The organism is Ruegeria sp. CDSB117 (assembly GCF_059611005.1).
Map to the genome: position 1 here is coordinate 1 of NZ_JBXWOS010000015.1, position 109,268 is coordinate 109,268.

The 109,268-nt window shown below is 57.6% G+C and carries 128 protein-coding genes and 1 tRNA gene (1 of these 129 running past the window's edge); 69 read left to right on the top strand and 60 right to left on the bottom strand.

Annotated features, from left to right (window positions below; translation table 11 throughout):
- The 5 genes from AC2FJC_RS15755 to AC2FJC_RS15775 all read left to right on the top strand — a co-directional run.
- Positions 1-272: GFA family protein (locus tag AC2FJC_RS15755; RefSeq protein ID WP_496740216.1), on the top strand; the 272-nt coding region annotated here is incomplete at its 5' end.
- A gap of 31 nt (positions 273-303) precedes the next feature.
- Entirely contained in the window at positions 304-498 is a 195-nt protein-coding gene (locus AC2FJC_RS15760; RefSeq protein WP_282170805.1) for a DUF1059 domain-containing protein, read from the top strand.
- A 246-nt stretch (positions 499-744) separates the two neighbouring features.
- A complete protein-coding gene (locus tag AC2FJC_RS15765) occupies positions 745-1,365 on the top strand; it encodes a DUF1326 domain-containing protein (protein ID WP_496740217.1) in 621 nt (206 codons plus the stop codon).
- A gap of 28 nt (positions 1,366-1,393) precedes the next feature.
- Positions 1,394-2,164 (top strand): DUF2182 domain-containing protein, encoded by a 771-nt coding sequence (locus AC2FJC_RS15770; RefSeq protein WP_496740218.1) that lies wholly within the window; start codon positions 1,394-1,396, stop codon positions 2,162-2,164.
- 174 nt (positions 2,165-2,338) lie between these two features.
- Complete coding sequence (locus AC2FJC_RS15775) at positions 2,339-3,013, top strand: class I SAM-dependent methyltransferase (protein WP_496740219.1); 675 nt, start codon at positions 2,339-2,341, stop codon at positions 3,011-3,013.
- 247 nt (positions 3,014-3,260) lie between these two features.
- Here the strand turns inward: AC2FJC_RS15775 and AC2FJC_RS15780 are convergent, their stop codons facing one another.
- From AC2FJC_RS15780 to AC2FJC_RS15800, 5 genes are all read right to left on the bottom strand, one after another.
- Positions 3,261-4,058 carry a GNAT family N-acetyltransferase gene (locus tag AC2FJC_RS15780; protein ID WP_170745579.1) on the bottom strand — a complete coding sequence of 266 codons (798 nt, stop codon included), beginning with the start codon at positions 4,056-4,058 and terminating at the stop codon, positions 3,261-3,263.
- Between the two features lie 429 nt (positions 4,059-4,487).
- Positions 4,488-5,090 (bottom strand): amino acid synthesis family protein, encoded by a 603-nt coding sequence (locus AC2FJC_RS15785; protein ID WP_058272677.1) that lies wholly within the window; start codon positions 5,088-5,090, stop codon positions 4,488-4,490.
- 13 nt (positions 5,091-5,103) lie between these two features.
- A complete protein-coding gene (locus AC2FJC_RS15790; RefSeq protein WP_496740220.1) occupies positions 5,104-7,203 on the bottom strand; it encodes a CoA transferase in 2,100 nt (699 codons plus the stop codon).
- Positions 7,200-8,000 (bottom strand): alpha/beta fold hydrolase, encoded by an 801-nt coding sequence (locus AC2FJC_RS15795; RefSeq protein WP_496707697.1) that lies wholly within the window; start codon positions 7,998-8,000, stop codon positions 7,200-7,202. Before AC2FJC_RS15795 ends, AC2FJC_RS15790 begins: the two co-directional genes overlap by 4 nt.
- Positions 7,993-8,391: a RidA family protein gene (locus AC2FJC_RS15800; protein ID WP_496740221.1), complete on the bottom strand. Its 399-nt coding sequence runs from the start codon at positions 8,389-8,391 to the stop codon at positions 7,993-7,995. Before AC2FJC_RS15800 ends, AC2FJC_RS15795 begins: the two co-directional genes overlap by 8 nt.
- Positions 8,392-8,533: 142 nt before the next feature.
- Between AC2FJC_RS15800 and AC2FJC_RS15805 the strand changes: the two genes are divergently transcribed.
- Genes AC2FJC_RS15805 through AC2FJC_RS15820 form a run of 4 tightly spaced genes read left to right on the top strand, consistent with a single transcriptional unit; the run spans position 8,534 to position 12,822 of the window.
- Positions 8,534-10,015 (top strand): aldehyde dehydrogenase, encoded by a 1,482-nt coding sequence (locus AC2FJC_RS15805; RefSeq protein ID WP_282119697.1) that lies wholly within the window; start codon positions 8,534-8,536, stop codon positions 10,013-10,015.
- Positions 10,016-10,026: 11 nt separating this feature from the next.
- Positions 10,027-11,067, top strand: a complete 1,041-nt coding sequence (locus tag AC2FJC_RS15810) for an LLM class flavin-dependent oxidoreductase (protein WP_282119698.1) — start codon at positions 10,027-10,029, stop codon at positions 11,065-11,067.
- 4 nt (positions 11,068-11,071) lie between these two features.
- Entirely contained in the window at positions 11,072-11,875 is an 804-nt protein-coding gene (locus tag AC2FJC_RS15815) for a carnitinyl-CoA dehydratase (RefSeq protein ID WP_108862257.1), read from the top strand.
- A complete protein-coding gene (locus tag AC2FJC_RS15820; protein WP_282169974.1) occupies positions 11,875-12,822 on the top strand; it encodes a 3-hydroxyacyl-CoA dehydrogenase NAD-binding domain-containing protein in 948 nt (315 codons plus the stop codon). Before AC2FJC_RS15815 ends, AC2FJC_RS15820 begins: the two co-directional genes overlap by 1 nt.
- Here AC2FJC_RS15820 and AC2FJC_RS15825 read toward each other — a convergent pair.
- Positions 12,819-13,862, bottom strand: coding sequence for a GlxA family transcriptional regulator (locus AC2FJC_RS15825; RefSeq protein WP_496733610.1), 1,044 nt, complete (start codon positions 13,860-13,862; stop codon positions 12,819-12,821). The two genes, AC2FJC_RS15820 and AC2FJC_RS15825, sit on opposite strands and share 4 nt — an antisense overlap.
- Positions 13,863-13,994: 132 nt before the next feature.
- Between AC2FJC_RS15825 and AC2FJC_RS15830 the strand changes: the two genes are divergently transcribed.
- The 8 genes from AC2FJC_RS15830 to AC2FJC_RS15865 all read left to right on the top strand — a co-directional run bounded on the left by AC2FJC_RS15830 (position 13,995) and on the right by AC2FJC_RS15865 (position 23,171).
- Positions 13,995-14,885 carry a beta-keto acid cleavage family enzyme gene (locus AC2FJC_RS15830; protein ID WP_496733612.1) on the top strand — a complete coding sequence of 297 codons (891 nt, stop codon included), beginning with the start codon at positions 13,995-13,997 and terminating at the stop codon, positions 14,883-14,885.
- Complete coding sequence (locus AC2FJC_RS15835; RefSeq protein WP_282119701.1) at positions 14,878-15,879, top strand: ABC transporter ATP-binding protein; 1,002 nt, start codon at positions 14,878-14,880, stop codon at positions 15,877-15,879. The genes AC2FJC_RS15830 and AC2FJC_RS15835 overlap by 8 nt, the downstream gene beginning before the upstream one ends.
- Positions 15,880-15,957: 78 nt before the next feature.
- Positions 15,958-17,064 (top strand): extracellular solute-binding protein, encoded by a 1,107-nt coding sequence (locus AC2FJC_RS15840; RefSeq protein WP_058272769.1) that lies wholly within the window; start codon positions 15,958-15,960, stop codon positions 17,062-17,064.
- 62 nt (positions 17,065-17,126) lie between these two features.
- Positions 17,127-17,975 carry an ABC transporter permease gene (locus AC2FJC_RS15845; RefSeq protein WP_496740222.1) on the top strand — a complete coding sequence of 283 codons (849 nt, stop codon included), beginning with the start codon at positions 17,127-17,129 and terminating at the stop codon, positions 17,973-17,975.
- On the top strand, positions 17,972-18,769 hold the full coding sequence (locus AC2FJC_RS15850; protein WP_108862254.1) for an ABC transporter permease: 798 nt from the start codon (positions 17,972-17,974) through the stop codon (positions 18,767-18,769). Before AC2FJC_RS15845 ends, AC2FJC_RS15850 begins: the two co-directional genes overlap by 4 nt.
- 12 nt (positions 18,770-18,781) lie before the next feature.
- A complete protein-coding gene (locus AC2FJC_RS15855; protein ID WP_199913573.1) occupies positions 18,782-19,942 on the top strand; it encodes an acyl-CoA dehydrogenase family protein in 1,161 nt (386 codons plus the stop codon).
- Positions 19,939-22,029 (top strand): acetate--CoA ligase family protein, encoded by a 2,091-nt coding sequence (locus AC2FJC_RS15860; RefSeq protein ID WP_496740223.1) that lies wholly within the window; start codon positions 19,939-19,941, stop codon positions 22,027-22,029. Before AC2FJC_RS15855 ends, AC2FJC_RS15860 begins: the two co-directional genes overlap by 4 nt.
- Complete coding sequence (locus tag AC2FJC_RS15865; RefSeq protein ID WP_496740224.1) at positions 22,026-23,171, top strand: serine hydrolase domain-containing protein; 1,146 nt, start codon at positions 22,026-22,028, stop codon at positions 23,169-23,171. The genes AC2FJC_RS15860 and AC2FJC_RS15865 overlap by 4 nt, the downstream gene beginning before the upstream one ends.
- Positions 23,172-23,738: 567 nt before the next feature.
- Here the strand turns inward: AC2FJC_RS15865 and AC2FJC_RS15870 are convergent.
- A complete protein-coding gene (locus AC2FJC_RS15870; protein ID WP_496740225.1) occupies positions 23,739-24,110 on the bottom strand; it encodes a hypothetical protein in 372 nt (123 codons plus the stop codon).
- A 2-nt stretch (positions 24,111-24,112) separates the two neighbouring features.
- Positions 24,113-24,628, bottom strand: coding sequence for a hypothetical protein (locus AC2FJC_RS15875; protein ID WP_496740226.1), 516 nt, complete (start codon positions 24,626-24,628; stop codon positions 24,113-24,115).
- 339 nt (positions 24,629-24,967) lie between these two features.
- Between AC2FJC_RS15875 and AC2FJC_RS15880 the strand changes: the two genes are divergently transcribed.
- Entirely contained in the window at positions 24,968-26,701 is a 1,734-nt protein-coding gene (locus tag AC2FJC_RS15880) for an amidohydrolase (protein ID WP_496740227.1), read from the top strand.
- Between the two features lie 580 nt (positions 26,702-27,281).
- On the opposite strand, the gene AC2FJC_RS15885 is transcribed toward AC2FJC_RS15880, so the two are convergent.
- Together AC2FJC_RS15885 and AC2FJC_RS15890 are read right to left on the bottom strand one after the other, a co-directional pair.
- Positions 27,282-27,357 (bottom strand) — tRNA-Ala (locus AC2FJC_RS15885).
- A 142-nt stretch (positions 27,358-27,499) separates the two neighbouring features.
- Positions 27,500-27,826: a TIGR02300 family protein gene (locus AC2FJC_RS15890; RefSeq protein ID WP_496740228.1), complete on the bottom strand. Its 327-nt coding sequence runs from the start codon at positions 27,824-27,826 to the stop codon at positions 27,500-27,502.
- Between the two features lie 100 nt (positions 27,827-27,926).
- On the opposite strand from AC2FJC_RS15890, the gene AC2FJC_RS15895 reads away from it, so the two are divergent.
- From AC2FJC_RS15895 to AC2FJC_RS15905, 3 genes are all read left to right on the top strand, one after another.
- Positions 27,927-28,622 carry a M48 family metallopeptidase gene (locus AC2FJC_RS15895; protein WP_496740229.1) on the top strand — a complete coding sequence of 232 codons (696 nt, stop codon included), beginning with the start codon at positions 27,927-27,929 and terminating at the stop codon, positions 28,620-28,622.
- A 30-nt stretch (positions 28,623-28,652) separates the two neighbouring features.
- Positions 28,653-29,300, top strand: coding sequence for a GntR family transcriptional regulator (locus AC2FJC_RS15900; protein WP_496740230.1), 648 nt, complete (start codon positions 28,653-28,655; stop codon positions 29,298-29,300).
- A gap of 111 nt (positions 29,301-29,411) precedes the next feature.
- Complete coding sequence (locus tag AC2FJC_RS15905; RefSeq protein ID WP_496740231.1) at positions 29,412-30,539, top strand: lytic murein transglycosylase; 1,128 nt, start codon at positions 29,412-29,414, stop codon at positions 30,537-30,539.
- 4 nt (positions 30,540-30,543) lie between these two features.
- On the opposite strand, the gene AC2FJC_RS15910 is transcribed toward AC2FJC_RS15905, so the two are convergent.
- The 3 genes from AC2FJC_RS15910 to AC2FJC_RS15920 all read right to left on the bottom strand — a co-directional run bounded on the left by AC2FJC_RS15910 (position 30,544) and on the right by AC2FJC_RS15920 (position 33,124).
- Positions 30,544-31,506: an acetyl-CoA carboxylase carboxyltransferase subunit alpha gene (locus AC2FJC_RS15910; protein ID WP_108861352.1), complete on the bottom strand. Its 963-nt coding sequence runs from the start codon at positions 31,504-31,506 to the stop codon at positions 30,544-30,546.
- Positions 31,507-31,607: 101 nt separating this feature from the next.
- A complete protein-coding gene (locus AC2FJC_RS15915; protein ID WP_496740232.1) occupies positions 31,608-32,291 on the bottom strand; it encodes a hypothetical protein in 684 nt (227 codons plus the stop codon).
- A gap of 236 nt (positions 32,292-32,527) precedes the next feature.
- A complete protein-coding gene (locus AC2FJC_RS15920) occupies positions 32,528-33,124 on the bottom strand; it encodes a LysE family translocator (RefSeq protein ID WP_496740233.1) in 597 nt (198 codons plus the stop codon).
- A gap of 73 nt (positions 33,125-33,197) precedes the next feature.
- Between AC2FJC_RS15920 and AC2FJC_RS15925 the strand changes: the two genes are divergently transcribed.
- Both AC2FJC_RS15925 and AC2FJC_RS15930 read left to right on the top strand, forming a co-directional pair.
- A complete protein-coding gene (locus AC2FJC_RS15925) occupies positions 33,198-33,650 on the top strand; it encodes an Lrp/AsnC family transcriptional regulator (RefSeq protein ID WP_058273360.1) in 453 nt (150 codons plus the stop codon).
- Between the two features lie 115 nt (positions 33,651-33,765).
- A complete protein-coding gene (locus AC2FJC_RS15930) occupies positions 33,766-34,341 on the top strand; it encodes a PA14 domain-containing protein (protein ID WP_496740234.1) in 576 nt (191 codons plus the stop codon).
- 41 nt (positions 34,342-34,382) lie between these two features.
- Here the strand turns inward: AC2FJC_RS15930 and AC2FJC_RS15935 are convergent, their stop codons facing one another.
- Positions 34,383-35,342, bottom strand: coding sequence for an L-malyl-CoA/beta-methylmalyl-CoA lyase (locus AC2FJC_RS15935; protein WP_496740235.1), 960 nt, complete (start codon positions 35,340-35,342; stop codon positions 34,383-34,385).
- Between the two features lie 295 nt (positions 35,343-35,637).
- Here AC2FJC_RS15935 and dgcN point away from each other — a divergent pair, with 295 nt between their 5' ends.
- The 3 genes from dgcN to AC2FJC_RS15950 all read left to right on the top strand — a co-directional run bounded on the left by dgcN (position 35,638) and on the right by AC2FJC_RS15950 (position 38,551).
- Positions 35,638-36,639 (top strand): N-acetyltransferase DgcN, encoded by a 1,002-nt coding sequence (dgcN, locus tag AC2FJC_RS15940; RefSeq protein WP_058279014.1) that lies wholly within the window; start codon positions 35,638-35,640, stop codon positions 36,637-36,639.
- 74 nt (positions 36,640-36,713) lie between these two features.
- On the top strand, positions 36,714-37,679 hold the full coding sequence (gene dgcA, locus AC2FJC_RS15945; protein WP_496740236.1) for an N-acetyl-D-Glu racemase DgcA: 966 nt from the start codon (positions 36,714-36,716) through the stop codon (positions 37,677-37,679).
- Between the two features lie 11 nt (positions 37,680-37,690).
- Positions 37,691-38,551 (top strand): D-amino-acid transaminase, encoded by an 861-nt coding sequence (locus AC2FJC_RS15950; protein ID WP_496740237.1) that lies wholly within the window; start codon positions 37,691-37,693, stop codon positions 38,549-38,551.
- Positions 38,552-38,594: 43 nt separating this feature from the next.
- Here AC2FJC_RS15950 and AC2FJC_RS15955 read toward each other — a convergent pair whose 3' ends face one another.
- The 3 genes from AC2FJC_RS15955 to AC2FJC_RS15965 form a co-directional block, all read right to left on the bottom strand.
- The gene (locus AC2FJC_RS15955) at positions 38,595-38,909 is read right to left on the bottom strand and encodes a DUF1244 domain-containing protein (RefSeq protein WP_496726997.1); all 315 of its coding nucleotides are present in this window, start codon (positions 38,907-38,909) and stop codon (positions 38,595-38,597) included.
- A 77-nt stretch (positions 38,910-38,986) separates the two neighbouring features.
- Positions 38,987-39,226 (bottom strand): DUF6868 family protein, encoded by a 240-nt coding sequence (locus AC2FJC_RS15960; protein WP_108861343.1) that lies wholly within the window; start codon positions 39,224-39,226, stop codon positions 38,987-38,989.
- A gap of 67 nt (positions 39,227-39,293) precedes the next feature.
- Positions 39,294-40,031, bottom strand: coding sequence for an N-formylglutamate amidohydrolase (locus tag AC2FJC_RS15965; RefSeq protein ID WP_496740238.1), 738 nt, complete (start codon positions 40,029-40,031; stop codon positions 39,294-39,296).
- Between the two features lie 132 nt (positions 40,032-40,163).
- Here AC2FJC_RS15965 and pyk point away from each other — a divergent pair, with 132 nt between their 5' ends.
- From pyk to rplT, 5 genes are all read left to right on the top strand, one after another.
- The gene (pyk, locus tag AC2FJC_RS15970; protein WP_496740239.1) at positions 40,164-41,609 is read left to right on the top strand and encodes a pyruvate kinase; all 1,446 of its coding nucleotides are present in this window, start codon (positions 40,164-40,166) and stop codon (positions 41,607-41,609) included.
- A gap of 245 nt (positions 41,610-41,854) precedes the next feature.
- Positions 41,855-42,292: a universal stress protein gene (locus AC2FJC_RS15975; RefSeq protein ID WP_058273350.1), complete on the top strand. Its 438-nt coding sequence runs from the start codon at positions 41,855-41,857 to the stop codon at positions 42,290-42,292.
- A gap of 14 nt (positions 42,293-42,306) precedes the next feature.
- Positions 42,307-43,857 carry an alanine/glycine:cation symporter family protein gene (locus AC2FJC_RS15980; RefSeq protein ID WP_496727001.1) on the top strand — a complete coding sequence of 517 codons (1,551 nt, stop codon included), beginning with the start codon at positions 42,307-42,309 and terminating at the stop codon, positions 43,855-43,857.
- Positions 43,858-44,039: 182 nt separating this feature from the next.
- On the top strand, positions 44,040-44,240 hold the full coding sequence (rpmI, locus tag AC2FJC_RS15985) for a 50S ribosomal protein L35 (RefSeq protein WP_010443552.1): 201 nt from the start codon (positions 44,040-44,042) through the stop codon (positions 44,238-44,240).
- Between the two features lie 14 nt (positions 44,241-44,254).
- Positions 44,255-44,620, top strand: a complete 366-nt coding sequence (gene rplT, locus AC2FJC_RS15990; protein WP_058273348.1) for a 50S ribosomal protein L20 — start codon at positions 44,255-44,257, stop codon at positions 44,618-44,620.
- A 131-nt stretch (positions 44,621-44,751) separates the two neighbouring features.
- Here rplT and AC2FJC_RS15995 read toward each other — a convergent pair whose 3' ends face one another.
- From AC2FJC_RS15995 to AC2FJC_RS16005, 3 genes are all read right to left on the bottom strand, one after another.
- Entirely contained in the window at positions 44,752-45,570 is an 819-nt protein-coding gene (locus AC2FJC_RS15995) for a DUF2189 domain-containing protein (protein ID WP_496740240.1), read from the bottom strand.
- A gap of 174 nt (positions 45,571-45,744) precedes the next feature.
- Complete coding sequence (locus tag AC2FJC_RS16000; protein WP_496740241.1) at positions 45,745-46,206, bottom strand: hypothetical protein; 462 nt, start codon at positions 46,204-46,206, stop codon at positions 45,745-45,747.
- Positions 46,207-46,368: 162 nt separating this feature from the next.
- Positions 46,369-47,766 carry an aminotransferase family protein gene (locus tag AC2FJC_RS16005; protein WP_496740312.1) on the bottom strand — a complete coding sequence of 466 codons (1,398 nt, stop codon included), beginning with the start codon at positions 47,764-47,766 and terminating at the stop codon, positions 46,369-46,371.
- Positions 47,767-47,985: 219 nt separating this feature from the next.
- Between AC2FJC_RS16005 and AC2FJC_RS16010 the strand changes: the two genes are divergently transcribed.
- Positions 47,986-49,614, top strand: a complete 1,629-nt coding sequence (locus tag AC2FJC_RS16010; RefSeq protein WP_496740242.1) for an acyl-CoA synthetase — start codon at positions 47,986-47,988, stop codon at positions 49,612-49,614.
- Here the strand turns inward: AC2FJC_RS16010 and AC2FJC_RS16015 are convergent.
- From AC2FJC_RS16015 to hmgA, 7 genes are all read right to left on the bottom strand, one after another.
- Entirely contained in the window at positions 49,611-49,952 is a 342-nt protein-coding gene (locus AC2FJC_RS16015; protein ID WP_496740243.1) for a DOPA 4,5-dioxygenase family protein, read from the bottom strand. The genes AC2FJC_RS16010 and AC2FJC_RS16015 overlap by 4 nt on opposite strands.
- Positions 49,953-50,039: 87 nt before the next feature.
- Positions 50,040-50,678, bottom strand: coding sequence for a maleylacetoacetate isomerase (gene maiA, locus AC2FJC_RS16020; protein ID WP_496740244.1), 639 nt, complete (start codon positions 50,676-50,678; stop codon positions 50,040-50,042).
- Positions 50,679-50,697: 19 nt separating this feature from the next.
- On the bottom strand, positions 50,698-50,895 hold the full coding sequence (locus tag AC2FJC_RS16025; RefSeq protein ID WP_200833234.1) for a DUF2783 domain-containing protein: 198 nt from the start codon (positions 50,893-50,895) through the stop codon (positions 50,698-50,700).
- Between the two features lie 5 nt (positions 50,896-50,900).
- The gene (locus AC2FJC_RS16030; protein WP_496740245.1) at positions 50,901-52,511 is read right to left on the bottom strand and encodes an FAD-dependent oxidoreductase; all 1,611 of its coding nucleotides are present in this window, start codon (positions 52,509-52,511) and stop codon (positions 50,901-50,903) included.
- A gap of 137 nt (positions 52,512-52,648) precedes the next feature.
- A complete protein-coding gene (locus tag AC2FJC_RS16035) occupies positions 52,649-53,599 on the bottom strand; it encodes an MBL fold metallo-hydrolase (RefSeq protein ID WP_496740246.1) in 951 nt (316 codons plus the stop codon).
- A gap of 10 nt (positions 53,600-53,609) precedes the next feature.
- The gene (gene fahA / locus AC2FJC_RS16040) at positions 53,610-54,866 is read right to left on the bottom strand and encodes a fumarylacetoacetase (RefSeq protein ID WP_496740247.1); all 1,257 of its coding nucleotides are present in this window, start codon (positions 54,864-54,866) and stop codon (positions 53,610-53,612) included.
- A 22-nt stretch (positions 54,867-54,888) separates the two neighbouring features.
- The gene (gene hmgA / locus AC2FJC_RS16045) at positions 54,889-56,244 is read right to left on the bottom strand and encodes a homogentisate 1,2-dioxygenase (protein ID WP_496740248.1); all 1,356 of its coding nucleotides are present in this window, start codon (positions 56,242-56,244) and stop codon (positions 54,889-54,891) included.
- 57 nt (positions 56,245-56,301) lie between these two features.
- Here hmgA and AC2FJC_RS16050 point away from each other — a divergent pair, with 57 nt between their 5' ends.
- A complete protein-coding gene (locus tag AC2FJC_RS16050; RefSeq protein WP_058273337.1) occupies positions 56,302-56,754 on the top strand; it encodes a MarR family winged helix-turn-helix transcriptional regulator in 453 nt (150 codons plus the stop codon).
- A gap of 60 nt (positions 56,755-56,814) precedes the next feature.
- Positions 56,815-58,059, top strand: a complete 1,245-nt coding sequence (locus tag AC2FJC_RS16055) for an adenylate/guanylate cyclase domain-containing protein (RefSeq protein ID WP_496740249.1) — start codon at positions 56,815-56,817, stop codon at positions 58,057-58,059.
- 77 nt (positions 58,060-58,136) lie between these two features.
- On the opposite strand, the gene AC2FJC_RS16060 is transcribed toward AC2FJC_RS16055, so the two are convergent.
- Positions 58,137-59,603 (bottom strand): uracil-xanthine permease family protein, encoded by a 1,467-nt coding sequence (locus AC2FJC_RS16060; protein ID WP_108861328.1) that lies wholly within the window; start codon positions 59,601-59,603, stop codon positions 58,137-58,139.
- A 323-nt stretch (positions 59,604-59,926) separates the two neighbouring features.
- Positions 59,927-60,736, bottom strand: coding sequence for a division plane positioning ATPase MipZ (locus AC2FJC_RS16065; protein WP_496727013.1), 810 nt, complete (start codon positions 60,734-60,736; stop codon positions 59,927-59,929).
- A 217-nt stretch (positions 60,737-60,953) separates the two neighbouring features.
- Between AC2FJC_RS16065 and AC2FJC_RS16070 the strand changes: the two genes are divergently transcribed.
- The 3 genes from AC2FJC_RS16070 to AC2FJC_RS16080 all read left to right on the top strand — a co-directional run bounded on the left by AC2FJC_RS16070 (position 60,954) and on the right by AC2FJC_RS16080 (position 64,042).
- The gene (locus tag AC2FJC_RS16070) at positions 60,954-61,841 is read left to right on the top strand and encodes an AEC family transporter (RefSeq protein ID WP_496740250.1); all 888 of its coding nucleotides are present in this window, start codon (positions 60,954-60,956) and stop codon (positions 61,839-61,841) included.
- An 81-nt stretch (positions 61,842-61,922) separates the two neighbouring features.
- Entirely contained in the window at positions 61,923-63,518 is a 1,596-nt protein-coding gene (locus AC2FJC_RS16075) for an MFS transporter (RefSeq protein ID WP_496740251.1), read from the top strand.
- A gap of 59 nt (positions 63,519-63,577) precedes the next feature.
- Positions 63,578-64,042, top strand: a complete 465-nt coding sequence (locus AC2FJC_RS16080) for a GNAT family N-acetyltransferase (protein ID WP_496740252.1) — start codon at positions 63,578-63,580, stop codon at positions 64,040-64,042.
- Between the two features lie 79 nt (positions 64,043-64,121).
- Here AC2FJC_RS16080 and rpmE read toward each other — a convergent pair whose 3' ends face one another.
- Together rpmE and rplS are read right to left on the bottom strand one after the other, a co-directional pair.
- Positions 64,122-64,343, bottom strand: a complete 222-nt coding sequence (gene rpmE / locus AC2FJC_RS16085; RefSeq protein ID WP_010437577.1) for a 50S ribosomal protein L31 — start codon at positions 64,341-64,343, stop codon at positions 64,122-64,124.
- Between the two features lie 11 nt (positions 64,344-64,354).
- On the bottom strand, positions 64,355-64,738 hold the full coding sequence (gene rplS, locus AC2FJC_RS16090; RefSeq protein ID WP_058273331.1) for a 50S ribosomal protein L19: 384 nt from the start codon (positions 64,736-64,738) through the stop codon (positions 64,355-64,357).
- Between the two features lie 378 nt (positions 64,739-65,116).
- Here rplS and AC2FJC_RS16095 point away from each other — a divergent pair, with 378 nt between their 5' ends.
- Complete coding sequence (locus tag AC2FJC_RS16095) at positions 65,117-65,920, top strand: glycoside hydrolase family 25 protein (RefSeq protein ID WP_496740253.1); 804 nt, start codon at positions 65,117-65,119, stop codon at positions 65,918-65,920.
- Here AC2FJC_RS16095 and AC2FJC_RS16100 read toward each other — a convergent pair.
- The 13 genes from AC2FJC_RS16100 to AC2FJC_RS16160 form a co-directional block, all read right to left on the bottom strand.
- A complete protein-coding gene (locus tag AC2FJC_RS16100) occupies positions 65,917-66,330 on the bottom strand; it encodes a hypothetical protein (RefSeq protein WP_496740254.1) in 414 nt (137 codons plus the stop codon). The two genes, AC2FJC_RS16095 and AC2FJC_RS16100, sit on opposite strands and share 4 nt — an antisense overlap.
- Before the next feature lie 146 nt (positions 66,331-66,476).
- Positions 66,477-67,286, bottom strand: a complete 810-nt coding sequence (gene trmD, locus AC2FJC_RS16105; RefSeq protein ID WP_496740255.1) for a tRNA (guanosine(37)-N1)-methyltransferase TrmD — start codon at positions 67,284-67,286, stop codon at positions 66,477-66,479.
- Complete coding sequence (locus tag AC2FJC_RS16110) at positions 67,283-68,098, bottom strand: hypothetical protein (protein WP_496740256.1); 816 nt, start codon at positions 68,096-68,098, stop codon at positions 67,283-67,285. Before AC2FJC_RS16110 ends, trmD begins: the two co-directional genes overlap by 4 nt.
- On the bottom strand, positions 68,098-68,601 hold the full coding sequence (rimM, locus tag AC2FJC_RS16115) for a ribosome maturation factor RimM (RefSeq protein ID WP_058278985.1): 504 nt from the start codon (positions 68,599-68,601) through the stop codon (positions 68,098-68,100). Before rimM ends, AC2FJC_RS16110 begins: the two co-directional genes overlap by 1 nt.
- Positions 68,594-68,743 carry a hypothetical protein gene (locus AC2FJC_RS16120; protein ID WP_199520026.1) on the bottom strand — a complete coding sequence of 50 codons (150 nt, stop codon included), beginning with the start codon at positions 68,741-68,743 and terminating at the stop codon, positions 68,594-68,596. Before AC2FJC_RS16120 ends, rimM begins: the two co-directional genes overlap by 8 nt.
- A 6-nt stretch (positions 68,744-68,749) precedes the next feature.
- Complete coding sequence (gene bluB, locus AC2FJC_RS16125; protein ID WP_496727023.1) at positions 68,750-69,385, bottom strand: 5,6-dimethylbenzimidazole synthase; 636 nt, start codon at positions 69,383-69,385, stop codon at positions 68,750-68,752.
- A gap of 12 nt (positions 69,386-69,397) precedes the next feature.
- Positions 69,398-69,787, bottom strand: coding sequence for a 30S ribosomal protein S16 (gene rpsP, locus AC2FJC_RS16130; RefSeq protein WP_170561254.1), 390 nt, complete (start codon positions 69,785-69,787; stop codon positions 69,398-69,400).
- Between the two features lie 42 nt (positions 69,788-69,829).
- Positions 69,830-70,126, bottom strand: a complete 297-nt coding sequence (locus AC2FJC_RS16135) for a chorismate mutase (RefSeq protein ID WP_170561253.1) — start codon at positions 70,124-70,126, stop codon at positions 69,830-69,832.
- Positions 70,123-70,674: a GNAT family N-acetyltransferase gene (locus tag AC2FJC_RS16140; protein WP_496740257.1), complete on the bottom strand. Its 552-nt coding sequence runs from the start codon at positions 70,672-70,674 to the stop codon at positions 70,123-70,125. The genes AC2FJC_RS16135 and AC2FJC_RS16140 overlap by 4 nt, the downstream gene beginning before the upstream one ends.
- Complete coding sequence (locus AC2FJC_RS16145) at positions 70,671-71,222, bottom strand: GNAT family N-acetyltransferase (RefSeq protein WP_496740258.1); 552 nt, start codon at positions 71,220-71,222, stop codon at positions 70,671-70,673. The genes AC2FJC_RS16140 and AC2FJC_RS16145 overlap by 4 nt, the downstream gene beginning before the upstream one ends.
- Positions 71,219-71,731: a GNAT family N-acetyltransferase gene (locus AC2FJC_RS16150; protein WP_496740259.1), complete on the bottom strand. Its 513-nt coding sequence runs from the start codon at positions 71,729-71,731 to the stop codon at positions 71,219-71,221. The genes AC2FJC_RS16145 and AC2FJC_RS16150 overlap by 4 nt, the downstream gene beginning before the upstream one ends.
- 41 nt (positions 71,732-71,772) lie before the next feature.
- Positions 71,773-73,278: a signal recognition particle protein gene (ffh, locus tag AC2FJC_RS16155; protein WP_496740260.1), complete on the bottom strand. Its 1,506-nt coding sequence runs from the start codon at positions 73,276-73,278 to the stop codon at positions 71,773-71,775.
- Positions 73,279-73,439: 161 nt separating this feature from the next.
- The gene (locus AC2FJC_RS16160) at positions 73,440-73,958 is read right to left on the bottom strand and encodes a hypothetical protein (RefSeq protein ID WP_496740261.1); all 519 of its coding nucleotides are present in this window, start codon (positions 73,956-73,958) and stop codon (positions 73,440-73,442) included.
- Positions 73,959-74,047: 89 nt separating this feature from the next.
- Between AC2FJC_RS16160 and AC2FJC_RS16165 the strand changes: the two genes are divergently transcribed.
- Positions 74,048-74,578 (top strand): prolyl-tRNA synthetase associated domain-containing protein, encoded by a 531-nt coding sequence (locus tag AC2FJC_RS16165; protein WP_496740262.1) that lies wholly within the window; start codon positions 74,048-74,050, stop codon positions 74,576-74,578.
- Here AC2FJC_RS16165 and AC2FJC_RS16170 read toward each other — a convergent pair whose 3' ends face one another.
- The gene (locus AC2FJC_RS16170) at positions 74,579-75,319 is read right to left on the bottom strand and encodes an aspartate/glutamate racemase family protein (protein ID WP_496740263.1); all 741 of its coding nucleotides are present in this window, start codon (positions 75,317-75,319) and stop codon (positions 74,579-74,581) included.
- Between the two features lie 71 nt (positions 75,320-75,390).
- Positions 75,391-75,972, bottom strand: coding sequence for an FMN-dependent NADH-azoreductase (locus tag AC2FJC_RS16175; RefSeq protein WP_496733690.1), 582 nt, complete (start codon positions 75,970-75,972; stop codon positions 75,391-75,393).
- 118 nt (positions 75,973-76,090) lie between these two features.
- On the opposite strand from AC2FJC_RS16175, the gene AC2FJC_RS16180 reads away from it, so the two are divergent.
- From AC2FJC_RS16180 to AC2FJC_RS16195, 4 genes are all read left to right on the top strand, one after another.
- A complete protein-coding gene (locus tag AC2FJC_RS16180) occupies positions 76,091-76,969 on the top strand; it encodes a LysR family transcriptional regulator (protein WP_109312250.1) in 879 nt (292 codons plus the stop codon).
- A complete protein-coding gene (locus AC2FJC_RS16185; protein WP_496740313.1) occupies positions 76,966-77,880 on the top strand; it encodes a DMT family transporter in 915 nt (304 codons plus the stop codon). The genes AC2FJC_RS16180 and AC2FJC_RS16185 overlap by 4 nt, the downstream gene beginning before the upstream one ends.
- Positions 77,881-77,942: 62 nt before the next feature.
- A complete protein-coding gene (locus AC2FJC_RS16190; protein ID WP_496740264.1) occupies positions 77,943-78,221 on the top strand; it encodes a hypothetical protein in 279 nt (92 codons plus the stop codon).
- Between the two features lie 106 nt (positions 78,222-78,327).
- On the top strand, positions 78,328-78,741 hold the full coding sequence (locus tag AC2FJC_RS16195) for a universal stress protein (RefSeq protein WP_496740265.1): 414 nt from the start codon (positions 78,328-78,330) through the stop codon (positions 78,739-78,741).
- A gap of 2 nt (positions 78,742-78,743) precedes the next feature.
- Here the strand turns inward: AC2FJC_RS16195 and AC2FJC_RS16200 are convergent, their stop codons facing one another.
- Complete coding sequence (locus tag AC2FJC_RS16200; protein ID WP_058273314.1) at positions 78,744-79,079, bottom strand: ArsR/SmtB family transcription factor; 336 nt, start codon at positions 79,077-79,079, stop codon at positions 78,744-78,746.
- A 231-nt stretch (positions 79,080-79,310) separates the two neighbouring features.
- Here AC2FJC_RS16200 and AC2FJC_RS16205 point away from each other — a divergent pair, with 231 nt between their 5' ends.
- The 7 genes from AC2FJC_RS16205 to AC2FJC_RS16235 all read left to right on the top strand — a co-directional run bounded on the left by AC2FJC_RS16205 (position 79,311) and on the right by AC2FJC_RS16235 (position 83,078).
- Entirely contained in the window at positions 79,311-79,643 is a 333-nt protein-coding gene (locus tag AC2FJC_RS16205; protein ID WP_058273313.1) for an AtpZ/AtpI family protein, read from the top strand.
- Positions 79,644-79,645: 2 nt separating this feature from the next.
- On the top strand, positions 79,646-80,404 hold the full coding sequence (locus AC2FJC_RS16210) for a F0F1 ATP synthase subunit A (protein WP_058278975.1): 759 nt from the start codon (positions 79,646-79,648) through the stop codon (positions 80,402-80,404).
- Positions 80,405-80,452: 48 nt separating this feature from the next.
- On the top strand, positions 80,453-80,677 hold the full coding sequence (locus AC2FJC_RS16215; RefSeq protein ID WP_005981269.1) for a F0F1 ATP synthase subunit C: 225 nt from the start codon (positions 80,453-80,455) through the stop codon (positions 80,675-80,677).
- Positions 80,678-80,763: 86 nt separating this feature from the next.
- Entirely contained in the window at positions 80,764-81,315 is a 552-nt protein-coding gene (locus AC2FJC_RS16220) for a F0F1 ATP synthase subunit B' (protein ID WP_496727037.1), read from the top strand.
- 5 nt (positions 81,316-81,320) lie between these two features.
- Positions 81,321-81,881, top strand: a complete 561-nt coding sequence (locus tag AC2FJC_RS16225) for a F0F1 ATP synthase subunit B (protein ID WP_496727038.1) — start codon at positions 81,321-81,323, stop codon at positions 81,879-81,881.
- A gap of 91 nt (positions 81,882-81,972) precedes the next feature.
- Positions 81,973-82,191, top strand: coding sequence for a hypothetical protein (locus tag AC2FJC_RS16230; protein ID WP_496740266.1), 219 nt, complete (start codon positions 81,973-81,975; stop codon positions 82,189-82,191).
- A 29-nt stretch (positions 82,192-82,220) separates the two neighbouring features.
- Positions 82,221-83,078: a glycosyltransferase family 2 protein gene (locus tag AC2FJC_RS16235; RefSeq protein WP_496740267.1), complete on the top strand. Its 858-nt coding sequence runs from the start codon at positions 82,221-82,223 to the stop codon at positions 83,076-83,078.
- A 199-nt stretch (positions 83,079-83,277) separates the two neighbouring features.
- Here the strand turns inward: AC2FJC_RS16235 and AC2FJC_RS16240 are convergent, their stop codons facing one another.
- Positions 83,278-84,048 (bottom strand): FCD domain-containing protein, encoded by a 771-nt coding sequence (locus AC2FJC_RS16240; RefSeq protein ID WP_496740268.1) that lies wholly within the window; start codon positions 84,046-84,048, stop codon positions 83,278-83,280.
- Positions 84,049-84,204: 156 nt separating this feature from the next.
- On the opposite strand from AC2FJC_RS16240, the gene AC2FJC_RS16245 reads away from it, so the two are divergent.
- From AC2FJC_RS16245 to AC2FJC_RS16265, 5 genes are all read left to right on the top strand, one after another.
- Complete coding sequence (locus tag AC2FJC_RS16245; protein WP_496740269.1) at positions 84,205-85,404, top strand: aminotransferase-like domain-containing protein; 1,200 nt, start codon at positions 84,205-84,207, stop codon at positions 85,402-85,404.
- A 45-nt stretch (positions 85,405-85,449) separates the two neighbouring features.
- Positions 85,450-85,845, top strand: coding sequence for a hypothetical protein (locus AC2FJC_RS16250; RefSeq protein WP_496740270.1), 396 nt, complete (start codon positions 85,450-85,452; stop codon positions 85,843-85,845).
- A 139-nt stretch (positions 85,846-85,984) separates the two neighbouring features.
- Positions 85,985-89,440 (top strand): chromosome segregation SMC family protein, encoded by a 3,456-nt coding sequence (locus AC2FJC_RS16255; RefSeq protein ID WP_496740271.1) that lies wholly within the window; start codon positions 85,985-85,987, stop codon positions 89,438-89,440.
- Positions 89,441-89,494: 54 nt separating this feature from the next.
- On the top strand, positions 89,495-89,845 hold the full coding sequence (locus AC2FJC_RS16260) for a hypothetical protein (protein ID WP_496740272.1): 351 nt from the start codon (positions 89,495-89,497) through the stop codon (positions 89,843-89,845).
- A gap of 224 nt (positions 89,846-90,069) precedes the next feature.
- Positions 90,070-90,408 (top strand): acyl-CoA thioesterase, encoded by a 339-nt coding sequence (locus tag AC2FJC_RS16265; RefSeq protein WP_113791500.1) that lies wholly within the window; start codon positions 90,070-90,072, stop codon positions 90,406-90,408.
- 45 nt (positions 90,409-90,453) lie between these two features.
- Here AC2FJC_RS16265 and AC2FJC_RS16270 read toward each other — a convergent pair whose 3' ends face one another.
- The 3 genes from AC2FJC_RS16270 to AC2FJC_RS16280 are packed head-to-tail and all read right to left on the bottom strand — an operon-like array spanning position 90,454 to position 93,499.
- Complete coding sequence (locus tag AC2FJC_RS16270) at positions 90,454-91,617, bottom strand: lytic murein transglycosylase (RefSeq protein WP_496740273.1); 1,164 nt, start codon at positions 91,615-91,617, stop codon at positions 90,454-90,456.
- Positions 91,618-91,628: 11 nt separating this feature from the next.
- Complete coding sequence (gene cbiB / locus AC2FJC_RS16275; RefSeq protein ID WP_496740274.1) at positions 91,629-92,549, bottom strand: adenosylcobinamide-phosphate synthase CbiB; 921 nt, start codon at positions 92,547-92,549, stop codon at positions 91,629-91,631.
- Positions 92,546-93,499, bottom strand: a complete 954-nt coding sequence (locus AC2FJC_RS16280) for a threonine-phosphate decarboxylase (protein ID WP_496740275.1) — start codon at positions 93,497-93,499, stop codon at positions 92,546-92,548. The genes cbiB and AC2FJC_RS16280 overlap by 4 nt, the downstream gene beginning before the upstream one ends.
- A 194-nt stretch (positions 93,500-93,693) precedes the next feature.
- Here AC2FJC_RS16280 and AC2FJC_RS16285 point away from each other — a divergent pair, with 194 nt between their 5' ends.
- The gene (locus AC2FJC_RS16285) at positions 93,694-94,056 is read left to right on the top strand and encodes a response regulator transcription factor (protein ID WP_108861296.1); all 363 of its coding nucleotides are present in this window, start codon (positions 93,694-93,696) and stop codon (positions 94,054-94,056) included.
- Here AC2FJC_RS16285 and AC2FJC_RS16290 read toward each other — a convergent pair.
- Positions 94,038-95,027 carry a glutathione S-transferase family protein gene (locus tag AC2FJC_RS16290; protein WP_496740276.1) on the bottom strand — a complete coding sequence of 330 codons (990 nt, stop codon included), beginning with the start codon at positions 95,025-95,027 and terminating at the stop codon, positions 94,038-94,040. The genes AC2FJC_RS16285 and AC2FJC_RS16290 overlap by 19 nt on opposite strands.
- A 211-nt stretch (positions 95,028-95,238) precedes the next feature.
- Here AC2FJC_RS16290 and AC2FJC_RS16295 point away from each other — a divergent pair, with 211 nt between their 5' ends.
- Positions 95,239-95,592 carry a hypothetical protein gene (locus tag AC2FJC_RS16295; RefSeq protein WP_496740277.1) on the top strand — a complete coding sequence of 118 codons (354 nt, stop codon included), beginning with the start codon at positions 95,239-95,241 and terminating at the stop codon, positions 95,590-95,592.
- Between the two features lie 36 nt (positions 95,593-95,628).
- On the opposite strand, the gene AC2FJC_RS16300 is transcribed toward AC2FJC_RS16295, so the two are convergent.
- Positions 95,629-96,801, bottom strand: coding sequence for a MalY/PatB family protein (locus AC2FJC_RS16300; protein WP_496740278.1), 1,173 nt, complete (start codon positions 96,799-96,801; stop codon positions 95,629-95,631).
- 94 nt (positions 96,802-96,895) lie between these two features.
- On the opposite strand from AC2FJC_RS16300, the gene def (AC2FJC_RS16305) reads away from it, so the two are divergent.
- The 5 genes from def (AC2FJC_RS16305) to AC2FJC_RS16325 are packed head-to-tail and all read left to right on the top strand — an operon-like array spanning position 96,896 to position 99,320.
- Complete coding sequence (gene def / locus AC2FJC_RS16305; protein WP_058278958.1) at positions 96,896-97,414, top strand: peptide deformylase; 519 nt, start codon at positions 96,896-96,898, stop codon at positions 97,412-97,414.
- On the top strand, positions 97,411-97,905 hold the full coding sequence (def, locus tag AC2FJC_RS16310) for a peptide deformylase (protein ID WP_109312268.1): 495 nt from the start codon (positions 97,411-97,413) through the stop codon (positions 97,903-97,905). The genes def (AC2FJC_RS16305) and def (AC2FJC_RS16310) overlap by 4 nt, the downstream gene beginning before the upstream one ends.
- Positions 97,906-97,907: 2 nt before the next feature.
- Positions 97,908-98,813 (top strand): methionyl-tRNA formyltransferase, encoded by a 906-nt coding sequence (gene fmt, locus AC2FJC_RS16315; protein WP_496740279.1) that lies wholly within the window; start codon positions 97,908-97,910, stop codon positions 98,811-98,813.
- Positions 98,814-98,827: 14 nt separating this feature from the next.
- Positions 98,828-99,082 (top strand): hypothetical protein, encoded by a 255-nt coding sequence (locus AC2FJC_RS16320; RefSeq protein WP_058278955.1) that lies wholly within the window; start codon positions 98,828-98,830, stop codon positions 99,080-99,082.
- Between the two features lies 1 nt (position 99,083).
- On the top strand, positions 99,084-99,320 hold the full coding sequence (locus tag AC2FJC_RS16325; protein WP_058273291.1) for a GlsB/YeaQ/YmgE family stress response membrane protein: 237 nt from the start codon (positions 99,084-99,086) through the stop codon (positions 99,318-99,320).
- Positions 99,321-99,326: 6 nt separating this feature from the next.
- Here AC2FJC_RS16325 and AC2FJC_RS16330 read toward each other — a convergent pair whose 3' ends face one another.
- The 7 genes from AC2FJC_RS16330 to AC2FJC_RS16360 all read right to left on the bottom strand — a co-directional run bounded on the left by AC2FJC_RS16330 (position 99,327) and on the right by AC2FJC_RS16360 (position 103,813).
- Positions 99,327-99,929, bottom strand: coding sequence for a COG3904 family protein (locus AC2FJC_RS16330; RefSeq protein WP_496740280.1), 603 nt, complete (start codon positions 99,927-99,929; stop codon positions 99,327-99,329).
- Between the two features lie 54 nt (positions 99,930-99,983).
- Complete coding sequence (locus AC2FJC_RS16335) at positions 99,984-100,607, bottom strand: trimeric intracellular cation channel family protein (RefSeq protein WP_108861287.1); 624 nt, start codon at positions 100,605-100,607, stop codon at positions 99,984-99,986.
- On the bottom strand, positions 100,604-101,071 hold the full coding sequence (rnhA, locus tag AC2FJC_RS16340; protein WP_496740281.1) for a ribonuclease HI: 468 nt from the start codon (positions 101,069-101,071) through the stop codon (positions 100,604-100,606). Before rnhA ends, AC2FJC_RS16335 begins: the two co-directional genes overlap by 4 nt.
- The gene (locus tag AC2FJC_RS16345) at positions 101,064-101,651 is read right to left on the bottom strand and encodes a class I SAM-dependent methyltransferase (RefSeq protein WP_496740282.1); all 588 of its coding nucleotides are present in this window, start codon (positions 101,649-101,651) and stop codon (positions 101,064-101,066) included. Before AC2FJC_RS16345 ends, rnhA begins: the two co-directional genes overlap by 8 nt.
- Positions 101,648-102,100, bottom strand: coding sequence for a DUF3429 domain-containing protein (locus AC2FJC_RS16350; RefSeq protein ID WP_496740283.1), 453 nt, complete (start codon positions 102,098-102,100; stop codon positions 101,648-101,650). The genes AC2FJC_RS16345 and AC2FJC_RS16350 overlap by 4 nt, the downstream gene beginning before the upstream one ends.
- Positions 102,097-103,047, bottom strand: coding sequence for a 4-hydroxy-3-methylbut-2-enyl diphosphate reductase (gene ispH / locus AC2FJC_RS16355; RefSeq protein WP_496723282.1), 951 nt, complete (start codon positions 103,045-103,047; stop codon positions 102,097-102,099). Before ispH ends, AC2FJC_RS16350 begins: the two co-directional genes overlap by 4 nt.
- A gap of 193 nt (positions 103,048-103,240) precedes the next feature.
- Positions 103,241-103,813: a LabA-like NYN domain-containing protein gene (locus tag AC2FJC_RS16360; RefSeq protein WP_058278950.1), complete on the bottom strand. Its 573-nt coding sequence runs from the start codon at positions 103,811-103,813 to the stop codon at positions 103,241-103,243.
- 154 nt (positions 103,814-103,967) lie between these two features.
- Between AC2FJC_RS16360 and folK the strand changes: the two genes are divergently transcribed.
- From folK to acpS, 7 genes are all read left to right on the top strand, one after another.
- Positions 103,968-104,525, top strand: a complete 558-nt coding sequence (gene folK, locus AC2FJC_RS16365; protein WP_496740284.1) for a 2-amino-4-hydroxy-6-hydroxymethyldihydropteridine diphosphokinase — start codon at positions 103,968-103,970, stop codon at positions 104,523-104,525.
- Between the two features lie 94 nt (positions 104,526-104,619).
- Positions 104,620-104,973: a DNA-directed RNA polymerase subunit omega gene (gene rpoZ / locus AC2FJC_RS16370; protein WP_010437681.1), complete on the top strand. Its 354-nt coding sequence runs from the start codon at positions 104,620-104,622 to the stop codon at positions 104,971-104,973.
- 26 nt (positions 104,974-104,999) lie between these two features.
- The gene (locus AC2FJC_RS16375) at positions 105,000-107,132 is read left to right on the top strand and encodes a RelA/SpoT family protein (protein WP_496740285.1); all 2,133 of its coding nucleotides are present in this window, start codon (positions 105,000-105,002) and stop codon (positions 107,130-107,132) included.
- Positions 107,133-107,148: 16 nt separating this feature from the next.
- On the top strand, positions 107,149-107,847 hold the full coding sequence (locus tag AC2FJC_RS16380) for a DUF2062 domain-containing protein (RefSeq protein ID WP_496740286.1): 699 nt from the start codon (positions 107,149-107,151) through the stop codon (positions 107,845-107,847).
- Entirely contained in the window at positions 107,840-108,586 is a 747-nt protein-coding gene (locus AC2FJC_RS16385; RefSeq protein WP_496740287.1) for a pyridoxine 5'-phosphate synthase, read from the top strand. Before AC2FJC_RS16380 ends, AC2FJC_RS16385 begins: the two co-directional genes overlap by 8 nt.
- Positions 108,583-109,206, top strand: a complete 624-nt coding sequence (locus tag AC2FJC_RS16390) for a LysE family translocator (RefSeq protein WP_496740288.1) — start codon at positions 108,583-108,585, stop codon at positions 109,204-109,206. Before AC2FJC_RS16385 ends, AC2FJC_RS16390 begins: the two co-directional genes overlap by 4 nt.
- Positions 109,203-109,268, top strand: the 5' portion of a protein-coding gene (gene acpS / locus AC2FJC_RS16395; RefSeq protein WP_496740289.1) for a holo-ACP synthase. Its footprint extends 354 nt past the window's final position; only the first 66 of its 420 coding nucleotides appear in the window; it begins with the start codon at positions 109,203-109,205; the stop codon falls past the right edge of the window. Before AC2FJC_RS16390 ends, acpS begins: the two co-directional genes overlap by 4 nt.

The window sequence follows — 109,268 nt, forward strand, 5'->3', positions numbered from 1 at the left end:
CCGCCGAAGACTTCGCCGTTATCAAAGGCGAAATCCAACACATTGAGAAAACTCCGGGTATTCGCCGCGGATTTTGTCGGGACTGTGGAACGACGTTGACCTATGCCGCCCTAAATGAAGTTGAGGGCCAAGACTGGAGCGCTGACGCGTGGTTTTCTGCTGTGACGTTGGACGACCCATCGATTACTCAGCCAAAAGCCCATGTCTTCGTTTCGCATCAGCAGCCATGGATAAAACTCGACGACGGGCTGCCGACGTTTCTTGAGTTCTAACCAACTTTCCGAGCGCACGGAGGTGAAAGCGATGAACACTGCATACTCATATGCCTGCAAGGATTGCGAAGGCATGGAGGCCTGCCCAGGTAAAGTAGTTGCTGCGACCAAGGACGAAGTCTGGAAGCTCATGGAACTCCACGCGGTGGTCGCTCATGGAGAGGACCCCAGCTCGTGGGACGCCGACACTCGAGAATATCTGGAAACACTGATAAAGCCGGCTTGATAAGATCAGTGGGGCTTCGACGCCCAACGAGATATCGGCCTTGAACTTCGATTTGGATCGCTTGGCGACGAATGGCGACTTTGTTAAGAAGGACCGACATGGGCTGCCAACCAGCTAATCATGCAAGCTGTAGGGATAGGCAGCTCTGAGCCCTGAGGAGACATGGTTAACCTTCTGGTTGATTGGTGAAAAGCAGCCTTTCTGCTAAAATGCAGCCGTGGAAAATGTGGGTTGGGAGGAGAAATCATGTCTTGGAATGTTTCAGGGGAACTCGTCGAAACCTGCAGTTGCAACATGCTTTGCCCATGCTGGTTTGGACAGGCCGACCTTATGCTCATGGACCAGGGGTATTGCGCAACATCCCTGTTGATACGCGTTCGCGAGGGCTCTCATGAAGGCGTGGAGCTTTCCGGTCAGAACGCGATTGTCTCGTTTCATTTCCCCGGGCCGACTCTATTCGACGCGAACGGCACCGGACGAGTTTATATTGACGAAAACGCCAGCGATGCACAGGCAGCGGCATTGGAGACCATCTTGCAGGGTGCGTCCGGCGGCGGCATGGAAGTACCAGCAAGCCTGTTGTCGACCTGGCTTCCGACCAAACGCGCCGGGATCAGCGTGACAGAGGCTGAAAGCGAACTAACGGCAAGCGTGGCCGGTGTGGGCGAGATGAAATCCCGCCGTCTGGTCAATGACCTCGGCAACAAGATGAAACTGCAGAACGCCGCGTTCAGCCTCGCCTTCGGTCATGAGGGGCATGAAGGTGATCTGGCTCCTAGTGACGGCACCACCTGGAACGACGCGGATATGCCCGTGACCTGGACAGGCCGGTCGGGTGTGGTCGGACAAGTCGTCTGGGCCGGCTGAGGCCGGGCTGGACCGTCAGGCCATCATAATGAATGCTGTAGGAGTCGCACGACGGGATCGGGTGCTGGTGTTGGCAGCCTTAGTAGCGCTCTCTGCGCTGGCGTGGGCCTATACAATCTACCTCGGGCGAGGTTCGACCTCGATGACGTTGGTCGGTGACGTGGCCATGCCGATGATGATGCAGTGGTCAGCCGCGGACTTTGTCTTCATGCTTATGATGTGGGCGGTGATGATGTTTGCGATGATGCTGCCTTCAGTCACACCCGCCGTAATGATCTACAAACGGGTGCGCGCGAAGCGGGAAGACGCAGGGCGCCCCTTCGTGCCAACGGGCAGCTTTGTGGCAGGGTATCTGTTGGTTTGGCTGGGGTTCTCGCTGGCGGCCACTGTATTGAATTGGTGGCTGCACGCGGGCGACGCGCTTTCCTCCATGATGGGGAGGGTTGCCCCGACCGTGGGCGGCGTGATGCTTATATTCGCCGGGTTGTTCCAATGGACGCCACTCAAGAACGCTTGCCTGGAGCATTGCCGCTCGCCCATGAGTTTTCTGACGGCTCATTGGCAAGAGGGAACCCTGGGTGCCGCGAAGATGGGGCTTCACCACGGGGTCTACTGTCTTGGCTGCTGCTGGATGCTGATGGTGCTGTTGTTTGTGTTGGGCGTCATGAACCTGCCGTGGGTTGCCGTTCTTACAATCGTAGTGGTGGCGGAAAAGACGTTGCCATTCGGGCGGATTCTGAGTCGAGGATTGGGCGTGGTTTTGATTGTCTGGGGCGGGTGGCTCGTCACGCTCGCCTGAGTAAACGTTGGTGCATTCACAGGCTGGATAAATGCCACCGTAGAGCGATCTTCAACACGTCACCGGACAAACAATTTCTGCGTGAGTTTAAGGTTCGGCCCGAACTCAAAACGGAAATAGGGGAACGGGTGTGCTAAACTGTTGCAAGACCATTCAGATTTTCTGGAGTTGGCAATGACTCACATCGATCACCTAAAATCGATATGCGAACTTGAAGGGATTCAAGTCGTCGATGTTGGTGCGGGTGACGGCGTCTATTCGCGAGACTTGTACGCTGCAGGGGCCAAAGTCACCGCAATAGAAATAGATCCGGACAAAGTTGCGAAGGCCAAAGAAGATCTTCCAAAAAACATCGACGTTAGGCTTGGGGTTGCCGAAGACCTACCTCTAGACTCCAGCTCGCAGGACCTAGCGTGTTTGTTCTTCTCACTTCATCACGTTCCAGTGGAGGCTCAGAACACTGCGTTCACTGAAATTCGCCGCGTTCTTGGAAGCAGTGGGCGGTTGCACATAGTGGAGCCCTATCCTTATGGGACAATGTTTGACGTCGTACGATTGGTGGAAGACGAAACCCTCGTTCGAACGCACTCTCACGAAACACTTAACCACTTGGACGGAGTAGACGGATTTCGGTTGGAAAACAAAAAAGAGTACGTCCTTACTCGTGAATATCCGACTTTCGACGCGTTCCTGAAAAAGATTGTTTGGCCGGATCCAGATCGTTCTAGAACTTTTGAAAAGGTTTCTTCCGACATGGAAGATACATTCAATCGGTCAGTCGAGATCCTTGATGGGAAGATCGTTTTACACCAGCCGTGCGCGGCATACCACTTTATCGCTTCAAATTAGCGGCTGTCGTACCGTGAGATCCAGCTCCGTATAGCAATTTCGCCCACATAGCGATCCTTGGAGATTTTTCGATGAAATCATGGACGCGGCTTTGGATTCGGCAAAGCAATTGGCCAGTAACCTCCAGCAAGCGGCTACAACTAGCCCAATGCAGACTAGAACTCGTCCTATCTTAGTTTTTTAAGAAGTTTCAGTCAGGTTCGCGCGAGTGTCGTTGATATACCGCGACAACAAACTTCCGAATGGCTCACTTGGTCAACCGATCTTCCGAGTATACATTCGGGTCGATGATCGCGACTATGTCGCTGCCGCTATCCTCCAAGCCAAGTCTTTCGCACAACCGTGCTGATGCAACGTTGCCCGGAGCAATGCCTGTCTTGAACCCAGTTGCTCCAAGCTTTTCATGAGAGTGTATCATAGCTTTGGCCCCCAAGACTTTTGCTACACCTTCACCCATGCGTTCAGGTTTGGTCGATAGTTGCCCCCATTGAGCGCGACGATGCAGCCTACTGCTGGGCGGATGGCACAGAACTGAGCCCGCGGTTGCAACGGGAGCACCTGAGCTGTCAAAGACGACCATCGCAAATCCGGGGCGAGACAATCCGCGCATAACCGGCCCTATTGGCGGCAGAACACCGTGGCTCATCGCGACTTCTGCGAAAGCTTCGAGCCATTCTGGCGGAGAGTCTCGATCAATCACACGTACGGTCAAATCCTCGGGCAACGCTCGTGTGGCAATTATCTTCCGAGCAATGTCAACACAGTTCAGCCCGCCAAGATAACAAGCTATTGTGTCAGTTTTTAATCCCTGACTTTCAATGACTTCTCGCGCCTTTGCCACCTCTTGACGCGGTATGCTTTCTATCGCCGTGATGCCAAGTATTCGGGCCATTGCAACGGCATCATCCAAAGCCCCGCTGTACTCGTTGGCAATTTGAATACCGCGCCCATGGCTACAAAATCGAGGGTCATCACCCAATAGCTGGATAAGATGCTCACCCATGGTCGACATACGTCGCTGTGCATCACTTCCAAATACTTCCATGGGTTATCCTTTGGGCCGCCGCAAAATGGTTCGCCGATGATCGTTTGATATGAGTTGCGTCGTCAAGCGCACGTCAGACGCGAGACCGCGACGAAAAGAGAGCTATTGGTCGAGGGTGAATGGCAACTATGTCCGCACAGTGGACATTCAAGCAAGTTGCAGCAAACGACCGGTATGCGGACAGACCTGCCGTTAAGTTTTTCGCTCTCAATGACCGCTTCATGTGCTTTGCACCCGCAGCGAAAAGCACGTCGGGCTAAAGTGGCCTTTCGCTGCGAGGGCGATGGGCAACTATCGAGCCACCGAAGCCGACGTTCGCCTTTTTATTCATAGCTTGGGAAATTCCCACTAGGGTAGTCCAAACCCACCTCTATAGTTTGGGCGAGGTCATTGCACGCCTTAGTTTGATCGCGTGCAGATCGCGTCTGCTCAAACACCGGCAGGGTTCTCTACGTCGCGCCCCAAGGCTGCAAGATCAGAATATCGATCTCCGATACGATGATGTGGACGTCCTCGGGTCGCGGCCCCCAATGCGACGACAAGTTCATTCACATCAGGTGCGTCATAGATGGAAAACTGAACGGTCAGATAATGCGAGCGCCGACCCGTATCATGTTTGTCCATCAACGGGATCTGGATCTGGGTGTTTGCCGGTCCGCGCGTGTTAGTGAAACCAAGATAGCTTTTGGCATCAACGGCCTCGCGGTAGAAATTGCCAAACTGCAAAGTGTGGATCAGCGCCGAAGCGTGCTCCACTTCGCAGCTGGTTCCGGCGATGCAGGCTTTTCCGTAGGCCTCTATTGCGTCGCCCGAACCTGCCAATGTAATCAGGCGATCGGTCAGCATTTTGCCCAGAACGGGAGCCATGCGCTGGATCTCTGGCTGCAGGTCTTCGACGAACCCACGCCCCGCCCAGGGGTTTTCCACTACGGCTGCCACTCCGATCATGCGCAAGACAGGGTCAGAGGCACGTCCGCCTTCGGTATGGATGTCTTCGTCAAATGTAATGACTTTGCGCAGTTCGGGTATCATGGGAGTTCTCCTGTCAGATGTGATATTTGTGATTTCCGGACAGTCTGTGCACAACGCCTTCGACTTCGGTTCCCTGATATATGCCGAAGGTGCCATGCCGGTGCTCTTGCGCGTATCTGCGCAAGAGAGAACGCTCGGCATCGTCGGACACCCGCGACAGTGGCAAGATATCAAGGGAGAAAAACGTCAACCCGGTATCGGCATCGCCCTGCACGCGCGCGTGATAGACTATGCGTTGCGCACCCGTTTCCGTGACCTGATAGACAGCATAAAGTTGCGTCAATTCTGCCTTCATCAATTCATCGCCCAGAGCCTTGAGTAAGGCCTGTGTCGAGGACGCGGATGGCAGCGTCACACTTCCGTCAGCCTCTTCTTTCAGCAGCAACCCGCCTTCGTGTGCCAAAACAGCCGCGATTGTCACATCACCTTTGGTTGCTGCTTCGGTCACCGCACGGTCCAACCCAAGATCAAAGTATGCGCCCTTGTAGTACCCCAGAGGATCCCCATCGGATGTCTCGAAGTCGAGCACACGACCAATAAGGATCAGATGATCCCCTGCATCCACCAGCCTATGTTGCGCGCAGCCAAAGCTGGCAAGGGCACCATCGATAACGGGCATGTCTTGCGCATTGGGATGCCATTTGACGCTGTTGAACTTCTCTGGCGACTGCGAGGCAAAGAGGCCCGAAACCTCCTTTTGATCATCTGCCAGAATGTTGACCGTGAAATGATCACAGGTTGCGAATGTGTCGCAGGAAAGTGCAGCCTTGCCGATGCAGACCAGCAAGAGTGGTGGGTCGAGCGAGACAGAAGAGAAGGAATTTGCCGTAAAGCCACGCGGCGTGCCGTCAGACTGGCGGGTCGTGACAACCGTGACCCCCGTGGCGAAACGCCCAAAGGCGTCGCGCAGGGTGCGCTTGGTTTCCGGTGCCATGGGTGATGAGGTTGGCGTCAGGGTCTCAAGCACGTCATTGTCCGCCCCCAGAGCGGGTGGCGGGTTCAATGTCCCATGCCCGTGCGCGCCAAAGCGCAGCGGGTTGGCGGCAACCGTCCAGGGCCTCGTTTCAGCATCCGGGCCGTGCACCTGTGTGAGCATTTTACGAGCCTCGATATGGGGGTCGCGGGCAATGTCCTGAATGGTGTTTAATGGGCCAAAGGGAACCTCACCGCCCAGTGTTTTGGTCAGCTCAGCTTTGCTCAGCTTTGAGAACCAGCCTGAGACCAGGCGGTCAACCTCACCCGCGTGGGCAGCCCGTGCGCTGCGCGAGGCAAACCGGGGATCAGTACCAAGGGCAGGCTTCCCCATCAGCTCAGTCAAACGGCGCCAAAACGCATCGTCGACGATGCCAAGCGCCACGTGCCCGTCCGCTGCCGGGTACAATCCGAACGGGCTGAGAAAAGGGTGCCCGTTGCCTTCGGGCCCCGGCACCTTGTCGGTGTAATCATGAAGGTAGACCATGCGCTCGCACAAAGAGATCATGGCGTCGTACATGGCCACGTCGACGAACTGTCCTTTGCCGGTTGCTTCCGCCTCGCGCAAGGCGGCCATGATGCCAAAAGCCATCATCATGCCGGTGAAGATGTCGCCAACGCCGGGGCCGGTCTTGGTGGGGCTGTCGGCGTTCGGCCCGGTGATGGACATCAATCCGCCCATAGCTTGCGCTACCACGTCATAGGACGGCCAGTGCGCATATGGGCTTTTCCCTGTGCGCGGATCGCCAAATCCTCTGATTGCCGCATAGACGATTCTGGGGTTCAGCTCGGCGAGTGTTTCATAAGAAAGGCCCAGGCGATCCATCACGCCGGGCCGAAAGTTTTCGACAATGACATCCGCAGTGGCGGCAAGCGCGCGAAACTGGTTCTTTCCCCCATCTGATTTCAGGTCCAGTTGGATGCTCTTCTTGCCGCGGTTCAAACTGACGAAGTAACCGGCCCAGTTGTGATCGGGATCATCGTCGCGGAATGGGCCATTGCCACGGCTCGTATCGCCCGTACCCGCTTCGATCTTGATCACCTCTGCACCGTGATCCGCAAGGTGCATGGTGCAGTAAGGGCCGGATAACATGCGGCTCAGATCCAGCACGCGCAGACCTTTCAGGATTTGTGTGCTCATATGGCCATTTCCAGACCATCAAGAAAGCCGCGCAGGGGCGCGTTCACGGCGTCGGGGTTTTCGGCCAGCGCCATGTGACGGAGACCCGAAAGGATAACAGCCTTTGATTGCTCAATCTCTGCGGCTATGGCGCGGGTCATTTCGGGGCCGTTGCCATAGTCTTCGTCGCCGGTGATCACCAGTACAGGACAGCTGATGGGCGGCGTTGGGGCCACGATTTCGTCGATGCCATCCGCCAATACACGATAGATCGTGTGATAAATGCTAATGTCGTTTGCCTTTACCCAGCCGCGCACGGTGTCCATCATTGCCGGGTTGGCCTGTCGGAAATTTGCCGTAAACCAGCGTTCCAACGCGGCCTCCACAGTGGCTTGTGGTCCGTCTCGGCGGGCTTGATCGACACGTTTTAGAATAGCAGCCTGAGCCGCATCGGTGCGTTTGTGGGGTGAGTGCAGGATTGCCAGTGCGTCCGCCCTGGCCGGACGGTCCTGCGCAAACCGACGCGCGATCATGCCGCCAAGGGAAAACCCCACCAAGGTCGCTGAGCGGACATCACAGTGATCCAGTAGGGCCGCCAGTTGATCCGAAAACAGCGATAGACTCGGCCTCGCGGGCGGCGGTGTACTTTGTCCATGTCCGAAAAGGTCATAGTGCAGCACGCGGTATTGATCACTCAGCGCGGGGGTCGTCCACTGCCAACAGTCATGGTTCAGACCCAGGCCGTGGATCATCACCACGACCGGCCCAACCCCAGGCCCAGCCCAGCTGTAGGCAGTACCATCAGGCGCCTTAAGCATCGTCTAACGGGCGGTAGGCGACCACCTCGACCTCTACCCGGACATCGACCAGCAGATCGCTGACCACCGCCGACCGAGTGGGCGGTTCTATTGGAAAGTACTCCCCGTGGACCGCATTGAAACCGGGAAAGTCGCTGCGATCCCGCAACCAAACCATCGCTTTGATCACATCATCGCGGGTGCAGTCCGCCAGCGCCAGCGTGGCGGTGATGTCATCCAGCACGGCGCGGGTTTGCTCCTCTACCGTGCCGGTGGTCATAGGCGCGCCATCTTTCATGGGGATTTGCCCGGTCAGATACACAAAATCACCCGCCCGTATGGCACGCGACAGGGACAAGACCCGCCCGCCAATTTCAAGCGGGCCGCCAATCACTTGCTTTTTCTTCGCCATAAATACGGCCTCCCTTGCGGCAAGCCTGCCTTGATCCATCAAAAGCGCTTTCAGATTTTTCGACAACCTTTGTCGTAATTTCGTGCACATGTGACGCAAAAGCGGAGATGAATGAGAGGGTAACAGAGGGGGGATGCAGGCCATGGGTGAAATCACCAACTACCAAATGCTGATCGACGGACAGTGGTGTGATGCAGAGGACGGCGGCACCTTTGACAGCGTGAACCCCGCTGATGGCAACGTCTGGAGCCGTGTGCCCGAAGCGACCGAGGCTGACGTGAACCGTGCGGTTGAGGCCGCACATGCCGCATTCACAACCGGACCCTGGGCAGGCATGACGCCGACGCAACGGGGCAAGTGCCTGCGCAAGCTGGGCGATCTGCTGGCGGAACATTCAGAAGCATTGGGGCGCACGGAATCCATTGATACCGGCAAGATGCTAAAGGAGACCCGCTGGCAGGCGACGTATATCGCCGAGTTCTTTCACTTCTTTGCAGGCTGTGCCGACAAGGTCAGCGGCGAAACACTGCCCATCGACAAACCCGACATGTTCGTCTTCACGAGGCGTGAACCCCTTGGGGTGGTGGCTGCCGTGGTGCCGTGGAATTCGCAACTGTTTCTGGTGGCCGTCAAGATTGGCCCGGCGCTTGCGGCTGGCAATACCGTCGTGCTGAAAGCCTCTGAACATGCCAGTGCGGCGATGCTGGAGTTTGGTAAGCTGATTGAAGAGGCGGGCATTCCCCCCGGCGTCGTCAACATCATCACCGGCCATGGGGAGCCCTGCGGCCGTGCGCTCACAGGTCATCCGCTCGTGGCCCGTGTGTCCTTTACCGGAGGGCCAAATGCCGCGCGGCATGTGCTGGAGAACGTCAAACGAAATTTTGCCGAAGTGTCGTTGGAATTGGGGGGCAAATCCCCGTTCATCGTCTTTGACGATGCCAATATCGAAAGCGCTGTAAACGCCTCTATCGCGGGCATCTTTGGCGCCACGGGGCAAAGCTGTGTGGCTGGGTCACGGCTTTACCTGCACGAAGACATTGCCGATCAATTCCTTGAGCAGATGACCGCGCTGGCCCGCCAGATCGTGATTGGGGACCCGCTGGCGGATGAGACCCAGATGGGGCCATTGTGCACCACCGGACAGTTAGAGCATATCCAACGAGAAGTGGCGCATGCCCAAACAGAAGGCGGCAAAGTGCTGGTCGGCGGCAAGCAGCCAAAGGGGATGTCTGGCCTGTTCTATGAACCCACGATCATCGAAGTCCCTCGTCAGGATCTGCGCATTGTCGACACTGAATTGTTTGGCCCGGTTCTGTCGGTGCAGCGGTTCAAAACCGAGGAAGAGGTGCTCGCATTGGCCAATGATAGCGAACATGGGCTGGCAGCAGGTATCTTTACCCGCGACAGCGCGCGCTCCCTGCGCATGGCGGGGGCAGTGCGTGCCGGTATCGTCTGGGTGAACACCTATCGGGTGGTGTCTCCGATTGCGGAGTTCGGGGGCAACAAAGGATCGGGATATGGCCGCGAAAGCGGGTTCCAGGCGATCTACGACTATACCCGCCCAAAGACGATCTGGATGAACACGTCTGATGAACCGATGGCCAATCCGTTTGTAATGCGTTGAGGGAGAGAACAATGAAATTCCAACTTGCCGTGAACATGGAGCGGATCGACGACAATCTGGACATGCAGGATGTCGCCCGTCACACGCTGGAGATGGTGCAGATCGCCGAAGAGGGTGGGTTTGATATCGTCTGGGCCGCCGAGCACCACGCGTTGGAAATGACCATCGCGCCAAACCCTTTCCAGATCCTTACTTGGTGGGCTGCCGAAACCAGCCGCATCCGTCTGGGCACGGCCGTTGCGACGGCGGCCTATTGGCACCCGATCAACCTGGCGGGCGAAGCGGCGTTCACCGATCTGATCACCGGCGGGCGGTTGGAATTCGGCATCGGTTCGGGGGCCTATCAGCGCGAGTTTGACCGAATGAGACCGGGGCTCAAGCAATCTGATGCCTGGCGTTACATGCAGGAAATGCTGCCTGCGGTGCGTGAGCTTTGGAAGGGCGACTACGAACACAACGGGGAATACTGGCAATTCCCGACCTCGACCTCAGTGCCAAAGCCGCTTCAGAAGGAGGTGCCGGTCTGGGTCTCTGCGCGCTCACCCATCACCTATGACTACGCTATGCGGGAAAGGTGCCATGTGAACTGCTGGCCGTTCACACGTCCCTTTGCAGAGGCCGAACTCTACAAGAAACAACTGGATGAGGCGATTGAAAAGGCCGACAACGGCTGGGTGCCACGCTTCGCCTTGATGCGCCATTCATGCGTTTATGACAACGCAGCCGATGGTGAAAACGCGATGCGGGCGATCCGCCGCCTGCTGAGCCAGTTCGAAAACCTGTTTCGCAATCTGGGCGATGTGAAGGACGGCTTCCCCGCCTCCATCCCGCTGGATGAACTGGAGGGACGGGAACAATACGACCCCGTGATGTTGGAGGAGAACTTGATGTTCGGTTCTCCCGACCGGGTCATCGAAAAGCTGAAGCGCTATCAGGCGCTGGGTGTGAATGAGTACATCTATTACGCCTCCATGGGGCTCGATCACGCTTCACAACAGAAATCCCTGCGCATGTTCGTCAACGAAGTAATGCCAGAATTCAAAGAGGGATAAGCAGATGTCAGACGGCGTTAAGGTTCACCGCGAGGGTCATGTTCTGGAAGTCACGCTGGAGCGCGGCAAGGTGAATGCCATTGATGTGCCCACGTCACAGGCGCTGGCTGCAGCCTTTCAGGAGCTGCACGAAGACAAGGATCTGCGCTGCGCGATCCTGACCGGTGGTGGAGAGAAGATATTCTCGGCTGGGTGGGACCTAAAGGCGCTCAATGACGGAGAGATGCAGCTCGATAATTGGTGGGAGACCGATGACTACGGCTTTGGCGGCTTCACCGGGCTCACTGAAAACTGGGCGCTGAACAAGCCCGTAATTGCTGCGATCAATGGGTTGGCCATTGGTGGCGGGTTCGAGATGGCGTTGGGGTGCGACCTGCTGATCGCCGCCGATCACGTGGAATTCGGGCTGCCGGAAATGCCCCTAGGCATCGTTCCGGACGCGGGCGCGCTGCAACGATTGCCGCGCCGCATTCCGCACAACATTGCGATGGAGATGTTCTTGCTGGGCCGCCGCATGACCGCGCAGGAAGCAGCGCACTATGGGCTGGTCAACAAGGTGGTGCCGAAAGAGCAGTTGATGGATGCTGCGCGCGAATGGGCGGCTTCGATTGCCTGGTCGGCACCGCTTGCGATGCAATCCGTCAAAGAGGTGCAGCGCGAAATCGAATGCGTGCCACTGGAGCAGGCGTTTCACAAGATGCGCACGGACCCGATGCCGATCTATCGCAAGATGCTCAAATCAGATGATGCTGCCGAAGGGGTGGCGGCTTTCGTGGAAAAGCGCGAACCCAACTTCAAAGGTGAATGATGTATCCTGATCCTATCAGCGTCACCCGCATCACCAGCATTGGCGCGGGCCCAATTGGCGGCGGCTGGGCGGCGCATTTTCTGGCCCGTGGCTATGATGTGACGGCCTATCTGCATGACACCAGTGAAACTGAAGCATTCCATTCGATCCTCAACACCGCCTGGGGCAGTCTGACGGATCTGGGGCTGGCTGAGGGCGCGTCTTTGGACCGTCTCCGCATTGTCACCGACCTTGAACAGGCGCTGGAGGGTGCGCAGTTCGTGCAGGAAAGTGCACCGGAGCGGTTGGAGATCAAACAATCGCTTTACGCACAGATGGGAGAGGTGCTGCCGCCTGACGTTGTCATCGGCTCCTCAACCTCCGGTCTGACAATGAGCGAGATCCAAGCCAAATGCGCGACCCCTGAACGCTGCGTGATCGGACACCCGTTCAATCCGCCCTACCTGCTGCCGCTGGTCGAGATTGTGGGCGGTGACAAAACTGCGCCGGATGCCGTGGTATGGGCCGGGAAGTTTTACGAAATTGCGGGCAAAGCGCCGCTGTTGATGAAAAAAGAAATCCCCGGCTTCGTCGCGACGCGCCTGCAAGAAGCGCTCTGGCGCGAGGCCTTGCACATGGTTGCCAATGGCGAGGCGACGCCGGAAGACATCGACATTGCCTTGATGAATGGGCCTGCGCCGCGCATGGTGTCCCAAGGTCAGTGTATGGCCTTTCACGTGGCCTGTGGCGCGGGCGGCATGGCGACCAATCTGGATCAGTTTGGCCCCGCGCTAAAGCTGCCCTGGACTCGGCTGGAGGCACCAGAACTCACCCGAGAGCTGCGTGGTCGCATGGTCGATGGTTGCAATGACATCGCCGGAGATCGCCACTTTGAGGATATGGCCGCGCAGCGCGATCGAGAGATTGTCGCAGTGTTGCGCGCGTTGCGCGAGGCGCGGTTGGATTAGGGACGGCCCGGAATCTCCTTAAGCGTTGAAAGGAAATCTGACAGGGAACCGGGCCAACTCGGCGCCGGTTCATTTGCAGGCCATGCCTCTCGGTATTCCGAAGGGCGGCGACCAAAGAATTTGCCAAAGGAATAGGCAAAATGGGACAGGGTGTTGAACCCTGACGCGGTGGCAATCTCGCGCACGCTGAGATCGGTGGAGATCAGCAGCAACCGCGCATTCTGCAACCGTCGCAACAAACCGAACTGCACCACAGTGCAACCGACGTGTTTCTTGAATTTCCGCTCTAGCTGTCGCTGCGAGACATCCAGCTTATCAGCGATCTCCGGCACGCTGAGCGGTTCTTCTATGTTCCCTTCGATCAGCGTCATCGCCTCACGCACCAGCGGCAGCATGGTCTCCGTGCTGCGCCCCATGGTGGACCGCTGTGACGCACCCGCGTTGCGGATCGGGTGATGCAACATTTGATCGGCAATTTCGCCCGAAAAGCCACTGCCATGGGTGCGCTCGATCAAACGAAGCATTAGATCCACGCCCGCGAGCCCACCCGAGCAGGTCATGATCTTGCCCTCGATGGTGAACAGGCATTCCTGCACATCCACCCGGTTAAAGCTTTCGCGAAAACCGCTGAGCCAGGACCAGTGGATCGTCGCCGGCTTTCCGTCCAACAGACCCGCCCGCGCGACAATATAGCAGCCAAGCTCAACCCCGCAGATACTGCTCCCCGCCCGCGCGCGCTTGCGCAGCCAAGCGGTAAGCGCGCGGTTATCGTAATGCTCCGTCCCCCAGCTGCCCAAAACAAAAATGTAATCCGCTGGCGGCAGGTTGTCCTGCTCTGCTGAAACGCGGGTTGTCATGCCATTGCTGGCCACGATTTCAGTGCCGTCAAAGGACACGATGTCCCAAGAAAACAGGGGCTCTGCCGAAAGATAATTCGCGATCCGCATCGTTTCGGTCATGGTGATCAATGTGGTTATGTTGAACCGTGGGACCACCACAAAAATGGCATGATGCGCAGCGCGGGGCGTCTGCTGGGTCATGTCGATTTGCATGAGCTAAAGTCCAGATTGCATAGTGCGATTTTTCGCCAGCATAGCCGAAAGACTGTCGGATAATCGACATCTTTCTTACCCTTTCCCGCGTCAAGCTGAAAAAAATAGGGGGTTTGCCAGATGAACTATGAGGTTGTCCTGACTTGCGCCGTGACTGGCGCGGGCGATACCACGGGCAAAAGTCCGCATGTGCCCGTCACGCCGAAAGAGATCGCTAATGCGGCGATTGAGGCGGCCAAGGCAGGGGCCTCCGCCGCGCATATTCACGCGCGTGATCCCGAGACGGGCCAAGGCTCACGCGACCCGAAGCTTTTCAAGGAAATCGTGGACCGGGTGCGCGACAGTGACACCGATGTGGTGATCAATGTGACCGCCGGGATGGGCGGCGACTGGATCTCGGACCCGGCCAACCCAGCGATGCCGGGCCCCGGCACGGACATGATCGGCCCCGAGGAACGGCTCGCTCACATCAAGGAATGCTTGCCCGATGTATGTTCACTGGATTGCGGGACACTGAATTTCTCTGACACGGACATGATCTATATCTCTACCCCGCCAACACTGCGGCGTATGGCGGCATTGGTGCAGGAATGGGGGGTGAAGCCGGAACTGGAAGTCTTTGACCTTGGCCATATCCGCTTCGCCAAGGCGATGGTGGATGAGGGGCTGATTGATGCGCCTCCCATGTTCCAGCTTTGTCTGGGCATTCCCTGGGGCGCGGATCAGACCGTCGAAACCATGGCTGCCATGAAAGCGCAACTGCCTGCCGGGGCCAGCTGGGCCAGCTTCGGGATTGGACGCGGTCAAATGCCCATGGCAGCGGCCTCTGTCGCGTTGGGTGGCAATGTGCGCGTAGGGCTGGAGGACAACATCTATTTGGAGCGCGGGGTTCTGGCGACCAACGGCCAGCTTGTCACCCGTGCCCGCGAGATCATTGAGCGCATGGGGGGGCGTGTGCTGACCCCGCAAGAGGCGCGCAACAAGCTGAAGTTGAGAGGCGCGGATGGCTGACCTCGCCGATACAGGCAGTTTGCAGGTGCGTAATGTCTCGAAACTGTTCGGGACATTCCGGGCAGTCAACAACATCAGTCTGGATATTCAGAAAGGTGAGTTTCTGACTCTGCTGGGCCCCTCGGGGTCGGGCAAGACCACGCTGTTGATGATGATCGCGGGGTTCCTCGATATCTCTGAAGGGGACATTGCGCTGGATGGGTCCTCCATCGCGCAAACCCCCGCGGAAAAACGCAATTTTGGCATGGTATTTCAGGGCTACGCGCTGTTCCCCCATATGAGCGTGCGAGACAACATCGGATACGCCTTGAGTGTGCGCAAACGTCCCACGTCAGAGATTAGGGCGCGGGTCGACGAGATGCTGGAATTGGTTCAGCTGCAGGATTTCGCGGACCGCAAGCCGGGGCAGCTGTCCGGCGGGCAGCAACAGCGCGTCGCGCTGGCACGTGCGCTGTGTTTTGCGCCGCCGGTGTTGCTGTTGGACGAACCGCTTGGCGCGCTTGACAAGAAACTGCGGGTCGAGGTGCAGGAGCAACTCAAGGATATTCACCGCCGAGTTGGCACGACCTTCATCTACGTCACCCATGATCAGGAAGAAGCGCTGTCCATGTCGGACCGCATCGTGATCATGCGCGACGGGGCGATTGAACAGATTGGTACGCCTCAGGAGCTCTATGAGCGGCCAGTGAACCAGTTCACGGCCAGTTTCTTGGGCAAATCCAACTTCATTCAGCAAGACGGCAAAACTTACGCCCTGCGTCCCGAAAAAATCGACCTGCGCAAAGGCGCGGGCCATGCGGAGGCACAGACGAGTGGGGTGGTGCGCTCTATTACCTACTTTGGTTCAATGCAGCGCGTCATCGTGGATGCCAGCGATGGTACCGAAATCGAAGTGGACATCGATGTCTGGCGCAACAGCGAAGCCTTGAACGAAGGCGATACCGTGGACCTGTTGTGGAAAGACGAAGCTGCTGTGGAATTACAAACGGGCTAAAGCCCCAAAAACGTGTGCCGCCAAAAGGTGCCATTGAGCAAAAGTCCGGGAACTCCCCAACCCAATAGGAGGATGAAAATGCACGATAGACAATTCAAGAAAGAGATGCTGCAAGACAGCGCGCAGGCCTACAAGAAAGGCCGCATGGATCGCCGCACGTTCCTGGCGCTTTGTGGTGCCTCGGGCGTGGCGATGAGCGCCGTGATGGCAGGTGATGCCGAAGCCGCTGCTGATCACGTGGTGATGTGGAACTGGGGTGGCCAGTCTGAAGAATGCCACGGCTCCGCCATTGGCGATGCCTTCACCGCCAAGACTGGCAAGGGACTGAAATTTGACACCTCCGGCCCTCTGGAGGGCAAGATCAAGGAAATGGTCGACAGCGGCAATGTCACTGCCGACGTTGCGGACGCAGACCTTTTCAATGCCGTGTCCCTTGGGCCAACAGGCCATCTGGAACCAATTGATTACTCTGTTGTTTCCAAGGAAAAGACCCTGCCAGGCTATGCGCTGGAATATGGGGTTTCGATCATCCTTTATGGCTATGCCTTTGTCTATGACACCGAAGCCTATGGCGATAATCCCCCGCAGAACTGGGCGGATTTCTTTGATACCGCCAAATTCCCGGGCATGCGCTCGCTGTACAAATGGGCCAATGGCTCGCTCGAAGCAGCACTTATGGCGGATGGCGTTGCGGGCGATGCGCTTTACCCGTTGGACATGGATCGCGCCCTCGCCAAGATCAAATCGATCAAGGACAACAGCCTTTACTGGGGCTCAGGGTCCGAGGCGCATTCCATGGTAGTGAATGGCGAAGTCTCGCTCGGCATGGTCTGGCAGAACCGGGGACGTAACATCGAAAATGACACCGATGGGCGCTACAAGCTGGTGAACAATCAGGCCATGGCGATGCCGGGGGCCTATATCGTGCCCAAGGGCAACCCCGCAGGTGCGGCCGTAATGGACTTCATCGCCACAGCGCAAGAGGTGCCTGCACAGCTGGCGCTGCTTGATTGCCTTGGTATGACGCCCTCTAACCCCGAAGCCTTCGGCCAGATCCCCGAAGATCAGCAGCCTTATGCGATCACCTCGGCAATGAACATCGACAAAATCGTTTATAACGATCCCGACTGGTGGGGGAAAAACGGCGGTGATGCGGTGAACGCCTTCCTTGAGGCGATCAGCTAAACACGCCTGATAGCCGCCCGTGTCTTCCTGCGGGCGGCCATCGATTTGGCCCAGGACATTTCATGCAAGCCTTCACCCGATATATCCACCCCGGCTGGCTGATCATCGCACCTTTGATGCTGATGGTCATAGCGCTCTATCTGGGGCCGATCCTGAACATCCTGTGGCTCAGCGTCACGGACCCGGAACCTGGATTGAGTAATTACGCCAAACTGGCGGAAAGCGATGCGCTGATCCGCATTGTCTGGACTACGGTGCGCATCTGCATCATCACCACGATGTTCAGTGTCACGCTGGGCTATTCCATCGCCTATGCCATGGTGCACTGCCACCAACGCCAGAAGAACTATATGCTGACGTTGCTTCTTGTGTCCTTTTGGATTTCCATCCTTGTGCGCACTTTTAGCTGGCTGATGCTGCTGGGGCGCAAAGGGTTGGTGAACGGTACGCTGGAAAACATTGGACTGATTGCCGAGCCCATCGCCTTTATGCGCAATGAGTTGGGCGTGCTGATCGGCATGGTGCATTACATGATCCCCTATGCGGTACTGCCACTGCTGGTCTCGATGCAATCGCTTGATACGCGTGTGATGGATGCCTCGCGCAATCTGGGCGCCAGCAGCACGCAGACCTTCTGGCGCATTTACCTGCCACTGACCCTGCCAGGGTTGGTGGCTTCGACCCTGCTGGTCTTCATCCTGAGCCTTGGGTTTTACGTCACCCCTGCCGTATTAGGCGGTGGCAAAGTGCTCATGGTGGCAGAGTACATTTCTGTGCAATTGCTGGTCACCCTGAAGTGGGGCACAGCCGCGATGCTGGCGGCAATCATGCTGACGGGCGTTCTGGCGATGCTGTGGATCATGTCGCGTTTCATGAAGCTCAGCACCGTGTTTGGGGGGGCTGCACGATGACATCAGGTCTGTTCTCCAAGTTCAACCGCGTGGGCGCATGGGTTTTGTTGCTGTTTCTGGTGACGCCCGCGCTGATCGCCATTCCCGTATCACTGACGCCAAAGCGTTTTCTGTCTATGCCAAAGGGCGAATTGTCCCTGCGCCATTTTCAAAAGCTGTTCACTTCCGAGGAATGGCTGTCGAGCTTTTTCCAAAGTGGCGTGATCGCAGTCTCGACCTCACTGCTGGCAACATTCCTTGGCACGCTCTGTGCCATTGGCCTGTGGCGGGTATCCTCAAAGTATTCCGAGCTGATGCGCGCCTTCCTGCTGCTGCCGCTGATCATCCCGCAGATCATTTCTGCCATGGCGTTCTACCGACTGTGGATCCCGCTTGGCCTGTTGGACAGCTACGCCGGGCTGATCCTCGCGCATACGATCTTGGCAGCCCCCATGGTGCTGATCACAGTCAGCGCCTCGCTGGCGACCTTTGATCCCAAATTGGAACAAGCCTCCAAGAACCTTGGTGCTTCGAACTGGACCACAATGCGCCTGGTGATCCTGCCCTCAATCAAACCGGGGGTCTTTGCCGGAGCGCTTTTTGCCTTCATTCTCAGCTGGGATGAAATTGTCGTGACGCTGTTCATCTCCAAATACACCGTCTACACCCTGCCGCGCCGCATGTGGAACGGCATCCGCGAAAACACCGATCCGACGGTAGCCGCCGCCGCTGTGGTGTTGATCGCCATCACGCTTATTGCCTTCGTGATCTTTTCGATCATGTCCCGTCGTAACGACAAGTCCGAAGCCCCATAAAGGAGGCGCCTTATGAACATGGAAGCCAGTGTTGAAACCGACCTGCTGATCAGCACCGTCCGCCGCTTTGTGGAAACAGAAATGTATCCACACGAGGAGGAAGTGGACCAGATGGGCTATGTCCCCGAAGAGATTGGCCGTCAGATTGAGGCGAAGGCCCAGGAGTTGGGACTGTTTGCCTGCAACTTGCCCGAAGAGGTCGGGGGCGGAGGCCTTGGTTACGGGCCTATGTCCTTGATTGAACGCGAGTACGGCAAGACCAGCCATGCCCTGCAAAGCTGGGCTGCGCGTCCCACGGAACTGCTCATGGCTTGCGAGGGCGATCAGCGCGAACGTTACCTTTTCCCCGCGGTGCGCGGTGAAAAACGAGAGTTGTTCGCCCTGACGGAACCGGACGCGGGGTCGGACGTAATGGGTATGAAAACCAACGCCCGGCGGGATGGAGATGACTGGATCCTGAATGGTTCAAAGCATTTCATCTCTGGCCCCTGTATGCCCGATTTTGCGATCGTTTTTGCTGCGACGGGTGCTGACGAAACGCCACGTGGACCGCGCAAACGGGTGACGGCCTTTTTGGTGGACGTTGGCACACCGGGCTTTGACTGCCGCGAAGGCACCAAATGTGTCAGCTATCGCGGCTACAAGACGTTTGAACTGCACTTCGATAATGTGCGCCTTGGTCCGGGGCAGGTGCTGGGGGAAGAAGGGCGTGGTCTTGAACTCTCTGGCAAATGGCTGGGCATGGGGCGCATCTGGGTGGGGGCGACCTGTTGTGGCAAGGCGGAGCGCATACTGGAGATGGCCACCGAATGGGCCGCGTCCCGAAAGCAGTTTGGCAAACCCATCGGGGCGTTTCAGGCCACCGGTTTCCGGCTTGCAGATGGCGCTATTGGATTGCGCGCAGCCGACCTAATGGTCAAAGACGCCGTGGCGCGTGCCGAACAGGGCGTGATGAGCGATGCGGATGCGGCGATGATCAAGGTCTTTTGTTCAGAAATGCTGGGCAAGATCGCCGATGATGCGGTGCAGATCTACGGTGGCATGGGGCTGATGGAGGAAATGCCGATCCAACGCTTCTGGCGCGACAGCCGACTTGAGCGGATCTGGGACGGCACCTCTGAAATTCAACGCCACATCATCACACGCTCCATCCTGCGGCCCCTGGGTGCATGACCCCAAAGAGACGCGCCAACTTTGAGCGGCTTCTCAAGCCGCGCTCCATCGCTTTTATCGGCGGGCGGGATGCGACCATTGCCGTAAGAGAGGCGCGCAGGCGTGGGTTTGCAGGGCAAATGTGGGCGGTGAACCCCAGGCGAACAGATCTGAAGGGGGTGCCTTGCGTGCCCTGTATCGCTGATCTGCCTGAAGCGCCTGATGCTGTCTATCTGGCCATTCCCGCAGGTGGTATTGTCGCCGCATTGGGCGAATTGGCTGAGATGGGCGTCGGTGGCGTGGTCTGTTTTTCTGCAGGATTCAAGGAAACCGGCGATGCGGCGGCAGAACAGGCGCTGATCGAGGCAACCGGTGACATGGCCCTCATCGGTCCCAATTGTTACGGTTTGATCAACTACATCGACAACGCAGCACTTTGGTCTTTCGAACACGGTGGCTGGTCACCCGGTTACGGTGCAGCGATTGTCACCCAATCGGGCATGTTTTCCTCTGACATCACCATGTCTGCGCGCTCCTTGCCACTGGCATACATGGTATCGGCAGGCAATCAGGCGGTTCTGGGGTTAGAGGACTTTCTTGACGCCTTCGCTGATGACCCGGCAGTGCGTGCTATCGGGCTGCATATTGAGGGCCTTCAAGATATTCCCGCCTTTGAACGCGCCGCCCTGAAAGCCATTGAGCGAGGCGTGGCTGTGGTTGCGCTCAAGACAGGCAGCTCTTCAATCGGCGCAGCTCTGACTGTCAGTCACACGGGATCGCTGTCGGGGTCAGACGCGCTCTATGAGGCGTTGTTTGCGCGCACGGGCGTGATCAGTGTCACCAGCCCCGCGCAGTTTCTGGAAACGCTGAAGTACCTTTGTGTGGTCGGCGCGCCCAAGGGGCCAAGCGTTGCGGGTTTCACCTGTTCGGGGGGCGGCGCGACGATGCTGGCCGATCACGCGGAAAAGATCGGGCTCACGTTCTCGGCTGTCCGCGCAACGGAGCATGCGGCCCTGGTGGATCTGCTGCCAGACATCGCAACAGTGTCAAACCCGCTGGATTACACCACACCGATCTGGGGGCAGGCCGAATTGACCTATCCGGTCTTCGTCAAAGCGATGGACGCCGTAGGGGCCGAAGCGGCAGTTCTGGTGCAGGACTATCCTGCAGAAGGGCTAGATGCCTCCAAGATCTATTACCAAAACGATGCCAGCGCCTTTGCACAGGCTGCCTGCGATCGCGGAATCCCGGCAGCGATTTGTGCGACCCTGCCGGAGAATCTGGACAAGGTCACCCGCCGTTATCTGATCTCGATCGGAGTCGCGCCGATGCAGGGCATTCACGAAACGCTCAACGCCATGCAAAGCGCCAGCATTTGGGCCGCGCGACGTAATCGCATTCTGGCGACAAGGCCGGAGCCACTGATTGCCGGAACCCCGCCTGGCTCACTCGGCATGCTGACTGAGGACGCGGGCAAGGCCTGGCTTGCAGAGCGCGGTTTCACGGTCCCTTCGGGCCGGACAACGACGGCTCAAAAAGCCGAGGTGGCCGCAAAAAAGATCGGCTATCCGGTCGCGCTCAAGATGATGTCTACCCGGCTGGCCCACAAGAGTGAGGCAGGCGCGGTTGCTCTGGGCATTGCCGATGGCGCCGCGTTAAAGCAAGCACTTGATCAAATGAACACGGCTGTCACTGCCTATGATAAGCAGGCCGTGAGCGATAGCTACCTGATTGAGGCCATGTCGCCCACGCCTGTTGCAGAGATGATTGTCACCTTGCGCAATGACCCGCAGTTTGGCGCAGCACTGGTGCTGGGCAGTGGCGGAGTTTTGACCGAACTGGTTGGGGATGCCACAACGGTCCTTCTGCCCTCCACGCAGGACGATATCGCCAGTGCTCTGAAATCGCTCAAGATTTTTCACCTGTTGGAAGGCTTTCGAGGCCGTCCACGCGCCGATATAAACAAGGTGGTCACCGTGCTGAACGGCCTTTGTGAAGCTTTCCTGCAGGCCCGCGAAAAGGTCAGCGAAATTGAGATCAATCCGATGTTTGTCTATGCTGACCACGTTGTCGCCGTCGACGCGTTGATCCACGAGAATTGCACATGAGCAGGTTGAAGGTAGCCCCCAACCCCGATCTGACCGTGGGGCCAGACAACAAGCAGCGTTGGAATCAGCCTGCCCACCGCCGCCATGGATTTCACAACGCGCACCGCCTGTTCCGACGCACTCTGATGGTGCGTTCGCGAAATGTGTTGATGCTCGAAGAGGCCCACCAGGACCTGACAGCAACCGTGCCCGCGTTGGCGGACCTTCTGGCACATCCCGCCTTCTCTGCGTTTTGCTGCCTACGGGACGGGCAGGTGATCATGGAACAGGCCGCACCAGATTTTGGGACAGACCGACCGCATTCGATCCAATCCATTTCAAAACTGCACATTCACCTGATTATGGGACAGTTGATCGGCCAAGGGTTCGTCTCGCCTGACGCAAAGGTTGCACAGTATTTGCCCGATATTGGATCTGGCTACCGCGAGGTTAACGTTCAGGCTCTCCTGGATATGGCAGTCAGCAATGATTTTACCGAAGACTATGATGACCCTTATGCGGATTGCTATGATGAAGAGATTGCCCTGGGCTGGCGCCTACCCACCGAGGATCAGGAGGAAATCTCGCTCAAGGACTTTGCTTCCAGAATTAGGGGGTTCAGAGAGACAGAGGCGCGAACAGTAGCGGAGTACAAGTCGGCCAACACAGATGTGCTGACATTGATCGCAGCGCAGGTTTGCCCCGTCCCACTTACAGCACAAATTGAACGGATTGCAGATGCCGTTGGTTACGAGGGCGCCTTTCACATCAGCCTGAGCAAAGATGGTTTCCCTGCCTTTTCCGGTGGGGGTTGCCTGAGTGCTCGGGATCTCGCACGGTTTGGCCTATTTCTTGCGCGCGGCGGTCTTGATCTGTCTGGAAACGCATGTGCCAATGCAAATTTCCTCCGCCAAAGCCTGACCCGCTCAGCACCATCTCTGACACCGCCAAAAGAATGGCTGCGCTACTCCAACCATATCATGACCGACGGACGGGTGGTTGCGCATGCCGGTTACGGTGGCCAGTTCCTGATGGTGGACACGGTCACTGGCACGTCATGCGCGTTCCTGAGCGTTCTCGAAAACGACGCCGGGTATGATGACACCTTCATGAGCAACGTCGCGCAGGTTCTGCGACACGTCTGCTGCGCCGAAACCGCATAGGATTCAGGTATAGTAGCAAATGTCTCGCGCCATCTTTTCCAAGTTCGCCCGATATCATAAATGACATCTGGAAGAACACTTTTCCTGACGCAGCGCGTGTGTATCCTTCTGTTTTCAGGCTACCTCTTGCGAAGCTCTGAGATTCATGAACGAACGACCGGTTCGTTGAAATCAGAAATTTTTTGGGCATCACAAATGAATGCCCGGTAATGTGCCGCCTTGATTGGAGCCAATGTCGGCTTTCCGCGATTCCAAGCCATTGGTGCGAGGTGCAGCGTCCGGTATTCTTGGGCTCTGAGCCGTCGATCAGCCCGGTTTGTGCGAAGGGTGGCTTGTGGAAGACGAATGTCAGCACGATTGGCCAAGCCGATGAAATCGCCGGGTCATCTCGTTTTTCCTAAAGTCTGCTTACGGGAACAGGCTCAACCTTCGACCGCTGCACTGCCGCATGTTTGCTTCGAGCCCTTTGTTGCCGTTGCCCCAAGCCGCGGGTTCAGTCGCGAAGGGCGGAAAGCGGACCTTCGCTGCGCGTTGCGCCAAAGTCTGCAATGGTGGTTCAGCGCGTCCTTAAGCCAATGACCTGAGACCGGCCTTTTCGAGCCCCTCGTAAACATGATTGCGCACGTCTTCATTGGGAATGTAAGTCCTGAGAACGCGGTGTGTATCCGTGATCAAGGTCGGGCATAGAGAAACCGTGTGCTCAAGTTCGGCCCTAGCTGCGTCTTTCAGGCCTAGTTGGGCCAAGGCTGCTGTTCGGACAACGCCGCCCCAAAACCAATCCCTCATTCCAAACCGGATACCGGCGACAAGTGCTGTTTCGTAGTCATTCTCGGCATAAGACGCCAGAAACGGCGCATGATGTATCCACCCAGGCAAGCCAGAAACCGAGAACAGGTGAAACTCGTCTTTACACCGCTGCGCACCTACCGAATTGACCAATGTCAGAGCCCAAACACCAAAAGCCTTGTCAGCATCAGCCTCTGCATTAGCCAGAGATTGTGCCAGGAGATTAACTTCATGCGCGTCGCCGTGATGCAGCGCCGCGAGGGCGGCGGTAAAGGCGATGAACCCATCAATTGGGTCATTTTTCTGGCAAATTCAATCAGATTGTCCGCCTCGTCCACTGCACTGCCATCGGCCCCATAACCGAGCTTGTAGGAATCCAAAAGCAAATCTGCGCGAGCGGCCATAAGGAAGGGGTCTTCCGGGGACTTGAGGCACATTTGTTCGATGAAGCGTGACGTCTGAGCGTGGCACTCTTTTGTGGGGGCCGACTGGTAGTGTTCCATTTGCGCTTTGGCGTGATCTATATGACCCGGTTCGGAATTGGGAACCCTATGCGCGATACCCAATTCATAGGTTCCAGGCTCCAAAGAGAACACGATGTTGTCTGCCCGTCCGTCTTCGGAATAGTAAAGTCTGAGTGCAGTGCGCAGGCGATTGGCGGCAACCCGCACGCTAGAATCTGTCGAGCTTTGAAAGTCCGGTCCCTTGCCGAGCGCCCGTTAAGCGATCAACGAAGCATTCAGCGAAGAGGCCTGACCCGCAAGGGTTGCCCTGGCAATAAAGCCAAGCATTGCACATAACACCGGCGCATTTCGAAAACCCGAAGATCCCAACACAATATTCAGCTGGCGCAAGGCAGCGTGAGCGTCCGGTGTGTCAAGCGCTTTTTGATGCATTCAGATATCCTTTTAAGCTCATCCCTGTTGAACAGTTGGGTGTTAGTAACATCCCATGGAAACCTTCGCCTGCATAGGGTGGCTAAGCATGGGTGGTGTTTAGGGGAGTGAGAAATGCGAAAATTGGGCGCGCAGTTGATTGTCGTTTGTGGAATGGTTGGCTCGGCCCACGCACAGACCGCAGACACAATCTATACAAACGGAAGCATCTATACAGTCGACGAAGCCCAGCCATGGGCGGAAGCTGTCGCAATCAAAGACGGCAAGTTCTTGACCGTCGGTTCGATCGATGACGTTTCCGCAATGGCGGGAGACAACACTGAGGTGATTGACCTCAAGGGCGCGTTTGCGATGCCTGGGCTGATCGACGTACATAACCATGCCATGGGGGCGTCGATGGGCAAGGCGAACCTGTACATCCAGAATCCAAATGATGAACTGGCCATCATTTCTGAGATCCAGGAATATGCCGAGGCCAACCCGGACCTGCCGTTCTTGCGAGGCGAGGCCTGGAACCTTGGTGTTTTCCCAAAAAACAGCCCCCGCAAGGAACTGCTGGACGCCATCGATTCAGAAAGACCGATGTACTTCTACAGTCAGTCTGGTCACGATGCCTGGGTGAACTCCAAGACACTAGAGTTGATCGGCATCACCGCAGACAGCGAACAGGACAACAAATTCATCTGGGACGTCGACCCGGACACGGGCGAACCGACCGGAACAATTCGCGAATACGCAATGTCCCTAGTCGAACAAGCCCTGCCAGCGACCGCAGCCGAGCGGATCGCCACGCCATTGCAAGAGACTCTAGAAGCTTTCGTCGAGCAAGGGTTCACATCGATCAAACTGGCCGAGGGCGAAGTCGGCTGGGTCAAGGCAGCCAACTATCTCGACACCGAGGACCGTCTCAGCATCCGTCTGTTCCCAAGCTGGTTTCATAGGGCGCACAATGGTGCCATGACACCTGACGAGGTTTTTGAGGTGGTTCAGAAATGGCAAGATTTCGAAACACCGCATGTCTACCCGCGCTACGTCAAGATGTATGCCGATGGAAGTTCCGGCAGCTACTCTACCTTTCTGATCAACGATTATTCTGATCGTCCCGGCGAGCGCGGCTCGCTCAGTTTTCCCTACGAAATCTATGCGGACGAAATCATCAAGTTCAACGAGTTCGGACTCGGCGTGATGGTCCACGTCTTTGGAGACCAGACCAGCATCGAGATGGCGAAACTGTTCGAAGACGTGCGTGCCAAGAACGGCGACAACGGGGTGCCGTTGCATTTCTCGCACTCGTTCATGACACGGCCCGAGGAAATCGAGCGGCTTTCGAAGATATCCGATGTTTGCATGGATTTCATGACGCTTCAGTATCCGCATCCGGCTATTCGCGACTACTTTGTCAACGGTATTGGTGAGGATCGATACCAGAATTGGCTGAATGCGCGCTCTGCGGTCGAGTCCGGCATCTCTTTTGGGTTCGGTAGCGACTGGCCGTCAGCACTTGAATCTGAGCTTAACGGTTTCTTCCAGATGCAAGGCTTCGTGATGCGCAGCGAACCAGGCTATCCCGAAAGTGGTACCCTCAATCTTGATCAGGCGATCACGCTGGAACAGGCTGTCCGGGGCTTCACCCGGGGCGGTGCGGAATGTCTCGGGTTTGAATGGCCTGACAAGCTTGGGTCCATCGAGCCGGGCAAGCTGGCGGATTTCATCGTGCTGGATCGCAACATCTTTGAAATCGCCATTGAGACATTGAAGGATACGCAGGTCGACATGACCGTTATGGGTGGCGAAGTGCGTTTTGACCGGCTTAAGGAAAACACGAATGCTCTTAAGGGGCGTTACTGAAAAGGTCGTCATCATTGTGAGAAAACGGGTTCTCTAAGTTCCCGTTCTTTCGCATTGAAGAGTGCCGGAGTTTATGCCTCACTAAGCTATTTGCCTCTAGGGAAGCTAGAGAAAAACACCTCAAACCAGTCATTCACCACATTCGTCACCGAGATCCGCAATGGGCCGGAAGCGACATTTGCCCGCGAGTTGTCCAAAGTCGGCTCCGTCCGCATTGCGGATAATCATCGGAATGGATCGGGTGTCTGCGTGGACTTCAAAGCGGTCTTTCGTGCTAAGTGCACCAAATGGCCAAGCAGCTGATGTACTCTCGGCGTAACGAGTTTGTAGCTGCGCGGGGGTGGCCATATCTCACCTGACCTGGCAGTCAAAATGTCCAGATACCCCGCGCTTGGTGTGCGTGGGGTATAAACAAAATTGCGCCGCGTCCGGGTGAGGCCGGGGGGTGGGGTGCGACATTCCGACTCGGTTGGGCCTCGGGCATACGACGCTGGAAGCCTCGGCAAGCGGCGTGAATTTAGGGTTAGAATAGGGGCAGGCGCGCAATGACGCGAAATAGTTCAATAAAATCAATGGATTTTGGTGGAGCCTAGGGGAGTCGAACCCCTGACCTCTTGCATGCCATGCAAGCGCTCTCCCAACTGAGCTAAGGCCCCATCATGGTACCGCGGCTGCGGTGGGCGGACATTTATGAGACAGTGACATTGAGTGCAAGTCCAAAAATGGAGTTTGCGGAAAAGTTTCTGTCTTGCATCCGAGGATCGTCTGAGGCGGCGCAGGGGCCGCCCCGGACAGGTTTTAGCTGTCGTCTTCCGACGGCATGTCGGTAATCTCTTCCAGCGAAACGTCATCGTTGCTGTCTTCATCATCGTCCAACAGATCATCGTCCAGTTCGACGTCGACATTTTCGTCATCGTCCAGAACCAGATCTTCTTCTGAAGCATTTTCGCGTGCTTTTGCCGATGCGGCATCTTCCGCATCTGCGGCGATCATCCGGCTCTTGCCGGTTTCAAGCTCCACGATCTCGCCGGTGTAGGGGCTGACGATCGGGTTCTTATTCAGGTCGTAAAATCGCTTACCGGTCGTCGGGCAAACGCGCTTTACACCCCATTCTTCCTTGGGCATTTCAGATCCCCTTGATATCAGGTGAGTCGTAGTAATGATTCAGGTCACGTGCCACATGCAGCGGGCACTGTCAAAGCCTTTGAGCAGGAGAAACAGGCACATGGGGGATCACGCATTGCCCGGAAAACCGCCGGTGCCGCTAACGCTGCGCAAATCAGCCAGGGCGCGGCGTATCAGCCTGCGGATTTCTCAATTGGATGGGCGGGTTACACTAACCTACCCTAAAGGTGTGGCTGAAGCCGAGGCGCTGAATTTCGCCAAGGTCAAGGAAGACTGGATCCGTCAGCATCTTGAGGACCGACCCAACCCATCAGCCGTAGGATTCGGACAATCAATCCCTATAGAAGGCAAAGATAGGCGAATCGTACTGGCAGAGGGCCGACGCGTTCTGCTGCGGGACGCAGAGGTTGCAGTCCCCAAAGGGGCCGAAGCCCGGCGATTGGCACGGTTCCTAAAGGAACTGGCGCGGGATCGCCTGACCGAGGCTTGCGACGATTATGCGGCTATGCTGGGCCGTCCTTATTCCAGCCTGACCTTGCGCGATACGCGGTCTCGTTGGGGATCGTGCAGTTCCGCTGGTGGTCTGATGTTTTCGTGGCGCCTGATCCTCGCGCCATCGGACATCCTTCATTATGTCGCCGCACATGAGGTTGCGCATCTGGACGAAATGAACCATTCCCCCGCGTTCTGGGCGCAGGTCGAGCGTCTGTTTGGTGACTGCAAAGCCCAAAGGCTCTGGCTGCGCGACAACGGGGCGCAGCTTCATCAGTACAGATTTGATGGCGCGACGAGTTGACCGCGCGGCAATTTGTGATCACATGGGGTTATGTTAAGCGCTCGCCAAACCGACACCCAACCTGCAGCTCATGATCTGGTCTATCGAGCCCTGCGCTCGCGTATCATGCACGGCGACATAGCGCCCGGGCAGGCGTTGACCCTGCGCGGCATCGGCAAGGAATTTGATGTCTCAATGACGCCTGCGCGTGAAGCGGTGCGGCGGCTGGTGGCCGAAGGGGCGTTGTTTCTGTCTTCTTCGGGTCGAGTGTCCACGCCCGAGCTGACCAATGACCGTATCGAAGAGCTGGCAGCCCTGCGTGCACTGCTAGAAGTCGAGCTGGCCAGCCGTGCATTGCCCCGTGCGCACATGGCGCTGATAGACCGGTTGCAGAGCATCAACATGACCGTCGCGGAAATGGTCACGAAACGGGATGCCGTCGGTTATATCCGATCAAACCTGGAATTCCATCGCACGCTGTATCTGCGCGCTCAGGCTCCGGCGATGCTGGCCATTGTGGAAACCGTGTGGCTTCAGTTGGGGCCGACGATGCGCGCGCTTTACGGGCGGTTGCGGCGGACAGAGCCGCCGCATTATCACAAGCTGATCATCGCCGCGTTGAAGGCGGGGGATGAGCCCGGATTGCGGCTGGCCGTACGTTCAGATGTGACGCAGGGGCTGCGCATGCTGGTCAGTTGAGCGGCTTGTCGCCGAAGTGATCGGGTTGCCTTTTCCAGGCACCGCAGAACTAGCTTGCGCACTTGGTCTGCGATACTCTGACCCAAATCACAACAAGAGCAGATTTCAGACATGATCAATCGACGCCTATTTTCAGTTGGACTTGGGTCAACCTTTTTGGCCGCCTGTTCGGGTGGCGCGCCAACCAGCGCCCCGGCAACGCGGATGCGGGCCGTCCCCAACGCAGGGTGGGACGCCTGGGTTGCCGGGTTCAAGTCGCGCGCGGCCTCGCAAGGCATTTCTCAGACCACCATCAACCGGGCCTTTCAGGGGGCAGGGTATCTGCCGGATGTGATCGAACGGGACCGCAATCAGGTCGAATTCAAGCGCTCACTCGAAGACTACCTGGCGATTGCTGCGTCGGATGAACGGATCGCAAACGGCAAACAGATGCTGGTACGCCATGCCGGAACCCTGTCAGCGATCGAGGCAAAATACGGCGTCGACAAAGAGGTTGTCGTGGCCGTTTGGGGCTTGGAAAGCCGGTATGGGGCCCGCCGCGGGGATGTGCCGGTGGTATCAGCGGTTTCAACCTTGGCCTATGACGGGCGTCGCGGTGCGTTTTTTGAAAAGCAATTGATAGCTGCCCTGAAGATCATTCAAGAGGGCGATACATCGCCCGCGAACATGACCGGCAGTTGGGCCGGGGCGATGGGGCACACGCAGTTCATCCCGACCTCTTATTTGGCCTACGCGGTGGATTTTACCGGTGATGGTCGTCGGGATATCTGGTCTGAGGATCCCACGGACTCTTTGGCTTCGACCGCCGCATATCTGGCGCGGGCTGGTTGGGTTCGCGGACAGCCATGGGGTGGCGAAGCAGGCACTGTTTCGGGAACACCTGTGGCGGTGTTGCAGCCGCAAACGCCGGGGCCGCGCATTGCGGTGTTCCGCAACTTTCAGGTGATAAAGCGCTATAACAATTCGGACAGTTATGCGATCGGCGTCGGGCATTTGTCGGACCGGATCGCCGGTGGCGCGCCGTTTCAGGCCTCGTTCGGGCCCGATGCGACCGGGTTGACGCTTGAGGATCGCAAAGAGCTGCAGCGCCGACTGACATCCGCCGGGTACGACACCCAGGGCGCGGATGGGGTTATCGGCAACAACACGAAATCCGCCATCAGCGCGTATCAACGCGCCAGTGGTTTGGCCGCAACAGGGGAACCTTCAGTGGCTTTATTGCGTCAGCTCGGCGGCTGACGGATTACGCCGCCAGCCCTTTCGAGCCGATATCCAGGAATTTTTGGCGGCGGTCCTTGATCAGGGCTGCCGCATCCTTGCCATCCAGCTCTTTCAGCATAGCAGCAATGGCACCTCGTACAGAGTCGACCGTTGCGGCGCGGTCGCGATGCGCGCCGCCCTTGGGTTCGGTGATGATGTGATCACAGACGCCCAGCTTTTGCAGGTCTTGAGCAGTCAGCCGTAGCGCTTCGGCGGCCTCACGCATCTTTTCCGAATCCTTCCACAGGATCGACGCACAGCCTTCAGGTGAGATTACCGAATAGACCGAATGTTCCAGCATCGCGACCCGGTTTGCCGTGGCAAACGCTACTGCGCCGCCTGAACCACCTTCGCCGATAATCACAGACACCAAAGGCACGCCGATCTTCAAACACATTTCGGTCGACCGCGCGATGGCCTCGGACTGACCGCGTTCCTCGGCACCTTTGCCCGGATATGCACCGGCCGTGTCGATCAGGGTAATGACGGGCAGACCGAAACGTCCGGCCATTTCCATCAGGCGTACGGCTTTGCGATACCCCTCGGGGCGGGCCATGCCGAAATTCCGTTCGATCCGAGATTTGGTGTCCGAGCCTTTTTCGTGCCCGATCACCATGACGGGCTGGTCGTCGAAACGGGCCAGACCCCCGATCACAGCCAGATCGTCAGCAAAGTTGCGATCACCCGCCAGCGGCGTGAACTCGGTAAACAGCTCTGCCACGTAATCCTGGCAATGGGGGCGTTCAGGGTGACGCGCGACCTGACATTTTCGCCACGGAGTGAGGTCACCGTAAAGCTCGTCCAGCAGCTTGGCAGCCTTGGCGTCCAGCGCAGCGGCTTCTTCGGCCACGTCCATCTCTTCGTTGGCACGGGCCAGCGCGCGCAGTTCCTCGGCCTTGCCTTCGATCTCGGCCAGGGGTTTTTCGAAATCCAGATACTGGGTCATGACGCCTCTCAACGCGGAAGTTCATTGCTATATGAACTTGCTGTCAGAGGAATGCAACACAAGGTAAAGCGCCCCCCGATCAAGGGCCGCGCCGGTATGGGTCACTTCACAGGTACATAGCTGGTCGGAAGGCCGTCGTCGTCAGCGTTCACCATGTAGTACTGGTTCTCGCCGCTGTCCCAGACCAGAAATGCGTCCGCGCCTTCGGGTTTGGTCTGTTCGCCCCATGGGGCCTGAATGGTCAGAGCATCGCTTTTTGCATATCCCAGATCAGACAGGCGCAGCATATCAACCGGTGTTGTCTTGAGCGCGCCAACAATGCCGGGCGCCTGATCTTCGAACATCGCCTTGACCTCAGGGGCCATGTCCAGCCGTTCGATCAGGCGCGTATTCTTGGCGGCAACACTGTCCAGCGAAACCAGCTCGTAGACCTCGTCAAACGTGCTTTTGCCGATGATGTAGAAGTCTGGGCCATCCTTGCGGAACTGCAGCGCAATGATCGAGCCGGTGTTCTCGGTCAGGTAAGCCTGATCGTAACTGGTGCCATCAACCGAACCGAGGTTTTCGCGTATCGCGTCGGGGATGGCGTCGAAGTCATCGCTGGTCAGCTGCCAACCCAGGATTGGGCGATCCTTGATATAGGCTTCAGGCGCCGGGTTATGCTGGCTGACACGTTCAGAAATCATGGTTTGTGTCTGGACGTCATTGGCCTGCGCAATAGCCGGTATTGCGGCAAGGATGGCGGCAAACAGAATTTGGCGGAGCGGGCGAGATGGATTGTTCATATCGGTCCTCATTTACCATGTTAAAAAATCTATTGGTCTCGTGAGTTACACCCCCAGTGTAACATTCTTACCTGTGTATTCCGATTTGAATTCAGCAAGATTTGTGGCTGCGGAATATGCATCCGTAGGCGGGCAAATAGAAAAGATGCTGATGACGACCCGTTATGAAGACAGCGTTCTGCGTGTTTTGGCCCACAGTCATGGGAATCAGGCTGAAGACCTGCCGCTGAAATTGCTCAGTTCGGGTATAGAACCGGGTAGAGCGAGCCGACGAGCAAAGCCGCCATTGTCCAGTTGAACACCATCAACCGGCGCGGGTTCGTCAGGATGCGCGCCATTTGCTGGCCCAGAACGGTCCATGTGCTGACTGAGGGCAGGTTGACTGCTCCGAAAACAAGGGCCACCATAATGATCGCCTGAAGGGTCTGATCAGGTGTGTAGGCGGTTGTGGCTGTCAGGGCCATGGCCCAGGCCTTTGGGTTGACCCACTGAAAGGCTGCTGCCTGCAGGAATGTCATCGGCGTGCCTGTCGTGTTTTGCCCCTTCGCCGGGGCGGCATGTGCGATTTTCCAAGCAAGGAACAGAAGATATGCAACAGAGGCGAATTTCAGCACCGTGTAGCTGATCGGATATCTGTCGAATAGCTGCACCAGCCCGGTGCCAACCAATAGCACCATGAAGCTAAACCCAAGCCCGATCCCCAACATGTGCGGGATGCTCTTGCGAAATCCGAAATTAGCCCCAGACGCCATCAGCATCAGGTTGTTGGGTCCAGGTGTAATGGACGAGACAAAAGCAAAGGCGATCAGGGCCAGAAGAATATCGTAGGTCATAAGTTGGATAATTGCTGCAAACCGAACAAATGAAATTGCGTTTTAATGCGCGATCTCGTTAATATCACAATCAATGGCGAAAATTGACCACATAAATCAGCAAATATTGCGAGAACTTTCGCAAGACGGCCGCATCAGTAATCTGGATCTGGCGGACCGGGTGGGGTTGTCTCCTTCTGCCTGCCTGCGCCGCGTGCAGGAGCTTGAGCGTTCGGGTGTAATCTCGGGCTACCGCGCAGTCCTGAACCCATCCGAGATTGGTGTCGGATTCGTCGCCTATATCGGCGTTGGGCTGGGTGAACACACCAAAGCCGCACAGGAAGGGTTCGAACGCGCCCTTCAACGTGTGCCGGAAGTGGTCGAATGCCACAATATCACGGGGACCATCGAATACCTGTTGCGCGTGGAATGCGCGGACTTACCTTCGTACAAGACATTCCACACCGAAGTTCTGGGAACACTGCCGCATGTGACGTCGATCACGTCTTATGTGGTGATGGATTCACCCAAAGATATGCGCGCCTGACGTTGGAATTGTGATCTTCAACCGGCTTGCCGGGTGAATTTTCACAGCCTAGTGTCTTCTCAAGGACCTGATCGAAGGGGAACAACCCCAACAGGCCACACACAGGGAGAAGATAATGAAATTTGTTCGCATTGGAGCGCTGATAGCAGCTGCGGCGTTTATCGCCAGTTCAGCAGTGGCCGCGCCGCTCAAATTGCAGCCCGCCAGTCCGCAACCCAATCCAAAAGCGGGATTGAATGTAAAATATGTGGGAACTGGTACACAGCGCAAAATCCGCAACCTCACTCATGCCAAGCAGTTGTTGCCTAAGGCTCAGCCGGGGCAGCCGCTGATCGGTTTGGATTATAGGGATACAAACGAGGGCGAGGATGTTTTGACATTCGACCACCACTATAACGTCGCTGCAGAAATCACCGGTTACATGCGCTTTGACTCACCGGGGGTTTACGAGTTGGAGACATGGTCAAACGATGGAATCGAAGCCTGGGTTGGCGGGCAGCAGATCGGCAAAGTCAATAGTATTCAGGGGTGTGAGGCCAATCAACGAACCGAAGTAGAGGTGCCGAAGGCGGGTTGGTATCCGCTGAAGATAATCTATTTTCAGAAGCTCGGTACATCTTGCCTGATGATGAAATCAGGAAAGAAAGGTGAGCGTTTTACGTGGACGCCTAACGACGTCTTTGGCCGTTAGGCCCAAATAAGGCGCCCCTAAGGGCGCCTTATTCAATTAGATCAGTTCGCGGCAATCAATTCGGCCTGCGCCACGATCACCTCGGCCTGTTTGATCGAGGCGATGTCGACCAGACGGCCTTTGTAAACGGTTGCGCCTTCGCCATTGGCTTTGGCCTGCTCCATCGCAGCCAGGATTTCGCGTGCCTCGGACACGGCTTCATCCGACGGGGTGAAGACCTCGTTGGCCAACGCGATCTGCTTGGGGTGAATGGCCCATTTTCCGACCATGCCCAGGGTAGCCGAACGTTTTGCCTGGGCGATGTAACCTTCGTCGTCTGAGAAGTCGCCAAAGGGTCCGTCCACGGGCAGAACGCCATGTGTCCGGCATGCAGCAACAATGGCAGCCTGCGCCCAATGCCACGGGTCGGACCAGTGTTTTTCGCCTTCGCGCAGCATGTAATAGTTTTCTTGCGTGCCGCCGATACCGGTGGTCTGCATCCCCATCGAGGCTGCAAAATCTGCTGCACCCAAGCTCATCGCTTGCATGCGCGGAGACGAGGCCGCGATCTCTTCGACATGGGCAACGCCAGCTGCGGATTCGATGATGACCTCAAAGCTGACGGGCTTTGTACGGCCCTTGGCGCGCTCGATGGCGGTGACCAGCGCGTCTACGGCGTAGACATCTGCCGCGCAGCCGACCTTGGGGATCATGATCTGATCCAGCCGGTCGCCGGCTTGTTCCAGCAGGTCCACCACATCGCGGTACCAATAGGGTGTGTCCAGTCCGTTGATGCGCACGGACATGTATTTGTTGCCCCAATCGACGGTCTTCAGCGCTTCGATCACATTTGCGCGCGCGGCGTCCTTGTCCGACGGCGCGACCGAGTCCTCAAGGTCGAGGTTGATTACGTCTGCGGCCGACGCGGCCATTTTCGGGAACAGCTTGGTGTTTGATCCCGGTCCGAACAACTGGCAACGGTTGGGGCGCGCGGGGGCGGCGGGTTGGATGCGAAAGCTCATCTGGACCTCGTGCGAGAAAGGAAATTACGATTTTCTTGCCTCATGGGGTATTAAATTGCGCAAGCCATAGCAAGCATCTTTGTGCAGGTGCGGCAATGCAATCGCAGCAATTGCCGCAATACAGGGTCAAAACAGTGATTAAAGTTTAATCGCTTTGGAAACTTGAAAGATTTGTGCGCCATTTAGGAAGAAGGCGCAAAAATTTCCCACCTGACGGGGCGTTGTCAGACGAAAACGCGAAACACTCGTGGAAATCGTCCCCTAGATTGCGCCAGAATCAAAGGAGTAAACCGCAATGATCGAGACACCGTACCTGCTGTTTTTGGGCGATGCGCCCGACCAATTGGCGGCCAAAGTTGCAATCGGCATCAAGGACTGGCGTCCTGAGAATGCCGTTGGCCAGTACCGTATGGAAGGTTGCAAGGCCGATCTGGGCCTGACCGACATGTCCCTGACCGAGGCGAAAGAAGCCGGCGCCAAGACGCTGGTTATCGGCGTTGCCAACCGTGGTGGCGTGATCAGCCAGGAATGGAAAAAGGTTCTGGTCATGGCGTTGGAGGAAGGCTTTGACCTGGCCTCTGGTCTGCACAACCTGCTATGCGACGAACCCGATCTGGTGGCTGTTGCTGAAGCCACCGGCCGCAAGCTGCACGATGTTCGCGTACCTTCGGTGGAATACCCGATTGCAAACGGCATCAAGCGCAAGGGCAAGCGCTGTCTGGCTGTTGGCACCGATTGCTCTGTCGGCAAAATGTACACGGCGATGGCGATGGATGCCGAGATGCGCGAGCGCGGCATGAAGTCGACCTTCCGCGCAACCGGTCAGACAGGCATTCTGATCACCGGGGACGGTGTGCCGCTGGATGCGGTCATTGCCGATTTCATGGCCGGTTCGGTCGAATGGCTGACGCCTGACAACGATGACGATCACTGGGATCTGATCGAAGGGCAGGGGTCGCTGTTCCACGTGTCTTATTCCGGTGTGACCATGGCGCTGATCCACGGCGGCCAGCCGGATGCGCTGATCCTGAGCCATGAGCCGACCCGCGACCATATGCGTGGTCTGCCGACCTATCAGCTGCCGACATTGGAAGCGCTGCGCGACACGGCATTGGGTCTGGCCAAGGTTGCTAATCCGGATTGTCAGGTCGTCGGTATTTCGGTCAACACCCAGCATATGTCCGAAGAGGACGCCACCGCATATCTGGCTAAGGTTGAGGCCGATATGGGCCTGCCCGCGACTGACCCGTTCCGCTTTGGTTCGGGCAAGCTGGTGGATGCGCTGGCCGCACTGTGATCTAAGCGGCGCGTCGGAGGCGAGCTTGTCCGCCTACGGCGAAAGTATTTTGAAAAAGATGAAGGAGCTGGCGCGTGCAGGTAGAAGTCTCTCGTGACGTGTTTCGGCTGGCGCAGGTCTTTACGATCTCGCGCGGGTCTCGGACCGAGGCCAAGGTGCTGACGGTTCGGATTTCTGACGGTACCCATCAGGGGTGGGGCGAATGCGTGCCCTATGCCAGGTATGATGAAACGCTGGATTCGGTCGAAGCCGAGATCGCAGCTTTGCCTGCCGAGTTTACCCGTGACAGCCTGATGGACTTTTTACCTGCCGGGGCGGCGCGGAATGCGGTTGATTGCGCCCTTTGGGACCTTGAGGCCAAACGCGCAGGAAAGCGGGCCTGGGATCTGGCCGGGCTGCCGGTTCCGGGGCCAGAAATCACAGCGTATACGCTGTCGCTGGATACGCCGGAAAAGATGCAGGCACAGGCTGGGGCCAACGCGCATCGGCCCTTGCTGAAGATCAAGCTGGGAACGCCGGATGACATGCCCCGGCTGGAAGCTGTGCGCTCAGGTGCACCAGATGCCACGATCATCGTGGACGCCAACGAAGGTTGGTCAGCTGCGGTCTATGCCGACCTTGCCCCGCATCTGATGCGTTTGGGTGTAGCTCTGGTCGAGCAGCCTTTGCCCGCCGGGGAAGATGACGCCCTGATTGGAATGGAGCGCCCCGTGCCAGTGTGTGCTGATGAGTCCTGTCATGATCGCACAAGCCTTCAGGGCCTCAAGGGCAAGTACGATGTGGTCAACATCAAACTGGATAAAACGGGCGGCCTGACCGAGGCGCTGGCCCTGCGCCAGCAGGCGCTGGCTGAAGGCTTTCGCGTGATGGTCGGCTGCATGGTTGGCAGCTCTCTGGCTATGGCACCTGCGACACTGTTGGCACAGGGTGTGATGGTGACAGACCTTGACGGGCCGCTTCTGCTGGCCGAAGACCGCGACAACCCGCTGATTTTTGATGATGCCGGAGTGCACCCGCCAAAAGCGGACCTCTGGGGCTGAGGAGACAAGACATGACCCGCACCGTTTTTGTAAATGGCGAATACCTGCCCGAGACCGAGGCCAAGGTGTCCATCTTTGACCGAGGTTTTCTATTCGCAGACGCCGTTTACGAAGTCACCAGCGTTCTGGATGGCAAGCTGATCGATTTCGAAGGTCACGCCGTGCGTCTGAAGCGGTCTCTGGATGAGCTGGAGATGGCTGAGCCCTGTACCAAGGATGAGCTGCTGGAAATTCACCGCAAGCTGGTAGAGCTGAACGGCATCGAAGAAGGGCTGGTCTATCTGCAGGTCAGCCGCGGCTCAGATGGCGACCGCGATTTTGTATTCCCTTCTGCGGACACCAAGCCCAGCCTCGTGCTGTTCACCCAGAACAAGCCCGGCCTGGCCGATAGCCCAGCCGCCAAGAAGGGTGCCAAGATCATCTCGATCGAAGACATCCGCTGGGGCCGCCGCGACATCAAGACTGTTCAGCTGCTGTACCCGTCCATGGGTAAGATGATGGCCAAGAAGGCTGGCTGTGACGATGCGTGGTTGATTGAGGACGGTTATGTGACCGAAGGCACCAGCAACAACGCCTACTACGTCAAGGACGGCAAGATCGTCACCCGCCCGCTTTCGAACGACATTCTGCACGGCATCACCCGCAAGGCCGTCCTGCGTATGGCCGCCGAGGCGCAGATGGAAGTGGAAGAACGCCTGTTCACCATTGATGAGGCGAAGGAAGCGGATGAGGCTTTTACAACTTCGGCCAGTGCGTTTGTCATGCCCGTGGTTGAGATTGACGGGGTTACGCTGGGCGACGGTACGCCGGGGCCAATCGCCAAGCGTTTGCGAGAGATTTATCTGGACGAAAGCCGCAAGGTCGCAATCTAAACAAAAGGCCCGCCAGGTTGGCGGGCCTCTTTCGTTTTGGGCGTCAGCCCTTATTCGTCACATTCTCTTCGAACGCGACCTTGAAGGCGGCCTGCTTCTCCGGGCTGGCGTCGGTCTGGTAGTTGGCTTTCCATTCATCCATGGTCATGCCATAGAAAATTTGACGGGCTTCATCCTTGCCCATCTCGATGCCTTTTTCATTGGCGGCTTCCTGATACCATCGCGACAGGCAGTTGCGGCAGAACCCGGCCAGATTCATCATGTCGATGTTCTGCACATCAGTGCGGTCCTCCATCAGATGCTGTTGCAAGCGACGGAATGCGGCGGCCTGAAGTTCTATTTCGGTTTGCTTGTCCATGGTCTGGCTCCGGATGACAGAAATACGTGCTGTAAATGACCTAGCGGCCAAAGGGCGATGTTTCAACGATCAGCGTATCAGGCCAGTTTCAATGCCAGCCAAGGAGTGATGCAGAAGATCAGTGTCAAAATCTTGTAGTTGGCCAGATACCGGAAATATGCCCGTTTCACTGCGGGGCGCTCCATCTGGAACATCTTGCCGTGGATGCCTGCGATCCAATCCTGCAACAGCAAGATCATCACTGTGGTGAACAGCAGAACCGCGATGTTAAGCACAGCCATCCAGCCAAAGACGGACGTCAGAAATTCCTGAGTCATAGTGGCCTCCTTTACCCCTATAATATGGGGTCTGGGGTTGGCTCTCACAATGAAGTGAGGGCTTTTGTCACAAGCCGCTTTGGTCCAGCGCGTCCTGCAGGATAGGGGCTAGCCGCTCGGCCCATTCTCGCTGTCCTGCGTGTTCGGCAATCAGATCATTGCGCAGCTCGATCAGTGCGTTGGGGCGACCAAAACTGGTACAGTGTTTGTCAATGGCATCACCGGGCAGCACGCCGGTATAGGGTTCATTAACGCCGACGCAAAGGTCACCCTCGGCCTCTAGACGGTTGATCAACGGGCCCGAGAACCGTTCGTCCGGAGTATGCAAAACCCCGACATGCCAGGGGCGGGGATCACGACCCCTTAGTTGCCGCGTGAACGAGTGCATCGACACGATCACTGCATGCGGCAACGCGGCCATCTGCGCCAGCGCGTCATGATACGGGCGATAGCACATGTTCAAACGCCGCTCTCGTTCTGCCGCATCGGCGTGCCGGTTGCCGGGAATGATCGACCCGTCATAGAGCTTCATCAACAGGGTCGGATCATCTTCGCCGCGGTTCGGATCAATCACGAGGCGGGAAAAATTGGCTGCGATCACGGGCGCATTCAAAAGCTCACCCAGATGCTTTGACACCTCGTAGGCACCTACATCATAAGCGATGTGGCGTTCCATATCTTCACGAGGCAGGCCAAGATCGCCACCGTGGATTTCGGGCGGAACCAAGTTGGATGCGTGGTCGCATGTGATCAGCCAACGCGAGGGCCGATCCGCGCCGTGGATAAAAAACGGGGAATACGTCATAAGCCTGTCATCTAGTTTGTCGCAGGTTTAGGGCAGTTGCTTTGAAAAGGGAATTGCGCAATAAGCAGGCGGAGTAATGTTTGCGGTAACATTTGCGCAGAATCAAGAGAAGACGGTAGGAGAGCCAGACCAATGCGACGCCTGAGAAATGTGAAAATCGTGGCGACGCTGGGACCGGCGTCAAATGACTATGACATGATCCGCGCGCTGTACGAGGCAGGCGCAGACGTCTTCCGCCTGAATATGAGCCACGGCAGCCATGATGAGATCCGCGAACGCCACCGGATCATCCGACAGATTGAAAAAGATCTGGACAGGCCAATAGCAATTCTGGCTGACCTTCAAGGACCCAAGTTGCGTGTCGGGGTGTTCGCCAACGACGCAGAAGAACTTGAAGAAGGCGCGGCCTTCCGTCTGGACTTGGACCCTGCGCCCGGAGATATCAACCGCGTTTGCCTGCCGCATCCCGAGATTTTTGCCGCGTTGGAGCCGGGTGCGCGCCTTCTGGTCAACGACGGCAAAATCCGCCTGACCGTGCAGGACTGTGGCCAGGATTTTGCCAATTGCATCGTTGAGGTCGGCGGTACGATCTCGAACCGCAAAGGTGTGAACGTTCCTGATGTGGTGCTGCCCCTGGCCGCCTTGTCGGCCAAGGACCGTGATGATCTGGAGTTTGTCTGCCAACTGGGCGTGGACTGGCTGGCGCTCAGCTTTGTGCAGCGCGCCAAGGACGTGTTTGAGGCTCGCGCGCTGGCAGATGGGCGTGCATCCATCCTGTCGAAGATCGAAAAGCCTGCAGCGGTCGAGGCATTCGACGATATTCTGGATGCCTCTGATGGGATCATGGTCGCGCGCGGCGATCTGGGTGTCGAGCTTCCGGTGTCGGCGGTGCCCCCGATCCAGAAACGACTGGTCCGCAAATGCCGTGGGGCGGCTAAGCCTGTGATCGTGGCCACTCAGATGTTGGAAAGCATGATTGAAAGCCCGATGCCAACCCGGGCCGAGGTCTCGGATGTGGCGACAGCAATCTACGAAGGCACGGATGCGATCATGCTCAGCGCGGAATCCGCTGCGGGTACGTACCCAATCGAGGCCGTGCAAACCATGAACAAGGTTGCAATCGAGGTCGAAGCGGACCCGACCTACACGCAGATTATCGCAGCGTCCCGGACGGCAAAGGGGACCACTATTGCCGATGGTATCGTTGCCGCCGCGCGCGAGATTGCAGAAAAAACAGATATCAAGGCGATTTGCTGTTTTACCCAAAGCGGCACCACCGCGCTGCTGACGGCCCGCGAACGTCCAGGCGTTCCGATCATCGCGATGACGCCTGCCACGGGAACCGCGCGGCGTCTGTGTCTGAGCTGGGGCTGTCATTGCGTGATGACGCCAGAGCTGGAGCGGTTCAAAGGTGCCGTCGTCAATGCGGCCCGCGCGGCCCGTGCCGGTGGGTTCGCATCCGAAGCCGATCAGATCGTGGTGACTGCTGGCGTGCCTTTCAACGTACCGGGAACGACCAATATTTTGCGCATCGCACCCTGTGATGAACGGCTGATCTATAACACCGATCCCGGCTAATTACAGCAATGCCGGGCTCGGTGAAACATAGTATCAAACCGATACGCCTAAATTTTAGGCGGAAAAGAAACAGCAATTTCAACAATATAGCGAATTATTGCTTGCGCTCATAAGATAACTCTCTGTTTTTTGGGGTTTTTCCGGGATACTCGGGCGCATGGGCGGTCCACTTAATAAGTTCCAGGTTCCGGCTGCCCTGCCGGGGGCACGGGTCCCGGCATAACCAAAATTATTGGAGGAACGTCATGACAACGAAAATTGTCATTGGACTGGACGGGACAGAAACCGGAGAACGCGCCATCGCCTTTGCCAAAGATCTGGCTGGACGAATTGGCACGTGTGAATTGCTGGTTGTTTATGTCATCGAATGGTCCCCATTTACTTTTCAAACCCCAGAAGAGAACGCATTGCGGCACAAGCGGCGTGAAGAAGAAATCGAACTTGCGACAAACCGGATTGTTACCCCGGCTGTCGAGGCTCTGACCGCAGATGGTTACACAGTGCAGGGCATCGTGCGTCATGGCGACGTGGCCGAAACTCTGAACGCAATCACCGTTGAGAATGGCGGCTCGCAGATCATCGTCGGGCGCGCCTCGGCCGATGGATTCAAGAAACGCTTGTTTGGCAGCTCGACCCAAAATCTGGTCATGCACGCCGATGTGCCAGTCACTGTTGTGAACTGACGGGAGGGATGAGAATGACTATGTTGAAGCATCTCTGGCTGGCTGTAATCGCCGCCCTGATCGCCGCTCCTGCGATGGCGCAAGAGGCGCCCGGGCTGGACGACAAGATCAATCAGGCATTTGCCGATTTTACCGGGCCATTTGTCAGCTTTATTTTTGCGCCGTTTCCGGGAACCAGTTTCCCGTGGATCGTGGGTTGGCTGGTCGTCGCGGCGACTGTTTTCACGCTGTACTTTGCCTTTGTGCAGCTGCGGTTCTTTGGCCACGCGATCAGCCTTGTGAAAGGCGACTACTCCGATCCCAATGACGCGGGTGAGGTCAGCCACTTTCAGGCTCTGGCTACGGCACTGTCGGGGACAGTTGGTCTTGGTAACATCGCCGGTGTGGCGGTCGCCGTAGGCATTGGCGGACCGGGAGCCACCTTCTGGATGATTGTCGCGGGCCTGTTAGGCATGGCGTCGAAATTCACCGAATGTACGTTGGGTGTGAAATACCGTAACGAATACGAAGATGGCACCGTTTCCGGTGGCCCAATGTACTATATGTCCAAGGGCTTTGACGAGCTGGGACTGCCTGGAGGCAAGATTCTGGCCGTCCTGTTCTCGATCTTCTGTATTCTGGGCGCGCTGGGCGGGGGCAATATGTTCCAGGCCAATCAGGCGCACCAACAGATCGCGGGCATCACGGGCGACTATCCCGGATGGATCACAGGGGTTGTCTTTGCAATCATCGTGTTCCTTGTCATTGTGGGCGGCCTGAAATCCATCGCACGGGTGACCGAAAAGGTCGTTCCGTTCATGGGCATCCTATATGTGGCCGCGGCATTGGTGATTATCATCATGAATGCTGATCAAATCGGCTGGGCGTTCGGCCAGATTTTCGCAGGTGCCTTCACCGGCCTCGGCGTCGCTGGTGGTATGGTCGGGGCACTGATCCAAGGCTTCCGGCGTGCCGCGTTTTCGAACGAAGCGGGCGTGGGTTCTGCGGCGATTGCGCACTCGGCTGTTCGGACCAAAGAGCCGATCACCGAAGGCTTTGTCTCGCTGCTTGAGCCGTTTATCGACACGGTCGTGATCTGTACGATGACGGCGCTGGTGATCATCATCACCCAGCAGCTGATCGTCGATCCGGAAACCGGCAAATACATGCTGAACGAAGCGGGTAATGCCATTGCAACAGTCGACGGTAACTCGGGCGTCAGCCTGACCTCGGCCGCCTTTGGTAGTGCCTTCAGCTGGTTCCCATATGTACTGGCGATTGCGGTGGTCTTGTTTGCGTTCTCGACCATGATCAGCTGGTCCTACTATGGCCTCAAGGCCTGGACCTACCTGTTCGGGGAAGGCCACACCAAGGAACTGATCTTCAAGGTCATCTTCTGCATTTTCGTTATCATCGGGGCTGCGGCCAATCTTGGTCCGGTCATCGACTTCTCGGACGCGGCGATCTTTGCGATGGCGGTCGTGAACGTCTTTGCACTCTACTTCCTGATGAAAGTGGTACGTGAAGAACTGGCCAGCTATGCGAGCCGACTGAAGACCGGCGAAATCCGCAAATTCGAACACTAAATCAAACCATCGGGGCGACCTTGGTCGCCCCGGTGCCTGATCAGGCTGTAAAAAGCGCAGATTCTGGTCCAAAACCCCTTGCCAGTATGACCGAACTTGCGTAAACGGCGCTTCTGATCGCGTGACCGGCCGAGATGGCATGCCGAGTCGCGTCTGAAACCGAACCCCGAAAGGAGACGGAAATGCCTAAGATGAAGACAAAGTCGAGCGCCAAAAAGCGCTTTAAGGTGACTGCGACCGGTAAGGTCCTTGCTGGCCAAGCCGGTAAACGTCACGGCATGATCAAGCGGACCAAAAAGTTCATCCGCGACGCCCGTGGCAACACCACCCTGTCCGCCCCCGACGCCAAGATCGTCAAGGGCTACATGCCCTACGACCGCTAAGAGGAGATTAAGAGATGTCCCGCGTTAAAGGTGGAACCGTAACTCACGCCCGTCACAAGAAGGTTATCAAGGCCGCCAAAGGTTACTATGGCCGCCGCAAGAGCACCTTCAAGGTTGCCCGTCAGGCCGTCGATAAGGCGAACCAATATGCAACCCGCGACCGTAAGAACCGCAAGCGCAACTTCCGCGCGCTGTGGATCCAGCGTATCAACGCTGCTGTCCGTTCGCATGACGAAGCACTGACATATTCCCGCTTCATCAACGGCCTGACCTTGGCCGGTATCGAAGTGGACCGCAAAGTTCTGGCCGACTTGGCCGTGCACGAACCGGAAGCGTTCGGCACGATCGTCGCCAAAGCTCAGGCCGCTCTGGCTGCTTGATCCTCTTTCGAGAGACAGTGAATGAAGGGCCGTCCCGTTTGGGGCGGCCTTTTTCATTGATAGCCGAAAGTGAACTCAGCAACACTTCGGCAAACTAAAGCACACAACGTCCATGGTGATGCTCGGATAGATTATTCCTGCGCTGGTGGTACTGCCCGTTGATAAAGATGCCACGTGGCGTGGCCAAGGATCGGCAGGGTGAAGATCAGGCCCAGAAATGCCGGAACCAGCGACAACAGCATCGTAACCGAGATGATCGCAGCCCAAGTGAGCATGACACCCGGGCTTTCCGCGACGACGCGCAGAGAAGTCAACATGGCGGAAACAAAATTGGTTTCCCGGTCAAGCAACATGGGCATGGCAATGACGGTGACCGAAAAAAGGACCGCGGACAGAAATGCGCCGACGCAGGTGCCAATGGCAAGGAAAGCCCAGCCCTGAGGCGTGAAGAATACGATATTCAAGAACCCTTCAAAATCCGAAAATGATGCGTTTTGCAGGGTGATCGCAAGCCAAAGCCGGATCTGGTAAATCCAAACCCAGAAAATGAACAGGGTGACAAAGGCCATCCATCCCATTTCGCGTTTGCGTTGATTGGCCATCACGGTCAAGATTTCTGACCAGCCGAACCTCTCTCCGTTCTGCAACCGACGGGACATTTCATATAGCCCGGCCGCAGCGAAAGGCGCGACCAGCGGGAATCCAACAATGGCGGGAATGATCATCCAGATCTTTCCAAGCCAGACCAGACTCCAAACCATCAGGATTCCGAAAACCGCATAGAACAGGCCGAAGAACCCACTCATGAAGGGGCGCGCCAGAAAGTCGGAAAACCCTGCCTTCAGCGACTCGGTGACATCACCTGTAGTTACCTTGTTGATTTGGGGCATGGCCGCATGTTGCGGCGTCATGTTGTCCGGTGGTGTGGACCCTGTAGTTTTGGATGCCATGACACACTCCTCTCAAAGAATGGTGTCGCGCTGGGTGGTCTGCCAACTTGCTATGCGGTGAAGCAGACATCCTTCCTGAAACAAGTCTGCATCAGTGGCGGCATAACGGCAAGAGTAAGGATGGCGGCCAAACTTTGGCTGGCGAGTTTTGCTAATTTCAACGGAGCCATAAGCCTATTTGTTTGGGTCTTTCTTCACCAACTGCGCCGCAAACGCCACGCCGGTTCCCGGACCGGCATAGGTGACCATGATCACGTCATCCAGGTAGACCCCGTTGAAAATCCCCGCCGAGACGTCTTCGCCCGAGATCCCAGCCTCGGCCAGAAAAAAGCGGGTGGGGTCGTCCAGACTGAAAGTGCCCATAGCTTCTTCTACGACCCACTCTTCATCGCCGATACGCCGCCAGCGGTTGGTGGCAGTGATGAGATTGCCGTCCAGTTTGGTGACTTCCAGCTCCATCTCGGTTTTCAGCAGACCTTTCCCGTGATTTGGGTTCGATTTGGCGAAGGCCACCAGATAGGTGCCGTGCCAGGTGCCGACGATCTGGGGAAAGCCGCTGCCTTCATCAGCGCTGGAAGGGGTGGTGACCGCAAGGGTGGCCACGGCGGCGAGGCTTCGGATGAGCTTGAGTACCATTGGACACGTCTCCTGCATGGGGTGTGATAACTACAGGGTACTGGAGTAGACGCATTTGACAAACCCATATGCGTAAACACAAAAAAACCGGCGCGGGTGGCGCGCCGGTTTAAGTTCATCTGCCGTGATTGCGTGAGTGGTGGCAGATGTATTCAGTTAGGTTCAGCCGAATACACGACCCAGTGCGCCGTCGACCGCGTCGGTGATCTGGTCGATGTCGTCTGCGGTTGCAATCAGTGCAGGCGAGAAGCACAGTGTGTTGTTGCGGCTGGGGATCGAACGGTTGGTGGCACCGATGATGACGCCCTGCGCCATACAGTCGGCAACGACCGCCTGAACCTTTTTCTCGTCCATCGGCTCTTTGGTGGCACGATCTGCGACCAGTTCAGCACCCAGGAACAGGCCCTTGCCGCGCACGTCGCCGATAACTTCGTGCTTTTCCATCAGCGCCTGCAGGTTGCCCAGCATCCGGTTGCCCATGTCGGTGCAGTTCTGCAGCAGGTTCTCGTCTTCGATGATGCGCATGTTTTCGATCGCAGCAGCTGGACCGGCGGTGCAGCCACCAAAGGTCGAGATGTCGCGGAAATAGCTCATCGGGTCCGACATGTCGTCTTTGAACATGTCAAAGACTTCCTCGGTGGTGACCATCACGGCAATCGCCGCATAGCCCGAGGCAACACCTTTGGCCATGGTCACGAAGTCAGGCTTGATGCCGTATTGCTGATAACCGAACCAGGTGCCGGTACGGCCTACGCCGCAGACAACTTCGTCGATATGCAGCAGGATGTCGTACTTTTTGCAGATTTCCTGCACGCGTTCCCAGTAACCTTCGGGCGCTTCAATCACGCCACCACCGGCGGTCACAGGCTCAAGGCACAGCGCACCAACGGTTTCGGGGCCTTCGCGCAGGATCACCTCTTCGATGGCGTCCGCGGCTGCTTTGCCGAATGCCTCGCCGGACAGGTCTTCCAAGCCCAGCTCGTGCTTGCGGTATTCCATGCAGTGCGGAACGCGAACAAAGTCAGGTGCGAACGGGCCGTACTGCGCGGTACGCTCGTCCTGACCGCCTGCCGACATGGTCGCCAGGGTCGAGCCGTGATAGTCGCGATCACGGTAAAGGATCTTGGTTTTCTTGCCACCATAGCGCTTGTGCGCGATCTGGCGAACCATCTTGAACACCTTCTCGTTCGCCTCAGAGCCTGAGTTGGTGTAGTAGACTCGGCTCATGCCCGGCATTTTGCTGATCAGCTTTTCAGCAAAAATAGATCCGGGAATCGAACCTGCGGTATTGGCGAAGTAGCACAGCTTCATCAGCTGATCGTGAACCGCCTTACAGATCGATTCGCGGCCATAGCCTACGTTTACGGTCCAGACGCCACCGGACACGGCGTCCAGATGCTCTTTGCCGTTCTGGTCCCAGACGCGCATGCCTTTGCCTTCGACAATGATCTTGGGATCATTGGTTTCCAATGGCTTATGCTGCAGCAGGTGGTGCCAGATATGGGCGCGGTCGGCTTCGACCACGTGCGAGAGATCGTTTTCGTTGAACGTGCCGTCCATGACATGTCCTTTCAGAATGACTGGGGCGCGGGTTGCCAAAAATGGGCTTTCCCGGCTTTGTGTTTCGATGGCTCAGATCACCGCGAAAGCTCTGTCGGAGATAGGGCCAGATTGCACCATCCCGTAATTCCAGTCCATGGCCGCGCCGTATTTTTACGGGTTTGTCAGAGGAACGACTTTGTGCTCAATTCGCCGGAACCGCAGAGGGAGGATCAGCAAATGACACAAGCCAGCATCTACGAGCGTCATTTGGACAAATGCCGGGCAAACTATACGCCGTTGTCACCGCTGAGTTTTGTCGAGCGAACAGCGCATATTTATCCGGACTACCCTTCGGTAGTTTACGGCGCGCGTCGCTATACATGGGCTGAAACCTATGCCCGCTGCCGCCGGCTGGCAGGCGCATTGTCCGCACGCGGAATCAGCGCGGGCGACACTGTTTCAATCATCGCGGCCAACATTCCGGAAATGTATGAGGCGCATTTTGGCGTGCCGATGGCGGGCGCTGTTCTGAATGCCATCAACACCCGATTGGACGCACCGATCATTGCCTTCATTCTGAATCACGCGGAATCCAAAGTCCTTCTGGTCGATCCCGAGTTCTCAGGCGTGGTCAAAGAGGCGCTGGAACAGGTGGATCACGATGTACTGATCGTCGATATTGAGGACCCGAGCTTTGAGGGTGGTGAGAAACTGGGCGGCGTAACCTACGACGCCTTGCTGGCCGAGGGCGACCCTGAATTCAACTGGTCACTACCCAATGACGAGTGGGACGCGATCACGCTGAACTACACGTCAGGTACAACCGGCAATCCGAAAGGTGTCGTGTATCACCACCGAGGGGCCGCGCTGAATGCACAGTCGGACCTGCTGGACTGGAATATGCCAAAGCACTCGGTCTATCTGTGGACCCTGCCGATGTTCCACTGCAACGGCTGGTGTTTTCCCTGGGCGATGGCCGCCAATGCGGGTGTTTCCGTCTGCCTGCGGGCCGTGCGGGACGAACCGATTTATGCGGCGTTCAGGGATGAGAAAGTCACGCATTTCTGCGGCGCGCCGATCGTTCTGAACATGCTTGCCAATGCGCCTGAACACCTCAAGGATTTCGATCATGAGATTAAGGTGATGACCGCCGGCGCACCGCCGCCCGCCGCTGTGATCGAAAGCATGGAAAACATGGGCGTTGAGGTTACCCATGTCTATGGATTGACTGAAACTTATGGTCCGTCGGTTGTCTGCGCCTGGAAGGATGAATGGAACGGTAAAGAGGCCGAAGACCGCGCGGCGCTGAAGGTCCGTCAGGGTGTGCGCTATACGGCCCTGTCGGGGCTGATGGTTGCGGATCCGGACACGCTGGAACCGGTGCCTGCCGATGGTGAGACGATGGGTGAGATTTTCATGCAAGGAAACGTTGTCATGAAAGGCTACCTCAAGAACGCCGAAGCCACAGATAAGGCATTCCGAGGCGGATGGTTTGCCTCTGGCGATCTTGGGGTGATGCATCCGGACGGCTACATTGCGCTTAAGGACCGGTCGAAAGACATCATCATTTCTGGGGGTGAGAATATCTCATCGGTCGAGGTCGAGGATATCCTTTACAAGCATCCCGCAGTGATGGAGGCCGCTGTGGTCGCGCGCCCGGATGACAAATGGGGCGAAACGCCCTGTGCTTTCATCGAGCTAAAGCCCCATGCGCAGGCGACTGAGGTCGATATCATCACATTTTGCCGGGAAAACATGGCTCATTTCAAGGCCCCCAAGACCGTGGTGTTTGGCCCCTTGCCCAAGACCTCGACCGGTAAGATTCAAAAGTTCAAACTGCGGGATCAGGCAAAAGCGCTGACTTAAGTGCTCACCTTGTCAAAGATCGACAGATCAAGATCCAGCATTTCACCCATCCAAATCGCCCGATCCCGGTGGTCCGCTAAGTGATCTCCGGTTTCCGGGTGGGTAAAAATGGTCAGGCCTTGCCGGTTCAGCATCAGCCACGGCATGACTTGATCGAACGCGTCCGGGTCAAAGCCCAGCTGGCAGCTCCATCGCGGGTGGGGGCCTACATTTTTGGCATGCATGCGCCCCATCTGAACAGGAAACAGGCCGGCGACCTCTTCACAGACCTGCCGGGCAATGGCTAGCGTATTTGCGTCGTAGTAGACATGGGCGTGATAGCCGGTGATCTCTGACATTGGGACCTCTTGCATACGTTTCGAACAAGGTACGGCGCTGCAATTGATATTGCCACTTGCGCCGTCACACAGGCTCTGTGCGCCAGGTCAATCGGGTGCGTGGAGATCTGGGTGGGCTGCGGCAAAGGCGGGATTTTCGGCACAAGCGGCCTCGGCGCCTAGACTCCGCGGCAAGTCCGATAGCTCCACGTCCCAACGGCGCGCATTGTACATTTGCGGGACCAGACAAACATCGGCCAGTCCGGGCTTGGTCCCGGTGCAATAGGGCGCTTGTTCAAAACCCTCGAGAAGCGCCTCAAAAGCCAGTAGGCCGGGGCGAATGAAATGGCGCATCCAGGTGCCGGGCATCCCGTCAGCACCATCACTCAGCGCGGCCGCATACTGCGCGACGGACAAATTGCAGACCGGATGCACATCAACCGCGATGGATTGCGCCAAAGCCAGCGCATGTGCCCGGGCCGCCGGTTCCGGAGGCAACAGTCCAAGGCCGCGAGTTTGGTCAAGATAGTCGATAATGGCCAGAGATTGCGTCAACCGCAGCCCGTCAATCTCGAGCACGGGGACCAGCCCCTGCGGATTACGCGCTAAATGGTTACCAGACTTTTGTTCGCCCGCTGTCAGATCAATTGACACGCCGCGATAGCTGATCCCAGCCAGATTCAGCGCGATGCGCACCCTGTAGCTGGCCGAAGACCGCCAAAAGTCATACAGCACCACGCCGCTCATCATCGATCTCCTTGGTTCGTCAGGTGTCCTTCAGCGTGGCGGCTTTCAGAGCGCTAGACAATACATTTGCATTGCCGATGTGATTGGCCAGGACCAGAACCAGACGTGCATTCAGGGCGTCACTGTCGGCTTTGACCAGCCCATCATGCGCCGCCACCAGATCGGCATAGAAACCGTCGGCATTTTCCAGATTGGGGGAAAGGATCAGATCGGTCATTTCGCTCACTCCTTACCTGTTGCCCGGCGGATCGCCTGCCGGAATGCGTTTTCTTCGAACGTGTCGCGGCGCGCGGCGACGTGCTGGTCAGGTCGGATCAGATAAACCGCACCCGGGGCATCGCCCAGATACCTGCGCTTCAACTCCAGAGTCAGGTCATCCTTGACCGAGAGAGCCAGTCGCGTGAGCGTAACGCCGCCTTCTTCTAGACTGTCAGGAGCGTCCGCATCTATAGTCAACAAAGTGAATTTCCCGGCCAACTTGGGCAGCAGAAATTCCTCGCCCAAAGGCGCGTCCGGGCAGGCGGAACCGGGGCGCGTGATCTCTGGCCCGGTCAGAGCATCCGCAGAACTCAGCGATGATCCGGAATATGCGCATGGTGTGCTCAACCGGCCGGAATTGACCAGCGGGCGCGCAAACGCATAGTGCTCGCTGAGGTCCAAAACCGCATCCCGCAAAAGACGCGACATATCGGATTTGGGCGTGATAAATTCCGTCGATAGGGTGGACATGCGTATATTCTCATCCGCGGCTTCGACCCGTTCGCGGTTGTAGCTGTCCAGCAAAAGGTCGGGCGCTTCGCCGTCAATAACCATCTTTAGTTTCCAGCACAGGTTGTCTGTGTCCTGCAGGCCAGAGTTGGCCCCGCGCGCGCCAAAGGGGCTGACCTGATGAGCGCTGTCGCCAGCAAACAAAACGCGACCATGGCGGAACCGCTCCATCCGACGGCATTGGAACGTGTAGATCGAGACCCATTCAAGTTCGAAATTGATCTCATCGCCCAACATCGCCTTAAGCCGGGGGATCACGTTTTCAGGTTGTTTTTCCTTCTCGGGATCGATGTCCCTTCCTAGTTGCAGGTCGATCCGCCACACGTTGTCGGGTTGTTTGTGCAGCAGGGCAGATTGTCCGCGATTGAACGGCGGATCGAACCAGAACCAGCGTTCGGTCGGGAAGTCCGCCTGCATCACCACGTCCGCAATCAGAAAGTTGTCTTCGAATACACGGCCTTCGAAATCCAGGCCGAGCATGCGGCGGGTAGGCGAGTTTGCACCGTCACAGGCAATCAGCCAATCCGCCTCAACGTTATAGGGGCCTTCGGGCGTTTCGACTTCAAGCTTGACGTGATCGTTGTGGGTGCCGACGGCTTCGGCCTTGTTCTGGCCGCGAATTTCAATCGGCGCGCCCTTGGCCTGCAATTCCCGTACCCGCTCAACTAGCGCTTTTTCAAAATAGTATTGTTGCAGGTTGATGAAGGCGGGGTGCGCATAGCCCGCGTCGGGTTGCAGGTGAAACTCATAGACCTGGCGGTTGTCAAAAAAGACTTTGCCGGCATCCCACAGCACGCCTTTATCAACCAACTTACCCCCGGCGCCCAGACGGTCGGCGATTTCCAGAGACCGCTGTGAAAAGCAGATCGCGCGGCTGCCAAAACTAACCTTGTCATTGTCGTCCAGCACGACGACGGGGACCCCTTTCTGGGCCAGATCAATGGCCGCGGCCAACCCAACCGGGCCGGCACCAATCACGATAACCTTGTGTCGTACCGAGCTTGCCGTGTCCTGATCCGGGCTGCGTTGATAGGCATAGAGTGGAACTTCGAAAATCTTGTTCATGGGCTCTCCCCCGATACTCAGGCGCCGTGGGCGCACTAGATCCCGCCCTCTGGCACGCACGCGCCAGAAGGCCTTGCCCTATGATTCCACCTATTTCCCCTGTGCAAAACGATCTGGATCAAGTTTGCTCGTCTTCTTCAGCCCTGCAGGGCCTCCCACATCTCCAAGTCGCGCTGGGCGGTCCAGATACGGGGCGTGTCAATGCCGCGGGCTTCGTCATAGGCGCGGGCGACATTGAAAGGCAGGCAATGTTCGTAGATCGCGTAATCGGCGAATTTCGGATCGCACTCTGCGCGCACTGCATCCCATGCCTCTTTCAGAGATCCTCCGCGTGCCGCCACTTTCGCAGCCGGGCGGTAGGTGCTTTCGACAAAGTCACGAGTGTTTTCGATCGCTGCATTGACCATGTCCTTGCCAACCAGGGCGTTTCCGCGACCCGGTGCGATGGCATCGACGTCGAACCACTTGATTTCATCCAGCGTATCGCCCCAATCGCTGAAATGCCCGTCACCGCAATAACAGGCCGAGTGGTATTCGACGATGTCACCGGTGAACATGACATTCTGGTCGGGTACGTGAATGACGATATCACCTGCGGTGTGGGCGCGGCCCAAATGCATAAGATCGACCCGACGATTACCCAGATAAACCGTCATCGTGTCACTGAATGTGGTGGTGGGCCAGGTCAGGCCGGGGATGCTTTCATGGCCTTCAAACAGGCGGGGGAAACGCTGAAACTCGCTGTCCCAGTCCTCTTGCCCGCGTTCAACGACCATGGCGCGCGCCATGTCCGACATCAGGACCTGCTGCGCACCAAACGCACTGGCACCCAGTACGCGAACCGCGTGATAGTGGGTCAGCGCAACGTGGGTGATCGGTTTGTCGGTGACGGACCGCACACATTCGATCACCTTGTTGGCCAGGCGCGGGGTCGCCTGCGCTTCGACGATCATCACGCTGTCATCGCCGACGATGACGCCGGAATTCGGGTCACCCTCGGCGGTGAAGGCGTAAAGGCCCTCGCCGACCTCGGTGAAAGAGATCTTCTTTTCCGACATATCCCCCTGGGACGCGAATGCCTTGGCCATGGTAAGCTCCTTATCGGGTGTAAGGGTTTTTTAGGGCGGGCAGCACGGTCCCGACGCAGTCGCCAAATCCAATGGTGTAACCGTCGCCCTTAGCGGCACCTTTCAGGGTCAGCGTGTCGCCATCCTCGATAAATGTACGGGTTTCGCCGGTATCCAGAGTCAGCGGCTCTTTCCCACCCCAGCTGAGTTCCAGAAGCGAGCCACGTTCTGGCTTGGTGGGTCCGGAAATCGTGCCAGACCCTAACAGATCGCCGGTGTTCATCGGGCAGCCTGAAGTTGAATGGTGCGCCAATTGCTGTGCTGCCGAATAATACATTTCCTTGAGATTCGTCCGCGCAATCGTTGAAGCGTCCTTGCCGTCAGGTGCCATCGTAACTTCAAGATCAATGTCATACAGCATTGGGCCACAATCTTTCAGATGATCCAGAAGCTCGAATTCGCGCGCAGGCGTGTCGCAGCGAAAGGGTTCCAGCGCCGCCTTTGTCACAATCCACGGGCTGATCGAAGTGGCTGTGGCTTTGGCTTGAAACGGCCCCAAGGGTTGATATTCCCAGGCCTGAATATCGCGTGCGGACCAATCGTTCAGCAAAACATAGCCAAAGATGTTGTCGTCGGCCTCCTGAACCGAGATGGGTCCGTCCGACGGTGTACCGACAATCGCGCCCATCTCAAGCTCGATGTCAAAACGACGGCTGGGCAGAAAAGCGGGCATGTCATGATCGGGCGATTTGAGCTGGCCCCAAGGCCGACGGATATCGGTGCCCGACACGACAACGGATGAAGCCCGGCCGTTATACCCGATGGGGATATGCAACCAGTTTGGCGGCAGGGCGTTTTCCGGTCCGCGGAACATGGTGCCAACGTTTTGCGCGTGGTGACGTCCGGCATAGAAATCGGTGTATTCGCTGACGGCGAAAGGCATGTGCATTTCGGCGTCGATCTGAGCAATAAGCAACGGTTCAACCTGCGCCTGTTCCTCCGCGCCTTCGGCCAACAATGCGGTCAGGCGGTTGCGCAATGCAGCCCAGACGGCAGGACCTTCCTCCATCAGCGGGTTCCAGAAAGGCAGATCGAAGAGCGGCTCGTCGGCCATTTCGATCAGGCCCCCGGCCTCGGCTGCGGTGACGTCCAGAATCATGTCACCAATCGCCACGCCGCACCGCGGATCACCGCCTTCGGTCGAGAAAACGCCGTATGGCAGGTTGTTCAGAGGAAACGGGTGATCGGCCTCATTGGCCGAGGCCACCCAGGATTTCATTAATGGCATGTATTCAAACCTCTTTTGGGTGTCACTTTTTGCCCGGTGTGCCGTCGAACTTTTTCTCAAGCGACGTCCAGCAGTCGATGTAGTCATCCTGCAACGGGGCTTCGTTGGCTGCAAATGGTGTCAGATGCTGCGGGAAACGGGTTTCGAACATGAAGGACATCGTGTTGTCCAGCTTGTCTGGCCCGAGGTTCGCGTTTGATGCTTTTTCAAACGCTTCCCGATCCGGCCCATGCGGCAGCATCATGTTGTGCAGACTCATGCCGCCCGGAACAAACCCCTGCGGTTTGGCGTCGTACTGGCCGTAAATGTTGCCCATCAACTCGGACATGATGTTCTTATGATACCAGGGCGGGCGGAACGTATCCTCGGCCACCATCCAGCGTTCGCGGAACAGGACAAAATCGATGTTTGCCGTGCCCGGTTGCCCCGAGGGCGCGGTGAGGACAGTAAATATCGACGGATCGGGATGGTCGAATAGAATTGCACCGACCGGACAGTAGGTGCGCAGGTCATATTTGTAGGGCGCGTAGTTCCCGTGCCACGCCACGACGTCCAGCGGGCTTTGGCCGATCTTTGTGGTATGGAACTGCCCGCACCATTTGACCGTCACGGTCGAAGGCACCTCGCGGTCTTCAAACGCCGCCACCGGAGCCTTGAAATCGCGTGGATTGGCCATGCAATTGGCCCCAATTGGACCGCGGCCGGGCAATTCGAACTTCTGGCCGTAGTTCTCGCAGACAAACCCGCGCGCTGGGCCTTCCAGCACCTCGACACGGTACACGAGGCCACGGGGGAGAATGGCGATTTCCTTGGGTTCCAGATCAATGATTCCGAGTTCAGTCGCGAACCGCAGGCGACCTTCCTGTGGCACCACCAACATTTCGGAATCGGCTGAGAAGAAATAGTCATCCACCATGGATTCCGTGACCAGATAAATGTGGCTGGCCATGCCAACCTGCGTGTTCACGTCCCCCGCCGTGGTCATGGTGCGCATGCCGGTCAGCCATGTCAGCCCGTCATCGGAATGAGGCACTGCGTCCCAGCGATATTGGCCAAGGCTGATCACGTCCGGGTCAACGCAGGGCGCGGATTTCCAATGCGGCAGATCGATTTTTTCATAACGGTGCGAATGCTTGACCGACGGGCGAATGCGATAGCACCACGTGCGTTCGGGCGGATTGGCTGTAAAAGCCGTGCCGCTAAGCTGTTCACCATAAAGACCGTAGTTGCAACGCTGCGGGCTGTTCATACCCTGCGGCAACGCGCCGGGCAGGGCTTCCGTCTCAAAATCATTTCCAAAGCCGGGCATATAGCCTGCTTGCGTGCCAACGGGCGTGCTGGCTTGCGTCATTTTGTGCGGATCCGTCGGATGGTTCATCCTGTGTTCCTCCAATTGCTGCTTGTCGAGTAATAGTTGATTTTGTAACTAACAAGCATGACTCAGGACAAATCTGCCAAAAAAGATGACTTTGATCTGCAGGAATTCCTGCCGTACCTGCTGAACCGTGCAGCCGAAGAAAGTTCGCTGGAGTTTCAGCAGGTCTATAAGGACCGTTACGGGATGCTTCGCACCGAATGGCGCGTCTTGTTTCACCTGGGAAATTACGGCGAGATGACTGCGAAAGAAATCGGTGAGCGCGCCAAAATCCACAAAACCAAGGTCAGCCGCGCAGTTTCGAAATTGGAACAGCGCCGATACTTAGCCCGTAATCGCGACACATCCGACCGCCGGGTTGAACAATTGACGCTGACATCCGCAGGTCAGACGGTTTACAGGGATTTGCGCCTGGTGGCCGAGGCCTATGATTCAAAGCTTGCCGGCCTGTTTTCGCGGGACGAAGCGGAACTGTTGCGCAAAATGCTTCGGCGTCTGGCGCATATGGATTGACCACTGGTAATTCACCGCCGCAATTCCCAGATGAAGCCCAGAACAAAAATGGGACAAAACATGACGACCTTGGATGCCGATACGGCAAAATCAAGCGATCTGATCAACTGGCTGGTGGCGCGCGGGCTTGAGGGTGTCGAAAAAGAAGAACTGCTGGAAGAGTACTGCAATCGCCTGGTGGAACTGGGCGTTCCGCTGATGCGATTTCACGCGGCCCAATCGACCCTGCACCCGATTTATGGCGGAACCGGCTATAGCTGGTATTACGGCCAGGGCGGGGAATATCAAAAGTTCGAATACTCTGAACAACCCAGCGATCAATGGCGTGCTAGCCCTCTGTTTGCTGTTCTGAACGAAGGCGAAAGCGTTGTGCACGAACGGTTGGTGGATCAGAACGAACCAAGCCGATTTCCCTTGCTGAATGAACTGCGCGAACATGGCGCCACTGAATATTACGCGACGGGTGTGTCCTTTGACATTCCGACTCACAATCAGCCGAAGGACGCCAAAAAGGCGGTGAACGGTGTATTGTTGTCCTGGACCTCAAACGCGCCCGAGGGGTTCAAGGATAGCGATCTGGCGTTGATCAATACAGCCCTACCGCATCTCGGATTGGCTTTGAAATCTGCAAACAACCAGCGGATATCAAAGGACCTGATGCGCGTCTATTTGGGACGCGATGCCGGTCGGCGCGTTTTGTCCGGCGAGATCAGGCGCGGGTCGCTTCAGCAAATCGACGCAGTGATCTGGAACTTTGACCTTGAGGGGTTCACCAGCCTGTCCGAAGAGCTGCCGGGCGATGCCCTTATTGAGATGCTAAACGAGTATCTGGCCGCTGCGATAGACGTGGTCCACAAATGCGATGGAAGCATCCTCAAGTTCATGGGCGACGGGTTGATGGCCATGTTCGATGTAGGCGAGATTGATGCGGACGCGCGTGCGGCATTGGCGGCCGTCGCCGAATTGGAGACATCGATGGCGAAACTGAACGCACAACGTTCTGCCGATGGCCTGCCTGTGTCGAACTATACGCTGGCGCTGCATGCAGGTGAGATTCTGTACGGCAATATTGGTTCTGAGAACCGCCTGGACTTCACCGTCATCGGCCCGACCGTCAACCAGACCGCGCGGATTGCCGGAATGCACCGGTCGCTGGGGCAACGGATCCTGATCTCGGACGATGTGGCAAAGGCTGCACGACCTGCCGCGTCAGAGCTGGTCTCTGTCGGTCGCTATATGCTGCGTGGAGTGCCGGAACCGAAAGAACTGTTTACGGTTTACAAGGCGAATGACGCACGGGATTGAGTTTGCGTTTCGTGGCCGAAATTAATTGCGGCTTGGGCCTATCCATTTGTGAACAGGCCCAAGCAATGGTTTCTGGCTCAGACGTGATCGTCCTTAACCAACGCGCCGCGCCCGTGGCCGGCCATACCCCCAGAGACTTCTTCTGTCGCCTCATCCGCGAGTGTCTCTGGCAGGATCAGGTTAAGCACAATAGCGATAAACGCTGCTGGAAGGATGCCTGACGCGCCCAGAACCCGTAGGGTGTCGGGCAGGTGCTGCAGCGCATTTGCCGATCCGGGTGCCACGTTCATGACTTCGAGTTGAAGCCCCAGACCAATCGAAAGCGAAACCGCAAAGATCACCATGTTGCGACGGTTCCATACAACATCCGACAGCATGGATACGCCTGCGGCGACAACCATGCCGAACATGACAATGACACCGCCGCCCAGCACTTCGATCGGAACCGTTCGGATCAACCCGCCGACCTTGGGCACCAGACCGCATACAATCAGGAAAATGGCACCAATAGTGACCACGTGGCGGCTCATGACGCCGGTCATAGCGATCAGACCGACATTCTGGCTGAACGATGTGTTCGGGAAGCCACCAAAGACACCAGCAATGGCAGAGCCGAAACCGTCAGCATATGTGGCGCCCTGTATCTCTTTGTCGGTCGCCTCACGACCTGCGCCACCTTTGGTGATCCCCGAGACATCGCCGACCGTCTCGACGGCGGACACAAAGGCCATGAGGCAGAAACCGATTACCGCGGCGAACGAGAACTCGAAGCCGTATTTGAAAGGCTGCGGTAGTGCGAAAGCCGCAGAGCGTTCCCACGAGCCTGAGATCACTTCAACGGGCAGCTTCCCAACCAGGAGGCAATAAACATAGCCCACCAAAATACCGACCAGGACGGCCGATACGGAAAGCATGCCACGCGCGAAAAACTTCAGCCCCAAGGTGACAAACACAACGATCAGCGCAGGTGTCCAGCTGGACAACGAGCCATAACTTTCTGCACCTGAAGCCTTGGCTGGGACACCTCCGGCTGCGTATTCGATGCCGACCTTTACCAGCGCAAGACCGATCATAGTCACAACCAATCCGGTGACCAAGGGCGGTAGTGCAAAGCGTATCCTGCCGATTACCGTGCCCAACAGGGCGTGAAACAATCCACCGATAATCACGCCCCCAAACAGGGCAGCAAGACCGTCCACGCCTTTTCCGGCAACCAGAGGGATCATGATCGGAATGAAGGCAAAGGATGTGCCCTGTACGATCGGAAGCGCTGCGCCAACCGGGCCAAGCGTTACCGTTTGCAACAGCGTGGCAACGCCAGCAAAAAGCATCGACATCTGGATCAGATACAGCAACTCGGGAAAGTCCGGGCTGTTTGAACCAAAACCAAAACCCGCCGCGCCGGCAACGATAATCGCCGGAGTAACGTTCGACACGAACATTGCAAGCACGTGCTGTATCCCCAGCGGTACGGCCCGATAAATGGCTGGAAAATAGTTTGGATCCCGAAGTTGCTCCGGCGTCCCAATGGATGAATCGGTCATGGCTGTCCTCCCGTAAACGCGCGTTTTGGCGTCCTGTCCTTTGATAGCCTGGTGTGGAATTCACATCCTGATCCATTCAAAGTTGTCTATTATTAGATCAAGCAGATAGCTGGGATTATCAAAAATACCAAAAAGGTGTTTTGGATGGTTGTATTTTTGATAAAGAAACCAATGGCGGTCCAGAGTCAGCTTTAACGCGACGCTGAAGCGTCAGGCTGCCGGTATTGTCAAAACTCATTGCCCAAAAGGGCAGGGGCGCACACCCGATCTACAATTTTAGCGAGGTATTGTAGCGCTGGGGCTGGAACGCCCGAACGTGGCCGTTAGAAGTCGATCTCAACGCCCGGCAGGTTCAGCTCTTTCATCATGTCGCGCAGCTCTTGCCGTGCAGCGATGTTTGAAATGTTCAGCTGTTTGACCCCAATATCCTTGAGGTCCAGCAAGGTCAGGCCGCGTGGGAAAAGCTCGCGGAAGATAACCCGCTCGGAGAAACCCGAAGCGACGCGGAAGCCGATGCGCTGGGACAGCATTTCAATCGCGCGCTGCATCTTTTCCTTGTTGACCATGCGCTGGGTGCCGACGCGGTTGCGCACGACCACCCAGTCGATGGGTTTTAGTCCCGCCTGCGCGCGCAACTGACGCGCGTTCCACACCATTTCCGAATAGACCGACGGGCCTAGGATCTTCTCGCCCTTCGAGTCGATCCGTGCAAGCAGGTCAAAGTCGATAAAGCTGTCATTCAGTGGCGTGATCAGCGTGTCGGCCAGCGAATGTGCCACCTGACTTAAGCGGGTGTGTGATCCGGGGCAATCGATCAGGATGAAATCGCTGTCGCTTTCCAGCTCAGACACAGCAGCTGATAAGCGGTGGTCATAGATGTTTTCGCCGGGTTTCAGCTTGGCGGCATCAATCTCGGGCAGATCGTGGTGGCGAGGGCTAGGCAAAGTGACCTCGGACCCGTTCAGGAAATTACCGCGGTTCTCAAAGTACCGGCCAAGGCTGCGCTGCCGAAGATCAAGGTCCAGTGTGCTGACCTTGTGACCCAATCGCGCTAGTGCGGTCGCTACATGCATCGACACGGTCGATTTGCCTGCGCCGCCCTTCTCGTTCCCCACTACGATAATATGTGCCATGCTTGTATTCCCACGTCCCGCCGTGCTTAACCACACGTTGTTGCGACCCACTATATGTTGTGGAGGCCGGGAAGGGAAGAACCCCAAGCGCCATCGAAGGGCAATATCAGGCTCTAATTTGGAAAACTCAACCGGGTGTGTTGGTTAGGACGCGTGCTTGTCAAAGCGGATGGGCTGTTTCACAGTTCAAATCAGGGTTTTGCAATAGGGGAACCGGTTGGACCATCTGTTTTTGAACGTTCTGAACGTGGTTCTGCCGGTGCTGATCTGTGCTGGGATCGGCTATGCCCTTGCTGTGATCAAGGCGCCGTTCGACAACAAAGTCATCGGTGGGATCGTCTCACGCGTTGGGTACCCGACGCTGATCATCTCGCATCTGTCCACGACCCAAATTGCGGTTGGCGCCTTTCTGGACGTCATGACGGCCGCAACGCTGGCCATTGCGGGGTTCGGAGTGTTGGGGTTCCTGGCACTGAAAACCATGCGTCTGCCGGTTCGGGCCTTTTTGACGCCGCTGATGCATGGGAACGTGGGCAATATCGGGTTGCCTATCGCCTTGCTTGCGTTGGGTGATGCGGGAATGGCCTATACAATGGGATTTGTCGTGGTGGTGCTGATCAGCATTTTCACCGTCGGCATGTGGATCCCGGCGGGGGAGTTTTCACCCAGAAAGCTCGTCACGTCCCCGATCATTTATGCAGTGATCCTATCGCTGGTGCTTTTGGCGAGCGGATCAAGCTTGCCTCAACCGCTGGCAAAATCCTTCGACATTCTTGGGGGGCTCTCGATCCCACTGATGCTGCTGACATTGGGCCATACGCTGGCAACGTTGCGGATCAAAAGCCTGGGCCGGGCGGTGCTGTTGACCGTTCTGCATCTGGTCATGGCGATTGCAATCGCCAGCGCTTTGGTATGGGTTTTTGGTTTCACCGGGGCTGAGCGCGGCGCGGTGATCCTGTGTTGCCTGATGCCGTCCTCGGTTGCGACTTACCTGTTCATCGACCAGCATGTGCCGGAATACGGGCCGGATGTTGCTGGTTTCATTCTTGTGTCGACGCTGGCCACGATCATCGTCCTGCCGGTGGCTCTGTCTTACTGGATCTAAAGCCGACCCTATGCGCAGCGACAAAAATCGCTAAACTGCTGATTAATTGCTTTTAAGAACAATGAGTTTTGGGGTGGAATTATGACCGACAAGACGCCTTCTGACCCATCGCACGAGGGGGGTGCCCGCGTTGTGCTGGCGATGACGGCTATCTGTATGATGGTTGTTGGGTTTAACACAACGGCCGTCGCGACCATCCTGCCGAACCTCAAGGCCGAGTTCGATTTGACACCATCCGGTCTGCAATGGGTGATGGCAACCTATACCGTGGCCAGCGCCACGCTGGTCACAATCGTCAGCCGGTTGGGCGATATCACCGGCAAGATGGGCGTGTTCTTTGCTGGTATGATTGTCTTCGGCATTGGGTCCGCCTCGGTCCTGTTTGCGCAAGACGGCGCGATGCTTTTGGTTGGGCGCGGGGCACAGGGTGCAGGGGCTGCAGCCTTGTTTGGAACATCTCTGTCATTGCTCACCGCTGCCACACCCGAAGAGCAGCGTGCAGGTGTCACCGGCGCATGGGGTGCAATTGTCGGTCTTGCCATTGGCGTCGGGCCGATCGTCGGCGGAGCCTTTGCCCACTACATCAGCTGGCGCGCAGTGTTTGCGACCGATCTGGTGTTGCTGATGTTCGCCTTCCTGATTGGGCTACATGTCAGCCGGCGCAGATACGTGCCGGACACACGTCAGGCCGGGGCCAAGTTTGACTATCCGGGCGCTTTTGCGTTGCTATTGTTCCTTGGCCCGCTGTCCTTTGCGCTTAGCAATGGCGAAAGCAGCGGGTGGGCAACGCCGATGACATTGATGCCACTGGGTGTTGCGGCGGTTGCGACAATCATCCTTGTTATCGTGTCCCGCCGCAGCGACGATCCGTTGATCGAGCTGCGATACTTCAAGCATCCCCGCTATTTCATGGCCGCCGTTGGCATGTTCTTCACCGGCTTCACGCTGTTCTGCTTCTTTGTGTATTTCAACACGTTCGTTCAATCCCCGGACGCCTTCGGTTATTCGCCCATCGGCGCAGGTTTAGCGATCATGCCGCTTAGCCTCAGCATGTTCGTGATCTCGGTCACTGCACCCCGGTTTCTGGGGCCCTACAGCTTTCAATGGCCTATCGTGATCGGCTTGGGGGCGATGGCCTGTGGGTTCTTGTTGTTGATGACAACCTCGAACTCTACCCAATATGTCGAGATCTGGTGGAAGCTGATGATTGTCGGTATCGGGTTGGGGATCTGTTTCTCGCTGCTACCCCGGCTGGGCCTGCGCCTTTTGCCGGAAGAGCATGTGGGGCAGGGGTCCGGGGTGATTAATGCCTGCCTGTATTTTGGCGCGACACTGGGTGCCGTAGTCGGAGGTTTGGCCGAAGCTATAACGACCCGCAGAGGTATTTCCGAGGTCATGAATGCTTTGCCCACCGGGTCCGCCCAGCGAGAAGATCTGGCCCATTCCCTGACCCATGGGACGCCGAGCCAAATCCAACAACTGATCGCTAAAATGGATCCTGAAACTAGCGTTGCATTGGCCAAGGCCCTTCGGGACTTGCAAGACAACGCCTTTGACAGCGCGATGCTTGTTACTGCTGCGGCGGCACTAGTCGGGATGGCTTTGGCACTGATGTTGCTTCGGGGGCCGGTGCCGCCTGTACACAGCGCAGCCGAGCTGACGCGTGCGAAGAGTTGAGTTCGCTTCGACTGTTGACAATTCTTCTACTGGAAATCCGGCTGTGATAGTAGGTCTCCATGGTTGAGTTTGCGCTACTCTCTCAAAAAACCCTGCGCCTTTTGGCGGCTTTGTCTGTGCGCGACAATCAGGCAGGGTTTGTCGCGACAAATCTAATGACGATGGCGCAGTCGATTTTCGAACCGGGGTCAGAAATCTATGGCATTTGGGATGGCGGCGATGCGGTGGGTTTGCTTGCCATTATCGACATGGCACATCCCGATGCAGAATTGGATGACGAGGATGACCCGGATGGCGTCTATATCTGGCGGCTGATGGTCGATAAATCTCGTCAGGGCCGGGGCTATGGAATGGCCGCATTGGATTTTGCGAAATCCGTGGCTTTGAAAAAGGGTCGCTCTAACCTGGTGATCAGCGTCGTCGACGAACCCGGCAGTGCGCTGCCGCTTTATCAATCGTTCGGGTTTGCGCCGACTGGCCGGCTTGTCGATGGCGAGGTCGAGTTGATCATGCGGCTGGCTTAGCCACTTATTTTTGGCAACGTTCTACCCACAAAAAAGGCCGCCCCGGTGGGCGGCCTTTCGCATCTCAAAAGGTTCCGGCTTAGAAGCCCAGACCTTCGTATTTCTTCTTGAACTTCGACACACGGCCGCCGGCGTCCAGCAGGCGCGACGAACCACCGGTCCATGCAGGGTGCACAGAGGGGTCGATTTCCAGAGCCAGCTGATCGCCTTCGGCGCCCCAGGTGGATTTCATCTGAACTACGGTGCCATCGGTCATTTTGACGTCGATGACGTGATAATCGGGATGGATGTCTTTTTTCATCTTTCCGTTCCTTACGCTTCGGCGCCAGCCTTGGGCTTGTAGTTGGTGACTTCTGCGATACGCGCGGATTTACCACGGCGCGAGCGCAGATAGTACAGTTTGGCGCGACGGACGCGGCCACGGCGGACAACGGTGATGCTGTCGATGTTGGTCGAATACAGCGGGAACACACGTTCTACGCCTTCGCCAAACGAAATTTTGCGAACGGTGAACGCACCGGCGATGGTGTTGCCGCCTTTGCGGGCGATGCAGACGCCTTCGTAGTTCTGTACACGGGTGCGCGACCCTTCGGTCACTTTAAAGCCGACACGGATGGTGTCACCGGCTTTGAAATCGGGGATGTCTTTCCCCAGGGCGGCAATCTGTTCCGCCTCAAGCTGTGCGATCAGGTCCATCGCATTTCTCCTATCTGCTCGTGGTTGGTCCACGAAGTTGAGCACGGCCTGAGAGCTCTTGGTCTTCACCGGGTCCTGCGTACAGCCCGCCAGAGGTCAGATCGAATATTCCTTTGGTCCGGTCCGCCCTGCCGCGCCGTGGCCGAAGAAAGCCGGGCGTCACGCCATGATGCAAACCAAAACACCGGAGTCGCATGTCGCGGCACCGGATTGCGCTGCTTTACGGGCTTTGTGGGCAGGGATCAAGCCTGAATCTCTATAAAGATCGGGGCGGAGTGGTAGGTTTTCGCCGCTTGTCAACAACACCGTTGCCTTGTCAGGCAGATCGGGCATTCTAGAGGGAATTATAAGAGCAGAAATTTGGAACAGGAACATACCATGCGTACAGCATTGATGCTGGCTGTTATGGCCTTCGCGACCCTGTCTTGCGGTCGCAGCAGCCCGCCGCCCCAACAGGTTGAACCAAAGGCATTTCTGAGCACCACGTCGCCTTCGGTCATTTTTCCAAGCTTTGGGGATGCCAAGCCGCATGAGTGGGAAGGCCGGCATCCGGGGCATTATCCGGTTCACGGGCTCGATGTTTCGCGATGGCAGGGCCCGATTGACTGGCGAAAGGCCAAGTCATCTGGCGTCAGTTTCGTATTCATCAAGGCGACCGAGGGGGGCGACGTGGCCGATCCTTTGTTTGATGATCACCGGCGCGGGGCGCAAGCCGCGGGCGTTCCTTGGGGGGCTTATCACTACTACTATTTCTGCCGACCGGCGCATGAGCAGGCAAAATGGTTCATCGAGAACGTGCCCCGAGGTGCCGACCTGCCGCATGTGCTGGATATGGAATGGACGCCACATTCCAAGACCTGCACCATCAGACCCGATGGCGCCACCGTCCGGTCCGAGGCGAAGCGGTTCCTTGATATCCTGGAACGCCACTATGGCCGCCGCCCGATCGTCTATACGACCGTGGATTTCTACGGTGACACCGATATCGCCCGCCTGCCCAAGACGGAATTCTGGCTGCGGTCGGTCGCCGGGCACCCGCGCAACGTTTACCCCAAGGCCGCGTGGCGGTTTTGGCAGTATACGGGCACGGGTTTGGTTCCTGGCGTTCAGGGGAAAGTGGACATCAACACGTTCAATGGTCCGCCGGAAATCTGGGCTAGGTGGAAGGCCGGGGGGTCCTAAACCTTGGGCACCCCAAAGGTTTCGATAGTGCCTCCGCCCACAAGATGATCCAACCGGCGCACGCGTTCGTTATCAGGCGCCTGGCGCAACCAGGAACGCTCGCCTGCGGTCAGATCGCGGCGTTCAAATCCAAGTTCGGTCATGCAGCGGTCAATCTGGTCGATCTCTCCTTGCGTGCGCGCCCCGTCCTGAGTGTTGTATCCAATGATCGCGCCGACGACCGGAGATGTCAGAATAATAGCCGTCGCGTAGTTGCCGATGACAGCAGCGTTGCCACCGATATCTGCTTCGGTGGTGCAAGACTCGACCGAGACACGGGCGGAATGCAGATTATGGCCCGCCTGTGTTGGCACCGACAATTCCAGAGGTTTGGTTGTGCATGCCGAAACGGCAAGCACTGCGAAGCACATGATTTTTCTCATTTGATAGCCTGTTATGCGTTGATCAAAAATTGCTTTTGCAACATCTTCAGAATGAGTAATTTTGAGAAAAGTCAGCTTCAAGTAGATTTCGTCGAAAGGGTGAACTTGCTGCAGACAAGTCACACCTGAGAGGATCAGTCCGGTGTCCCATCCCCGGATTCCTCATAGCGTTCCCACAGATCAGGGCGTCGCTTGCGGGTGATCTCTTCAGACATCTGGTGCCGCCATTCGGCAATGCGCCCGTGATGACCAGACATCAGAATGTCGGGGATCGGGCGGCCTTTCCAATCTGCGGGTCGGGTGTATTGCGGGTGCTCTAAAAGACCCGAGGAAAAGCTTTCGTCTTCGGCTGAGGCCTGGTTGCCCAATACGCCGGGAATCAACCGCACAGTTGAGTCAATCAGCGCCTGTGCCGCAATTTCGCCTCCGGTCATCACGAAATCACCAAGGCTGACTTCCTGAACGCCATAATGCTCCAACACGCGTTCATCGACGCCTTCGAACCGACCGCAGAGCAAGGTCATGCCGTCGCAGCGCGCGAGGTTTTGCATCATACGTTGATCCATGCGGCGACCGCGCGGGCTGAGGTAGATCAATGGCCAGTTGCCCTGCACGCCAGCCATTGTGTGTTCGATTGCCTCACCCAGCACGTCTGCGCGCAACACCATACCCGCGCCGCCGCCAGCCGGCGTGTCATCGACATTGCGATGCTTGCCAACGCCGAACTGGCGCAGATCCACGGTCTCTAATTGCCACAACCCTTCTTGCAAGGCTTTGCCCGTCAAGCTTTCGCCGAGAACGCCGGGAAAGGCGGAAGGGAACAGGGTGATGATTTTTGCCTTCCAGACCCCGTGCAGATCAGGTGTCGGAGTCATCAATTCACGCGGCTTCAGCGTGGGTCGGATTGCCTTGCGCCCATGAGATTTGCTTGGCTTGTCTGTCATATTGTGCCGACCATCGCGTTCTTTGCCCGCTCTACTACCAGTGCTTTTTGCCGGGTCAACTCCGCTTCGTCCAGATGGGATCGGTTCAGCGTCAGCAATTCGGCCAGCACGCTTTCCGGCAGCCTGCTGTTGGATTTTGTGGGCGGCACCAAAAGCTGCGCTTTTTCCCGAGGCAAGTTCAGGAATTCGGCAAAAGGCGTACCGGGACCAAAGCGGCGCAAATGCGTCTCTTCCAGCCACTCTTGGATCACGGTGACCGCCGGCAGTTTCTTGCGAATGTCCGAGACCGTTTCCTCGAGTGGGGGCAGGTGATCCATGTTCGTGCGGAAGGTTTCGAAATCCTGGACTTCACGGGTTCTTTGAAGATCGTGCGCCCACAGGCTGCGCAACCACGCTCCACGCTGGCGCAGGGACAGGTAGATCGTGATATCGACCTCCTGATCCTCGAATCGATCGCGGACGGCGTCCACCAGACAAGCGGCCAGATCGGGTGCAGCTGCATACCCCTGTTCGATATTGCGGCTGGGACGCAGGCCGCTGAAATTCTCTTCACTGACGATCAGGCCGCGTTTCGTGCCGAAGTTCCGCGTTGCCAGATACTCTCGGGTCTGCGAGCTGAATTCGGACAGCGTTCCCACGGTTCCATAGATGGAATGGCGGGTCGCGGCACCTGACAGCCCCAATTTGCGCGTCTTGTAAGGCAGCAACAGTGCAAAATGTGGCCAGATCAATTCGCGGTTTTCATACAAAAATGATTGTGCTGCAGTGGTTCCGGTCTTGTGTAGCCCCAGATGCAGCAGAACGCGTCGCATCAGATCAGCCCCTCGGGCGGGTCTGCGATGATGCGGCCTTTGTCCAGATCCACAGTTGGAACAACCTCAAGCGTGAAGGGCAGAAAAACGGTGCCTTTCAACCCCGGCCCGTGCAGTTCCAGCAGATCTGCGGCGCCGTGGTTTTGTACCGACTTCACACGACCCAGCAGCGTTCCGCCGGTGTCGTAGACCTCAAGCTCGATCAGGTCGGTGTGATAGAATTCGTCATCAGGCAATGACGGCAGCTGATCACGCCGCGCGAATAGGCGGAGGCCGTTGATGGCGTCTGCCTGTTCTTTGGTCTCGATCCCACCCAAACGCGCCGCAAAGCCGTTTTTGATTGGGCGGGTCAGCACCAGGGGATAGCGTTCCTTGCCGTCTTCGTCAGTTAGGGGCGAATAGGTCTCGATATCCTCTGGGATGGCGCAAAAACTTTTTAGCCGCACTTCGCCGCGCACGCCGTACGACCCCGCAACGCTGCCCACGCAGATCAGATCAGTCATTTGGCTCTTCCGTCGTTACACATAATCCGTCCTGCCAGTCTCCAAGCGGGGCACATGCCTCGCGTTGGTTATTGCGCTCAAAGAACACGCCCACAATAAAAGCGATCAGCAACAGGATGGGAAGCCGTATCAGTCCGAACATCTGGCTTTACCGCGTTTCGATATGCAACCGGGCGCTGCGCTGTTCCCAGCCGGCACGCTCAAGTTCGGGTCTTTCAGACATTTCTTCCGGCCAGCCCACACAATAGTAGCCGACCAGAGACCAATCGTCAGGCACAGCCAGATCGCGTTTCATCTGTTCTGGATCAAGGATTGAGACCCAGCCCAGACCTAATCCCTCGGCCCGCAAGGCGAGCCAGAACAAGGTGATCGCGGCGACGACGGAATAGCGGCGCATCTCGGGCATTGTGCCCGCGCCCAGCCCCAGACCTTTGTTGGTCGTCTCGTCCGAGAATACAGCCAGCTGAACAGGCGCTTCCTGCATGCCGGACAGCTTCAGGCGGCTGTATTTCAACGCCTTGTCGCCCGAGTATCCCGCAAGGGCCTCTTCGTTGGCGTTTTGGAAATTCTCCAGCGCCGCGGCACGCGCCGCTTCGCTTTCGACGCGAATGACGCGCCAGGGTTCGCTCAGCCCCACTGAAGGGGCCAGTCGAAATGTGTCGAGGCAGCGCGTCAGCACCGCCTCGTCCACGGGATCGGTGCGGAACCGGCGCACATCGCGCCGTAGCCGCATCAACAGTTCGAACTGCGTGCGAAAATCGTCGGTGAAGTCCTGATCCTGCACGCGCCGACCTGCTTACTCTTCTGCTGCTGCTTCTTCAGCCGGCGCAGCAGCCGCTTCGGCAGCTTCAGCAGCCTTTGCAGCTTTTTCTTCTGCGCGTTCCTGAGCTTTCTTGCCCGGGGTGCCCTTGTTGGGGTTGTTGCGCTCGGCCTTGTCGCGGGTACCGGCAGCTTCCAGCATCCGTGCGATACGGTCGGTGGGCTGTGCGCCCTGGTCCAGCCAGTACTGAACGCGCTCCATGTTCATTTTCACGCGCTCTTCGCTGTCTTTGGGCAGCAGCGGGTTGTAGGTGCCCAGCTTTTCGATGAAGCGACCATCGCGGGGCATACGGCTGTCAGCCGCTACGATGCGATAGAAAGGACGCTTTTTCGAGCCGCCGCGGGCGAGACGAATTTTCATTGCCATGGTGGTATCTCCTTTGAATGGCGTATCCGGTGGTTCACCGGTTTAGTTCTGGTGTTTCTTGTGGTGTCGGATGACTTCCTGAATGATGAAATTCAGAAAAGCCTTGGCGAAATCGGGGTCCAGATCGGCTTCTTTCGCCAGTTCTTCTAACCGTGCGATCTGCGCGGCCTCGCGCGAAGGATCGGACGGGGGAAGTTCGTGTTCGGCCTTGAGCTTGCCAACGGCCTGGGTGTGCTTGAACCGCTCGCCCAACGTGTAGACAAGGATCGCGTCCAGCCGATCAATGCTTTCGCGATGCTCTTTCAGCAACGTCGCAGCCCGTGTCACAGGGTTGTTCATTGGCCGGTCCTCTCAGCGGTCAAAGCGGTGTCGGAAATGTCGATTATCGGGTGCCGCCAAACCTGACAGCGTTCGCCCACAACCTCGCCTTCGCGCTCATAAGTGGCACCAAGACGTTCGGCTAATGCGCGCGAGCGGTCATTCGCGTGGGCGATGTATGAGATCGGACCTTTCACCCCCTGGTGTTGGGCGGCATAGGCGCGGGCAGCCATCGCAGCCTCGAATGCAATGCCCTTGCCTTCGAAGCCGTCGAAAAGGACCCAACCCAATTCCGGCTCATCCCAGCCCGGAGCGTTGATGATCCCGGTCCAGCCTGCAAACGCGCCGCTTGCCCTTTCAACGATGTGCCAACCGCCGTAACCCATGATGGCCCAGTGCCCGAACCGGCCCAAAAGCGACCGCCATGCCTCCAGCGGCGTTTTTGGCCCACCGACCATACGGCTGCGTTCCGACGCGAAGAAAGCCGTCATTGCGGGCAGATCACCTTCTTGTGGTGCCCGCAGGATCAGGTTTTCTGTTTCAACGGTGGGGATGGTGTACGACGTCATGCGTAGGCCTCGATCCCGCCATTCACCAGATCGGCCGGGGCAGGGTGCCGCCAGACCTGCATTGTACCGAAACCCGGGTGTTCGTAGGTATAATCAAACTGCGCGCCCAGCCTTTCGGCCACGGCCTTGCTGCCCAGATTGTCCGGGTCGATCAGAGAAATCGCCGTTTCCCACCCCAACACATCATAGGCATGCGCTCGCGCGGCCAGAGCGGCCTCGGTCGCGTAACCTTTGCCGGTGGCGTTATTCATCAACGTCCAGCCGATTTCGGGCTCGGGCCAGCTATGGGGGAACCACAGGCCCACATGGCCGACATAGGTGCCGGTGCCCTTTTCTTCGACGCCCCAGAACCCATATCCGCGCATGGCCCAGTGACCCAGCAACATCGCCATTGCGCGCCAAGTTTCGTCCGGGCGTTTTGGGCCGTCGACGAATTTTGAGGCATCGCTGGCAAAGAACTCGGCCTCGGCCGCGAAATCAGCTTCGCAGGGGGCACGCATGATCAGGCGCTCGGTTTCCAGCGTCGGGATCGCCATGGAAAGTGTCATGCCTGCACCTCGTCATAGCGCCAGACATGCTGGTCTGCGTCAAAGGCGCTCTCAGCCATGGCGTCACGGGACGCACCAAGGCGTTGAGCCAGCGCATTCGAGCGGGCGTTGGATGCCGACACATAGCTTACGAACTGGTCGGACCCGAGCAGGTCAAAACCGAAGTCGCGAACGGCAGTGCAGGCCTCAGTAGCGTAGCCTTGCTTGCGGTATTCGGCGCTGAAAACATAGCCAAGCTCGGGTTCTTGATCGTCCCATTCCAAGCCCAGAATGACGAAGCCAATGACCTGACCGCCATCTTTCAGGGTGACCGAGAACAGGCCATGACCATGCAGAAGCCAGCCGGAGGTATAGTAGGAAAACTCGGTCCAGGCTTCTTGCTCAGTGTCACCAAAGCTTTCTGCGCAGACTGACGTCCACACCGGCAGGTCGTCCAAAGTGGGCGCACGCAGGACCAGCCGCCGGGTCTGAATGACCGGCAGGTCCGCGCGATATTGCGCTGCTGCCATCGCCGCCTTTCCGGACGGGGGCTGGGTGCAGCGTGCTGGCGTCACTTTTTCTTTCCAAATCCGCTCAGACCCGGAGGCAGAGCCATGCCGCCGCCCATGCCAGGCATACCGGGCATCTTGCCGCCCATCGCCTTGGCTGCCTGTTCCAGCGCTTTGGGATCCATACCCGCGGCCATTTCCTCAGGCGATGGGCCACCTTTGCCGAACATGCCTTTCATGGCCTGTTTCAGCATCTTGCCTTTGCCCATTTTGCCCATCTTCTTCATCATGTCCGACATCTGCCGGTGCATCTTGAGCAGCTTGTTGAGGTCGCTGACCTCCATCCCCGAACCGGCGGCGATCCGTTTCTTACGGCTCGCTTGCAGCAACTGCGGGTTGGCGCGTTCGCGTTTGGTCATGGACTGGATCATGGCGATCTGGCGTTTGAGCACCTTGTCATCCATGCCTGCTTCGTCGACCTGTTTGGCCATTTTGCCCATGCCCGGCATCATGCCCATCATGCCCTGCATGCCGCCCATCTGGATCATCTGTTCCAGCTGCATTTTCAGGTCGTTCATGTTGAACTGACCTTTGACCATGCGCTTCATCATGCGCTCGGTCTGTTCCATCTCCATCGTTTCCTGGGCTTTTTCGACCAGAGCAACGATGTCGCCCATGCCCAGAATCCGGCCGGCAATCCGGTCTGGCTCGAAGGTTTCGAGCGCGTCCATCTTCTCGCCCAGACCGACAAAGCGGATGGGTTTGCCGGTAACTGCGCGCATCGACAGCGCCGCACCGCCGCGCCCGTCACCGTCCATCCGGGTCAGGACGACGCCGGAAATGCCGACCTTGGCGTCAAATTCCTCGGCGACTTCAACAGCGACCTGTCCGGTCAGGCCGTCGACGACCAACAGGGTCTCGCGCGGATCAACCGCGTTTCGGACCTGCTCGACCTCGTCCATCAGAACTTCGTCGATGTGCAAACGGCCAGCAGTATCCAGCATATAGACGTCATAGCCGCCCAGCGTCGCCTGTTGCTTTGCGCGCTTGGCGATATCAACGGGTTTCTGGCCCGGCACAATCGGCAGGGTGTCCACGCCAACCTGCGTGCCCAGAACGGCCAGCTGATCCATCGCTGCCGGGCGATAAACGTCCAGCGATGCCATCAGGACCTTTTTGCCCTCTTTCTCTTTCAGGCGTTTGGCCAGTTTACCGGTCGTGGTCGTCTTACCCGAGCCCTGGAGGCCGACCATCAGGATCGGGGCAGGCGGGTTGTCGATCTTCAGCGCACCTGGATCTTCTTCACCGCGCAGGGTGTCGACCAACGCGTCATGCACGATCTTGACGACCTGCTGTCCGGGGGTAATCGACTTGGTCACCGCCTGACCGGTGGCCTGATCCTGCACTTTCTTGACGAATTCACGGGCAACCGGCAGCGAGACATCGGCCTCAAGCAGCGCAACCCGAACCTCGCGCAGAGCGGTTTTGACGTCCTCTTCGGACAGGGCACCCTGTTTGGTCAGCCGGTCAAAGACGCCAGAAAGGCGTTCGGATAGATTTTCAAACATGCCTTCGGCCTCCTTAGCCGGTTATCTGGTGGCGTGCCCTAGATAGGATGCGCCGGTTAAATGCACAAACGCCCCCACGGGCGTAACACGCTGGTGGGGGGCGATCCCTGAACGACTCAAGGGACCGGAAGATCAGACGCTTCCGGATGTTGGGTTGGGCTTTAGGCCGATCGGCTGGCAGAGTCAACCTTGCGCGCCGGAAGCCAGTCATTGACCGCATCAACCAGCCGATGCGCACCGCGACCATTTGAGAATGCCTCGACGATGGGATGCCGACCCTCGCTCATTCCCTTGTCCAATATTAGCACAGGGCGATATAGGGTGGATGTCCCCTTATTGCTTCTCGATACCGTGCTTTCGATCTCCGCATGGGACAAGTTTGAAAGCAAATGCTCGACGGTATCATAGCCAAAGACGGACTGCCTGCGGATCATTATTTTGTCTTTGTTCCGGTCCAAGATAACCTGAACGCGGCGCACAAAGGCGCAGAAGGCCCCAAGACCCATCCCACCGCCGAATAGGGCAAAGAAGATGCCGAACAAGATGCCCTCACCGCCCTCACTGACCATGAACAGGCCCGCGCCGACAAAAGCCAGAATGAAGAAGACCAGCGTCATGCCGATAAACCATGGCGTATCGGACAAGATCAGTTGGTTCGGAGAATTGCGCGTGACTTTCATGGCGGCACGCTAGCATCGATTTTCAGGCCTGTCGTGGCTTGAATCTGTCAGCGCATTGCGCGATTAGCGCCTCAAACGAGGAGGTGCCCATGGATGCGTCATCCGCTTTTCAAGACACGCTGCCGATCAGTTCAGACGCGCTGTTGCAGCGGCTGGATGACTGGGGGCTGAGCTATCGTCTGCGCACGCATATCCCCCTGCGCACGGTTGAGGATGCCAAAGGCGTTGAAGAGCAATTCCTGGTACCCGGCGAAAACACCTTGCGCCTCAAGAACCTGTACCTGCGCGACAAGAAAAAGCGGAACTATCTGGTGACGCTGGAACAAAGCCGCGAGATTGATCTTAAGGCGTTGGGCACAGAGCTGGGGATCGGTAATCTGTCGTTTGGATCGGCGGATCGGCTGTTTCAGAACCTTGGCATCCGCCCCGGCGCGGTCAGTCCGCTGGCCATGATCAACGGGGCGTCAAACGATGTGCGGTTCTTCATGGACGCCGCCGCGCAAACGGCGGACGTCATCTATATGCATCCGTTGGTAAATGACCGGACTGTCGCCATGACACGCGATGACCTGATGGCATTCTTCGATCAGATCGGATGCGAGATCACCTGGCTGCCGTGATCAATCGCTCAGCGCCTCTTTGAGGGCAGCGGCGACATGGGCGGCGGACGGATTGACGAACAGGTGGCCGTCAGCTTCAAAAACAGGGTCATCAAGGTGGTCGGGAAAGGCCAGCGGCAGTTCCGTGCACGCCAGCAAGATCGCAGTTCCAGGCTTTGCGTGCTTGTCGCAGAAAGTTAGTAAACGAGCGCGCGCCGTGGCTGATGCGCCGCCGTAGAAGTCACTGTCGATCATCGCCTGCATCTCGGCAATTTCCGTTTCGGGCAAGCGATCATTTGCAGTGATCCCTTCAGCGGCCAATCGGTCTGAATAATTGCTGGCCTGCATGGTCACTGTCGTTCCCAGAACCAGGGCTGTGGACGCCTTGGCAGATGCCGTGGCCTCAGCCGTTGCATCGAAAATGCTGAGAATGGGCATGGTGATACCTTGCCGGATCGCATGCAGCCGCGCGTGTGGAGTGTTCGAGGCGATGATGCCAAAGTCGCAGCCCGCGTTTTCAAGTGTTAACAGCGCCTCGCGAAACACCGCGTCGAACCCGGACCAACTGGCCTCGTCTCCGGCGGTTCCCCGCAGGGCGCGTGTTTTGGCCTGCGTAACGGATTCGATTGTCATGGGCGGGATCGGCAGGGGCGAGCTGTGGCCGCGATTGGCAAAGTGCCTGCTGGCCCCTTCTGCGATCGCTCGGTAATAATCCACGGTCGAGGCCCAGCCCACACCGCCCAGAATGCCGATTTTCTTCATGATGAACGCCCAGTCTGCAAATCTCGCTTAAGGCAGACTGGACGTTTCACATGGTAAAGGCCAGAGGTGGATCAAGCGGCGAGTTGAGTTACCGCTTTTTGGGCATTCGCCAAGGCGGCGTCCGCATCCAGCGCCATCTTGTCAGCCGCAATCACGTCGACGTCGTGGATGCCGATGAATCCTAGAACGTGCTTGGCATAGTTGGTGGCAAAGTCGATCTCAGACCCTACCTCGGTGCCGCCGGACGCGATCGCCAGCACGGCGCGCTTACCTTCCAGCAGGCCTTTGGGGCCGGTCTCCGAATAGGCAAAGGTCAGACCCACGCGGGCGACAAGGTCGATCCAGGCCTTGAAGGCCGCAGGCACCGAGAAATTGTAGATCGGCAGCCCGATGACAATGGTGTCGGCGTTTTGCAACTCGCTTACCAACTCGTCGGACAGGGCCAGCAGATCACGTTGAACCTCGTCACGCTGATCCGCGGGGGTGAAGTTGGCGTTGATCCAGTCTTCGGTCAACAAAGGCAGGGGGCTGGCAAGATCGCGGCGGATGATGCGCTGGGCTCCAAGGTGCCCGATAATCTGGCCGGAAAGGTCGCGGGTGGCGGATCCGGTGCGGCGGGCCGAGGCGTCGATATGCAGGATGGTCTTGGTCATGTCAGGGTTTCCTTTTTGGCGGGGTAACTGTTTCCGGTTCCAATATGAGTGTTGCGTCAGCGAACGAAACGCGGATATACCAACATGTATTGTTGGAATTTGCACAGTGGGCTTGAGCATGGATAATTGGGACGAAGTCAAAACCGCGTATCAGGTCGCTCGGATGGGCACTGTCAGCGGCGCGGCCGAAATCTTGGGCGTGCACCATGCCACCGTGATCCGCCATATCGACGCGATCGAGGCGCGGCTGGGCGTCAAACTGTTTCAGCGCCACGCCCGTGGCTATACCCCAACCGATGCCGGAGAGGACCTTCTGCGCGTGGCTCAGGCCACCGAAGATCAGTTCAATCAGTTGGTGGGCCGAATGAAGGGGCGCGGCGATGATGTGTCGGGCGAATTGGTTGTAACATCTCTGGCCTCGCTGGCGCCCTTAGTCGTTCCCGCCCTGTCCGAGTTCCAATCAATGCATCCGGGCCTGATCGTGCGTTACCTCACCGGGGACCGCCTGTTCCGCCTAGAATACGGCGAGGCGCATGTGGCCATCCGTGCGGGTGCCGCCCCGGACCAACCCGACAATGTTGTGCAGCCGTTTATCGAACAGGAAGTCGGCTTGTTTGCCAGCAAGTCATATATCGAGCGCCGAGGTAAACCAGCGAGCATTGACGAATTTGCAGACCACTTGTTTGTCGGCACGGACGATGAAAACAGCCGCGCTCCGTTTTCCAAGTGGTTACGTGCCACTGTCCCGGCCGAGGCCATCGCATTCCGCTGTACCAACAATTTCTGCTTGCGCGAGGCGGTTCTAGCCGGGGCAGGGATCGGTTTCATGGCACGATGGGAGGCATCGCGCGATCCGGAGTTAGTCGAAGTTATTGAGCCGTTGCCCGAATGGTTCGGCAAACTTTGGCTGGTGACCCATGTCGACCTGCATCGCACGACCAAAGTGCAGGCATTCCTATCGTTCCTTAAGGAAGAATCCAAAGGTTGGCTCTCGTGACACCGCAGGGGCGTGGTCATTTGGCAATGATCACATTCACTCTGCTGGTGGCGGGTAGCTTCTCGCTGGGCTCCATCGTGGCCAATCAGATTGCGCCGTTGGCGATTACAGCAGGGCGATTTCTGATTGCGGCTGTCATCATCGGCATTGCAGCGCTGGCCACCACCGGTTTGCCGCGCAGCGCTGCGCAAGCGCCGTGGCGATACGCCGTGTTGGGCGGGCTGTTCGCCACTTACTTTGTTCTTATGTTTTACGGCTTGAAAACCGCCGACCCGGTCAGCACATCTGCGGTATTCACCCTGACGCCGGTCATGTCTGCGGTCGCCGGATGGGTTCTGCTGCGCCAGATCACCACTCCGCGTATGGCTTTTGCCCTGACGGTGGGGGCAACCGGTGCTTTATGGGTTATCTTTCGCGCCGATTGGCAGTCCTTTCGCGCCTTCGAGATCGGCGGCGGAGAGATCATCTTTTTCTGGGGCTGCATGGCGCATGCAATCTACACGCCGATGGTGCGCAAACTGAACCGGGGCGAGCCCGCGGTAGTCTTTACATTTGGAACACTGGTTGCTGGCTGCGTGATCCTGACGGTGGTCGGCTGGTCAGACATCCGTGCAACCGATTGGGCGAACCTGCCGCTGATCGTCTGGGTCAGTCTGCTGTATCTTTCTATCTTCGCAACGGCCTCCAGTTTCGTTCTGGTCCAGTTTGCAGCGCTACGCCTGCCGTCGGCCAAGGTTATGGCCTACACTTATCTGATCCCCAGCTGGGTGATCCTGTGGGAGATCGCGCTTGGGCGGCCTGCGCCAACCGTCATGGTGCTGGTCGGTGTCGTTTTAACCGCGATCGCGCTGGTTCTGCTGCTCAAAAGCGAAGAGCAACCTGCGAAAGACACTGTGCCGGTCTCGGAATGACCCTTGTCTTTTGGCCGTAATCCAACAACCCTCGGGTCTGATGGACCATCCCGGAGGAAATGATGAAGAAAGCTGTTCTATTCGTCGCCGGTGCGATGTTATCCGCCTGTACGCAAGGAGGGGGGCAGGGGTCGTCGGAGACCGACCTTCAAGGCAGTTGTGAGGCGCTGGTATCGGCTGAGACGGGTGTTCAGGCCGCTGACGTCAACGCGATTTCGACTGAATCGGTACCGACCGGAACAATCACGACAATTGAGGTCACTGGCGCTCAGGCACCGTGGTTGTGTCTTGCGGATGCAACGGGTGTGATCATCGGCGTCGAGTATAGTCAGGAAGGCTAGCTGGGAACCGGCCAAACCGGATGAAATGGTCGGAGTCATCTACATGAGACAGATCAAAGTGCTCTATTCCTGAGCCCGCTAACATCGGCGGCAGGAGGAAGATGCCATGTTTAATCACATTATGATCCCGGTCGATATTCATCTGCCGCCGGAAATTCGCAAAGCTCTGGATGTCGCGGCGCAAATGGCGAGATGGCAAAACGCCCGGATCACGATCGTCAGCGTGACCGGAACCCAGCCGGGCGACGTCACGCATTCAGACGCGGAGATCAGCGCCGAGCTGCAAGCCATTGTGGATCAACTTACCGAGCAGAGTGGCTCCGAGGTTTCAGCGCGCAACATCCACTCGGTAGATGTAGCTGCAGAGGTCGACGGTGATTTGACCCGCGCCGCTGAAGAGATTGGGGCCGACCTAATCGTCGTTGGGACGCACGCACCGCGCATCACGGACCACATCTTTTCCAGCCATGCCGGATATCTGGCCAAGCACGCCAAAGTATCGGTGTTTGTCGTTAGATAGGTCTAGGGATCGTCTGTTGCGGGCAGTTCGACTTCCAGAAATCGTTCAAACGCATCCAGATTGACCGGTTCGAACTGACCAAACCCCTGCATCCAGACGGATGCCGCGCGCAGCGCATCCGGTTCCAGTTTGCACCATTTCACTCGCCCGCGCTTTTCCTGGCTGATCAACCCGGCCTTGGTCAGGATGATCAGATGTTTCGAGATCGCGGCCAGCGACATCTCGAACGGGTCGGCGACGTCGGTGACGGCCATGTCATCCTCAAGCAGCATCGCAAGGATGGCGCGGCGGGTCGGGTCGGCGAGGGCCGCGAAAACGGTATCGAGGTCATTGGACATGCTATCGCTCAATCACAGCGCCCGGTTTTGGTCAACCATTTGGTTGAATATACGAAATGAGTGGTTTTTACGCGCGCCGATGGATCGGGGTATTTTAATGGTGCCTCAATTGCATGAATAAATTGCATAAAACCAATTGCTTACCCTGCGACAAGTCGGACATTTAACACCGTTGACTCTGTGCCTTGCGCCCCTTAGCACCCTACCCAAGACTGTGCGAGGGAATTGCCCGTGACCGATGATGACCAAAAGCAGCGTATGGCGCAGCTGGAGGCCAAGATCACAGCGGCGAAAAAGGCCAAAGCGCCAAAACCTCGTGCGGATGCTGACGTGTCCGGGGGCGAGCTTGCCTGGAGGATGGTCATCGAAATGGTTTCCGGTCTTGGGATCGGATTTGGCATCGGATACGGGCTGGACAGCCTGCTCGGGACAATCCCGATCTTCCTGGTGCTGTTCACATTGCTGGGCCTTGTCGCGGGCGTGAAGGTTATGCTCCGCAGCGCGAAAGAGGTTCAGGAGAAACAAGCGGCTGCTGAGGCGGCCGATAAGGACGAGAGGGACTGAACGTGGCAACTGAGACCACCGCAGCAGAAGGCAGCAGCCTGGTTTTCCATCCGATGGATCAGTTCATCGTTAAACCGCTTTTCGGTGACGGTGCGATTGCGTGGTACACGCCGACCAACGTGACTCTGTGGTTGTTTCTGGCTATTGCGGCGATCTTTGCCCTGCTGGTTCTCAGCACCTCGAAACGTGCCATTGTTCCGACCCGAATGCAGTCTGTTGCTGAGTTGGCCTATGGCTTCATCTACAAGATGCTGGAAGACATTTGCGGTAAAGAAGGCGTGAAGTACTTCCCCTATGTCATGACCCTGTTCATGTTCATCGTCTGCGCGAACTTCCTGGGCATGTTGCCCATGTCTTTCACCACCACATCGCATTTCGCCGTGACCATCCCGCTGGCGCTGGCAGTGTTCCTGACCGTAACCGTTCTGGGTTTCGTCAAGAACGGCGCAAGCTTCCTGGGTCTGTTCTGGGTGTCCAGCGCACCGCTGGCACTGCGCCCTGTCCTGGCGATCATCGAGCTGATCTCGTACTTCGTGCGTCCGGTCAGCCACTCCATTCGTCTTGCCGGTAACGTCATGGCAGGCCACGCGGTTATCAAGGTTTTCGCAGGCTTTGCCGCGATTGCCGTGATCTCACCGGTGTCCGTTCTGGCGATCACCGCAATGTACGGCCTCGAGGTCCTCGTGTCCTTTATTCAGGCCTACGTCTTCACCATTCTGACCTGTGTTTACCTGAAAGATGCGCTGCATCCTTCGCACTAAGGTCCGATACCCAAACATCGAAACTTCCAATTCGTAAGGAGAAACATCATGGAAGGCGATCTCGCACACATCGGCGCAGGCCTGGCAGCAATCGGTTCCGGCGCAGCCGCAATCGGGGTGGGCAACGTTGCAGGCAACTTCCTGGCCGGCGCCCTGCGCAACCCTTCGGCGGCTGCTTCGCAGACCGCAACCCTGTTCATCGGTATCGCATTCGCAGAAGCCCTGGGGATCTTCGCATTCCTGGTCTCGCTGCTGCTGATGTTCGCCGTCTAATCTGCGGAACCTGATCCTTACGCGCAGGTGGGTCCAAGCCATAGCGGCCCACCTGTTGTAAAGACAACGTTCCGACGGAGGACATCATGGCGACAGAACCCGTATACGAAGAGATTGCAGGTACCTGCGTTGACTCTCATGGGTCGGCGATCGGGATGCCCCAGCTCTGCTTCGATTGGTTCCCCAACCAGATTTTCTGGCTGGTCATTACGCTGGTCGTCATCTTTCTGGTCCTGTCTCGCGTGGCCTTGCCCCGCATCGCGGCAATCCTGGCGGAACGTCAGGGGACCATTACAAATGACCTGGCTGCGGCCGAAGATCTGAAGGCCAAAGCGGTCGAGGCTGAAGAGGCCTATAACAAGGCGCTGGCCGATGCCCGTTCTGAGGCACAGCGTATCGCAGCAGAAGCCCGCGCTGAAATTCAGTCTGGTCTGGATGACGCGATTGCCAAGGCAGACGCGGAAATCGCTGCAAAGGCGGCTGAATCGGAAAAGGCAATTGCCGATATCCGAGCCGGCGCGCTGGAAAGCATTCAAGTGGTTGCCAAGGACACGGCAGCTGAACTGGTCACAGCTCTGGGCGGCGAGGCGGATGCCAAAGCCATCGACAGTGCAATTGACGCGCAGACGAAAGGATAAGTGACATGCGGAATACTCTTGCCCTTATCCTGACCGTCGGCACCGCCAGCCCCGCGCTGGCCGCAAGTGGCCCGTTCTTCTCGCTTGGCAACACCGACTTTGTGGTCCTTCTGGGCTTCATCGTTTTCATCGCGGTCCTGTTCTACTTCAAGGTTCCGGGTATGATTGGTGGCGCGCTGGACAACCGCGCCGACGGCATCAAATCCGAACTGGATGAAGCCCGCGCCCTGCATGAAGAGGCACGCAGCCTGTTGGCCTCGTACGAGCGCAAGCAGCGTGAAGTGCAGACCCAAGCGGATGCCATCGTGGCTGCAGCCAAAGAAGATGCTGTTCTGGCGGCAGAACAGGCAAAGGTCGATTTGGAGAAATCCATCGCCCGCCGTCTGGCTGCAGCTCAGGACCAGATCGCTTCGGCTGAAGCGTCAGCTGTCAAGGAAGTCCGTGATCAGGCCATCACCGTTGCGGTATCGGCTGCCAATGCAGTTCTGGCCAAGCAGATGACGGCCGCACAGGCGAACAAACTGATCGACGCAGCGATTGCGGATGTTGGTGACAAACTGCACTGATTTTCAAAAACGTTGAAGATTCTTGACCCGGAAGCTTGCTTTCGGGTCAAAGTGTTTTTGCGCCTCTGATTTTCAGTCAATTGGAGGTCCCATGAACATTCTAGGAACTGTCCGCTTTGGTGGGGACGCACTGGTTGCAACGCTGGCCCGCATTGACCGTCTGAGACGACAACTGCCCCGCAGCCGCGTGATCATCGCCACAAACGACAATTCCGACGAAACGGATCAGGTTCTGAAGGCGTTTGTCGAGAAGAACTCGGATGTCAAAGTATTGGTTCCTAATTGTTTGCCTCGGCTCCTCGAGATGTGACGTTCCGGGGTGGAAGGACTAGATCGCCAATGAATTTGCCAAAGATTAGCCTGGTCATCCCCAATCTGAACTGTGCCGGGTTTCTGGAACAGACCATTACCTCGGTGCTGGATCAATCCTACCCAGATCTTGAATTGATCCTGTCCGATGGCGGCAGCACAGACGGATCGCTGGAGATCGTAGAACGCTACCGGGATGCGTTCAGCCATGTGTTGTCCGGGCCGGATACCGGGCAGGCCAATGCGGTCAACAAGGGCTTTGCCGTGGCCACGGGCGAGGTCATGGGATGGATCAATTCCGACGATATGCTGATGCCCGGAGGGTTGGAAACAGTGGGGTCCCTGTTCGCGGGAAACTCTGGTCCCGAGTGGATCACCGGCAAACTCACGACGATTGACGAATCCGGGCACGTTCTGCGCGCGGGCCGGCCCAGACCGGTTTCATACCCTCGGCTTCTGGCGGGCGACTATCAATGGATTCAGCAAGAGTCGACCTTTTGGCGGCGCAGCCTGTGGGACAAGGCAGGCGGCGGATTGGACGAATCTTTGAAATTGGCGGTGGATGGGGAATTGTGGCTGCGCTTTTTGCGTCACGCGGACCTGGTTCCGGTTCATACCGGCATCGGTGCGTTTCGCTTTCGCGCGGGGCAACGCTCTGAGGCGATGAATGCTTACCACGGCGAGATGCTTGAGGTTATTGAACGCGAGCGACAAAGGCCGGCTATCGTTGGTGACATTGTAGAATCGGTTCTAAAGGAACCGCTGAAACTCAGGACGCGCGAGGAAGCAGATCAGGCATTTCCAACGCTTCGCCGCTCTGATCCGAAGCCTTTGAAACCTTTAGATTTGTGGAAGTCCAGGTTGGTCAGCAGGTTGCGTGGATTGTGACCAGGGATAAAACGCCGATGCCAAAATAAATGCTTACCGGGCAGTTGGGTACGTTCTTGTCCGATGCAGAATTCGTGGGTGCCATATGGCCGCTTAGGTGGCTGCGCCGAAACCTAGAAATATTGTATTGCGGCGCAAGTCTTGTCCGGCAGAACAATCACGAAATGACGCGGCGTGTCAGGGACCGTCAGCGCAAGCGTTAAGTGGTGCCTGCCTCGTGTTGAAGGCGTTGCTGCGCGATTTCTTCATTTCTTTCTGCTTTTTGTTGATCGGCCATGCAGCGTTCAACAAAGCTCAGGTGTTCTTGAACCGCCTGTCTGGCAGCGGCCGGGTCGCGTGCCTGAAGCGCCGTATTGATGGCGCGGTGCTGGTCCAGGATAGCCTCGCGCGTCGTTTGCTGCTGGAACATCATCTGGCGGTTATAGAACACGCCCTGCCGCAACAGATCGTACATTGACCGCATCATATGCAGCATGACCACATTATGGCTGGCCTCGATGATCGCCATGTGGAATTGCGCGTCCAGCTGCGCCTCATCTTCGGTCGCATTGCGGATATGGGCGGCTTCCATCTTGTCAAAGATTGTCTGAACCACCTTCAGATCGCTGTCCGAGCCCAACCGGGCCGCGCGCTCGGCGGCCAACCCTTCCATGTCGCGCCGGAACGAGAGGTAATCGAACACCGCCTCGTTATGGCTGCCGAACAGCCGGATCAGCGCCGGGGAGAAGGCTGAGCCCAGAACCTCGGCCACATAGATGCCGGACCCTGCCTTTGCTGTCAGCAACCCTTGGCTTTGCAGGTCTGCGATCGCGTCGCGCAGGGATGGCCGGGATACGCCCAGCCGCTCGGCCAATTCGCGTTCGGCGGGCAGACGTTCGCCGGGGCGCAGTATGCCGCGCAGAATCAGCAGTTCAATCTGGCGAACCACCGCGATTGAAAGCTTTTCGGTCTGAACTTTTTGAAAAGGCATACAGGCGTCATTCCGGAAATTGGTCAACTGACATGACCACGGATGGCGGCGAGGTTCAAGAATGCCGGTTCACGTGGCTTGAAAATATTAGGTCAGCATTGTTGACTTTGTACTGTTCCTCTCTACGCTGGCCGTGAATGAGAGCGGAGGAGACTCATGTCTACGCACGAATTGTTCGCCACGCGGGCGTCCCGGATGAAAGCGTCTGAGATACGCGAATTGCTAAAGCTGTTGGATCAGCCGGGGATCATCTCGTTTGCAGGCGGCATCCCCGATCCTGCCCTGTTCCCGGCCGAAGGGTTTTCCGCTGCGTTTCAAACTTCTTTAGGCCCGGATCAGCAGGCGCAGGCGCTACAATATTCCGTCAGCGAAGGCTACGTCCCGTTGCGGGAATGGCTCGTCGACCACATGCGTTCAATCGGAGTGGAATGCGGGCTTGAGAACATCCTGATCACGTCAGGCTCGCAGCAGGCACTAGATTATCTGGGTAAACTCTATCTGTCGCCGGGCGATACTGCGCTGGTCGGATGGCCGACCTACCTGGGCGCATTGGCTGCATTCAATGCTTATGAACCACGTTTTGACCGGCTCAGAATCAATGGCAACCGGGGCGCTGCAGAATATGCGGCGTCAGCGGGCGAAGGCGCGGTCAAATTCGCCTATCTCTCGCCCGATTTCGCCAACCCGACAGGCGAAACCGTGGATCTGCGGGGGCGGGAGGCGCTGCTGGATCTGGCAGATGAGTTGAACTGTGCGGTGATCGAGGATGGCGCCTATCAGGCCCTGCGTTACGACGGGGATGCCATCCCTCCGGTTCTGGCGCTGGAATTGGCGCGTAAAGGGTCGATTGAAGATTGCCGCACGATCTATTGCGGAAGCTTTTCGAAAACCTTGTCTCCGGGGTTGCGGGTTGGTTGGGTCGTGGCGGCAAAGCCGGTGATTTCTCAATTGGTGCTGATGAAACAGGCTGCCGATCTTCATTCGGCGACCATCAACCAGATGGCCATTGACCAGGTGGCACGGGCTTGTTTCGACACGCATATCCCGATGCTGCGTCGTGTCTATGGTGCCCGCCGCGACGCAATATTGCAGGCGTTGCAGGACCATATGCCCGATGGGGTGCAGTGGACCAAGCCCGAAGGCGGCATGTTCGTGTGGTTGACATTGCCAGTCGGTACAAACGGGGCCGAACTGTTAGCCCGGGCGCTGGACACGGTCAAAGTCGCCTTTGTCCCGGGTGGAGCCTTTTTCCCGGACGGCAGCGGGACCAACACGATCCGGTTGAGTTTCTCAAACTCGGATGAGGATACAATCCGCGAAGGTATTCAGCGATTGGGCGAGGTTCTGCGCTCCTGAGCGTTGGAAAGGTTTTGTTAACGTTGATGCTGCAATGCTGCGGGCATGATCCGGTATCTGTCCCTCCTAGTGCTGGCCGCTTGTTCGGCTGGCACGCTCCACTTTCGCGATGTGCCGGCGACCCGCGTTGCGGTGAATGGCAGTGTATTTGACGTGCGGGTCCGCGATCAACTGGCCGAGGCTGTTCGCATCAATTCTCAATATACTCCGCGCCTTGGCCCCATTCGCGACCGGGCCGCACTGGCTATGGCACAGGTGTCGGGTTGCCCGTTGCTGGATGTTCTGGGCGACGCTGCGGTCACTGTGGGCATACTGGGTTGCGACCGGGAACTTGGGAAAAAGCTGATTTTCGGCAGCCTTCTTCGCGGTCCCTATGAATGTACCGACTATGGCTACTACGAAGACTATGGCTATCAGGTTTTTGAGTGTGCTCCTTACTGAGATACGCGCTTTTTTGCGTATTTTGGCAAGATATTGTGGATAACTTGGCGTGAAATCCCATATCCTGCGTTACTCCGTTGACTCACCCCCAATGGGTTGCGCAGACTTCCAGATATAGGAATCATGGGACGAGCGGCCTTTGCGTTTCAGCAAACTCAAACTCACCGGCTTCAAAAGCTTTGTTGACCCGACCGATCTGATTATCGCGGATGGGTTGACCGGTGTGGTGGGCCCAAATGGCTGCGGCAAGTCCAATCTTCTGGAAGCGTTGCGTTGGGTGATGGGGGAAAACCGCCCTAAATCCATGCGCGGTGGCGCGATGGAGGATGTGATCTTTGCCGGGGCCGCGACGCGTCCGGCACGCAATTTTGCCGAAGTTGTCCTGACAATGGATAACTCGGAGCGGTTGGCGCCCTCGGGGTTTAATGACAGCGACCAGTTGGAAATCGTTCGCCGCATTACGCGTGATGTGGGCAGCGCCTACAAAACCAATGGTAAGGACGTGCGGGCGCGTGACGTGCAGATGCTGTTCGCTGACGCCTCGACCGGTGCGCATTCACCGGCGCTGGTGGGGCAGAACCGCATTGCCGAGTTGATCAACGCCAAGCCCCGTGCACGCCGCCGCATTCTGGAAGAGGCGGCGGGTATTTCGGGCCTTTATCAGCGCCGCCACGAGGCGGAGCTTAAGCTGAAGGGCACCGAATCCAACCTGACCCGTGTCGATGACGTGCTGGAGCAACTGGGCACCCAATTAGCGCAGCTTGCGCGTCAGGCGCGTCAGGCGGCGCGGTACCGCGAGATTGGCGAGCAGCTAAGGCAGGCCGAGGGCATGCTGCTCTATCGACGCTGGAAAGAGGCCGACATGGCCCGCCAGCAAGCCGAAGACGTCTTGCGCGAGCGGATCACCGAAGCTTCCCGTGCCGAGGCCGAAGCGCGCGCCGCCAGTACCAAGCGGTCTGAAATCGAGGAAACTCTGCCACCGTTGCGCGAGGAGGAGGCAATCGCCGCCGCCGTCTTGCAACGTCAGCAGGTGCAGCGTGATCAGCTGGCTGATCAAGAAACCCGCGCGCGTCAGACGATCGAGACGCTGGCCAACCGAATTCAGCAGTTGGCCAACGATATCGAACGCGAAACCGGCCTGAACAGGGACGCGGGCCAGATGATCGAGCGTCTCGAATGGGAAGCACGCGAACTGGCCAAAGCGGCAGAAGGGCATGACGACAAAGTGGCTAAGGCCGCCGAGATCGCGCGCGAAGCCGCATCTGTGCTGCAGGATCGTGAAGATCACTTGTCGCAGGAAACCGAGGATATGGCGCGTCTTGTAGCCCGTCACCAGTCGGCGCAACGATTGGTCGAAGACAGCCGTAAGACACTGGCCCGGTCCGAGGGTGAGGAAGAGAAAGCCCGCGCGGCGGTAGACGAGGCTCGTGATGCTTTGACCCGTGCCAGCGAAGCGTACGAACAAGCGCAGGAAGGCGAGGAAGAAGCGCGAGAGGCTGCAGAAGCCGCCGAAGAAGCGCTGGCCGCGGCAGATGAATTGCGCAACGAAACGCAGGCGCGCGAGGCCGAGGCGCGCGCGCAGCGGTCCGAGGCCGAGGGTGAACTGGGTGCAATCCGTGCCGAGACATCCGCCCTGGCCAAGCTGGTCGAACGGGATACGGCCGAAGGCGGGCAGGTTTTGGATCTGCTGCGGGTCGAGCCCGGTTATGAAAAGGCGCTGGGGGCGGCACTGGCTGACGACCTGCGTACACCGTTGGTCGACGCCGACGGACCGTCGGGCTGGGTCCAAGTTTCGGGCTATGATGCAGATCAGCCCTTGCCCGACGGGGTCGAACCATTGGCGTTGCATGTCTCGGGCCCGGACCGTCTGAGCCGCCGGATCGCTCAGATCGGGTTGGTTGATGCGGATCAGGGCGCGCAGCTGCAAGCCTCATTGAAGCCGGGGCAGCGTCTGGTGTCCCGTTCAGGTGACTTGTGGCGTTGGGATGGATTTCGGGCATGGGCCGAGGATGCGCCAAGCGCTGCAGCCTTGCGGTTGGAGCAGCTCAACAAGCTTGAAGCTCTGAAACAGGAACTTACCCGCGCCGAAGCGCAGGCTGATGGTGCCCGCGCCGCGCATGAAGCGCTGTCGCAGCAATTGGCGGATGTCACCGAAGCAGACCGCCGGGCCCGCGAAGCCCGCCGAGCAGCCGACCAGCGGATGGCGGAAACCGCGCGTCAGCTGAGCCGGGCCGAGGCCGACCGTAATCTGGCGCAGGGTAAGCTGGAAACTCTCGCCCTTGCTGTTGACCGGCACAAGGAAGATGCCATGTCAGCCCGGGCGCAACTGCGCGAGGCCGAGGGAGCGCTGGATGGCCTGGGTGATGTCGATAGCGCGCGTGCGCAGGTCGAGGACATCAAGCAAACGGTTGAGGCCGCAAGGATCACCATGCTGACCCATCGTTCATCCCATGATGAGCTGCGCCGCGAAGGCGAGGCGCGGACGCGGCGGGCTCAAGAAGTGACAAAGGACCTCAGTGGGTGGCGGCACCGGTTGGAGTCAGCAGAAAAACGTATCTCGGAATTGGTCGAGCGCAAGGAAAGCTCTGAGGGGGAACTGTCCGAGGCGATGGCCGCCCCGGGTGAGATCGCCGAGGCGCGTGAAGAACTGAACGAGTTGATCGAAACAGCCGAGGCCCGGCGCGCCGAGGCCGCCGACAAGCTTGCCGAGGCTGAGACGCAGCAGCGCGAGGTTGTGTTGGCCGAGCGTGAGGCTGAACGTTTGGCGTCCGAAGCCCGCGAATCCCGCGCGGCGGCCGAGGCGCGCTGTGACGCAGCCAAGGAAGGCGTCGTGGCCGCCGCTGAGCGGATCGCTGAAGACCAGCAGCTGACGCCGAACCAGTTGCTGAACCAACTGGATGTGAACCCCGACCAGATGCCTGCCGCCGACGCGCTGGAGGCCGAAGTAAACCGCCACAAGCGTCAACGAGACGCGATGGGTGCGGTGAACCTGCGCGCCGAAGAAGACAGCAAAGAAGTTCAGGAAGAGTTTGACACACTGAACAGCGAAAAGGCCGATCTGGAAGAGGCGATCAAGGCCCTGCGCAGCGGCATCGCCAGTCTTAACCGCGAGGGTCGTGAGCGTCTGCTGACTGCGTTCGAGCAGGTGAATTCCAACTTCGCCATGTTGTTCAAGCATCTGTTCGGCGGTGGCGAGGCCAATCTGGTCATGGTCGAAAGCGATGATCCGTTGGATGCCGGGCTCGAAATCATGTGCCAACCGCCAGGCAAGAAGCTGTCGACGCTTAGTCTGCTGTCGGGCGGGGAACAGACCCTGACCGCCACGGCGCTGATCTTTGGCGTCTTCCTCGCCAACCCCGCGCCGATCTGTGTGCTGGATGAGGTCGACGCGCCGCTGGACGATGCCAACGTCACCCGCTTTTGTGATTTGCTGGACGAAATGTGCCGCCAGACGGACACTCGGTTCCTGATCATCACCCACCACGCGGTGACCATGGCGCGGATGGATCGGTTGTTTGGCGTAACCATGCAGGAACAGGGCGTCAGTCAATTGGTCTCGGTCGATCTAAAAAAGGCCGAACAGATGGTCGCCTGATTGTTCACCGCAACGTTATGCCCCAATCGCCCGGTGGCGGGTTAAGGTGGCCTTATGACCCGATATCTGATCCTTGCCCTGTTGACTGCCAGCCCGGTTGTGGCGGCGGAATGGCCAACAAAACCCGGAGATGTCCCGCTTTCATCTGCCGATCTGGATGCCCTGGCGGGGCGAACGCTGACCTTCTATGACGACGGACAGTCCAAGTTTTCGGCTGGTGGGGCCTATTCCTTTACCTACGCCAGCGGGGAATCCGCGTTCGGGACATATTCCATCGCCGAAGACGGCAGTGTCTGCATTGCCTATCGTAACGGGTTCAGCCGCTGTGATCTCTATGTACGCAGCGGTAAGCGTTTGGTTCTGATTGACGAGAAAGGCGACCGATACCCGGTCCGGCCCGAGTAATTCGGCAGACTTCCCAGCGCTTTCAAAACAGCATCTGGCATTGTGTTTGTGATTGCCGGGGCATGCAATAAGATCATGGGGCGACAGAGCTGCGCAGATCGCGCTGGTCAAAAAAGGAAAAGTAAGTGAGCGAAGCATCCAAAGACACACTGGCTCTTGGAAAACAACGCAGCTCTCATGGGCGTCAGCAGGGCGATGGAGTGCTGGTGATCCGAAGTATCGCGATGCCGGCAGACACGAACCCTTCAGGGGATATTTTTGGCGGGTGGCTGATGTCGCAGATGGATTTAGCTGCCGGAAACATGGCCGGGCGGGTTTCGCAAGGGCGTGGTGCGACTGTGTCGGTTGAGGCGATGCAATTCCTGCGTCCGGTTAAGGTAGGGGATGAAGTCACACTTTATGCGACGCTGTTGAAAGTTGGGCGCACATCGATGCGCATTCACGTGGATGCATGGGCTCGCCCGAGGTATTCGGAAAAGGCGCAAAAGGTCACGGATGCGGATTTCGTATTTGTTGCGTTGGACGAAAATGGTGCGCCGCGACCGGTATTTGATGAGACATAAGTCGGCGGGGCGCAAATACGCCCCGGCCGACATTTGAGCGTTGCGTCAGAGGCTGTTCAACAACTCTGCCGTCGGCCACGCATCTGCTGGTAGCCCCAGTCGGGCTTGTTCCGCCTGAACAGCTGCGCGCGTTCCTGCACCGAGGATGCCGTCTATTTTGCCGACATCATGCCCACGCGCTTGTAATTTTGTCTGCAGCTGCTTCATCTGCGCACCCGACAGGCCTTGTGGCGGGGAACCTGCGTCGTAGATTTGCCCTCCCTCCAACCGCGTGCCGAAATAGGCGGCAGTCAGGACATAAACAAAGCTCTGGTTCCATTCGAAATAGACGTCAAAGTTTGGATAGGCCAAAAATGCGGGGCCGTTGCGACCCTGCGGCAGGATCAGCGATGCGGGCAGGTTGGCCAATGATCCGCTGCGCGCCTGAACGCCCATCGCCTGCCACTCTGATACGGACCGCGACTTGCCGGGTCCGGACAGGGACCAGTCCAACTGGGCGGGAACAGTTACCTCCTGCAGCCAGGGTTCACCCGGACGCCAGCCCAGATGCGACAGCATCTTGCCGCCCGACATCAGCGCATCCGGGGCCGAGGTTTTTAACGAGACCTTGCCGTTGCCATCCCCGTCCACGCCATTTTCCAGAATGTCGCGGGGCAGCATTTGCACCATGCCGATCTCACCTGCCCAGGCACCGGTCGTGCGGTTGGGGTCAAAATCCCCTTGGCTGTAGAGTTCGATGGCAGCAAAAACCTGTGGGCGGAACAGCTCAGGGCGGCGGCAGTCATGCGCGAGAGTGACCAGAGCGTTGCGGGTGTTGAAGTCACCTTGTACCGCGCCATAGTCGGTCTCGAACGCCCAGAATGCCAGCAACACGCCGCGCGACACGCCATATTCCCGCTCAATCCGGTCAAACACCGCATCATATTTGCGAGACATGGATTTGCCGCGATCTATCCGGTTCTGCGAGATCAGGCGGCGTGAAAAATCGATGAACGGTATTTGGAATACGCCTTGCGCCCGATCCGCCTTTAGAACCGCGCTGTCCTGCTGAACACCTTTGAAAAAGCTGTTCACGGTGGATTTGTCAAACCCTTGCTGAACGGCCTCGGCCTTCAGACCCTTCACAAAGGAATTGAACCCGCCGCCACATTGGGCCAGGGCGGGAGAGGCGAGCAGGGTGGCGGCAATGATGCCGGAGAGAAAACGCATTTTTAGGTCCCTCAGAAAATGAAATTTGCCCCAACCCACACCGACACGAGGCCCAGTGCAAGCCCCCAAACCCGCCAAAGCATGTCACATGCGCGGAAAATCTCCGGCGCGCCGATGTTACGTGGCGCATCACCGTTGACCCAGGCCAGATCGCGGACCTGACCATCATAGCTGCGTGGTCCGGCAAGGGCGACGTTCAGTGCGCGCGCCATAGCGGCCTCGGGCCAACCGGCGTTGGGTGAGATATGGCGACGTGCATCCGCGACCATTTCGGGCCAGCGCGCCCATTGGCCGGACAACGCCACGATCATTATGCAGGTCAGACGGGCGGGGATAAGGTTCAACACATCATCTAGACGCGCAGCGGCCCAGCCGAAATCGCGGTACTTTTCTGATCGGTAGCCGATCATGCTATCGGCGGTGTTGACCGCCTTGTAGATCAGCAATCCAGGCAGGCCCGCGACCAGAAACCAGAAGGCGGGCGCAATTACTCCGTCGCTGAGGTTTTCGGCAGCGCTCTCAATCGCTGATCGGGCGACCTGCGCTTCAGTCATATCCCGCGTATCGCGCGAAACAATCATGGCAACCTTGGCGCGCCCCTCGACCAACGAGGCGCGCAACCCTTCGCCCACGTCGCGGACATGGGTCACCAGTGACTTCTGTGCCAGCAGAATTGCGGCAAGGATGATCTCGATCACTGGCCCAAACACGGTCAGCGCGCGGCCCAGAGTCACTGCGCCAAAGATCAGCAGCACCACGACGGCCACGCCTTTCAGGCGTCTATTCGTTCCGTGGTTCAGACGCTGATCCAGCCAGCCGATGGCGGTGCCGATCATCACTGCCGGATGACGAATGCGCGACCAGAGCCAATCTGGCTCTCCAAGCGCCGCGTCCAGACACATGGCGCAAACCAGCAGAAAAGCTGTGCTCACAACGCGGCCTCAAGCTGACGCCACCCGTCTGCGGGCGGCAAGCCAAGGCGCAGATAGGTGTTTGAGTAGGGGAATATGCGGCTCCAGATATGGGCGCGGGCCAGCTTGGCCTGCCAGGCGGCGGCATCGTCGACGTCATAAAGGCGGAACAATGTGGTGCCGCCGACTAGTTTTGCATCTTTGCCCGTGACGAGACCGTCCAGCCGATCTGCCGCATCCGCCAATTGCTGACGGGTCGCCTTGGCCCAGTCTGTGTCCTGCAGCGCCTGTTCCCCGATCCGAAGGGCTGGGCCTGAGACGGACCACGGCCCGGTCAGATCGTTCAGCTTTGAGATCAGGTCAGGGCGGCCAATCGCAAATCCCAGTCGTAGCCCGGCCAAACCCCAGAACTTGCCGAAACTTTTCAACACGATCACACCGGGCTGCTCGGCCAGATGAATTAGGGATGCGTCAGGGCAAACGTCACAAAAACTCTCATCAATCACGGTCAGCGGGGCATCGGCGTCCTCTACGGTCCAGATACGTCCATCCGGATTATTCGGGTGCACAAGGACGCGCGCCTCGGCTGGGCCGTTCGATTGAACTGTCCAACCCTGCGCGGAGAAAGCTGCCGCGTGTTCGTTGTAAGTAGGTACTGTGATCTGAACCCGACCCGTCGCAGCAAGTGCAGGCATGCGGGCGATTACTGCTGAAGCGCCGGGCGCGGGCAGAATCGCTGCACCATCTGGAACGGACCAGAACTGGCGTGCTGCGGCAGACAGCCGTTCGAACGCACCGTGATCCGGCAGCGCGGCCCAATCCGATGGAGTCAGTCCCGACACCCGATACGGGTGTGGGTTGATGCCGGTGGACAGGTCCAGCCAGTTGTCGCGTGCCCCGCCGAACCGGGCGATAGCACCGTCCAGCCCGCCGCCATGGTCGCGCGCGGCACGGGGGTTCAAATCTGCCATTGGGCTTGCCATCGATGTTCTCGCCGGAATTGCGTGTTTGTTGTGCTTCAAGCGGATTTTCGCCGCTTACACAAGCAAATCCGCGTGATCGGCCCGGTTGACGGGCACCATTAACACTTTGTTAAGGAATAAGCGTGATCACAAACCACGGGGGTCGGCACCGCACACTCTACCAAGTGCCGAGGTTGTTGCAAATGAATGTACTGATTGTTGAGAGTAACCCCGACCTTGGTCGGGTCTGGAAAAGACATCTGGAACGGCAAGGCGCCGAAGTGACGCTTGTTGCCGGGCAAGAGGCTGCGATCCTTGCGCTGTACGGCACGGATTTCGATATCATCGTGCTGGATCTGGTGCTGGAAAATGGCAGTGCGTTGGCAGTGGCCGATTTCGCCAGCTATCGCCGCCCCGAGGCGCGGGTGATCTTTGTCACCAACACCACCTTTTTTTCAGACGGATCGATCTTTGCACACAGCCCAAACGCGTGCGCTTATGTGCAAAGCGGCACGCCGCCAGAAGATCTGGCGGCGATGGTCGAGCATTACGCGGCGGGCCGCTGACCGCGCCCGTGCGGTTCCATGTAGTCCAAAACCGGGTTGGTCGGGATGATCCGATGCGGGTTGATGCTTTCGTGGCTATAGTGATAGTGGCGCACGATGTGATGCATGTTCACCGTCGAAGCGACGCCCGGCCATTGATACAACTCGCGCGTATAAGCCCAAAGATTCGGATAATCGATCAGCCGCCGCCGATTGCATTTGAAATGCAGATGATAGACGGGATCGAACCGGATCAGCGTCGTGAACAACCGCCAGTCAGCCTCGGTCATGCGATCACCCATCAGATAACGGTTTAAAGTCAAACGGTCTTCCAGCCAGTCCAGTGTTTCAAACAGCGGATCCACGGCGGCGTCATAGGCCTGTTGGCTGGTGGCAAAGCCGGATTTGTAGACGCCGTTGTTGACGTTGGAATAGATGCGCGCGTTCACCTCTTCGATTTCATCCCGCATTGTCTCGGGCCAGTAATCATCGGTATTTCCGGTGATCCCGTCAAAGGCCGAATTGAACATGCGGATGATTTCCGAGCTTTCGTTTGATACGATCGTCTGCTGTTTCTTGTCCCACAGGATCGGCACTGTGACACGACCCGAATATGTTGGGTCGGCCTTTGTATAGACCTGATGGGCAAAATTCAGGTTATAAAGTGTGTCTCCGGTTGCCCCGTCGTCATCAGTCTCAAAGGTCCAGCCCTTGTCCAGCATGTCGGGATGCACCACCGAGACTGAGACGTGCCTGTTCAAACCTTTCAGTTCCCTGAAGATCAGAGTGCGGTGCGCCCAAGGGCAGGCATGGCTGACATAAAGATGATAGCGCCCGGTTTCAGCGTTGAAACCACCCTTGCCCGAAGGCCCGGCGCTGCCGTCTGTAGTCAGCCAGTTGCGGAACTGCGCGGCGCTGCGTTTGAACGCGCCGCCAGTGGATTTGGTGTCATACCAAGTGTCGTGCCATTTACCGTCGACCAACAGGCCCATCTCATGCCCTCCGAAAAGCGATTTAGCCAAACATAGGCGGTCGCAAGTGCCGTTCCTATGCGAGGACGCGCGCAATCTGCCTGCGCACACGCACAAGTTGGATTGGGATTTCTGTGCAACAAATTGATTTCTCGGCGCTGACTGTGACCGGGTTCACTGGATTTTTACAATTTGCGCCTCACAATAGAGTACTCTGTTGGGGGAAATTTTTATGAGTACGTATGTTTCAAAGGAAATTACTGCCGAATTGGATGCGGCCCGAATCGCCGGTTTGAAGAAAACCAGCCGCCTGCGTGTCGAAATTGGCGACAATTCCTATAAAATTCTTCGATTGTGGAAAGATGGCTTTACGGTTGAAGCTGAAACCACGCCGCGACTGCGCGGGCTCGTCGACATCTATGATGGCGCCAACCACCTGTACCAATGTCTGATCATCGCGGATGAGGATGAAGCAGGCGAGATGCGATACGAATTCAAGCGCAGCACGGCCGCTGCCGACAAGGCTCCGCTGGATTTCTACCGCGCGCCGGACGCGCCGATTGCGTTAATTGGGCACAAGGATTGAGGGCAAGGCCAACGACATTGCCGTTGGCCGCCTCGTTCACTGCAAATCAGCAAATGCGCGCTTTAGCCGTTCGCATGCCTCTTCGACCCGCGCACGCTGAGTAGCCAGGTTGAACCGTTCGAAGGTCTCACCCCCTGCGCCGAAACCGGGGCCTGAGGACGTTGCGATTTTGGCATCTTCGCGCAGGCGGCGTACAAACTCTTCATGGGTCATGCCGGTTCCTGAGAATTCTACCCAAGCCAGATAAGTAGCCTGCAACGGCATGGACCACAGACCAGGGATCTCGGCGATTGCTGCGTCAAAGACTTGACAGTTGCCCGCCAGATGCGCGACCTGTTGGTCAACCCATGCCGCACCCTCGGGCGAATAGGCGGCAGTTATCATCGCCACGCCCAAAGCGCTGGGATCATAGTCCAACGTCTGAATGCGGTGCCGCATGGCCGCGCGCAGTTTGGGGTCCGGAATGATCATGTTACCGGTTCGCTGACCAGCGATGTTAAATGTCTTGGACGCCGCGGTCAGCGTCACGGTCCACGGCCGCGCATCCGGCGCGGCGACATCCATTGGCACAAACGTATTGCCGGGATAGACCAGATCGTGGTGGATCTCATCCGACACCAAAATCAACCCATTGCGATCGGCGAATGCGGCCACGGCACGCAGTTCATCCGGTGTCCACACCCGGCCCGAGGGGTTTTGCGGCGAGCACCACAGCAACAGCTTTTCCGACCCGTCCAGACGCGACTGAGCGTCGTCCAGATCCAGGCCATAGGTTTCGCCTTGGCGAACTAGCGGGCACTCGACAACGCGACGTCCCGATTTGTTCACCTTGTGGGCAAACTCATGGTAGACAGGGCTGAAGATGACGACGCCGTCGCCGGGTTCGCTCCAGACATCCAGAGACAGGGCGATCGCATTGCCTAACCCCTGTGAAGTCAGCACCCAATCGGTGTCGATGTCCCAGCTATGGCGGTTCTTCATCCACCACTGAATCGATGCCAGATATTCCGGGTGAATCCACGAATACCCAAAGACCCCATGGTCAGCCGCTTTTCGAACCGCATCAATTACGCAAGGCGCTGTTGGGTAATCGGAATCTGCCGTCCACATGGCCAGCCCGTCCTGCGGGGGCACACCGTAGATTTGCTCCATCTTATCCCATTTTGAACTGTTGGTTCCCCGGCGGTCGATCAGGTCGTTGAAAGTCATGTCTGCTCCATCTGTCCGGACGAAAGCTAGCTACAATTCCAGCGGGTGCAAGGGGGGCGTTGCGGTGCAGTGCGGGATGGCCTAAATCAACCCCATGAAACGTAATATCCTGATCCATCCCGACCCCCGCCTGAAAAAGGTCTGCGCGCCTGTGGCAGATATCAGCGACGAGCTGCGCAAGCTGGCCGACGACATGCTGGAGACGATGTATGACGCGCCTGGCGTTGGTCTGGCCGCGCCTCAGATCGGCGTGCTGGATCGGTTGATCGTGTTGGACTGCATTAAGGAAGAGGGCGAAGCCCCGCGTCCGCTGATCATGTTCAACCCCGAGGTTATCGCCTCGTCCGATGAGACCAATGTCTACGAGGAAGGTTGCCTGTCGATCCCCGAGCAATTCGCCGAGGTCACGCGCCCCAAAGTGGTTGATGTCACGTGGATTGACCAGGATGGGAACTTGCAACAGGAAACATTCGACGGCCTGTGGGCGACCTGTGTTCAGCATGAGATCGACCATTTGAACGGCAAGCTGTTCATCGACTATCTCAAGCCGCTGAAACGGCAGATGATCACGCGGAAGATGCAGAAACTAAAGCGCGAGCAGGCCCGCGCATGACCGCTCGCACCTGCCTGCCATGGCCCGATAAACGCCTGCGCACCAAGGCGGAGGACGTCGCCGAGATCACCGATGAAATCCGTGCCATCTGGGACGACATGATCGACACGATGGAAGCGATGCCCGGTGTTGGCCTTGCCGCGCCGCAGATCGGCGTGATGTTGCGCCTGGCTGTGGTGGACGGCTCGGCTGAACGCGGTAAGGCTGTGCGTCTGGCCAACCCGGAAATCCTGCACAGCTCAATCGAATTGCGCGAACATGATGAGGCCAGCCCGAACCTGCCCGGTGTTTCGGCCAAGGTGAAGCGCCCGCGCGCAGTGACGGTCAAGTTTCTGAATGAGCAGGGGATGGTGGATCGCCGCGATTTTGTCGGGATCGAAGCCACAAGCGTACAGCACCAGATCGACCATCTGAACGGGAAGATGTATTTCGACCGGCTCAGCAAAGTCAAACGGGACATGCTGCTGCGCAAAGCCAAAAAGCTGGGGTAGAGATGCGTGTTGTATTCATGGGTACGCCTGACTTTTCGGTTCCGGTTCTGGATACGCTTGTCGAAGCTGGGCATGATATCGTCGCCGTATATTGCCAGCCCCCGCGCCCGGCTGGTCGGGGCAAAAAGGACAGACCGACACCGGTTCACGCACGGGCCGAAGCGTTAGGCCTGACTGTCCGCCATCCGGTGTCTCTAAAATCGTCAGATGAACAGGATGCCTTTGCTGCACTGAACGCAGATGTGGCTGTGGTGGTCGCTTATGGCCTGATCCTGCCGCAGCCCATTCTGGACGCGCCTGCCCAGGGATGTCTGAATATCCATGCCAGCCTGTTGCCGCGCTGGCGCGGGGCGGCCCCGATCCATCGCGCCATCATGTCCGGCGATGCGCAAACCGGTATCTGCATCATGCAGATGGAGGCCGGTCTGGACACAGGCCCGGTTCTTATGCGCGAAGCAACCGATATCGGGATCGAGGAAACCACCGACCAGTTGCATGACCGGCTGTCGATAATGGGCTCCAAACTGATCGTTGAGGCTTTGCATGACCTGCCGGATCTGACGCCCGAGCCGCAGCCCGAAGTTGGTGTGACCTATGCCGCCAAGATCGACAAATCAGAGGCACGGATTGACTGGTCCCGGCCCGCAGCCGGGGTGGACCGGCAGATCCGCGGTCTGTCCCCGTTCCCAGGTGCCTGGACCGAGATTGACGGGGACCGCGTGAAACTACTGGCGTCGCGTCTGGCCGAGGGGCAGGGCGTACCCGGCGAAGCTCTGGACGATGCCTTGACAATAGCTTGCGGCGAGGGTGCCGTTGATCTGTTGCGCCTGCAACGGGCGGGCAAAGGCGCACAGGATAAGGAAACCTTTCTGCGGGGCTGGCCTGTGGCCAAGGGAAGTCGGATTTAGAAGGAATAACAGACTTGTACATGACTTTGATGGGGACGGTGTTGATCGCAGCCGTCGTTGGAAGCCTCGCGGAAAAAACCGGGTTTACCCGAAACGGCTATCTGCAATCTATCATCATTTGTATCGGCGGTGCCTTTCTGTTTTTCTTTGCTCAGATCATGTTTGGCAGGATGTTCGGGTTTAACCTTGCATTTGGGTCCCCGGGATTGAACGCTATTGTGTCATCCGTCGGCGCGCTGATCATCGTGCCGACCCATTGGAGGAAGTGACATGCCTGTCATCGCCCTGATCGTCATCGGAGCCGCCGCAGGGTTCCTGGCCACCCGTTTAATGCGGATCGAGGCCAACATCCCCACAACCATGTTGATTGGCATCGTTGGTGCACTGGTTGGCGGATTTCTGTTGCGGGCCTTGATCACCGTGGCAGGGTGGTTGTCCGGATTTGTAGGCGCGGTTCTGGGCGCTCTGCTGGTGATCTGGATCTGGCAGACCTATCTACGACGTTGAGCGGGGCTACCGCTCGTCGCAAATCACTGTTGATCCCAACGATTTGGAATTGCGCGTCGCCATATTGAAGCGATTGGCTTCCTCTGCTGACATCCAGTGCATGTCTTCCTCGGACGCTGCATCAAGCGTGAACCAATAAAAGGCCGGGTCGACACCAATATCATTGAAGTAGTTGAGATAGCGATCGTGCTCGGGGTGGTTTTCGGGCAGGTTGGCAGCCACATATCCGCCGCCGCCCCAGCTATGAACCCCGACACATGCGCCAGGTTCTAAAGTGCGACGATTGCCTGCCAGGAACAGATCGGTGCCACCAGAGGCGACCAAGCCGTTTGAGGGCACCACAGTATCGAACCCTTCGTCCCGAACAACGCGGCTGAAAACGACATTTGCATCATCATCGACCGAGCCTTCGATGTTCTGCAGTACAAGTGTCTTGATCTCGGGATTGGCCGCAGTGATTTCTTCAAAAGCGCTGAGTGTCGTGTGATCAATAGCCCCCGAAGCAACGATTTCGTCGCCCTGTACAACGAAGCTGACCGCGTCGTATCGCTCTGCACACGCACCCAGAAGAGCCAGTGAGGCGACAAAAACGGGGAAAGTGAATTTCATTTCAGTTCTCACTTCTGTGGCACAGGAAATGCAGATCGAACATTTTGCACCCATTTATTGCCGCGGCGGGCGCGCCTTGTAAACCGGAAGCCGCCAGCCAAACACCAATGATCCCGCCCGCAATGACCAGCAGATCAACGCACATGCGGCCAGTGTGGCCAGCTCGTCGAAACCAAGTCGGGTCGCGATCACAGCGGCAAAAGCCCCGGCAAACGCGCAAGAGACGTAGAGCTCACCCTGTTTCAGAACCAGTGGCACTTCGTTGCAGACGACGTCCCGCATCAGGCCGCCAAGGCAGCCAGTTGTGACGCCCATCAACACAACGATGACACCGGATTGGTTCAGCGACAAGGCTGCGCCAGCACCTGCTGCCGCGGCAATCGACAGAGCGAAACTGTCCAGCCAGACCAGCAAGTTGTATCGGCTTTCCACCAAATGGGCGGTGAAAAACACCACCACAGCTGCCGCTGTGGCGATCAGGATATAGTCCGGTTGACCGACCCAGAACACCGGGTGCCGGTCCAACAGCAGGTCGCGGACGGTTCCGCCGCCCACAGCAGTCAGGCAGGCCATAAAGGCAAAACCCACCAAATCCAGCTGTGCCCGGCTGGCCACCAATGCACCCGTCAGGGCAAAAACCAGAACTGAGGCATAATCGAGCAGTGCAAGACCGCTCACGTTTGCGCCTTTTTGGGTTTGAACGGGGCCATGCCCGCGCGGGCCAGCTCGTCGGCTTTTTCGTTTTCAGGATGGCCTGCATGGCCCTTGACCCATTCCCAGGTCACGTCATGGCGCGCCTGCGCCTCGTCCAGTCGCTGCCACAGATCGACATTCTTGACTGGTTTCTTATTCGAGGTCTTCCAGCCGTTGCGTTTCCAGCCGAAAATCCAGCCGGTCACACCATTTTTTACATAGGCGCTGTCGGTCACCACAGTGATCTTCGAGGTCCGTTCCAGCGTTTCCAGCGCGCTGATCGCGGCCAGCAATTCCATGCGATTGTTGGTGGTCTCAGCTTCGCCGCCGTTCAGCTCGCGTTCTTTCAGGACTTTCTCGCCATCCATTGCGCGCATCAACACACCCCAGCCCCCGGGACCAGGATTGCCCGAACAGGCACCATCGGTATAGGCAAACAACTCAGGCATGGGCGATCACCAGAATAAAACCGTCATAAGATCCAGCCAGGCCTTTGCCCACGCCAGTTGTGATCCGGTCAATTGTGAACCCCGCCTTCGCCAGAGCCTCTTCGATCTCGGTCTGTGAGAAATAGGTGTAATAACGATCAATGTCGTCGCGGTGTTCACCGGCTCCCAGTTTCAGACCAAGGAAAAAGATACTCTCAGGCTTGAGTGCCCGGTGGATGGCCGCCAAATGGCGCGGGAAATCCTTGCGCGGCGCATGCAGCAGCGAAAAGCTGGCATAGATGCCGTCAAACGTGGCCGTTTCGGTCACATCGTCAAATGTACCGACATGCGCATCTACGTCATTTTCGCGGGCGTGTTCCACGAAGGCCGGCGTCGCATCCAATGCCCGAACCCGCAGCCCCTCACGCATGAAGAACATACTGTCCGCACCGGGGCCTGAGCCGAGGTCAAGCACATAGCCGCCCGGCGCAACCGCTTCGGCAAAGGCCATGCGGGCCTCGATCTGTTCGGGCGGCAATGGGACGCTCAGGTACTCGGCAACACGTGTGGTGTAGGCGTCAATTGTCTTGCGGTCGGTCACAGGTAAACTCCTACGGCAAGGCATATCAGGACGATGGCTGTCAGCAGAACGCGCAGCCTCAGCCACCATGTTGGGGTCAGTCGCCAATATGCAAATATCGCGTCCAGCATCAGCAAACCGGCGAAGCCGTACATCAAGTTGATGCCCGCCTCAACAGGTCCACCGCCGGTCATGAAAAACGCCCAAAGTGCCGGAAAGACTGACAGTATATAACATGTCGCTGCCTTGCCGCCCGAGGTCTTGGTGGCGAACCCCCACAGAACACCGGACATAAAACTTAAGATCACCGAGCCGTAGAACAGTTGAATATACGGTCCGACGAACCGCGACCCAAGCTCTTGCCTGCCCCAATCCTGCAAATCGCCGTTCAAGGAGGTCAGCGCGCCCCAAATGAACGGGATCAACCCCGCCAGCGCCAGAACCAACGGCGCCCTGGGGACGCCTCTCATGCGGTTTGCCTCAGGACGCGGGGCACTTTGAATTCGACATTTTCGACGGCGGTTTCGACCAGTTCAACCGTCACGTCATAGTGGGTGTCGAAAGCGTCAATCACCTCATTCACCAGCACTTCGGGTGCTGACGCGCCTGCGGTAATGGCGATGGTTGAGATGCCTTCCAGCGCCCGCCAGTCGATATCGTGGGCGCGCTGCACCAATTGCGCATAGTTGCACCCGGCGCGGGCCGCAACCTCGACCAGTCGGCGTGAGTTCGAAGAGTTCGGCGCGCCAACAACAAGCAAAGCATCCGATTTTGGAGCCACGGCTTTGACGGCCTCTTGCCGGTTGGTGGTGGCGTAGCAGATGTCTTCCTTATGTGGGCCAACGATGGCCGGGAACCGGACTTGGAGGGCTGCGATAATATCCTTGGTGTCATCCACCGAAAGCGTCGTCTGGGTGACAAATGCCAGCTTTTCCGGATTGCGTACCTGAACCGAGGCCACGTCATCGACGGTTTCAACCAGCAGCACTTCGCCGTCGGGCAACTGGCCCATGGTGCCGATGGTTTCCGGATGGCCCTTGTGGCCGATCATGATCATCTGCAATCCGGCTTCAGCATGGCGCTGAGCCTCGACATGAACCTTGGAGACCAGCGGGCAGGTGGCATCGACATAGATCATCTCGCGCTGGGCCGCGGACGCGGGAACGGATTTCGGTACGCCATGCGCTGAAAAAATAACGGGTCGGTCGTTAGGACACTCGTCCAGCTCTTCGACAAAAACGGCCCCCTTGGCGCGCAGACCATCTACGACGAATTTGTTGTGCACAATTTCATGCCGCACATACACCGGAGCACCCCATTTCTGCAGCGCCATTTCAACGATCTTGATCGCCCGGTCGACACCGGCGCAGAACCCGCGCGGCGCGGCGAGGTATAGGGTAAGGGGCGGCTTGGTCATGTCTTGGTCTCCATAGGCCACAGGTAAGTCTTTTCCCGGCTATGGTCCAGACAGGACATTGTCATTGATATGACATGAATCACTGCTAGCCAGCAGGTGTTTCAGTACCTGCTTTTAGTTAAAGAAGCGCGGTCAGGTTGGTACAGCCTGACCGCGCTAATTTCTTCCCCCGGGTTTGGTGAGTGGCCCGGTCTTACTGTCCACCTGCAGCAACGCTGCGTGGCTCCATGGGCATTTCACGCGGAGGCCGCCCGATCACGTCGCGCAGGTCTTCAAGTTCGATGAAGTTGTCAGCCTGGCGGCGCAGCTCGTCCGAGATCATCGGCGGCTGGCTGCGGATGGTCGAAACCACCGAAACGCGCACGCCCTGACGTTGCAAGCTGGCAATCAGCGGGCGAAAATCCCCATCGCCCGAAAACAGCACAATATGATCGACCCGCGGTGCCAGTTCCATGGCGTCGACTGTCAGTTCGATATCCATGTTACCTTTGACTTTCCGACGCCCCATGCTGTCGGTGTATTCCTTCGCCGGTTTTGTCACCATGGTGAAGCCGTTGTAATGCAGCCAGTCAACCAAGGGGCGGATCGGGGAATACTCGTCGTTTTCCAATAGCGCCGTATAGTAAAAAGCCCGAAGCATCTTGCCGCGGCGCATAAACTCCTGGCGCAGCAATTTGTAGTCGATGTCAAACCCCAGTGCTTTGGCGGCTGCATAAAGATTCGAGCCGTCGATGAACAGCGCTAGCCGTTCGTCTTTATAGAACATAAATAGGTCCTTCCGGTACAATACAGAGCGCCGTGGTGTTACGTGAGTGGGTGTTTGAAAAATAGGCGGCGCGCTGATCTTCTATAATTAGGCCATTTCGGTCGTATCGCAAGTATGCAATTCGCCGAATATAGTGAATGGAACGTACAAATCTATGTCAAAAGCGGTTATCGCGCTGGGCGCAAATCTCAAATTGAGAGGTATTGGCCCCAAGGTGACACTTCAAAGCGCCCTTGACGCGATCTTGCGTCATGGGGTGGTGATTCGTGCCGTCAGCCGTTTTTTTGAGACCCCGTGCTTCCCGGCAGGTGCCGGGCCTGACTACGTCAATGCGGCTGCTTTGATCGAAACGGACAGGACACCGACCGATTTGTTGCACCTGCTTCACCAGATTGAGCATCAGTTTGGGCGCGAAAGGGTGCAGCGATGGGGTATGCGAACGCTGGATCTGGATCTGGTCTGCTATGATGATCTGGTTCTGCCAGATCGCACCGAATTTGACAGCTGGCTGACCCTGCCGGCACAGGAGCAGACGCAAAAGGCGCCGGACCGGCTGATTATTCCACATCCGCGCCTGCAGGATCGTGCTTTCGTCCTTGTTCCGATGGCGGACGTCGCCCCGGATTGGCGGCATCCGGTGCTGGGCCGGACGGTAACCGAAATGCTGGCAGACCTGCCCGCGTCGGATATTGCGGCAGTCACGGCTGTGTGAACGGTGCATTTGCAGCATTTCTTGCTTGTCAAGGCGGGGATTCGCCCTTAGATAAACCTCTTCCTGACATGGATTCAGTAACGGAGAGCGCCCCATGGCCCGCGTGACGGTTGAAGATTGCGTAGACAAGGTTCCTAACCGGTTTGAACTGGTGATGCTTGCCGCCCATCGTGCGCGCGAGATTTCTGCCGGCGGCCCGATCACCGTCGACCGTGACAATGACAAGAATCCCGTCGTGTCGCTGCGCGAGATTGCGGACGAAACCCAAAGCGCGGATGAACTGCGCGAGCGCCTGATCGAGGCCAACCAGACCCAGATTGAGGTCGATGAGCCGGAAGAAGATCAGATGGCTCTGCTGATGGGTGCGGAATCGGACAAACCGGCCGATGACGATATGTCGGAAGAGAAGCTGCTGCGCGCTCTGATGGAGGCTCAAGGCCAGGGGTAAGCCCCAAAGATGAAGGTGCGGACCGGATGATTTCTGCAGACGACCTGATTGCGCTGGTCCGCAACTACAACCCCAAGACAAATGCTGACCGCATCGCCCGGGCCTATGAGTTCGGAAAGCAGATGCATGACGGTCAGTTCCGCCATTCAGGCGAACCCTATTTCACACATCCCGTTGCCGTGGCCGCCATCCTGACCGAACAGCGCCTGGATGATGCGACGATCATTACAGCGTTGCTGCATGACACGATCGAAGACACCAAAGCCAATTATGGCAAAGTGTCCGAACTGTTCGGGGAAGAGGTTGCCAAGCTGGTCGACGGCGTCACCAAACTGACCAACCTGCAACTGTCCAGCCGCGAAACCAAACAGGCCGAGAACTTCCGTAAGCTGTTCATGGCCATGTCCAAGGATCTGCGGGTTATTCTGGTCAAGCTCGCTGACCGTCTGCACAACATGCGCACGATCAAGGCAATGCGCCCGGAAAAGCAGGTGCAGAAGGCACGCGAGACGATGGATATTTATGCGCCGCTCGCAGGTCGCATGGGTATGCAGTGGATGCGCGAAGAGCTTGAGGATCTTGCTTTCCGCGTTCTGAATTCCGAAGGCCGCCAGTCGATCATTCGCCGCTTTATCACCTTGCAGCGCGAAACCGGCGACGTGATCCACCGGATCACTGGCGACATGCGGCACGAGCTGGAGAAGGCGGGCATCGAGGCCGAAGTGTTTGGGCGTGCCAAAAAACCCTATTCAATCTGGCGCAAGATGCAGGAAAAGGATCAGGGCTTTTCGCGCTTGTCCGACATATATGGTTTCCGCATCATCACCCGGTCCGAGGAAGATTGTTATCGCACGCTGGGTGCCATTCACCAGCGCTGGCGCGCGGTGCCGGGACGGTTCAAGGATTACATCAGTCAGCCGAAATCAAACGGCTATCGCTCGATCCACACTACAGTTTCGGGGCGCGACGGGAAACGGGTCGAGGTTCAGATCCGCACCCGTCAGATGCATGATGTGGCAGAAACCGGCGTTGCGGCGCATTGGTCGTACCGCGACGGTGTCCGCTCGGAAAACCCTTTTGCCGTTGATCCGGCCAAGTGGATTGCGAACCTTACTGAACAGTTCGACAGTGAGGAAGATCACGAAGATTTCCTCGAAGCGGTCAAACTGGAAATGTACTCGGACCAGGTGTTTTGCTTCACGCCCAAAGGTGACGTGGTCAAGCTACCGCGCGGGGCTACGCCGATTGATTTCGCCTATGCCATCCACACCCGCATTGGACATGCCTGCGTTGGCGCCAAGGTGGACGGCATTCGCGTGCCATTGTGGACACGGATCAAGAACGGTCAGTCGGTGGATGTGATCACCGCTGACGGCCAGACGCCCCAAGTTACGTGGCTTGAGATTGCAGTGACAGGCAAGGCCCGCACCGCCATTCGGCGGGCGCTGCGTGAGGTCGACCGCGAGCGGTTCATCAAGCTGGGCAAGGAACTTGCGCGTTCTGGTTTTGAACACGTCGGTCGAAAGGCCACAGAGAAGGCCTTGGATACAGCCGCAAAACACCTGCGCCTGAAAGACCGGCACGAATTGCTGGCCCGTCTTGGCAGCGCCGAGCTGACGGCGCATGATGTGGTCAGTGCCGTGTACCCTGAACTGACCCAGGATGAGGGGGATGCCATTTCCCCGCGCCGCGCGGTGATCGGCCTTGAGCCCGGCCAAAAATTCGACCGCGCCCCCTGTTGCCAGCCTTTGCCGGGCGAACGCATCGTCGGCATAACCTATCGTGGTAAAGGTGTTGTCGTGCATGCCATCGACTGCGACCGCCTGTCCGAGTTCGAAAGTGAGCCCGATCGTTGGGTCGATTTGCACTGGCACTCGGGAACGCACCCGGCTGTCTATGGTGCGACGCTGGATATGACCATTGGTAACGATGCCGGTGTTCTGGGACGCATTTGCACGTTGATCGGCGAGAAAAAGGCCAATATCTCGAACCTCGAATTCGTCGACCGCAAACCCGATTTTTACCGCCTTTTGGTCAGTGTCGAATTGCGTGACCTGGAACAGTTGCATTCGCTGATGCTGATGCTTGAGGCCGAAAGCGATGTAGCCGCGGTCGAACGCTTTCGGGACAGGACCAAAACCGCAGTAGCGGCTGGCTGAGAAGGGGTGATCAGGAGTGGTATTTAAGCGCCGAGACCGACGCTCGCCTGTCCAGATCGCGTCTGAATTCGTCTATCCCCGTGGTGGATGGACGCGGGCCTTTCACTACGTCAAGCATCGTGTTCGTAGGCTGCCGGACTCGCCCGAGCGCATTGCGCGTGGCATCGGGGCGGGCGTCTTCGCCTCATTCACTCCGTTCTACGGATTGCATTTTCTGGTCGCTGCTGTGGTGGCGCGCCTGCTGAACGGCAATATTCTGGCCGCTTTGAGTGGAACATTCTTTGGCAATCCACTCACCTATGTGCCAATCGGCGTGGTTTGCCTGCAGACCGGGCATTTCCTGCTGGGGACCAAATTCCACAAAGGCGACACGCATGGTCTGATGGGCAAGTTCACAGATGCAATGGGTGATCTGAAGAACAACTTTATTGCCATGTTCACCGATCATGTCGCGGACTGGCATGGGCTCAGCATCTTCTATAACGAGGTGTTCTTTCCCTACATGATTGGCGGCGTTCTTCCGGGCATTCTGGCGGGTGTAATCTGCTCCTATCTCAGTTTGCCGCTGATCCGCACCTATCAGCAACGCCGTCGCGACAAGATCAAGGCAAAGTTTGACGAAATCAAACGCTTGGCCGAAACAAAGTCTGCCGTTCCACTGATGAATGCCCTAGGTTCAGACCAGGGCCTTAAGAAGGATTCGAGCGATGTCTGACAACCACCTGCGTCTTGGCGTAAATATCGACCACGTGGCCACAGTGCGTAACGCGCGGGGCGGGGCCTATCCTGATCCGCTGCGTGCTGCCAAGCTGGCAGAAGAGGCCGGGGCTGACGGGATCACCGCGCATCTGCGCGAAGACCGCCGCCATATCTCGGACGCCGATATCGACGGCCTAATGGAGGTCCTGTCGGTGCCGTTGAACTTTGAGATGGCCGCGACGCCCGAGATGCAGAAAATTGCCTTGCGCCATAAGCCGCATGCTGTTTGCATCGTCCCTGAAAAGCGCGAAGAACGCACCACCGAAGGCGGGCTGGAAGTCGCGCGCGAGGAAAACAAGCTGGCTCATTTTATCGCGCCGCTGCGTGATGCCGGGTGTCGTGTGTCGATCTTTATCGCTGCTGATCAGCGCCAGATCGAGGCCGCGCACCGTATCGGCGCCGAAGTGATCGAGCTGCACACCGGTGCATATTGCGATGCCATGGCCGAAAGCCATGACGACAAAGCCAACAGTGAGTTGGAAGCCCTGCGCGAAATGTCCGCTTTTGCCCACGCACTGGGCCTTGAGGTCCACGCGGGTCACGGCCTGACCTATGACACCGTGCAACCGATCGCGGCATTCCCCGAAGTGCGCGAGCTGAATATCGGCCACTTCCTTATTGGCGAGGCCATCTTTCGCGGCCTCACGCCTGCCATGGCCGAGATGCGGCGTCTAATGGATGAGGCGCGCGGATGATCACGCCCGGATTTGTTGTCATCTGGTTTGCCTGGCTGATGGCCGGCGGTTCTCCTGGGCCTGCAACAATGGGGATTGCTGGAACGGCAATGAACGAAGGTCGCCGCGCTGGCCTGGTGTTTGCGTTGGGTATTTGCGCTGGTTCTGCCGCTTGGGGCATCGCCGCCGCGCTGGGTTTATCGGCGATCATGCTGGCCAATGTCTGGGTGTTCGAGGTCATCCGCTATGTTGGTGTGGCCTATCTGGGTTGGTTGGCGTTCAAAGCGCTGCGCCGAGCACTGACGTCTGATGAGGTTGCTATCGGCAACCCGGTGACCGGCTCACTAAGCACAATCTTTGCAAAGGGCGCAGCTATCCACCTGACCAACCCCAAGGCGATCCTGAGCTGGGGCTCGATCTATGCCATCGTCGCCCCGAATGATGCCAGCCTTTCGATGTTGCTGGGCTATTTCGCCATGCTTTACGCAGGATCGTTGTTGATCTTCATCGGCTACGCCTTCCTCTTTTCCTCCGAGCGTATGGTGCAGGCCTACCGCCGCGCTCGCCGGTGGTTCGACTTCGCCTTTGCCGGGTTCTTTGGGGTCGCGAGTTACAAGATTTTGACTGTGCGGCTGTCATGATACTCGGCATCGGCACAGATCTTGCAAATATCGACCGCATTCAGGGCACATTGGACCGGTTC

Coding starts and splice junctions, on each gene's coding strand:
- AC2FJC_RS15895 (WP_496740229.1), top strand. CDS start 27,927: ATGGGGGATCACGCATTGCCCGGAAAACCGCCGGTGCCGCTAACGCTG.
- AC2FJC_RS16145 (WP_496740258.1), bottom strand. CDS start 71,222: ATGACACTTTCCATGGCGATCCCGACGCTGGAAACCGAGCGCCTGATC.
- AC2FJC_RS16285 (WP_108861296.1), top strand. CDS start 93,694: ATGAATGTACTGATTGTTGAGAGTAACCCCGACCTTGGTCGGGTCTGG.
- AC2FJC_RS15770 (WP_496740218.1), top strand. CDS start 1,394: ATGAATGCTGTAGGAGTCGCACGACGGGATCGGGTGCTGGTGTTGGCA.
- AC2FJC_RS15905 (WP_496740231.1), top strand. CDS start 29,412: ATGATCAATCGACGCCTATTTTCAGTTGGACTTGGGTCAACCTTTTTG.
- AC2FJC_RS16120 (WP_199520026.1), bottom strand. CDS start 68,743: ATGTTCGGACTGATACGGCTTCCCATCCTGTTGCTGATCGCTTTTATT.
- rpmE (WP_010437577.1), bottom strand. CDS start 64,343: ATGAAAAAAGACATCCATCCCGATTATCACGTCATCGACGTCAAAATG.
- AC2FJC_RS16385 (WP_496740287.1), top strand. CDS start 107,840: ATGTCTGACAACCACCTGCGTCTTGGCGTAAATATCGACCACGTGGCC.
- AC2FJC_RS16170 (WP_496740263.1), bottom strand. CDS start 75,319: ATGAAGAAAATCGGCATTCTGGGCGGTGTGGGCTGGGCCTCGACCGTG.
- AC2FJC_RS15780 (WP_170745579.1), bottom strand. CDS start 4,058: ATGGAAGTATTTGGAAGTGATGCACAGCGACGTATGTCGACCATGGGT.
- AC2FJC_RS16010 (WP_496740242.1), top strand. CDS start 47,986: ATGACACAAGCCAGCATCTACGAGCGTCATTTGGACAAATGCCGGGCA.
- AC2FJC_RS16215 (WP_005981269.1), top strand. CDS start 80,453: ATGGAAGGCGATCTCGCACACATCGGCGCAGGCCTGGCAGCAATCGGT.
- AC2FJC_RS15820 (WP_282169974.1), top strand. CDS start 11,875: ATGTATCCTGATCCTATCAGCGTCACCCGCATCACCAGCATTGGCGCG.
- fmt (WP_496740279.1), top strand. CDS start 97,908: ATGCGTGTTGTATTCATGGGTACGCCTGACTTTTCGGTTCCGGTTCTG.
- AC2FJC_RS16330 (WP_496740280.1), bottom strand. CDS start 99,929: ATGAAATTCACTTTCCCCGTTTTTGTCGCCTCACTGGCTCTTCTGGGT.
- def (WP_058278958.1), top strand. CDS start 96,896: ATGAAACGTAATATCCTGATCCATCCCGACCCCCGCCTGAAAAAGGTC.
- AC2FJC_RS16075 (WP_496740251.1), top strand. CDS start 61,923: ATGACCGACAAGACGCCTTCTGACCCATCGCACGAGGGGGGTGCCCGC.
- AC2FJC_RS16290 (WP_496740276.1), bottom strand. CDS start 95,027: ATGGGCCTGTTGGTCGACGGTAAATGGCACGACACTTGGTATGACACC.
- AC2FJC_RS16180 (WP_109312250.1), top strand. CDS start 76,091: ATGGATAATTGGGACGAAGTCAAAACCGCGTATCAGGTCGCTCGGATG.
- AC2FJC_RS15995 (WP_496740240.1), bottom strand. CDS start 45,570: ATGGCATCCAAAACTACAGGGTCCACACCACCGGACAACATGACGCCG.
- AC2FJC_RS15865 (WP_496740224.1), top strand. CDS start 22,026: ATGAGCAGGTTGAAGGTAGCCCCCAACCCCGATCTGACCGTGGGGCCA.
- AC2FJC_RS16230 (WP_496740266.1), top strand. CDS start 81,973: ATGAACATTCTAGGAACTGTCCGCTTTGGTGGGGACGCACTGGTTGCA.
- AC2FJC_RS15955 (WP_496726997.1), bottom strand. CDS start 38,909: ATGGACAAGCAAACCGAAATAGAACTTCAGGCCGCCGCATTCCGTCGC.
- AC2FJC_RS16005 (WP_496740312.1), bottom strand. CDS start 47,766: ATGGACGGCACGTTCAACGAAAACGATCTCTCGCACGTGGTCGAAGCC.
- AC2FJC_RS16325 (WP_058273291.1), top strand. CDS start 99,084: ATGCCTGTCATCGCCCTGATCGTCATCGGAGCCGCCGCAGGGTTCCTG.
- AC2FJC_RS16360 (WP_058278950.1), bottom strand. CDS start 103,813: ATGTTCTATAAAGACGAACGGCTAGCGCTGTTCATCGACGGCTCGAAT.
- AC2FJC_RS15775 (WP_496740219.1), top strand. CDS start 2,339: ATGACTCACATCGATCACCTAAAATCGATATGCGAACTTGAAGGGATT.
- AC2FJC_RS16300 (WP_496740278.1), bottom strand. CDS start 96,801: ATGACTTTCAACGACCTGATCGACCGCCGGGGAACCAACAGTTCAAAA.
- AC2FJC_RS15810 (WP_282119698.1), top strand. CDS start 10,027: ATGAAATTCCAACTTGCCGTGAACATGGAGCGGATCGACGACAATCTG.
- AC2FJC_RS16175 (WP_496733690.1), bottom strand. CDS start 75,972: ATGACCAAGACCATCCTGCATATCGACGCCTCGGCCCGCCGCACCGGA.
- AC2FJC_RS15890 (WP_496740228.1), bottom strand. CDS start 27,826: ATGCCCAAGGAAGAATGGGGTGTAAAGCGCGTTTGCCCGACGACCGGT.
- AC2FJC_RS15845 (WP_496740222.1), top strand. CDS start 17,127: ATGCAAGCCTTCACCCGATATATCCACCCCGGCTGGCTGATCATCGCA.
- AC2FJC_RS16165 (WP_496740262.1), top strand. CDS start 74,048: ATGGATGCGTCATCCGCTTTTCAAGACACGCTGCCGATCAGTTCAGAC.
- AC2FJC_RS16200 (WP_058273314.1), bottom strand. CDS start 79,079: ATGTCCAATGACCTCGATACCGTTTTCGCGGCCCTCGCCGACCCGACC.
- AC2FJC_RS16280 (WP_496740275.1), bottom strand. CDS start 93,499: ATGGCAGATTTGAACCCCCGTGCCGCGCGCGACCATGGCGGCGGGCTG.
- AC2FJC_RS16000 (WP_496740241.1), bottom strand. CDS start 46,206: ATGGTACTCAAGCTCATCCGAAGCCTCGCCGCCGTGGCCACCCTTGCG.
- AC2FJC_RS15900 (WP_496740230.1), top strand. CDS start 28,653: ATGTTAAGCGCTCGCCAAACCGACACCCAACCTGCAGCTCATGATCTG.
- AC2FJC_RS15790 (WP_496740220.1), bottom strand. CDS start 7,203: ATGAGCACACAAATCCTGAAAGGTCTGCGCGTGCTGGATCTGAGCCGC.
- AC2FJC_RS15915 (WP_496740232.1), bottom strand. CDS start 32,291: ATGAACAATCCATCTCGCCCGCTCCGCCAAATTCTGTTTGCCGCCATC.
- rpsP (WP_170561254.1), bottom strand. CDS start 69,787: ATGGCAATGAAAATTCGTCTCGCCCGCGGCGGCTCGAAAAAGCGTCCT.
- AC2FJC_RS16030 (WP_496740245.1), bottom strand. CDS start 52,511: ATGAACAAGATTTTCGAAGTTCCACTCTATGCCTATCAACGCAGCCCG.
- maiA (WP_496740244.1), bottom strand. CDS start 50,678: ATGAGCGGCGTGGTGCTGTATGACTTTTGGCGGTCTTCGGCCAGCTAC.
- AC2FJC_RS15960 (WP_108861343.1), bottom strand. CDS start 39,226: ATGACTCAGGAATTTCTGACGTCCGTCTTTGGCTGGATGGCTGTGCTT.
- AC2FJC_RS16245 (WP_496740269.1), top strand. CDS start 84,205: ATGTCTACGCACGAATTGTTCGCCACGCGGGCGTCCCGGATGAAAGCG.
- AC2FJC_RS16195 (WP_496740265.1), top strand. CDS start 78,328: ATGTTTAATCACATTATGATCCCGGTCGATATTCATCTGCCGCCGGAA.
- AC2FJC_RS16260 (WP_496740272.1), top strand. CDS start 89,495: ATGACCCGATATCTGATCCTTGCCCTGTTGACTGCCAGCCCGGTTGTG.
- AC2FJC_RS16055 (WP_496740249.1), top strand. CDS start 56,815: ATGACGACCTTGGATGCCGATACGGCAAAATCAAGCGATCTGATCAAC.
- AC2FJC_RS16050 (WP_058273337.1), top strand. CDS start 56,302: ATGACTCAGGACAAATCTGCCAAAAAAGATGACTTTGATCTGCAGGAA.
- rimM (WP_058278985.1), bottom strand. CDS start 68,601: ATGACTGATCTGATCTGCGTGGGCAGCGTTGCGGGGTCGTACGGCGTG.
- AC2FJC_RS15805 (WP_282119697.1), top strand. CDS start 8,534: ATGGGTGAAATCACCAACTACCAAATGCTGATCGACGGACAGTGGTGT.
- rpoZ (WP_010437681.1), top strand. CDS start 104,620: ATGGCCCGCGTGACGGTTGAAGATTGCGTAGACAAGGTTCCTAACCGG.
- AC2FJC_RS16350 (WP_496740283.1), bottom strand. CDS start 102,100: ATGAGAGGCGTCCCCAGGGCGCCGTTGGTTCTGGCGCTGGCGGGGTTG.
- AC2FJC_RS16295 (WP_496740277.1), top strand. CDS start 95,239: ATGAGTACGTATGTTTCAAAGGAAATTACTGCCGAATTGGATGCGGCC.
- ffh (WP_496740260.1), bottom strand. CDS start 73,278: ATGTTTGAAAATCTATCCGAACGCCTTTCTGGCGTCTTTGACCGGCTG.
- AC2FJC_RS15815 (WP_108862257.1), top strand. CDS start 11,072: ATGTCAGACGGCGTTAAGGTTCACCGCGAGGGTCATGTTCTGGAAGTC.
- AC2FJC_RS16060 (WP_108861328.1), bottom strand. CDS start 59,603: ATGACCGATTCATCCATTGGGACGCCGGAGCAACTTCGGGATCCAAAC.
- AC2FJC_RS16235 (WP_496740267.1), top strand. CDS start 82,221: ATGAATTTGCCAAAGATTAGCCTGGTCATCCCCAATCTGAACTGTGCC.
- folK (WP_496740284.1), top strand. CDS start 103,968: ATGTCAAAAGCGGTTATCGCGCTGGGCGCAAATCTCAAATTGAGAGGT.
- rplT (WP_058273348.1), top strand. CDS start 44,255: ATGTCCCGCGTTAAAGGTGGAACCGTAACTCACGCCCGTCACAAGAAG.
- AC2FJC_RS16135 (WP_170561253.1), bottom strand. CDS start 70,126: ATGAACAACCCTGTGACACGGGCTGCGACGTTGCTGAAAGAGCATCGC.
- AC2FJC_RS16100 (WP_496740254.1), bottom strand. CDS start 66,330: ATGTGCTTCGCAGTGCTTGCCGTTTCGGCATGCACAACCAAACCTCTG.
- AC2FJC_RS15850 (WP_108862254.1), top strand. CDS start 17,972: ATGACATCAGGTCTGTTCTCCAAGTTCAACCGCGTGGGCGCATGGGTT.
- AC2FJC_RS16225 (WP_496727038.1), top strand. CDS start 81,321: ATGCGGAATACTCTTGCCCTTATCCTGACCGTCGGCACCGCCAGCCCC.
- AC2FJC_RS16160 (WP_496740261.1), bottom strand. CDS start 73,958: ATGAAAGTCACGCGCAATTCTCCGAACCAACTGATCTTGTCCGATACG.
- AC2FJC_RS16265 (WP_113791500.1), top strand. CDS start 90,070: ATGCCGGCAGACACGAACCCTTCAGGGGATATTTTTGGCGGGTGGCTG.
- AC2FJC_RS16390 (WP_496740288.1), top strand. CDS start 108,583: ATGATCACGCCCGGATTTGTTGTCATCTGGTTTGCCTGGCTGATGGCC.
- AC2FJC_RS16025 (WP_200833234.1), bottom strand. CDS start 50,895: ATGACCGATCTGATCCTTTCCCCCAATCTGGAAAATGCCGACGGTTTC.
- AC2FJC_RS16015 (WP_496740243.1), bottom strand. CDS start 49,952: ATGTCAGAGATCACCGGCTATCACGCCCATGTCTACTACGACGCAAAT.
- AC2FJC_RS15765 (WP_496740217.1), top strand. CDS start 745: ATGTCTTGGAATGTTTCAGGGGAACTCGTCGAAACCTGCAGTTGCAAC.
- AC2FJC_RS15910 (WP_108861352.1), bottom strand. CDS start 31,506: ATGACCCAGTATCTGGATTTCGAAAAACCCCTGGCCGAGATCGAAGGC.
- AC2FJC_RS16150 (WP_496740259.1), bottom strand. CDS start 71,731: ATGGCAGCAGCGCAATATCGCGCGGACCTGCCGGTCATTCAGACCCGG.
- AC2FJC_RS15930 (WP_496740234.1), top strand. CDS start 33,766: ATGAAATTTGTTCGCATTGGAGCGCTGATAGCAGCTGCGGCGTTTATC.
- AC2FJC_RS16220 (WP_496727037.1), top strand. CDS start 80,764: ATGGCGACAGAACCCGTATACGAAGAGATTGCAGGTACCTGCGTTGAC.
- AC2FJC_RS15880 (WP_496740227.1), top strand. CDS start 24,968: ATGCGAAAATTGGGCGCGCAGTTGATTGTCGTTTGTGGAATGGTTGGC.
- AC2FJC_RS16375 (WP_496740285.1), top strand. CDS start 105,000: ATGATTTCTGCAGACGACCTGATTGCGCTGGTCCGCAACTACAACCCC.
- AC2FJC_RS15965 (WP_496740238.1), bottom strand. CDS start 40,031: ATGACGTATTCCCCGTTTTTTATCCACGGCGCGGATCGGCCCTCGCGT.
- fahA (WP_496740247.1), bottom strand. CDS start 54,866: ATGCCATTAATGAAATCCTGGGTGGCCTCGGCCAATGAGGCCGATCAC.
- AC2FJC_RS15975 (WP_058273350.1), top strand. CDS start 41,855: ATGACAACGAAAATTGTCATTGGACTGGACGGGACAGAAACCGGAGAA.
- AC2FJC_RS16240 (WP_496740268.1), bottom strand. CDS start 84,048: ATGCCTTTTCAAAAAGTTCAGACCGAAAAGCTTTCAATCGCGGTGGTT.
- AC2FJC_RS15920 (WP_496740233.1), bottom strand. CDS start 33,124: ATGACCTACGATATTCTTCTGGCCCTGATCGCCTTTGCTTTTGTCTCG.
- AC2FJC_RS15860 (WP_496740223.1), top strand. CDS start 19,939: ATGACCCCAAAGAGACGCGCCAACTTTGAGCGGCTTCTCAAGCCGCGC.
- AC2FJC_RS15830 (WP_496733612.1), top strand. CDS start 13,995: ATGAACTATGAGGTTGTCCTGACTTGCGCCGTGACTGGCGCGGGCGAT.
- AC2FJC_RS16080 (WP_496740252.1), top strand. CDS start 63,578: ATGGTTGAGTTTGCGCTACTCTCTCAAAAAACCCTGCGCCTTTTGGCG.
- AC2FJC_RS15785 (WP_058272677.1), bottom strand. CDS start 5,090: ATGATACCCGAACTGCGCAAAGTCATTACATTTGACGAAGACATCCAT.
- AC2FJC_RS15825 (WP_496733610.1), bottom strand. CDS start 13,862: ATGACCCAGCAGACGCCCCGCGCTGCGCATCATGCCATTTTTGTGGTG.
- AC2FJC_RS15855 (WP_199913573.1), top strand. CDS start 18,782: ATGAACATGGAAGCCAGTGTTGAAACCGACCTGCTGATCAGCACCGTC.
- AC2FJC_RS15840 (WP_058272769.1), top strand. CDS start 15,958: ATGCACGATAGACAATTCAAGAAAGAGATGCTGCAAGACAGCGCGCAG.
- AC2FJC_RS16035 (WP_496740246.1), bottom strand. CDS start 53,599: ATGGCCAAGGCATTCGCGTCCCAGGGGGATATGTCGGAAAAGAAGATC.
- def (WP_109312268.1), top strand. CDS start 97,411: ATGACCGCTCGCACCTGCCTGCCATGGCCCGATAAACGCCTGCGCACC.
- trmD (WP_496740255.1), bottom strand. CDS start 67,286: ATGACAGACAAGCCAAGCAAATCTCATGGGCGCAAGGCAATCCGACCC.
- hmgA (WP_496740248.1), bottom strand. CDS start 56,244: ATGAACCATCCGACGGATCCGCACAAAATGACGCAAGCCAGCACGCCC.
- AC2FJC_RS15835 (WP_282119701.1), top strand. CDS start 14,878: ATGGCTGACCTCGCCGATACAGGCAGTTTGCAGGTGCGTAATGTCTCG.
- dgcN (WP_058279014.1), top strand. CDS start 35,638: ATGATCGAGACACCGTACCTGCTGTTTTTGGGCGATGCGCCCGACCAA.
- AC2FJC_RS15980 (WP_496727001.1), top strand. CDS start 42,307: ATGACTATGTTGAAGCATCTCTGGCTGGCTGTAATCGCCGCCCTGATC.
- rpmI (WP_010443552.1), top strand. CDS start 44,040: ATGCCTAAGATGAAGACAAAGTCGAGCGCCAAAAAGCGCTTTAAGGTG.
- rplS (WP_058273331.1), bottom strand. CDS start 64,738: ATGGACCTGATCGCACAGCTTGAGGCGGAACAGATTGCCGCCCTGGGG.
- AC2FJC_RS16270 (WP_496740273.1), bottom strand. CDS start 91,617: ATGCGTTTTCTCTCCGGCATCATTGCCGCCACCCTGCTCGCCTCTCCC.
- AC2FJC_RS15935 (WP_496740235.1), bottom strand. CDS start 35,342: ATGAGCTTTCGCATCCAACCCGCCGCCCCCGCGCGCCCCAACCGTTGC.
- AC2FJC_RS16140 (WP_496740257.1), bottom strand. CDS start 70,674: ATGACGTCGTACACCATCCCCACCGTTGAAACAGAAAACCTGATCCTG.
- AC2FJC_RS15795 (WP_496707697.1), bottom strand. CDS start 8,000: ATGCTTAAGGCGCCTGATGGTACTGCCTACAGCTGGGCTGGGCCTGGG.
- pyk (WP_496740239.1), top strand. CDS start 40,164: ATGCGACGCCTGAGAAATGTGAAAATCGTGGCGACGCTGGGACCGGCG.
- AC2FJC_RS15925 (WP_058273360.1), top strand. CDS start 33,198: ATGGCGAAAATTGACCACATAAATCAGCAAATATTGCGAGAACTTTCG.
- AC2FJC_RS16065 (WP_496727013.1), bottom strand. CDS start 60,736: ATGGCACATATTATCGTAGTGGGGAACGAGAAGGGCGGCGCAGGCAAA.
- ispH (WP_496723282.1), bottom strand. CDS start 103,047: ATGACCAAGCCGCCCCTTACCCTATACCTCGCCGCGCCGCGCGGGTTC.
- AC2FJC_RS16095 (WP_496740253.1), top strand. CDS start 65,117: ATGCGTACAGCATTGATGCTGGCTGTTATGGCCTTCGCGACCCTGTCT.
- AC2FJC_RS15760 (WP_282170805.1), top strand. CDS start 304: ATGAACACTGCATACTCATATGCCTGCAAGGATTGCGAAGGCATGGAG.
- rnhA (WP_496740281.1), bottom strand. CDS start 101,071: ATGCCTGAGTTGTTTGCCTATACCGATGGTGCCTGTTCGGGCAATCCT.
- AC2FJC_RS15950 (WP_496740237.1), top strand. CDS start 37,691: ATGACCCGCACCGTTTTTGTAAATGGCGAATACCTGCCCGAGACCGAG.
- AC2FJC_RS16250 (WP_496740270.1), top strand. CDS start 85,450: ATGATCCGGTATCTGTCCCTCCTAGTGCTGGCCGCTTGTTCGGCTGGC.
- AC2FJC_RS16110 (WP_496740256.1), bottom strand. CDS start 68,098: ATGCGACGCGTTCTGCTGCATCTGGGGCTACACAAGACCGGAACCACT.
- AC2FJC_RS15800 (WP_496740221.1), bottom strand. CDS start 8,391: ATGGCGAAGAAAAAGCAAGTGATTGGCGGCCCGCTTGAAATTGGCGGG.
- AC2FJC_RS16190 (WP_496740264.1), top strand. CDS start 77,943: ATGAAGAAAGCTGTTCTATTCGTCGCCGGTGCGATGTTATCCGCCTGT.